114 protein-coding genes and 1 tRNA gene (1 of these 115 cut by a window edge) are annotated in these 113,329 nt (G+C 67.4%); 54 read left to right on the top strand and 61 right to left on the bottom strand.

The window, feature by feature from the left end:
* From GV790_RS15410 to GV790_RS15365, 10 genes are all read right to left on the bottom strand, one after another.
* Positions 1–775, bottom strand: partial view of a dipeptidase gene (locus GV790_RS15410; RefSeq protein WP_163814032.1) — the 5' portion only. It extends 584 nt beyond the left edge of the window; the window shows 775 of its 1,359 coding nt (coding positions 1–775); it begins with the start codon at positions 773–775; its stop codon lies beyond the left edge, outside the window.
* A gap of 7 nt (positions 776–782) precedes the next feature.
* Positions 783–1,229, bottom strand: a complete 447-nt coding sequence (locus tag GV790_RS15405; RefSeq protein WP_163814031.1) for a hypothetical protein — start codon at positions 1,227–1,229, stop codon at positions 783–785.
* Positions 1,226–2,644, bottom strand: a complete 1,419-nt coding sequence (locus tag GV790_RS15400) for an APC family permease (protein WP_280212820.1) — start codon at positions 2,642–2,644, stop codon at positions 1,226–1,228. The genes GV790_RS15405 and GV790_RS15400 overlap by 4 nt, the downstream gene beginning before the upstream one ends.
* A gap of 196 nt (positions 2,645–2,840) precedes the next feature.
* Complete coding sequence (locus GV790_RS15395; RefSeq protein WP_163814029.1) at positions 2,841–3,542, bottom strand: DUF2334 domain-containing protein; 702 nt, start codon at positions 3,540–3,542, stop codon at positions 2,841–2,843.
* Between the two features lie 150 nt (positions 3,543–3,692).
* Positions 3,693–5,879 (bottom strand): S9 family peptidase, encoded by a 2,187-nt coding sequence (locus GV790_RS15390; protein WP_163814028.1) that lies wholly within the window; start codon positions 5,877–5,879, stop codon positions 3,693–3,695.
* 162 nt (positions 5,880–6,041) lie between these two features.
* On the bottom strand, positions 6,042–7,001 hold the full coding sequence (locus GV790_RS15385; protein ID WP_163814027.1) for an alpha/beta hydrolase: 960 nt from the start codon (positions 6,999–7,001) through the stop codon (positions 6,042–6,044).
* 144 nt (positions 7,002–7,145) lie between these two features.
* Entirely contained in the window at positions 7,146–7,568 is a 423-nt protein-coding gene (locus GV790_RS15380; RefSeq protein ID WP_163814055.1) for an HIT family protein, read from the bottom strand.
* 93 nt (positions 7,569–7,661) lie between these two features.
* Positions 7,662–9,083, bottom strand: coding sequence for an adenylosuccinate lyase (purB, locus tag GV790_RS15375; RefSeq protein WP_163814026.1), 1,422 nt, complete (start codon positions 9,081–9,083; stop codon positions 7,662–7,664).
* Positions 9,084–9,089: 6 nt separating this feature from the next.
* Positions 9,090–9,728: a TetR/AcrR family transcriptional regulator gene (locus GV790_RS15370; RefSeq protein WP_163814025.1), complete on the bottom strand. Its 639-nt coding sequence runs from the start codon at positions 9,726–9,728 to the stop codon at positions 9,090–9,092.
* A 148-nt stretch (positions 9,729–9,876) separates the two neighbouring features.
* Complete coding sequence (locus GV790_RS15365; RefSeq protein ID WP_163814024.1) at positions 9,877–11,034, bottom strand: pyridoxal phosphate-dependent aminotransferase; 1,158 nt, start codon at positions 11,032–11,034, stop codon at positions 9,877–9,879.
* A 54-nt stretch (positions 11,035–11,088) separates the two neighbouring features.
* Here GV790_RS15365 and GV790_RS15360 point away from each other — a divergent pair, with 54 nt between their 5' ends.
* On the top strand, positions 11,089–12,567 hold the full coding sequence (locus GV790_RS15360; protein WP_375139396.1) for a M23 family metallopeptidase: 1,479 nt from the start codon (positions 11,089–11,091) through the stop codon (positions 12,565–12,567).
* 224 nt (positions 12,568–12,791) lie between these two features.
* Here the strand turns inward: GV790_RS15360 and purD are convergent, their stop codons facing one another.
* Positions 12,792–14,063 (bottom strand): phosphoribosylamine--glycine ligase, encoded by a 1,272-nt coding sequence (purD, locus tag GV790_RS15355; protein WP_163814023.1) that lies wholly within the window; start codon positions 14,061–14,063, stop codon positions 12,792–12,794.
* Positions 14,064–14,276: 213 nt separating this feature from the next.
* Here purD and GV790_RS15350 point away from each other — a divergent pair, with 213 nt between their 5' ends.
* The 3 genes from GV790_RS15350 to GV790_RS15340 all read left to right on the top strand — a co-directional run bounded on the left by GV790_RS15350 (position 14,277) and on the right by GV790_RS15340 (position 16,418).
* Positions 14,277–14,654, top strand: a complete 378-nt coding sequence (locus tag GV790_RS15350) for a PH domain-containing protein (protein WP_163814053.1) — start codon at positions 14,277–14,279, stop codon at positions 14,652–14,654.
* Positions 14,655–14,716: 62 nt separating this feature from the next.
* Positions 14,717–15,142, top strand: a complete 426-nt coding sequence (locus tag GV790_RS15345; RefSeq protein ID WP_163814022.1) for an HIT family protein — start codon at positions 14,717–14,719, stop codon at positions 15,140–15,142.
* Positions 15,143–15,335: 193 nt separating this feature from the next.
* Positions 15,336–16,418, top strand: coding sequence for a class I SAM-dependent methyltransferase (locus GV790_RS15340; protein WP_163814021.1), 1,083 nt, complete (start codon positions 15,336–15,338; stop codon positions 16,416–16,418).
* A 67-nt stretch (positions 16,419–16,485) separates the two neighbouring features.
* Here GV790_RS15340 and GV790_RS15335 read toward each other — a convergent pair.
* From GV790_RS15335 to GV790_RS15325, 3 genes are all read right to left on the bottom strand, one after another.
* Positions 16,486–16,557: transfer RNA gene (locus GV790_RS15335), tRNA-Thr, on the bottom strand.
* A 112-nt stretch (positions 16,558–16,669) separates the two neighbouring features.
* On the bottom strand, positions 16,670–16,912 hold the full coding sequence (locus GV790_RS15330) for an MbtH family protein (protein ID WP_011207082.1): 243 nt from the start codon (positions 16,910–16,912) through the stop codon (positions 16,670–16,672).
* 152 nt (positions 16,913–17,064) lie between these two features.
* Positions 17,065–17,898: an alpha/beta fold hydrolase gene (locus tag GV790_RS15325; protein WP_014348852.1), complete on the bottom strand. Its 834-nt coding sequence runs from the start codon at positions 17,896–17,898 to the stop codon at positions 17,065–17,067.
* A 161-nt stretch (positions 17,899–18,059) separates the two neighbouring features.
* On the opposite strand from GV790_RS15325, the gene GV790_RS30565 reads away from it, so the two are divergent.
* The 4 genes from GV790_RS30565 to GV790_RS15310 all read left to right on the top strand — a co-directional run bounded on the left by GV790_RS30565 (position 18,060) and on the right by GV790_RS15310 (position 22,344).
* Positions 18,060–18,230: a hypothetical protein gene (locus tag GV790_RS30565; protein WP_014348853.1), complete on the top strand. Its 171-nt coding sequence runs from the start codon at positions 18,060–18,062 to the stop codon at positions 18,228–18,230.
* A 162-nt stretch (positions 18,231–18,392) separates the two neighbouring features.
* Positions 18,393–20,042, top strand: a complete 1,650-nt coding sequence (locus tag GV790_RS15320; protein ID WP_178127958.1) for an alpha,alpha-trehalose-phosphate synthase (UDP-forming) — start codon at positions 18,393–18,395, stop codon at positions 20,040–20,042.
* A 68-nt stretch (positions 20,043–20,110) separates the two neighbouring features.
* Positions 20,111–20,839, top strand: a complete 729-nt coding sequence (locus GV790_RS15315) for a response regulator transcription factor (RefSeq protein WP_163814020.1) — start codon at positions 20,111–20,113, stop codon at positions 20,837–20,839.
* Positions 20,836–22,344 (top strand): sensor histidine kinase, encoded by a 1,509-nt coding sequence (locus GV790_RS15310; RefSeq protein ID WP_375139394.1) that lies wholly within the window; start codon positions 20,836–20,838, stop codon positions 22,342–22,344. Before GV790_RS15315 ends, GV790_RS15310 begins: the two co-directional genes overlap by 4 nt.
* A 143-nt stretch (positions 22,345–22,487) precedes the next feature.
* On the opposite strand, the gene sigJ is transcribed toward GV790_RS15310, so the two are convergent.
* The 14 genes from sigJ to GV790_RS15240 all read right to left on the bottom strand — a co-directional run bounded on the left by sigJ (position 22,488) and on the right by GV790_RS15240 (position 36,505).
* On the bottom strand, positions 22,488–23,408 hold the full coding sequence (gene sigJ, locus GV790_RS15305) for an RNA polymerase sigma factor SigJ (RefSeq protein WP_163814019.1): 921 nt from the start codon (positions 23,406–23,408) through the stop codon (positions 22,488–22,490).
* Positions 23,405–24,598 carry an NAD(P)/FAD-dependent oxidoreductase gene (locus GV790_RS15300; RefSeq protein WP_163814018.1) on the bottom strand — a complete coding sequence of 398 codons (1,194 nt, stop codon included), beginning with the start codon at positions 24,596–24,598 and terminating at the stop codon, positions 23,405–23,407. Before GV790_RS15300 ends, sigJ begins: the two co-directional genes overlap by 4 nt.
* Positions 24,599–24,671: 73 nt before the next feature.
* Positions 24,672–25,166, bottom strand: a complete 495-nt coding sequence (locus tag GV790_RS15295) for a h domain protein (RefSeq protein ID WP_163814017.1) — start codon at positions 25,164–25,166, stop codon at positions 24,672–24,674.
* On the bottom strand, positions 25,163–26,158 hold the full coding sequence (locus tag GV790_RS15290) for a hypothetical protein (RefSeq protein ID WP_163814016.1): 996 nt from the start codon (positions 26,156–26,158) through the stop codon (positions 25,163–25,165). The genes GV790_RS15295 and GV790_RS15290 overlap by 4 nt, the downstream gene beginning before the upstream one ends.
* Positions 26,155–27,591, bottom strand: a complete 1,437-nt coding sequence (locus GV790_RS15285) for an MCE family protein (protein WP_163814015.1) — start codon at positions 27,589–27,591, stop codon at positions 26,155–26,157. Before GV790_RS15285 ends, GV790_RS15290 begins: the two co-directional genes overlap by 4 nt.
* Positions 27,588–28,853 (bottom strand): MCE family protein, encoded by a 1,266-nt coding sequence (locus GV790_RS15280; RefSeq protein WP_256673317.1) that lies wholly within the window; start codon positions 28,851–28,853, stop codon positions 27,588–27,590. The genes GV790_RS15285 and GV790_RS15280 overlap by 4 nt, the downstream gene beginning before the upstream one ends.
* Positions 28,853–30,124, bottom strand: coding sequence for an MCE family protein (locus GV790_RS15275; protein WP_228806037.1), 1,272 nt, complete (start codon positions 30,122–30,124; stop codon positions 28,853–28,855). The genes GV790_RS15280 and GV790_RS15275 overlap by 1 nt, the downstream gene beginning before the upstream one ends.
* A 17-nt stretch (positions 30,125–30,141) precedes the next feature.
* Positions 30,142–31,203 carry an MCE family protein gene (locus GV790_RS15270; RefSeq protein ID WP_163814013.1) on the bottom strand — a complete coding sequence of 354 codons (1,062 nt, stop codon included), beginning with the start codon at positions 31,201–31,203 and terminating at the stop codon, positions 30,142–30,144.
* Positions 31,200–32,225: an MCE family protein gene (locus GV790_RS15265; protein ID WP_163814012.1), complete on the bottom strand. Its 1,026-nt coding sequence runs from the start codon at positions 32,223–32,225 to the stop codon at positions 31,200–31,202. The genes GV790_RS15270 and GV790_RS15265 overlap by 4 nt, the downstream gene beginning before the upstream one ends.
* Positions 32,222–33,442, bottom strand: coding sequence for an MCE family protein (locus tag GV790_RS15260; RefSeq protein ID WP_175585904.1), 1,221 nt, complete (start codon positions 33,440–33,442; stop codon positions 32,222–32,224). The genes GV790_RS15265 and GV790_RS15260 overlap by 4 nt, the downstream gene beginning before the upstream one ends.
* A gap of 4 nt (positions 33,443–33,446) precedes the next feature.
* On the bottom strand, positions 33,447–34,298 hold the full coding sequence (locus GV790_RS15255) for an MlaE family ABC transporter permease (protein WP_163814011.1): 852 nt from the start codon (positions 34,296–34,298) through the stop codon (positions 33,447–33,449).
* Between the two features lie 4 nt (positions 34,299–34,302).
* Positions 34,303–35,067 (bottom strand): MlaE family ABC transporter permease, encoded by a 765-nt coding sequence (locus GV790_RS15250; RefSeq protein ID WP_163814010.1) that lies wholly within the window; start codon positions 35,065–35,067, stop codon positions 34,303–34,305.
* Between the two features lie 300 nt (positions 35,068–35,367).
* On the bottom strand, positions 35,368–36,273 hold the full coding sequence (locus GV790_RS15245; protein ID WP_163814009.1) for a 3-oxoacyl-ACP reductase: 906 nt from the start codon (positions 36,271–36,273) through the stop codon (positions 35,368–35,370).
* Between the two features lie 43 nt (positions 36,274–36,316).
* Complete coding sequence (locus GV790_RS15240) at positions 36,317–36,505, bottom strand: ferredoxin (protein ID WP_081597139.1); 189 nt, start codon at positions 36,503–36,505, stop codon at positions 36,317–36,319.
* A gap of 179 nt (positions 36,506–36,684) precedes the next feature.
* On the opposite strand from GV790_RS15240, the gene GV790_RS15235 reads away from it, so the two are divergent.
* The 4 genes from GV790_RS15235 (at position 36,685) to GV790_RS15220 (ending at position 39,784) form a co-directional block, all read left to right on the top strand.
* Positions 36,685–37,878 carry an acyl-CoA dehydrogenase family protein gene (locus GV790_RS15235; protein ID WP_014348835.1) on the top strand — a complete coding sequence of 398 codons (1,194 nt, stop codon included), beginning with the start codon at positions 36,685–36,687 and terminating at the stop codon, positions 37,876–37,878.
* Between the two features lie 28 nt (positions 37,879–37,906).
* A complete protein-coding gene (locus GV790_RS15230; protein ID WP_163814008.1) occupies positions 37,907–39,013 on the top strand; it encodes an acyl-CoA dehydrogenase family protein in 1,107 nt (368 codons plus the stop codon).
* A gap of 104 nt (positions 39,014–39,117) precedes the next feature.
* Positions 39,118–39,357, top strand: coding sequence for an AbrB/MazE/SpoVT family DNA-binding domain-containing protein (locus GV790_RS15225; protein ID WP_163814007.1), 240 nt, complete (start codon positions 39,118–39,120; stop codon positions 39,355–39,357).
* Positions 39,347–39,784 (top strand): type II toxin-antitoxin system VapC family toxin, encoded by a 438-nt coding sequence (locus tag GV790_RS15220; RefSeq protein ID WP_280211199.1) that lies wholly within the window; start codon positions 39,347–39,349, stop codon positions 39,782–39,784. Before GV790_RS15225 ends, GV790_RS15220 begins: the two co-directional genes overlap by 11 nt.
* 200 nt (positions 39,785–39,984) lie before the next feature.
* Here GV790_RS15220 and GV790_RS15215 read toward each other — a convergent pair whose 3' ends face one another.
* Positions 39,985–41,634 (bottom strand): acyl-CoA synthetase, encoded by a 1,650-nt coding sequence (locus tag GV790_RS15215; protein WP_163814006.1) that lies wholly within the window; start codon positions 41,632–41,634, stop codon positions 39,985–39,987.
* A gap of 80 nt (positions 41,635–41,714) precedes the next feature.
* On the opposite strand from GV790_RS15215, the gene GV790_RS15210 reads away from it, so the two are divergent.
* A complete protein-coding gene (locus GV790_RS15210) occupies positions 41,715–42,497 on the top strand; it encodes a crotonase/enoyl-CoA hydratase family protein (protein WP_051016139.1) in 783 nt (260 codons plus the stop codon).
* Between the two features lie 82 nt (positions 42,498–42,579).
* Here the strand turns inward: GV790_RS15210 and GV790_RS15205 are convergent, their stop codons facing one another.
* Entirely contained in the window at positions 42,580–42,999 is a 420-nt protein-coding gene (locus tag GV790_RS15205) for a VOC family protein (protein ID WP_163814005.1), read from the bottom strand.
* A gap of 217 nt (positions 43,000–43,216) precedes the next feature.
* Between GV790_RS15205 and GV790_RS15200 the strand changes: the two genes are divergently transcribed.
* Entirely contained in the window at positions 43,217–44,206 is a 990-nt protein-coding gene (locus tag GV790_RS15200; RefSeq protein ID WP_163814004.1) for a sigma-70 family RNA polymerase sigma factor, read from the top strand.
* A 7-nt stretch (positions 44,207–44,213) separates the two neighbouring features.
* Here the strand turns inward: GV790_RS15200 and GV790_RS15195 are convergent, their stop codons facing one another.
* Complete coding sequence (locus GV790_RS15195; RefSeq protein ID WP_163814003.1) at positions 44,214–45,158, bottom strand: AMP-binding protein; 945 nt, start codon at positions 45,156–45,158, stop codon at positions 44,214–44,216.
* A gap of 155 nt (positions 45,159–45,313) precedes the next feature.
* Here GV790_RS15195 and GV790_RS15190 point away from each other — a divergent pair, with 155 nt between their 5' ends.
* On the top strand, positions 45,314–46,174 hold the full coding sequence (locus GV790_RS15190) for a hypothetical protein (protein ID WP_163814002.1): 861 nt from the start codon (positions 45,314–45,316) through the stop codon (positions 46,172–46,174).
* A 17-nt stretch (positions 46,175–46,191) separates the two neighbouring features.
* Here GV790_RS15190 and GV790_RS15185 read toward each other — a convergent pair whose 3' ends face one another.
* The 4 genes from GV790_RS15185 to GV790_RS31125 form a co-directional block, all read right to left on the bottom strand.
* Entirely contained in the window at positions 46,192–47,598 is a 1,407-nt protein-coding gene (locus GV790_RS15185; RefSeq protein WP_163814001.1) for a hypothetical protein, read from the bottom strand.
* Positions 47,599–48,804, bottom strand: coding sequence for a YcaO-like family protein (locus GV790_RS15180; RefSeq protein WP_163814000.1), 1,206 nt, complete (start codon positions 48,802–48,804; stop codon positions 47,599–47,601). It abuts the gene before it with no gap.
* Positions 48,779–49,978 carry a TfuA-like protein gene (locus tag GV790_RS15175; protein WP_163813999.1) on the bottom strand — a complete coding sequence of 400 codons (1,200 nt, stop codon included), beginning with the start codon at positions 49,976–49,978 and terminating at the stop codon, positions 48,779–48,781. Before GV790_RS15175 ends, GV790_RS15180 begins: the two co-directional genes overlap by 26 nt.
* Before the next feature lie 129 nt (positions 49,979–50,107).
* Positions 50,108–50,230, bottom strand: coding sequence for a hypothetical protein (locus GV790_RS31125; RefSeq protein ID WP_256673307.1), 123 nt, complete (start codon positions 50,228–50,230; stop codon positions 50,108–50,110).
* Positions 50,231–50,667: 437 nt separating this feature from the next.
* On the opposite strand from GV790_RS31125, the gene GV790_RS15170 reads away from it, so the two are divergent.
* Positions 50,668–52,119, top strand: coding sequence for a DUF4135 domain-containing protein (locus tag GV790_RS15170; RefSeq protein WP_163813998.1), 1,452 nt, complete (start codon positions 50,668–50,670; stop codon positions 52,117–52,119).
* Entirely contained in the window at positions 52,119–53,384 is a 1,266-nt protein-coding gene (locus GV790_RS15165) for an MFS transporter (protein WP_163813997.1), read from the top strand. The genes GV790_RS15170 and GV790_RS15165 overlap by 1 nt, the downstream gene beginning before the upstream one ends.
* Positions 53,385–53,450: 66 nt before the next feature.
* Here the strand turns inward: GV790_RS15165 and GV790_RS15160 are convergent, their stop codons facing one another.
* Positions 53,451–54,488, bottom strand: a complete 1,038-nt coding sequence (locus GV790_RS15160; protein WP_163813996.1) for an LLM class F420-dependent oxidoreductase — start codon at positions 54,486–54,488, stop codon at positions 53,451–53,453.
* A gap of 61 nt (positions 54,489–54,549) precedes the next feature.
* Between GV790_RS15160 and GV790_RS15155 the strand changes: the two genes are divergently transcribed.
* Genes GV790_RS15155 through GV790_RS15135 form a run of 5 tightly spaced genes read left to right on the top strand, consistent with a single transcriptional unit; the run spans position 54,550 to position 59,128 of the window.
* Positions 54,550–55,566 carry a Zn-ribbon domain-containing OB-fold protein gene (locus tag GV790_RS15155; protein WP_375139393.1) on the top strand — a complete coding sequence of 339 codons (1,017 nt, stop codon included), beginning with the start codon at positions 54,550–54,552 and terminating at the stop codon, positions 55,564–55,566.
* 12 nt (positions 55,567–55,578) lie between these two features.
* Entirely contained in the window at positions 55,579–56,646 is a 1,068-nt protein-coding gene (locus tag GV790_RS15150; RefSeq protein ID WP_175585903.1) for a thiolase domain-containing protein, read from the top strand.
* Complete coding sequence (locus tag GV790_RS15145; protein WP_163813995.1) at positions 56,643–57,812, top strand: thiolase domain-containing protein; 1,170 nt, start codon at positions 56,643–56,645, stop codon at positions 57,810–57,812. The genes GV790_RS15150 and GV790_RS15145 overlap by 4 nt, the downstream gene beginning before the upstream one ends.
* Entirely contained in the window at positions 57,809–58,684 is an 876-nt protein-coding gene (locus tag GV790_RS15140) for a TIGR03619 family F420-dependent LLM class oxidoreductase (RefSeq protein WP_163813994.1), read from the top strand. The genes GV790_RS15145 and GV790_RS15140 overlap by 4 nt, the downstream gene beginning before the upstream one ends.
* 15 nt (positions 58,685–58,699) lie before the next feature.
* On the top strand, positions 58,700–59,128 hold the full coding sequence (locus GV790_RS15135; protein WP_175585902.1) for a nuclear transport factor 2 family protein: 429 nt from the start codon (positions 58,700–58,702) through the stop codon (positions 59,126–59,128).
* 67 nt (positions 59,129–59,195) lie between these two features.
* On the opposite strand, the gene GV790_RS15130 is transcribed toward GV790_RS15135, so the two are convergent.
* A complete protein-coding gene (locus tag GV790_RS15130; RefSeq protein ID WP_163813993.1) occupies positions 59,196–60,467 on the bottom strand; it encodes a cytochrome P450 in 1,272 nt (423 codons plus the stop codon).
* 187 nt (positions 60,468–60,654) lie between these two features.
* On the opposite strand from GV790_RS15130, the gene GV790_RS15125 reads away from it, so the two are divergent.
* Positions 60,655–61,818, top strand: a complete 1,164-nt coding sequence (locus tag GV790_RS15125) for a steroid 3-ketoacyl-CoA thiolase (protein WP_163813992.1) — start codon at positions 60,655–60,657, stop codon at positions 61,816–61,818.
* Between the two features lie 362 nt (positions 61,819–62,180).
* Positions 62,181–62,597 (top strand): helix-turn-helix domain-containing protein, encoded by a 417-nt coding sequence (locus GV790_RS15120; RefSeq protein WP_014348820.1) that lies wholly within the window; start codon positions 62,181–62,183, stop codon positions 62,595–62,597.
* A gap of 166 nt (positions 62,598–62,763) precedes the next feature.
* On the opposite strand, the gene GV790_RS15115 is transcribed toward GV790_RS15120, so the two are convergent.
* The 5 genes from GV790_RS15115 to GV790_RS15095 form a co-directional block, all read right to left on the bottom strand.
* Positions 62,764–63,798, bottom strand: coding sequence for a hypothetical protein (locus GV790_RS15115; protein ID WP_163813991.1), 1,035 nt, complete (start codon positions 63,796–63,798; stop codon positions 62,764–62,766).
* Positions 63,795–64,310, bottom strand: coding sequence for an ImmA/IrrE family metallo-endopeptidase (locus tag GV790_RS15110; protein WP_036532694.1), 516 nt, complete (start codon positions 64,308–64,310; stop codon positions 63,795–63,797). Before GV790_RS15110 ends, GV790_RS15115 begins: the two co-directional genes overlap by 4 nt.
* A 6-nt stretch (positions 64,311–64,316) precedes the next feature.
* The gene (locus tag GV790_RS15105; protein ID WP_163813990.1) at positions 64,317–65,690 is read right to left on the bottom strand and encodes a hypothetical protein; all 1,374 of its coding nucleotides are present in this window, start codon (positions 65,688–65,690) and stop codon (positions 64,317–64,319) included.
* A gap of 603 nt (positions 65,691–66,293) precedes the next feature.
* Complete coding sequence (locus GV790_RS15100; RefSeq protein ID WP_163813989.1) at positions 66,294–67,205, bottom strand: SDR family oxidoreductase; 912 nt, start codon at positions 67,203–67,205, stop codon at positions 66,294–66,296.
* Positions 67,206–67,280: 75 nt separating this feature from the next.
* Positions 67,281–68,084: an SDR family oxidoreductase gene (locus GV790_RS15095; RefSeq protein WP_163813988.1), complete on the bottom strand. Its 804-nt coding sequence runs from the start codon at positions 68,082–68,084 to the stop codon at positions 67,281–67,283.
* 60 nt (positions 68,085–68,144) lie between these two features.
* On the opposite strand from GV790_RS15095, the gene GV790_RS15090 reads away from it, so the two are divergent.
* The 6 genes from GV790_RS15090 (at position 68,145) to GV790_RS15065 (ending at position 73,698) form a co-directional block, all read left to right on the top strand.
* A complete protein-coding gene (locus GV790_RS15090; RefSeq protein ID WP_163814044.1) occupies positions 68,145–68,909 on the top strand; it encodes an enoyl-CoA hydratase family protein in 765 nt (254 codons plus the stop codon).
* A gap of 6 nt (positions 68,910–68,915) precedes the next feature.
* Positions 68,916–69,791 (top strand): CoA transferase subunit A, encoded by an 876-nt coding sequence (locus GV790_RS15085; protein ID WP_163813987.1) that lies wholly within the window; start codon positions 68,916–68,918, stop codon positions 69,789–69,791.
* On the top strand, positions 69,788–70,597 hold the full coding sequence (locus tag GV790_RS15080) for a CoA-transferase subunit beta (RefSeq protein ID WP_178127946.1): 810 nt from the start codon (positions 69,788–69,790) through the stop codon (positions 70,595–70,597). Before GV790_RS15085 ends, GV790_RS15080 begins: the two co-directional genes overlap by 4 nt.
* Positions 70,594–71,688 (top strand): NAD(P)H-dependent flavin oxidoreductase, encoded by a 1,095-nt coding sequence (locus GV790_RS15075; RefSeq protein WP_163813986.1) that lies wholly within the window; start codon positions 70,594–70,596, stop codon positions 71,686–71,688. Before GV790_RS15080 ends, GV790_RS15075 begins: the two co-directional genes overlap by 4 nt.
* 197 nt (positions 71,689–71,885) lie before the next feature.
* Positions 71,886–72,494, top strand: a complete 609-nt coding sequence (locus GV790_RS15070) for a TetR/AcrR family transcriptional regulator (protein ID WP_163813985.1) — start codon at positions 71,886–71,888, stop codon at positions 72,492–72,494.
* Between the two features lie 49 nt (positions 72,495–72,543).
* The gene (locus tag GV790_RS15065; protein WP_163814042.1) at positions 72,544–73,698 is read left to right on the top strand and encodes an acetyl-CoA C-acetyltransferase; all 1,155 of its coding nucleotides are present in this window, start codon (positions 72,544–72,546) and stop codon (positions 73,696–73,698) included.
* 145 nt (positions 73,699–73,843) lie between these two features.
* Here GV790_RS15065 and GV790_RS15060 read toward each other — a convergent pair whose 3' ends face one another.
* The 7 genes from GV790_RS15060 to GV790_RS15030 form a co-directional block, all read right to left on the bottom strand.
* A complete protein-coding gene (locus GV790_RS15060) occupies positions 73,844–75,211 on the bottom strand; it encodes an NtaA/DmoA family FMN-dependent monooxygenase (RefSeq protein ID WP_163813984.1) in 1,368 nt (455 codons plus the stop codon).
* Positions 75,212–75,222: 11 nt separating this feature from the next.
* Positions 75,223–76,428 (bottom strand): LLM class flavin-dependent oxidoreductase, encoded by a 1,206-nt coding sequence (locus GV790_RS15055; RefSeq protein ID WP_163813983.1) that lies wholly within the window; start codon positions 76,426–76,428, stop codon positions 75,223–75,225.
* Positions 76,429–76,631: 203 nt separating this feature from the next.
* On the bottom strand, positions 76,632–77,141 hold the full coding sequence (locus tag GV790_RS15050) for a hypothetical protein (protein ID WP_218586419.1): 510 nt from the start codon (positions 77,139–77,141) through the stop codon (positions 76,632–76,634).
* A gap of 30 nt (positions 77,142–77,171) precedes the next feature.
* Entirely contained in the window at positions 77,172–78,224 is a 1,053-nt protein-coding gene (locus tag GV790_RS15045) for a Gfo/Idh/MocA family protein (protein ID WP_163813982.1), read from the bottom strand.
* A gap of 43 nt (positions 78,225–78,267) precedes the next feature.
* Complete coding sequence (locus GV790_RS15040) at positions 78,268–79,014, bottom strand: hypothetical protein (protein WP_256673304.1); 747 nt, start codon at positions 79,012–79,014, stop codon at positions 78,268–78,270.
* A gap of 79 nt (positions 79,015–79,093) precedes the next feature.
* The gene (locus GV790_RS15035; protein ID WP_163813981.1) at positions 79,094–79,900 is read right to left on the bottom strand and encodes an SDR family oxidoreductase; all 807 of its coding nucleotides are present in this window, start codon (positions 79,898–79,900) and stop codon (positions 79,094–79,096) included.
* Positions 79,897–81,084, bottom strand: a complete 1,188-nt coding sequence (locus GV790_RS15030; protein ID WP_163814040.1) for an acyl-CoA dehydrogenase family protein — start codon at positions 81,082–81,084, stop codon at positions 79,897–79,899. Before GV790_RS15030 ends, GV790_RS15035 begins: the two co-directional genes overlap by 4 nt.
* A 191-nt stretch (positions 81,085–81,275) precedes the next feature.
* Between GV790_RS15030 and GV790_RS15025 the strand changes: the two genes are divergently transcribed.
* The 9 genes from GV790_RS15025 (at position 81,276) to GV790_RS14985 (ending at position 90,868) form a co-directional block, all read left to right on the top strand.
* A complete protein-coding gene (locus GV790_RS15025; RefSeq protein WP_280213560.1) occupies positions 81,276–82,841 on the top strand; it encodes a FadD3 family acyl-CoA ligase in 1,566 nt (521 codons plus the stop codon).
* On the top strand, positions 82,842–83,750 hold the full coding sequence (locus GV790_RS15020) for an enoyl-CoA hydratase (RefSeq protein WP_163813980.1): 909 nt from the start codon (positions 82,842–82,844) through the stop codon (positions 83,748–83,750).
* The gene (locus GV790_RS15015) at positions 83,751–84,890 is read left to right on the top strand and encodes an acyl-CoA dehydrogenase family protein (protein ID WP_163813979.1); all 1,140 of its coding nucleotides are present in this window, start codon (positions 83,751–83,753) and stop codon (positions 84,888–84,890) included.
* Entirely contained in the window at positions 84,887–85,993 is a 1,107-nt protein-coding gene (locus GV790_RS15010) for an acyl-CoA dehydrogenase (RefSeq protein ID WP_163813978.1), read from the top strand. Before GV790_RS15015 ends, GV790_RS15010 begins: the two co-directional genes overlap by 4 nt.
* A 130-nt stretch (positions 85,994–86,123) precedes the next feature.
* Complete coding sequence (locus tag GV790_RS15005) at positions 86,124–87,182, top strand: acyl-CoA dehydrogenase family protein (RefSeq protein WP_163813977.1); 1,059 nt, start codon at positions 86,124–86,126, stop codon at positions 87,180–87,182.
* Positions 87,183–87,583: 401 nt separating this feature from the next.
* On the top strand, positions 87,584–88,039 hold the full coding sequence (locus GV790_RS15000; protein WP_163813976.1) for a hypothetical protein: 456 nt from the start codon (positions 87,584–87,586) through the stop codon (positions 88,037–88,039).
* A gap of 136 nt (positions 88,040–88,175) precedes the next feature.
* A complete protein-coding gene (locus tag GV790_RS14995; RefSeq protein ID WP_280498746.1) occupies positions 88,176–88,712 on the top strand; it encodes a MarR family winged helix-turn-helix transcriptional regulator in 537 nt (178 codons plus the stop codon).
* A gap of 14 nt (positions 88,713–88,726) precedes the next feature.
* Complete coding sequence (locus GV790_RS14990; RefSeq protein WP_163813975.1) at positions 88,727–89,974, top strand: MFS transporter; 1,248 nt, start codon at positions 88,727–88,729, stop codon at positions 89,972–89,974.
* A 147-nt stretch (positions 89,975–90,121) separates the two neighbouring features.
* Complete coding sequence (locus GV790_RS14985; protein ID WP_163813974.1) at positions 90,122–90,868, top strand: DUF427 domain-containing protein; 747 nt, start codon at positions 90,122–90,124, stop codon at positions 90,866–90,868.
* A gap of 175 nt (positions 90,869–91,043) precedes the next feature.
* Here the strand turns inward: GV790_RS14985 and GV790_RS14980 are convergent, their stop codons facing one another.
* Both GV790_RS14980 and GV790_RS14975 read right to left on the bottom strand, forming a co-directional pair.
* Positions 91,044–91,376, bottom strand: a complete 333-nt coding sequence (locus GV790_RS14980) for a hypothetical protein (RefSeq protein WP_163813973.1) — start codon at positions 91,374–91,376, stop codon at positions 91,044–91,046.
* Positions 91,376–92,593, bottom strand: coding sequence for a Rieske 2Fe-2S domain-containing protein (locus tag GV790_RS14975; RefSeq protein ID WP_163813972.1), 1,218 nt, complete (start codon positions 92,591–92,593; stop codon positions 91,376–91,378). The genes GV790_RS14980 and GV790_RS14975 overlap by 1 nt, the downstream gene beginning before the upstream one ends.
* Positions 92,594–92,787: 194 nt before the next feature.
* On the opposite strand from GV790_RS14975, the gene hsaA reads away from it, so the two are divergent.
* The 7 genes from hsaA (at position 92,788) to GV790_RS31120 (ending at position 98,386) form a co-directional block, all read left to right on the top strand.
* Positions 92,788–93,951, top strand: a complete 1,164-nt coding sequence (gene hsaA, locus GV790_RS14970; protein ID WP_163813971.1) for a 3-hydroxy-9,10-secoandrosta-1,3,5(10)-triene-9,17-dione monooxygenase oxygenase subunit — start codon at positions 92,788–92,790, stop codon at positions 93,949–93,951.
* 17 nt (positions 93,952–93,968) lie between these two features.
* Positions 93,969–94,841, top strand: a complete 873-nt coding sequence (gene hsaD, locus GV790_RS14965; protein WP_163814038.1) for a 4,5:9,10-diseco-3-hydroxy-5,9,17-trioxoandrosta-1(10),2-diene-4-oate hydrolase — start codon at positions 93,969–93,971, stop codon at positions 94,839–94,841.
* A 2-nt stretch (positions 94,842–94,843) separates the two neighbouring features.
* Complete coding sequence (hsaC, locus tag GV790_RS14960) at positions 94,844–95,743, top strand: iron-dependent extradiol dioxygenase HsaC (protein ID WP_163813970.1); 900 nt, start codon at positions 94,844–94,846, stop codon at positions 95,741–95,743.
* 2 nt (positions 95,744–95,745) lie between these two features.
* Entirely contained in the window at positions 95,746–96,339 is a 594-nt protein-coding gene (gene hsaB, locus GV790_RS14955) for a 3-hydroxy-9,10-secoandrosta-1,3,5(10)-triene-9,17-dione monooxygenase reductase subunit (RefSeq protein ID WP_163813969.1), read from the top strand.
* Positions 96,340–96,524: 185 nt separating this feature from the next.
* Positions 96,525–97,112 carry a YdeI/OmpD-associated family protein gene (locus GV790_RS14950; RefSeq protein ID WP_309139003.1) on the top strand — a complete coding sequence of 196 codons (588 nt, stop codon included), beginning with the start codon at positions 96,525–96,527 and terminating at the stop codon, positions 97,110–97,112.
* 95 nt (positions 97,113–97,207) lie between these two features.
* Positions 97,208–98,008 (top strand): DUF1460 domain-containing protein, encoded by an 801-nt coding sequence (locus tag GV790_RS14945; RefSeq protein ID WP_163813968.1) that lies wholly within the window; start codon positions 97,208–97,210, stop codon positions 98,006–98,008.
* Between the two features lie 36 nt (positions 98,009–98,044).
* Positions 98,045–98,386, top strand: a complete 342-nt coding sequence (locus tag GV790_RS31120) for a DUF433 domain-containing protein (RefSeq protein ID WP_163813967.1) — start codon at positions 98,045–98,047, stop codon at positions 98,384–98,386.
* A 33-nt stretch (positions 98,387–98,419) separates the two neighbouring features.
* Here GV790_RS31120 and GV790_RS14935 read toward each other — a convergent pair whose 3' ends face one another.
* The 6 genes from GV790_RS14935 to GV790_RS14910 form a co-directional block, all read right to left on the bottom strand.
* Positions 98,420–98,746: a helix-turn-helix domain-containing protein gene (locus GV790_RS14935; protein ID WP_163813966.1), complete on the bottom strand. Its 327-nt coding sequence runs from the start codon at positions 98,744–98,746 to the stop codon at positions 98,420–98,422.
* Entirely contained in the window at positions 98,746–99,075 is a 330-nt protein-coding gene (locus GV790_RS14930; protein ID WP_178127950.1) for a type II toxin-antitoxin system RelE/ParE family toxin, read from the bottom strand. The genes GV790_RS14935 and GV790_RS14930 overlap by 1 nt, the downstream gene beginning before the upstream one ends.
* A 185-nt stretch (positions 99,076–99,260) precedes the next feature.
* Positions 99,261–100,298 (bottom strand): 4-hydroxy-2-oxovalerate aldolase, encoded by a 1,038-nt coding sequence (gene dmpG / locus GV790_RS14925; RefSeq protein ID WP_014348786.1) that lies wholly within the window; start codon positions 100,296–100,298, stop codon positions 99,261–99,263.
* A 12-nt stretch (positions 100,299–100,310) separates the two neighbouring features.
* Positions 100,311–101,219, bottom strand: coding sequence for an acetaldehyde dehydrogenase (acetylating) (locus GV790_RS14920; protein ID WP_163813965.1), 909 nt, complete (start codon positions 101,217–101,219; stop codon positions 100,311–100,313).
* Positions 101,220–101,229: 10 nt separating this feature from the next.
* Entirely contained in the window at positions 101,230–102,015 is a 786-nt protein-coding gene (locus tag GV790_RS14915) for a 2-keto-4-pentenoate hydratase (RefSeq protein WP_163813964.1), read from the bottom strand.
* A gap of 141 nt (positions 102,016–102,156) precedes the next feature.
* Positions 102,157–103,788, bottom strand: a complete 1,632-nt coding sequence (locus tag GV790_RS14910) for an FAD-binding protein (RefSeq protein ID WP_163813963.1) — start codon at positions 103,786–103,788, stop codon at positions 102,157–102,159.
* Between the two features lie 142 nt (positions 103,789–103,930).
* Between GV790_RS14910 and kstD the strand changes: the two genes are divergently transcribed.
* From kstD to GV790_RS14890, 4 genes are all read left to right on the top strand, one after another.
* Positions 103,931–105,640: a 3-oxosteroid 1-dehydrogenase gene (gene kstD / locus GV790_RS14905; protein ID WP_163813962.1), complete on the top strand. Its 1,710-nt coding sequence runs from the start codon at positions 103,931–103,933 to the stop codon at positions 105,638–105,640.
* A 3-nt stretch (positions 105,641–105,643) separates the two neighbouring features.
* Positions 105,644–105,781: a hypothetical protein gene (locus GV790_RS14900; protein ID WP_163813961.1), complete on the top strand. Its 138-nt coding sequence runs from the start codon at positions 105,644–105,646 to the stop codon at positions 105,779–105,781.
* Positions 105,781–106,644 carry a MaoC/PaaZ C-terminal domain-containing protein gene (locus tag GV790_RS14895; RefSeq protein ID WP_163813960.1) on the top strand — a complete coding sequence of 288 codons (864 nt, stop codon included), beginning with the start codon at positions 105,781–105,783 and terminating at the stop codon, positions 106,642–106,644. Before GV790_RS14900 ends, GV790_RS14895 begins: the two co-directional genes overlap by 1 nt.
* A 234-nt stretch (positions 106,645–106,878) precedes the next feature.
* Positions 106,879–107,577 carry a YwaF family protein gene (locus GV790_RS14890; RefSeq protein WP_309139002.1) on the top strand — a complete coding sequence of 233 codons (699 nt, stop codon included), beginning with the start codon at positions 106,879–106,881 and terminating at the stop codon, positions 107,575–107,577.
* Positions 107,578–107,650: 73 nt separating this feature from the next.
* Here GV790_RS14890 and GV790_RS14885 read toward each other — a convergent pair whose 3' ends face one another.
* Positions 107,651–108,040, bottom strand: a complete 390-nt coding sequence (locus GV790_RS14885; RefSeq protein ID WP_163813959.1) for a DoxX family protein — start codon at positions 108,038–108,040, stop codon at positions 107,651–107,653.
* A gap of 175 nt (positions 108,041–108,215) precedes the next feature.
* Here GV790_RS14885 and GV790_RS14880 point away from each other — a divergent pair, with 175 nt between their 5' ends.
* Together GV790_RS14880 and GV790_RS14875 are read left to right on the top strand one after the other, a co-directional pair.
* On the top strand, positions 108,216–108,506 hold the full coding sequence (locus tag GV790_RS14880; RefSeq protein WP_309139001.1) for a hypothetical protein: 291 nt from the start codon (positions 108,216–108,218) through the stop codon (positions 108,504–108,506).
* Positions 108,507–108,725: 219 nt separating this feature from the next.
* Entirely contained in the window at positions 108,726–109,895 is a 1,170-nt protein-coding gene (locus GV790_RS14875) for a methyltransferase (protein WP_163813958.1), read from the top strand.
* Here the strand turns inward: GV790_RS14875 and GV790_RS14870 are convergent.
* Entirely contained in the window at positions 109,886–110,443 is a 558-nt protein-coding gene (locus GV790_RS14870; protein WP_163813957.1) for a DUF7691 family protein, read from the bottom strand. The two genes, GV790_RS14875 and GV790_RS14870, sit on opposite strands and share 10 nt — an antisense overlap.
* Positions 110,444–110,862: 419 nt before the next feature.
* Between GV790_RS14870 and GV790_RS14865 the strand changes: the two genes are divergently transcribed.
* A complete protein-coding gene (locus GV790_RS14865; RefSeq protein ID WP_163813956.1) occupies positions 110,863–111,744 on the top strand; it encodes a helix-turn-helix domain-containing protein in 882 nt (293 codons plus the stop codon).
* Positions 111,741–111,947 carry a DUF397 domain-containing protein gene (locus tag GV790_RS14860; RefSeq protein WP_163813955.1) on the top strand — a complete coding sequence of 69 codons (207 nt, stop codon included), beginning with the start codon at positions 111,741–111,743 and terminating at the stop codon, positions 111,945–111,947. Before GV790_RS14865 ends, GV790_RS14860 begins: the two co-directional genes overlap by 4 nt.
* A gap of 151 nt (positions 111,948–112,098) precedes the next feature.
* Here GV790_RS14860 and GV790_RS14855 read toward each other — a convergent pair whose 3' ends face one another.
* Positions 112,099–112,500: a hypothetical protein gene (locus GV790_RS14855; RefSeq protein WP_163813954.1), complete on the bottom strand. Its 402-nt coding sequence runs from the start codon at positions 112,498–112,500 to the stop codon at positions 112,099–112,101.
* A 10-nt stretch (positions 112,501–112,510) separates the two neighbouring features.
* Entirely contained in the window at positions 112,511–113,146 is a 636-nt protein-coding gene (locus tag GV790_RS14850) for a DUF3558 domain-containing protein (protein ID WP_163813953.1), read from the bottom strand.
* Between the last annotated feature and the right edge of the window lie 183 nt (positions 113,147–113,329).

The following is a 113,329-nucleotide window of genomic DNA, read 5'->3' as shown; positions in this document are numbered from 1 at the left end:
AGGTTTCGTCATTGGGCAGACCGTCGACGGTGGTGTTGCCGTGTTCGTCGCGCAGTGAATCCAGCAGGCGGATCAATGCCGCCAGCGCATCCGGTGCCGGTCCGCCGAACATGCCCGAATGCACCGGCCCGGCCAGGGTTTCCACGGTCACCACCACATTGACGTTGCCGCGCAGCGTTTCGGTGAACGTCGGCACTCCGACCGCGAAATTCCCGCTGTCGCACACCAGGATCGCATCCGCCCGCAGCAGCTCCGGATTCGCCTCCACGAACCGCTCCAGCCCGCCGGTCCCCTGTTCTTCCGAGCCCTCCGCGACCAGCGTGACCCCCACCGGCAGCTCGGTGCCCAGGGCCCGCAACGCCGTCAGGTGCATGACGATATTGCCCTTGCAGTCGGCGGCACCGCGCCCGTACCAGCGCCCGTCCTTCTCGGTGAGCTCCCACACCGGCGTGCGCCAGGCCGCATCGTCGAGCGGCGGCTGCACGTCGTAGTGGCAGTACAGCAGCACCGTCGGCGCACCGGGCGGGGCCGGCCGCGAGGCGATCACCGCCTTGCTGCCGTCGGGTGTTTCGTGCAGACCGACCCGGGTGAGCCCGACCGCGGCGAACGCGTCGGCCACCCAGTGCGCGGCGCGGTCGCATTCCTCGGCCGGGAACTGCCGCGGATCGGCCACCGATTTGAACGCCACCAGCTGCGCGAGATCGGTGCGCGCCTGCGGCATCTGCTCGGCGACACGTTTACGCAGTTCGGTGACGCGGGCTCGGTCGGAAGTCATCGCCTTCTCACTTCGTTGTTTCGTCGAACTTCATGTCCCCCACGTGCTTTCGATACTCGTCGAGATGCTCTGGACAATAGGTGGCGATGGCGAGTTCGACCGCACGCACCACCTCGCCGGAACCGATCACCGGCCGCTGCCCGGGTCCACCCGCGCCAGTGCTGATGGCCTGCTGGTACCTGGCCCGGATCAGCGGCGAGGACGGGTCCTGGCAGACGATGCCGCCGTCGCGCCCGAGCGAATTCGCGATGACCTGCGGGTCGGGCGCGGGCAGGCCGGCGGCGACCAGTTCGTCGTGCAGCTGCCCGGCCAGCACGTCGGCCTGGTGATCGTCGCGAATCCGGTCGAACTGGGCGAGCCCGAACAGGGCGAACGTGCACAACAGCACCACCGCGGTGATGTAGATGATGCGGCGCTTGCGGTCGGGCGCGTCCCCGGTCTCCGGCCCGTTCATGCCGTCACCTCCGGCGCCGCGATCTTCCAGCTCTCCCGCCGGAATCGGTAGAACAGGTACGGGATCAGCAGGCCGACGATCCCGAGCCCGCCGGCGACGATCAGCACATAGACGAAGGTGTTACCGCCGCCGAACTGCGAGGGCGGCACGAACCCGATGACGAACGCCGCCACCGACGACACCGCCCCCAGCACGCACAGCCCGACCAGGCCCGGGGCGCGATACCCGCGCGGATGATCCGGCTGCGTGCGCCGCAACCGGACGGCTGCCGCGAACATCAGCACATACATGATCAGATACACCTGCGTGGTGATGACCGACAGAATCCAGTAGGCGCTCGACACATTAGGGATGAACGCGTACAGCAGCGCGATCAAGGTGGTGAACACGCCCTGCGCGACGAGCATGTTCTGTTGCACCCCATGAGCATTCGTTCTGGTGAGGATCGGCGGCAGATAGCCCTCGGACCGCCCGATGAGCAACAGTCCCTTCGACGGGCCGGCCAGCCACGTCAGCATCCCGCCGAGCGCCGCGGCCACCAGCGCTATGCCGACGATCGGGGTCAGGAAGTCGATCCCGAAATGCCCGAAGAATCCGTCGAAGGCCTGCATCACGCCGGCGGTCAGGCTCAGGTTCGCCGCGGGCACCACCCAGCTGATCGCCAGGGCGGGCAGGATGAAGATCAGCAGCACCAGCCCCGACGCCAGGAACATCGCCCGCGGGAATTCCCGTCCGGGATTGCGCAGACTGGACACGTGCACCGCGTTCATTTCCATCCCGGCATAGCTGAGGAAGTTGTTCACGATCAGCACCAGGCTGGCCAGCCCCGCCCATGCGGGTAGCAGATGCCCGCCGTCCATCGGCGCGGCGGAAGCATTGCCCTGCGCGAGGAACACCAATCCCAGCAGCACGAGCACGGTCCCGGGTATCAGAGTCCCGATCACCAGGCCCATGCTCGACAGCCCCGCCACCGTTTTGGTGCCCTGCGAGGAGATGTAGACCCCGGCCCAGTACACGGTGATGATGACGATCGCGACGTACACACCGTTGGACGCCAGCGACGGATGGATGATGTAGGCGAAAGTGCTTGCCACATAGGCCAGCAGGCTCGGGTAGTAGAAGATCGTCATCGCGAACTGGCACCACACCGCGAGGAAGCCCAGCGGCTTGGACAGCCCGTCGCCGACCCAGCGGTACACCCCGCCCTGCCAGCCCGAGGCGAGTTCGGCCGCCACCAGCGAGGTCGGCAGCAGGAACAGCAGCGCGGGAACGAGATAGAGGAAAACGCAGGCCAGCCCGTAGACGGCCATGGTGGGCGCCGACCGCAGGCTGGCCACCGAGCTGGTGGTCATCAGCGCCAGGGTCACCCAGGTGATGTATTTGGTGGTGGTAGCGCCTGTGGTGGTAGCGGTCACCGCTCCCTCCTGCCTGCTCGGTACGTCCGATCCAGCAATCGAGAAGCGGCCGCCGGCTCGCCGCCGTGACCACTGTGGCATGAAACCGTGCGGCTATCGGTAGGTTTCGGGCTATCGACGCGCAACCATCACCCAAATCGTGACCAGGGGCGAAGACGTCGCCGCCCCTCGATCGCCGAACCGGGGCGGCGACGTCTCATGCCGCCCGCGCCGCGGTGAACGGTTGCCAGCGATATACCTCGCTGACCGCACCGTGGTACAGGGCGAGGTCGACGGCGTCGAGCATGGCCTGACGTGGACCCGGACGGCTCAGCTGCGCGCCCGAAACGGCCAAGCGCAGCACACCGCCGCGACGCGCGGTACGTGCGGCGCCCATCACCAGCGCCCGGCACCACCACGGTTCGGCCCGGAAACCCTCACCGATCCCGTACACCCTGGCCTTCTGCGCGATATCGCGTTCCAGGTCGAGCATGGTCGTCAGGCCGAGCGCGAGCCGGAAACCCACCTGCGGCAGCGCCGCGATGGCACCGGCCGAGGCATCCCAGCGCGGCGCGGCGAACAACCGGGTACGCAGGCCGACCTGCTCGAGCACCCGGTCGGCGGCGGTCAACCGCAGCAATGCCTCGTGTTTGGGCAGGGTCGCGAATTCCGCGCGCCTGCGTTTGGTGGCGGCCTGGTCGTACCCGTGCAGCACGATGGCATCACCCTCGGCGCGCCTGCCACGCAGCCAGGCCTGCGTGGCCGGGTCGTCCACCAGACGGTATTTGCCCTTCAACCGGGGCGCCACCAGCAGCGACAGCCGCACGTCACGCCGATCCATTTCCGCGGCGAACTCGATCGCCGCATCCCGGGTGGTGTCCCGGATACCGGAAACCGACACGATCAGCTCAGCGTTCATGAACCCACGGTGGCAGCCGCAGATGTATTCGGCGTGCTGTGCGGATGACCGCCCGACGAACTGTCGACCTGGTCATTCGGCTGTATCCGATCGCGACTGATCCGAGCCCTGCGTGGTGACGCTGCGCTACCGCCTCCGGGCCTGACCGGATCAGCCGCCCAAACCGACGGTGTCGAGCACCCAGGCGTACTCGAACGCCACTTCCTTCCACTTCTCGTACCGCCCGCTGACGCCGCCGTGGCCCGCGCTCATCTCCGTCTTGAGCAGGATCGGCGCGTCGCCGGTCGCCGTGGCGCGCAGCTTGGCGACCCATTTCGCGGGCTCCACGTACAGCACGCGGGTGTCGTTGATGCTGGTGATCGCCAGGATGGCCGGATAGTCCTTGGCCTCGACGTTCTCATACGGCGAGTAGGACTTCATGTAGTCGTAGACGTCCTTGTCGGCCAGCGGGTTGCCCCATTCGTCCCATTCGATGACGGTGAGCGGCAGCGACGGATCGAGGATCGAGGTCAGCGGGTCGACGAAGGGCACATTCGCGAGGATGCCCGCGAACAGCTCCGGCGCCAGATTCGCCACCGCGCCCACCAGCAGCCCGCCGGCGCTGCCGCCGTCGGCGATCATCCGATCGGCGGCGGTAACGCCCTTGTCGATGAGATGACGGGCGCAGGCCACGAAGTCGGTGAAGGTGTTCTTCTTGGTGAGGGTCTTGCCGTTCTCGTACCAGAGCCGGCCCATCTCGCCGCCGCCGCGCACATGCGCGACCGCGAACACCATGCCCCGGTCCAGCAGCGACAGCCGGGAGACCGAGAACGACGGATCCATGCTGGCCTCGTAGGAGCCGTAGCCGTACAGCAGCAGCGGCTTCGGCGCGGTGGCGTCCAGATCCTTGCGCTTGATCACCGAGATCGGGATGCGGGTGCCGTCCTCGGCCACCGCCCAATCCCGGTGCTGCTCATAATCGTCCGGGTCGTAGCCGCCGAGCACCGGCTGCTCCTTGCGCAGCAGCAGCTCGCCGGTGGCGGGCACGTAGTCGAACACCTGCATCGGTGTGATGAACGAGGTGACGCCGAGGCGCAGCGTCGGCTGCGTCCACTCCGGGCTGGCGCCGACACCGGCGGCGAACAGTTCCAGCCCGAAGTCGAGCTCGCGCAGTTCGCCGTAGCCGTCGGGGCCGAGCGGCCAGACCGCGACCCGGCTCAGCGCCTCGCGCCGGTAGCTGAGCACGAGGTGCCCGACGAAAGCATCGACGTCTTCCAGGCGCACATCGTCGCGGTGGTCGATGAGCACGGTCATCTCCGCCGGATCGTCCACCGGGGCCTCGGCGAGGACGAAGTTCTCGGCCTTGCGGCCCGCGCCCGGCTTGCCCTCAGGAATAACGTCGTTGTGCAGGATCAGGAACCGGTCGCGGCCCGCGATCACCGCATGTTCGGCGGAATACTCCACGCCCTCACGACGCGGCAGCAGCACCCGGAATTCGCCCTCCGGGTCGTCCGATTCCAGCACCCAGCCCTCGGTGGTGATCTTGGAGCCGACCCAGATCATCAGGTACTTCTCCGAGCGGGTGGCCCCGACGCTGACCCAGTAGCGCTCGTCGGGCTCGTGGAAGACCTTCACATCGGCGTCGGTGGCGGTGCCGAGGCGGTGCCGCCAGACGGTGTCGGGGCGCCAGGATTCGTCGACGGTCTGATAGAAGACGTGCGTGCCGTCCAGCGACCAGGTGGCGCCGGGCGCGGTGCGCGGAATCTCGTCCCCGAGCAGCTCACCGGTGCGCAGATCCTTGATCCGCAGGGTGTAACGCTCGTCGCCCTGGGTGTCCACCGAGAACGCCAGCAGGTTGCCGTCGTAGCTGAGCGAGAAGGCGCCGAGGGCGAAGAAGTCGTGCCCTTCGGCGAGGGCGTTGCTGTCCAGCAGCACCTGTTCGCCCTCGATCTCGGTGCCGGCCTCGAGCTTCGGCGGGGTCCAGGCGTCGATGCCCGTCGCGGCGGCGTCGATCGGACAGCGGCAGTGCACCCCGTACTGCTTGCCCTCGAAGCTGCGCGAGTAGTACCAGTAGTCGCCGACGCGGGTGGGCACCGACAGGTCGGTCTCCAGCGTTCTGGCCTTGATCTCGTCGAAGATCTTGTCCCGCAGCGGGCGCAGATGCGCCGTCTGGGCTTCGGTGTAGGCGTTCTCCGCCTCGAGATAGGCGATGACCTCGGGGTTGTCCTTGTCCCGCAGCCATTCGTAGTCGTCGACGAAGACGTCGCCGTGATGCACCCGCTCGGTGGGTACCGTCTTGGCGATCGGCGCCGCCACCGCCTGGTCGGTTGTCGATCCGCTACCACTGTCGAGAGCCATGCGCACCACCGTAGCCGGGACCGCCGGTGCACCGCCCGCCCGGATTCGGCGCGGACTCGGCGTCCGGCCCGGATCTCGGCTCCGAGCCCGGCGCGGATCGGCGCCCGCACATCAGACGACCGGCCCGCCACTCATGAGCAGCGGGCCGGTCGGGTGCGGGGCTCAGGCGCCGAGAGCGGGCCCGATCGTCGACCACGAGGCGTGCAGCGTGTCCTGCCAGTACGACCAGGAGTGTGTGCCGACGGGGCTGTAGTCGATGCGCGCCGGGATGCGCGCGGCACGCAACTTCTGTTCGAACGCGACCGTGCACAGGTTCACACCCAGCTCGACCGGGCCACCGAGGAAGATGTTCTCCGCCAGCTGCGGCTTGATCTCGGCTTCGTGCGGCCCGGGGATGCCGGTGCCGGTGGACAGGTAGAGCGTTTTGCCGCGCAGCCGCTCCAGCATCAGCGCGGGATCGTGCTCGGCCCAGGCCGGGCTGCCGGGCGGGCCCCACATGTTCAGCGGATTGCCGCCGCGATTGGCGATGGAGAACATCACCGCACCCTGCGCCATGGCGGTGTCGGGGCAGGCGCTGTACCCGGCAACGGCGCGATACAGCCCGGGATGACGCGCGGCGATGATGTAGGCGGCGTTACCGCCCATGGACAGGCCGCCGATACCGTTGACGCCGTTGCCGTTGAACTGGGCGTCGATGATCGGCGGCAGCTCCTGGGTCAGGAAGGTCTCCCACTTGTACCGGCCGAAACGCGGGTCGTCGGTGATCCAGTCGGTGTAGTAGCTGGCCTGCCCACCGACCGGAAGCACCACGTTGACGTTGCGGCCGGCGAAGAAGCGTTCGGCGTCGGTGGCATTGGTCCAGGTGCTCTGGCCGACGCCGGGGTCGAGCCCGTCGAGCAGGTAGTACGAGCCGCGCGAACCGCCACCGGCCGGGTGCAACACCTGCACCTGGATGGTGCGGCCCATCGCGGCGGAGTCGATGAAGATCGCCGATCGGGTGGGGCTCAGCTCGTCGACGCGGACCAGTCGGGCCGCCGACGCCGGCGCGGGCTGGACCACCGCCGGGCCGATCAGTGCCGCCGCGAACGCCAGCACCACGGCAGCAATTCTTGCTCTACGCACTTCCCCTCCTGCATCAGCGCATGACAATGGGCTTCTAAACTAACCCAGGGTCGAGTTGCGAGTGATCATTTGAAGATTCGGCGTTTCGACAGCAAACTGCCCGGTACGTAACTGCTGTCACGCACGTAACAGCGGATGCGCGGATCAGCGCCCGAGCACACCCCTGATCGACGCAGCGAGATAGTCCAGATCCTCCCGATGCGGGGAGGTGGGCCTGGCCTGCAAGCCGAAGCCGTCGCCGATGGTGCGCGGGATGACGTGCAGATGCACATGGAACACCTCTTGACCAGCGGCGACACCATCGGCCAGGAAGAAGTTCACCCCTTCGCAGGCCACCTCGCTTGCCCGCAGCGCGGCCGCCAGCTTCTGCCCCACCTGGAACAGCTTGCCGCCGATCTCCGGATCGAGTTCCTCCAGGCTGCGCGCCACCACCTTGGGCACCACCAGCAGATGTCCCGGCGTCAGCGGGCGGATATCCATGAAGGCGATGACGTCATCGTCCTCGTAGACACGGCTGGCGGGCTCCTTGCCCGCGATGATGTCGGCGAAGATCGTGTAGGGATTCACCCGCCCACTATCGCTGCCGCCCGCCATCGAAATCCACCGGAACGTCCGCAACAGCCGCGCGGTCGGTGCGATCACCGCACAGTCAGCGAGATCTCAGAGAATCGGCGACGGCGTGTACCGGGCGGCCTCGGGATAGGCGGCGACGAGCTTGTCCACCTGCGCCACCACATCGCCGACCTGTGCGCCGGCGGCCCCGATGAACGCCGACTTGTCCGCCAGTGCGGCATCGAGCGCCGCCCGGTCCAGCGGCAGCCGGGAGTCGGCGGCGAGACGGTCGAGCAGATCGGGTTCGCGGCCCTGTTCCCGCATGGCCAGCGCCACGGCCACCGCGTGTTCCTTGATCACCTCGTGCGCGGTCTCCCGGCCGACGCCGCTGCGCACGGCCGCCATCAGGATGCGGGTGGTGGCCAGGAACGGCAGGTAGCGGTCCAGTTCGCGGGAGATGACGGCCGGGTAGGCGCCGAATTCGGCGAGCACCGTCAGGAAGGTTTCCATCATGCCGTCGATGGCGAAGAAGGCGTCCGGCAGCGCGACCCGGCGCACCACCGAGCAGAACACGTCACCCTCGTTCCACTGCGCACCGGCGAGCTCGGCGGCCATCGACGCGTAACCGCGCAGCACCACCTGCAATCCGTTGACGCGCTCGCAGGAGCGGGTGTTCATCTTGTGCGGCATGGCCGAGGAGCCCACCTGGCCGGGCTGGAAGCCCTCGGTGACCAGCTCGTGGCCCGCCATCAGCCGGATGGTGTGCGCGAACGACGACGGTCCCGCACCCACCTGGACCAGCGCGGAGAGCACATCGTGGTCCAGCGAGCGCGGATACACCTGACCGACGCTGGTCAGCACGTTCGCGAAGCCGAGGTGGCGCGCCACCTGCTGTTCCAGCGTGGCCAGCTTGGCCGCGTCGCCGCCGAGTAGATCGAGCATGTCCTGGGCCGTCCCCATCGGGCCCTTGATGCCTCGCAGCGGGTAGCGGTCGATCAGTTCGCGCAGCCGGGTCAGCGCGATCAGCAGTTCGTCGGCGGCGGAGGCGAACCGCTTGCCCAGCGTGGTGGCCTGCGCGGCGACGTTGTGCGAGCGGCCCGCCATCACCAGCACCTGGTATTCGGCGGCACGTTCGGCCAGCCGGGCCGCGATGGCGACGCCGTGGGCGTGCACATGCTCGAGCGAGAGCCGGATCTGCAACTGCTCGACGTTCTCGGTGAGGTCGCGGCTGGTCATGCCCTTGTGCACGTGCTCGTGCCCGGCCAGCGCGTTGAACTCCTCGATCCTGGCCTTCACATCGTGGCGGGTGACGCGCTCACGCTCGGCGATGGAGGCCAGGTTCACCTGGTCGATGACGCGCTCGTAATCGGCGAGGACGCCGTCGGGAACGTCGATGCCGAGCTCGGACTGCGCCCGCAGCACCTCCAGCCACAGCCGCCGCTCGAGCACGATCTTGTTCTCGGGGGACCACAGGTGCACCAACTCGGGGCTGGCGTAGCGGGTGGCTAGGACGTTCGGGACGAGGCTCACGTCCGGTCAGTCTAGTGCTCGGAACCGGTCGACCTGCTGCGGCGTCGGCGGAGCGACGATGTCGATCACTTCGAGCAGCGCCCCGCGGGCCATCCGCCGCGGTTGCGGATCGCGTTCGGTGAGCGCCGCGACCACCGCGCCGTCGACCACCGCGACGACCCTGCGCAGCTGTTCGGTCCGCACCACCCGGTCGGAGCGGCGCAGCACGTCGGCGAGTAGTTCGTCGAGCTGGGCGCGTAGTCGCTGTTGCACTTCCCGCAGTTCGGGGTGGCGCGCGGAGGCGACGGTGCGCTCGTAGCGGGCGATCAACTGCCCGCGCGCACCCTCGTCCTGACCGTCGGGGCCGATCAACAGGTCCAGTACCAGTTCGACGGTGGCTTCGGCGCCGCGCCTGCGGTGGCTCACCTCGCCGATCCGCCTGCGCATCGCTTCCAACTCGGCATTACCGCTGAACTCGACCGCCCGCGCGATCAGATCCTCCAGCGATTCGAAGTAGTAGGTGGTGGACGCCAGCGGCAGCTCTGCCCGGGTCGCGACGGAGCGATGCCGCACTGCATCGAACCCACCTTCGAGTAGGAGCTCGGCAGCGGCCGCTACCAGAGCTTGGCGACGCCGTTCGCCTTTCGGGGTCGTCGCGGTTATCACCGTGCCATCGTGCCAGTCATCATCAGTTCATCCGTGCGGAATCGGAAGGAATTAGCAGCCACCGATGTTTTTACCGCATCCGCGCGGCGATGGGGTCGTACTGTGCAAAGTTGTTGCCGGACACTATGTTCGACCGCCTGGTTAGTGCTCAGCGTCGCAGAAACCGGTCGAGCCGTTCCAGCGCGGCTTCGATGTCGGCGGTGGCTCCGGCGAACGAGAAGCGCACGGTGTGATTGCCGGCGACGGTGTCGAAATCCAGTCCGGGCGCCAGTGCGACCCCGGTATGTTCGAGCACCTCGGCGCACCAGGCGCGGGAATCGCCGGTGAGGTGGGCGATGTCGGCGTAGGCGTAGAAGGCGCCGTCGGCGGGCGCCAGATCGGTGATGCCCAGCTCGGCCAGGCCGTCCAGCAGCAGTTTTCGATTGGTCGCGTAGCGGCGGACGTGGCCGTCGAGTTCGGCTTTGGCCTCGGCGCCGAACGCGTGCAGCGCCGCGTACTGCGAGATGGCGGGCGGGCAGACGGTCATATTCGAGGCAAGTCGCTGCAAGGCGGGCCGCATATCCGTCGGCGCCAGCATCCAGCCCAGCCGCCAGCCGGTCATCGAGAAGTACTTCGAGACCGAGCCGATCACCACCGCCTCGCGGGAGGTCTCCCACGCCGACGCGGTGCGTTCGCCGCCGTAGGTGATGCCGTGATAGATCTCGTCGGAGATGAGCACGGTGCCGTTGGCCTCGCACCAGCGGGCGAGCGCGGCCAGCTCATCGGGGTCGATCATGGTGCCGGTCGGGTTGGCCGGGCTCGCCACCACCAGGCCCTTCGGCGGCTGCGGCAGCGCCTCGAGCATGGCGACGGTGGGCTGGAAGCGGGTCTCGGCGCCGCAGTCGAGCTCCACCACCCGGCAGCCGAGCGCGGTCAAGGTGTTGCGGTAGGCCGGATAGCCGGGGCGGGCCACCACCACGGTGTCGCCGGGGTCGAAGGCGGCGAGGAAGACGAGGGTGAAGGCGCCGGAGGAACCGGTCGTCACCACTACGTCGTCGGGGTCGACCGGGTAGCCGTAGGTGCAGCGGTGGTGTTCGGCGATCGCGGCGCGCAGCGGGAGGATGCCGAAAGTTTCGGTGTAGCCGAGCAATTCGGCGTCGATGGCGATCTTGGTCGCGCGCAATACCGGCGCGGGCGCGGGCGTCGATGGCTGCCCGGCCGCGAGCACCAGCACATCACTGTGCGTCCTGGCTCGTTCCGCTGCGGCTTTCCAGACATCCATCACGTAAAAAGGTGGAATGGTCGACCGCCGAGATTCTGTGAACACCCGACAGACGGTAGAGCACACGCTCACCGCCGTCGGGCGATATGGTCGCACCTGATGCTCGAGAAGGCCCCCCGGTCGCCCCTCGACCAGGACTCCGCCGAAGAGCCCGCCACCGACGGCAACAAAGCCGGCGGCGCCGGGCTCGATGAACAGCGCCGAACGGACATCGCACCAGCAGCTCGGAAAGGCGCGCCCGCCGACCGCACCTTCCGGCTCCCCCGATGGCGACGCCGGACTGCCGCGGCCACACCCGTCGCCGTGGCCGCGGACTCCCGAGGCGACGTCGAGACGCCCGCCGACGCACCCGTTGACACCGGGGCCACGGACGCACCCGCCGACGATGCGCCACCACGCGGCCCAGGCAACGCTGCGCCCGCCGACACCGCTGCTGTCGACGGACCCACCGACAACCCGGCCGACAACGAACCCACCGACAACCCGGCCGACAACGAACCCACCGACAACCCGGCCGACAACGAACCCGCCGGCAGCTCGGCCGACGAGGAGCACCCCGACGCGTCGGACCGTCTGCAAGACGTGCGCATGGTCGGCGGAGTCGTGCTCGCATCGGATTGGCGGGCCCGCGAGAAAACGCAACGGCGCGGTCTGCGCGGCTTGTTCGCGTCGCGGATCGCACAGGCACGGCAGCTGGCCGAGCGGTGGCCCTCCCGTGCGGATGTCAGGGCGCTGCTGGCCGAGCGCCCCACCCGCGAGGACCTGCGCGCACTGGCGGCGAAGCGCCCGACCGGCGACGAAGTACGCGCGACCTTACGCAAACACCGGGTGCTGATCGGCGGCGTCACCGTCGTCGCATTGTTCGCCGCGGCCGATTCCAGCTTCACCGACCTGGTCTCCGACCGCAGGCCAGCACCGGGACAGGCGCAGCGGATCGCGGTGGCCTATCCCTGGCAGATGCAGACCACCACACCCTCGGTGCGGCGCTATCTCGATGCCGTCGATCACGGTGAACGCCTGCGCGAAGCGGCCGTGGTGGCCGCGGCGGCCCGCGCCACCCTGGAGCGCGCACGCAACGAAGCGGCGGCGGCCGCGGCGGGCGAACGTCAGCCGTGGATGGGCACGCCACCACCGCCTGCCATCACGATGACGCCCGGCGAGGTGCTGCCCGGCGGCATCGCACCCGGTGCGGGTGGCTTCGTGCTCCCTGCGATCGGCGTGTTCACCTCCGGATTCGGGCAGCGCTGGGGCACCTTCCACAACGGCATCGACGTGGCAGGGCCGATCGGTACCCCGATCTACGCCGTCGCCAACGGCACCGTCATCGACGCGGGCCCCGCGCAGGGTTTCGGCCTGTGGGTGCGCATCCGTCACGATGACGGCAGCATCTCCGTCTACGGCCACATGTACGACTTCTTCGTCTCCGTCGGCGAACGCGTCCCGGCCGGCATGCAGATCGCCCGCATGGGCAACCGCGGCGACTCCACCGGGCCGCACCTGCATTTCGAGGTGATCGTCGGCGGTCAGCACGTCGACCCGCAGCGCTGGCTGGCATTGCACGGGCTCACCTACAGCTGAGCACGGCCGACCGAGCCTCGGCTCGAGGTCACCTCCTGCACGATGGCCACGAGTCCCGGCCGGCACGCTCGACGGCCTCGTAAGCCGAGAATCCGGGGCACATCCCGCTTGGCGACGACGCGGCAAGTGATCCCGGCGTCCCGGCAAGCGACGGTCGCGATGCGATACGGCCCCGGGCGAACCGACACCGCTCGACAGCGCGCATCGCGGGAACGTCGACGTCCCTACACGCTGATGCGGTCCTCGACGGCGGCCAGCCCGATATCGGTGCGGTAGTGGCTACCCGGGAGCTTGATGCTCGCGATCCGCTCGTAGGCGGCGGTGCGCGCGGCGGCCAGATCGGCGCCGGTGCCGACGACGTTGAGCACCCGCCCACCGGCCGAAACCAGGGCGCCGTCCTCACGCTGCGCGGTGCCGGCGTGCAGCACGGTGGCCGCATCGTCGGCCGAGCCTTCGCCCGCACCGGTGATGACGTCGCCGAGCCTGGGCCGCCCCGGATAGTTCTCGGCCGCGAGCACCACCGTGATCGCCGACCCGTCCTTCCAGCGCGGCGGCTGCACCTGCGCGAGGGTGCCGGTGGCGGTGGCGTACAGCAGCTCGCCGAGCGGGCTGTCCAGCAGTGCGAGCACCGCCTGGGTTTCCGGGTCGCCGAAGCGGCAGTTGAACTCGACGACCGCAGGGCCGTCCGCGCCGATGGCCAGGCCGGCGTAGAGCAGGCCGGAGAAACCACAGCCGCGGCGCACCATCTCGGCGGCGACCGGCTCCACCACATCGGTGACGATCGCGCGCGCCGTCCCCTCCGGCAGCCAGGGCAGCGGGGTGTAGGCGCCCATGCCGCCGGTGTTCGGCCCGGTATCGCCGTCGCCGACGCGCTTGTGGTCCTGCGCGGGCAGCAGCGGCACCACGGTTTCGCCGTCCACCAGGCAGAACAGCGAAACTTCCGGCCCGTCGAGGAACGATTCGAACAGCACCGGATGGCCCTGCTCGAGCAGTTCGGCGCCGTGATCGCGGGCCGCGGAGCGGTCGGTGGTCACCACGACGCCCTTGCCCGCGGCCAGGCCGTCGTCCTTGACCACCCAGGTGGGGCCGAAGCGGTCCAGCGCGGCATCGAGCTCGGCCGGGGTGTCGACCACCTCGCTGTGCGCGGTGCGCACACCGGCCGCGGCCATCACATCCTTGGCGAACGCCTTGGAGCCTTCGATCCTGGCCGCGGCCGCGGACGGGCCGAAGCAGGCGATTCCCGCCGCGCGCACCGCATCGGCGACGCCGAGCACCAGCGGCACCTCGGGACCGATCACGACCAGGTCGGCGGCCAGCTCGGTGGCCAGCGCGACCACGGCCTCGGCGGAACTGGGATCGACCGGACGGATCTGCGCGTGCTGGGCAATGCCGGCATTGCCCGGTGCGGCCACCACGGCCTGCACCGCGGGGTCGCGACGCAGAGCGAGGACGAGGGCATGTTCACGGGCTCCGGAACCGATGACGAGTACGCGCACGGCAGACAGCTTATAGGTGCATCGGTCCCGCTCCGCGTGTCAGGTTCGCGGCTCGCGGCGCCCGCCGCCCACACCCGCGAACCCACGTTCATCACGAACGTCGCAGGTCCGGCCCACCGACCCGCCCGCACGCGGCCAACACGTGGATGATGGTTGCTGACAACCGAAGTGGGGGGCGCTCCCTCACCCGAGCACGCGGAGGATGTGCGGGCCATGGGTCTGATGGACGGAATCATGGGCAACGCCGGGCGAATCGATCCCGGCCAGGCCCAGCAGGAATACGCCAAACTCCTCGGCAACGGTGAGCAGATCTATGCCGCCTTTCTCCTCATCCGCGATGCCATCCTGTTCACCAACCGCCGGCTGATCCTGGTCGACAAGCAGGGCATGTCGGGCCGCAAGGTGAGCTACCACAGCGTGCCGTACCGCTCGATCACGCATTTCTCGGTGGAAACGGCGGGCACCTTCGATCTCGATGCCGAGCTCGCCATCTGGATCGCCGGTAGCCCCACGCCCTTGCACAAGAAGTTCAACCGTCAGGTCGATATCTACGAGGTGCAGGGCTTGCTGTCGCATTTCGTCGCGGTCTAGGCCGCAGCGCGCCCGGTGCCGGTGGTGGTCGCGATGCGGCGCCGGGCGCGTAATCTGCGGGCATGGCTTCTGTTTTCAGTGCGATCATCGCTGGTCAGCTCCCCGGTCGATTCGTGTGGGAGGACGACGAATTCGTCGGCTTCCTCACCATCGCACCGGTCACCCAGGGCCACACGCTGGTGGTCCCGCGCGCGGAGATCGACCAGTGGCAAGACGTCGACCCCGAGACCTTCGCCCGCCTGACCGGCGTCGCGCAGAAGGTCGGCCAGGCCGTGCGCACCGCCTTCGACGCGCCACGCGCCGGTCTGCTGATCGCGGGCCTGGAAGTCCCGCACCTGCACGTGCACGTCTTCCCGGCGTTCACCATGGGCAATTTCGACATCTCCGGCGCCGACCCGAACCCCTCCCCCGAATCCCTCGACGAGGCGCAGGCCAAGATCAAGCAGGCCCTGCGCGAGCTCGGTTACGGCGCCAACGTCCCGGACTGAACCGCTGTGCGGTGCGGAGGTAGCCGTCTCCGCACCGTGGCCGTTGCGGGCGTCCCGACGACCGTGCGCGGCCGCTCGTCGCCCCTCCATGAACCGTTCCGGCGGCCTGCCCCGTAGTTCCTCACGCTGCCGCACCCCGGTAGCGACGACATTCCGGCCGCGAATCCCGCGGCGAGTCGACGAGGAGCGCATCATGACCACTGTCCATCCGGCATCGACCGAAACCGCCACCGAAGAGTTCGCCGCAAGGATGGTCGGTGTTCTCAACGACGGGTGTACCGCGATGATGACCAGCATCGGCCATCAGACCGGACTGTTCGACACCATGTCCACCCTGCCCGGTCCGGTGACCTGCGCCGAGCTCGCCGCCACCGCGGGCCTCGACGAACGGTATGTGCGGGAATGGCTCGGCGCTATGACCGTCTCCGGGATCGTCGAATTCGACGCTGCCGCACAGACTTACCGGCTTCCCGCCGAACACGCCGCGGTGCTCACGCGTGCGGCCGGCCCGAACAATCTCGCCCGATTCATGCAGGTCGTCTCGATGCTCGGTGAGGTGGAACCCGCTATCGCCGAATGCTTCCGGGCCGGCGGCGGTCTGTCCTACGACAACTATCCGCGTTTCCACCAGTTCATGGCCGAGTTCAGCGCGGGCACGCTCGACGCGGCGCTGATCGACAGCATCCTGCCGATGGCGCCGGGTCTGACCGAGCGGCTGCGCGAGGGCATCGACCTCGCCGATATCGGCTGCGGTCGCGGCCACGCGATCAACCTGATGGCACAGGCGTTTCCGGCGAGCCGATTCATCGGATACGACTTCTCGGTCGAAGCGATCGAGGCCGCACGGGCCGAGGCCGCCCAACTCGGTGTGACCAATGCGAGATTCGAGGTGCTCGATGTGGCCGAGCTCGACGCCACCGACGCCTTCGACGCGATCACCGTTTTCGACGCCATCCACGACCAGGCCCACCCCGCCACCGTCCTCGCGAATATCGCCCGGGCCCTGCGCGATGACGGCGTCTTCCTCATGGTCGACATCCAGGCCTCCAGCCACCTGGAAGACAACGCCGACCTCCCCTTCGGCCCCTTCCTCTACACCGTGTCGACCATGCACTGCATGACCGTCTCCCTCGGCCTCGACGGCGATGGCCTCGGCACCGTGTGGGGCGAACAGAAAGCCCTCTCCATGCTCGCCGACGCCGGGTTCACCGACGTGCGGATCCACCATGAGGAGGCCGATCCGCTCAACAGTTACTACGTGGCCCAGAAGGGCTGAGGGAATCCGGCGGCCTACTCCGGACAGACGAAACGAGCGCGACGTAATGTCGCGCTCGTTCTGTTCGAGCCCCCTGTCAGGATTGAACTGACGACCTTCGCTTTACAAGAGCGGTGCTCTACCACTGAGCTAAGGAGGCGGAAAGCGGAGCAATCATAACCGGACGCGCGCACCGCGTGACACCGGGTTTTACGGTGCCATGCGGTACGCGGTCCGGTCGACGGTGTCCCGAGGCGCAGTATCGACCGCGGTCAGGACTGGGCGCCCTGGCGGGCCGCGTCGTCGGCAGCCATGGCGTCGCGCAGGCTCTTGGGACGCATGTCGGTCCAGTTCTTCTCGACGTACTCGACGCAGGCGGCGCGGCTGTCCTCGCCGAACACCACTCGCCATCCGGCCGGGACCTCCGCGAAGGCCGGCCACAGGGAGTGCTGTTCCTCGTCATTGACCAGAACGAAGAAGCGGCCGTCTTCGTCGTCGAAGGGATTGGTGCTCATTTCACCTCACTGGATACTGGCGCTGTGTACGGGATCGCTGCTGGGAAGACCGGCGCCGGGTTACGCGAACCGCGGGCGTCGGAAACCCCGAGCGTTGTGTCGACCCTAGCAAGGGATACGTTACCGCTGGGCGGTTACCTCGCCCCCCGTCATCAGGCGGCAAAGAAATCCAGCAGGATCTTGTTCACCGCTTCCGGTCGCTCCAGGTAGCCGTAGTGTCCGGCGTCCGGAATCTCCTGGTAGCGGGCCCCGGGGATGGCGTCGGCGACCTCGCGCGACAGGTAGGGCGGAATCATCCGGTCATCGGCGAACCCCACCGCGAGGCACGGCACCGTGATCGCGCGATAGGCCTGCACCCGGTCGAAATCGTGATCCATCCGCCGCTGAGCGCGGATGCCGGGCGTGACCGGCCCACCGGTGAACTCGAACAGGTCCAGCCAGTCACGGGCGGCATTGGGGTCGGCCATGGTGGCCGGTGACAGGTTCATCACCGCCGTCACCGCCGCTTCGTATTTCGGCGGCAGCGCGATGGCGCTCGCGTCCAGCTCGTGTTCGCCGAGCGAGAGCGTCTTCTGGAACTGGTCGAGGCGCCCGTGGCCGGCAAGGAAGACCGCCTTGCGCACCAGGTCGGGGCGGGCCAGCGCCAGTTCCTGGGCGACCCGCGCGCCCATGGAGGTGCCCACGACCAGGGCCGGGCCCTCGTCGAGCAGTTCGATCAGGCCCGCGGTATCGGCGACCAGCTGATCGATGGTCATCCCATCGGCGGCCTCGTAGGACGGCGCGATACCGCGGTTGTCGAAGGTGCACACCCGGTAGCCGGCCGCCACCAGAGCGGGCACCTGATGCAGCTCCCACACCCGGCCGGGGCTACCGGTGCCCATGATCATCACGACCAGCGGGCCGCCGCCCTTGGTGTCGGTGCCCTTGGCTCGGTCGCCCTTGACCTGGTAGTTGAGTGAAATTCCGTTCACCGTGGCCAGTGGCATCCGCATACCCTTTCGTAAGGTTGGTACTGCGCTGCCCACGGTATCGGTACCGCGAGCGCCGGTACACGGGGTGGGCCTCCGGCACCGGGTATGCCCGGGCCGCGCGCCAGATACCATTGACTACTCGCACGTACGAGCGCAATTTGCCGGGAGGACTGAAGATGGCCGCGAAGAGCAGCGCGAACGGAATCGCCGACGAGGATCTGGAGCCGCTGGCCGACGAAACCGCTCGCCAGGCCCAGCGCGTCGTGGCCGCCTACGCGGCCGATGCGGACGAATGCCGGATGCTGCTGTCGATGCTCGGCATCGGCCCCGGCGCGCGCGGCGAATAGTCGCCGCACCTCCGGATCGGCGGCGCGCCCGGCGATCCTTTCGACAACTGAAACCGGGAACAGCGAAGCGCAGCGCGGCGTGAGCGACGGCCCGAAGGCGACAGCCGACGAATGATGGGCAGTCGCACGCCGCCCTCAGACAAGGATGCGTGAGTGGACCAGATGACCGACCAGCCGTCCAACGACAACGACTCCTCCGACTACGCCCCATCGGACCCGTCCGGGCCCGCTTCGGCGGCCAACGGCTCCGTGCCCGACGGTTCGGTATCCAATGGCTCCGGGCCGATCGATACCGAGGTCGCCGAACCCGAACCGATCCAGGCCCAGCCCATCGGCGCGGGCGGCGGTAACTCCGGGTTCGTCGTGGTCGCCAACCGGCTCCCGGTCGATCTGGAAAAACTTCCCGATGGCAGCACCCGGTGGAAGCGCAGTCCCGGCGGGCTGGTCACCGCGCTGGAACCGGTGTTGCGCTCGAACAAGGGCGCCTGGGTGGGCTGGGCCGGTGTGCCCGACGTCGACGTCGACCCGATCATCGAAGACGGTCTCGAACTGCACCCGGTCCCGTTGACGGCGCAGGAGGTCGAGGACTACTACGAGGGCTTCTCCAACGGCACCCTGTGGCCGCTCTACCACGACGTCATCGTGCGCCCGGTCTACGACCGCAAATGGTGGGCTGCCTACGTTCAGGTGAATCGCCGCTTCGCCGAGGCCACCGCGAAGGTCGCCGCCGAGGGCGCGACGGTCTGGGTGCAGGACTATCAGCTCCAGTTGGTGCCGAAGATGCTTCGGATGCTGCGCCCGGACCTGACCATCGGGTTCTTCCTGCACATCCCGTTCCCGCCGGTGGAACTGTTCATGCAGATGCCCTGGCGGACCGAGATCATCGAGGGCCTGCTCGGCGCCGATCTGATCGGTTTCCACCTGCCCGGCGGCGCGCAGAACTTCCTCTACCTGGCTCGCAGGCTGGCCGGTCAGCCCACTTCGCGCGGCAACGTCGGGGTGCGGTCGAAGCTGGGCGTGGTGCAGGTCGGCTTCCGTAACGTGCGCGTGGGCGCCTTCCCGATCTCGATCGCCTCGGCCGAGCTCGACGAGCACTCGCGGCGCCGCTCGGTGCGCGAACGGGCGGCCAAGATCCGCGCCGAACTAGGCAATCCGAAGAACATCCTGCTCGGCGTCGACCGGCTCGACTACACCAAGGGCATCGACATCCGGCTCAATGCGCTGGAAGAGCTGCTGATGGAGGGCCGGGTCGACCCGTCGGACACGGTCATGGTGCAGCTGGCCACCCCGAGCCGTGAGCGGGTGCAGAGCTACATCAAGATGCGCGGCGATATCGAACGCCAGGTCGGCCGGATCAACGGCGAGTTCGCCCGGGTCGGCTACCCGGTGGTGCACTATCTGCACCGGCCGATCCCGCGCGAGGAACTGATCGCCTTCTTCGTCGCCGCCGACGCCATGCTGGTGACGCCGCTGCGGGACGGGATGAACCTGGTGGCCAAGGAGTACGTGGCCTGCCACAGCGGCCTCAACGGTGCCCTGGTGCTGAGTGAATTCACCGGTGCGGCAGCGGAATTGCGGCAGTCGTATCTGTGCAATCCGCATGACCTGGATTCGGTGAAGGATGCCATCGCCTCGGCGCTGACCGACGATCGCGACACCAAGCGGCGTCGGATGCGGTCGCTGCGCAGGCAGGTGCTCACCCACGACGTCGACCGCTGGGCCCGCGCGTTCCTGGACGCGCTGGCGCACGATCAGGTCGCAGGCAGCGCCCTGCTCTCCGATGAGGACATCTACTCCGAGCCGCAGCGCTGACCCAGGTTCACAGCAACCACACAGCGAGTCCGCAGCCCGATCCCAGCGGCGCGCGCCAGCATGGATCCATGACCGCAACGCCGCGACAGGCACCCGAGGCACGGGTGCTGGTGGTCGACGACGAGCCGATGATCGTCGAACTGCTCGACGTCAGCCTGCGCTTCCAGGGCTTCGAGGTGGCCACCGCCGCCGACGGCGCCCAAGCGCTCGACCTGGCCCGGACCTTCCGGCCGCAGGCACTCATCGTCGATGTGATGATGCCCGGCATGGACGGGTTCGGGCTGCTGCGCCGGCTGCGCGCCGACGGGATCGACGCACCGGTGCTGTTCCTCACCGCCCGCGACGACGTGCACGACAAGGTGACCGGGCTGACCCTCGGCGCCGACGATTACGTCACCAAACCGTTCAGCCTGGAAGAGGTGGTCGCGCGGCTGCGGGTGATCCTGCGCCGCGCTGGTCAGGTGAATCCGCAGCCGGAGCGTGCCCGGTTACGGTTCGCCGATATCGAGCTCGACGACGACACCCATGAGGTGTGGAAAGCCGGTGAGCCGGTGGCGTTGTCGCCCACCGAATTCACGCTGCTGCGGTACTTCCTGGTCAATGCGGGCACGGTGCTGAGCAAGCCACGAATCCTGGATCACGTGTGGCGCTACGACTTCGGCGGCGAGGTCGGAGTGGTTGAGACGTATGTGTCGTACCTTCGCAAGAAGGTCGACACCGGTGAACGGCGGCTGATCCACACCTTGCGTGGGGTGGGTTATGTGATGCGGGAGTCGGAGGACGGCCGGGCACGGTGAGCGTCGACAGGGGAGCAACCGAGGTCGCGGACGGGCGCGCGACGGGTCCGCTACGGCAGCTGGAGCGCACGCTCGGAAACAGACTCGCGGCCGTTCCGCTGCGCGTGACGCTGGTGCTGGCACTGGTCACGCTGGCGGGGGCCGGACTACTCGCCTCCGGCGTTGCGGTCACCTCCGCGCTGCGCACAGCCCTGGTCGATCGCCTCGACCAGCAGCTGGTCGAAGCCGCGCATACCTGGGCGAGCCCGGGCGGGCCTGCCTTGCACCGGCTGCCGGGGCGGCCGGGGTTCGAGCGCCCGCCGGTGCTGTTCTACGCGCGGGTGCAGGATTCGTCCGGCCGAGTGCTACAACTCGATGACCAGGCCGCCGGTGCGCCGGATGTGCCCGCCGACGCCGGGACCGGCCCGTTCACCACCGGCTCCACCGACGGCGATTCGTCGAACTGGCGTGTCCTGAATCTACGGACTCCGCAGGGCTCGAGTCTGGTCGCGCTGCGGATGGACGAAACCGAGGCCATCATCGACCGCCTCATCGCGCTGGAACTGGTGATCGGCGCGGTGGTGCTGGCGGCGCTGGCGGTGGCCGCGTACTTCGTCATCCGGCTCAGTCTGCGGCGGCTGGTCGAGGTCGAGGAGATCGCCGCGGAGATCGCCGCCGGTGATCTGCATCGGCGAGTGCCGGTGCGCGGCACCAACACCGAGGTCGACAGCCTCGCCACCTCACTCAATGCCATGCTCAGCCAGATCCAGACCGGTTTCGCCGCGGCCGAGGCCTCCGAGGAGGCGGCGCGGCGCTCCGAGACCAAGATGCGCCGCTTCATCGCCGACGCCAGCCACGAACTGCGCACCCCGCTCACCACGATTCGCGGTTTCGCCGAGCTCTACCGCCAGGGCGCGGCCACCGACGCGGGCCTGTTCATGGAGCGCATCGAGAGCGAAGCCAACCGGATGAGCGTGCTGGTCGGTGACCTGCTGATGCTGGCCCGGCTCGACGCCCAACGCCCACTCGAACGGGAACAGGTCGATCTGCTCGCCCTGGCCAGCGACGCCGTGCACAGTGCGCGCGCCGCGGCCGCCGCCCGTCACCCCGAGCTGGCGCCGCGCCGCATCGACCTCGACGCGCGGCCGGGAACCGGAACCTACGAGGTGGCCGGAGACGCCGCCCGCCTGCGTCAGGTGCTGGCCAACCTGCTGAACAACGCCCTCGTGCACACCCCGCCGGACGCGGCGATCACCGTCACACTGACCCCGGGCGCCGAGGAGGTCCTGCTCGAAGTAGCCGACACCGGTCCGGGCCTGCCCGCCGAGGAAGCCGCCCGGATCTTCGAGCGCTTCTACCGCACCGACACCTCACGCAGCCGCGACAGCGGAGGGACGGGGCTCGGCTTGTCGATCGTGCAGGCATTGGTCGCCGCACACAGCGGCAGCGTCGACGTGCGCAGCGTCGTCGGCGAAGGAACCACGTTCACCGTCCGGTTGCCACGCGAGCAGTCGACCTCGCCCTGAGGATCGGGCCGCGCCGGCCGACGGACCCGAGCGCCCACCGACGTTCTCGGTGAAGTCGGCGACCGCCGCGCACCGTCGTTCACCGAGCTGAACGACTGTGCGGCATGAGCAGTCGACCACTCCTACGGCACGCCGGGTGCGGATCACCGGATCGGTGTTCCGGTGCGGCTGACGGTGTGCGGGATTTCGAGGGCGGCAAGTTTGTCGGGGTTGCGGATGCCGTAGCCGTTGACGATCTTGTCGCCGGAGATGTCGAACACCAGAACCGCCTCCAGCTTGTCGCTGACATAGCAGGCCAATGCCGGCTGGCTGTTGCAGTTGACTGCCTCGATACGCACCTGCGGCCGTCGCTGCGCGTATCGGAAGACCGCCAGCAGGATCGCGGCCACCCGCTCCGCGCCGACGACCACCAGTTCCGGCAGCGCGGTCACCTTGCCCCCGCTGTCGGTGGTCCAGGTGATATCCGGCGCGAGTAGCGCCAACAAGCCCTCGAGGTCTCCGGTGGTCGCGGCGGTGATGAAACGTTCGGTGACCGCCGCGGTCCGGGCGGTGTCGACCGGGCCGTACCGCTTGCGCCGGGCCTGCACGTGGTTGCGGGCCCGGCGGGCCGTCTGATGGACGGCATCGACGGCTTTGCCCGTCGCGGCGGCGATCTCGTCGTAGTCGAAGCCGAAGACCTCGCGCAGCACGAAGACCGCCCGCTCGACGGGGGTGAGCGTTTCCAGTACCACCAGCATCCCCATCGAGACCGATTCGGTGAGGACCACGTCGCTCGAGGCGTCACCGTCGGTGAGCAGCAGCGGCTCGGGCAACCAGGGGCCAACGTATTCCTCGCGGCGGCTGGCGCTCGCCCGCAACACGTTCAACGCCTGCCGGGTGACCAGTTGGGCCAGATAGGATTTCGTGTCACGGACCGTGGTCAGGTCCACCCGCCGCCACCGCAGATAGCTGTCCTGCAGCACATCGTCGGCTTCGGTCGCCGAGCCGAGAATTTCGTAGGCGATGGTGAACAGCAGCGGCCGCAGGTGCACGAAACGCTCGGTGTGCTCGTCGGTCGTGGTCACGACTGCACGATCCTATCCGGTTCGGCGTCGCGCAATTCCTTCCGCCTGCCCAGGCCCATGAAGGTCGGGATCGAGCCGGGCTTGCGGGCCTCCTTACGGATGGTCGCGATCGGGCCCGCGAGGCCCACCCGCTCCTTGATCTGCCCGGCCACGCGCCCGCCGATGTACATCGGCACGGGTGTGTCGTTGCGACGGCTGAACTGCATGACACCCGCGCGGCTGCCCAAACCGACGGTGCACGCGACGAAGGCGACGTCCAGCACGCTGGGTTCGGAGCCCGCGATGCGGGCCAGCACGTTGTCGGCAGCCTGGGCGCCGAGGGGCTGCGCGGCATAGCAGCTCATCCGCAGCGGGCGGCCCGAGGGCGCGACCGCGTCTCCGGCGGCGACGATGCGATCGTCATCGATACTGGTCAGCGTCTCATCGGTCAGCAGCCGGCCCAAGTCGTCGGTGCGCAGGCCGCTGCGCGACGCCAGCTCGGGCACCCCGAATCCGGCGGTCCAGATCGTGAGCGCGCTGGGCAGCACCGCGCCGTCGGCCAGCACTACCCCGTCGCGCTGCACCGCACGCACGCGCGCCTGCTCGCGCACCTCCACTCCGTTTCCGGCCAGCCACTTCGCCACCGACCGCCGGGCCGGGCCGGAGAAGTTCGCCGCCAACCGGTCGGCGCTCACGATCGTGACCGGGCGGCCCTGCTCGACGAGTTCGGCGGCGGTCTCGATCCCGGTCAGCCCGCCACCGACCACGACGATCGGGGCCTCCGCCGGCACCTCCGCCAGGGCGGTACGCAGCCGCTGGGCGTGTTCGTATTCGGCGATCGGATGAGCGAATTCGGCCGCACCGGGCACCGAATCGGGCACCGCGGCGGTGCTACCGACCGCGTAGACCACGTAGTCGTAGTCGAGCACGCGCCCCGACCCCAGTTCCACGGTGCGAGCGGTGGTATCGATGCGAACGGCGCGATCCACGATCAACCGCACTCCCGCGCCGAGCATCGTGTCGTAATCGGTGGCGGCCTCGTGGGTACCGGCGACGAACTGGTGCAACCGCATCCGCTCGATGAACTGCGGGCGCGGGTTGACCAGCGTGATCTCGACATCGCGACGCAGGCGCAACCGATTGGCCGCTACCGTGCCCGCGTATCCGCCGCCGAGGACGACCACCTTGGTGAGAGCGTTGAAATCAGTCATACCCCCGAGACACGCGACCCCCCCGAGAACTGACACGAAGTGACACACGTCACATTCATGCCCTCCGCATCGATCAGATCGGGGTTACCGAGGCCACCAGCCACCGATCGTCGGACTTGTCCATCTCGACCCGCACCCGGCTGCCCGAGGTGGTGCCCTGGGGGCTGTCTTTGCTGGTGGTGACCTGGTTCAGGTACAGCATCACCACGGCGTGGGCGCGGTCGGCGGAGACGACGCCGGCGGCCTGGGTGGTGGCCGCGACGGTGAGCTGCTTTTCCTTGGCGCCGGGGACGATCGCCTTCTCGATCAGCGTCAGATAGTCCTTGCGGAACGGGTCGGCGAGGTTGTCGGCAGCCTTCGGCAGTTCGGTGTCGACGGTGGTGTGTTCGTAGCTGAACATGGCCGAGACGGTGCGGCTCGCGGCTTCCACGGCCGCGGCGCGTGAATCCTCGGACCGCTGATCGTCCCAGTAACGGTAGCCGTTGATACCGAGGATGATCGCCGACGCGGCAACGACGACCGCCGTCACGCCGAGCAGGATCTTGGTGCGCAAACGCAAAGCACTCATGCCACGAACTCCACATCAGAGGCGGTCATCCCGGCATCACTGTTGGTCACGGTGATCCGGAATCGGTAGTACCGCAGTTGCGGACCTTCCTGGCCCGCGTTGGTCACGGTCTGTTTGGCGGCCACCAGCACCCGCGCGGAGTCGTCGTCCGAGCTCTCCAGGGCGGCCTCGACGACCTCACCGGTGGACTGCACCTTGGCCTGCTTGACCACCTCGGTGAAGGGGTCGACCCGGCCGTTGAACTCGTCCTTGAACTCGCCCGACGCCATGGTGAGGATGCGGTCGATGTCCTCCTTGGCCGTATCCGCGCGGATGGTGGTCAGGTTCAGCACGGTCTGCCGGGCGGTCTGGATGTACTCGGCGCGCAGGGCATCGCGCTCGTCGGCCGAGCGGACCGCGAAGACCGAGATCACCGCACCGGCCACCAGAGCGAGGGCAACGATCGCCGACGCGGCGACGGCGAGGATGCGCAGGGCCGAGCGGCCGGGACGCTCGTCCTCGGCACTGTGATCACCCTTGTCCGGGGAGGCCTTGTCGAGTTTCACCGTGTCGGCATCCGGATTCGCCGTCGCGGTGCTCAGCTTCACCGTGTCCACATCGGCCGCGCCCGAACTCAGCTCGACAGTGTCGGCCTCGGCCGCGCCGGCGCTCAGCTTGACGGTGTCGGCCGCGCCCGCACTCAGCTTGACAGTGTCGGCCTCGGCCGCGCCCGTCTTCACCGTGTCCGCATCCGCGTCGACGCGGTCCGCCTCGGACGCCGCAGTATCGCCCCGGCCCTCGGCCGCCTCCGACGCCGCAACCATCCCCGTGTCCGGCTTGTCCGGTTCCTGCCCCCGAACATGGGCAGAGCCCGGTACGGCAGTACCGGGCTCGACCGCATCGCTGCGGTCCGGGTCCGAGGCAGGTAGGGCCTCGGTGCGTACCTCGTCGACCGGCGGGCCCGCGGAACGGCTCGCGCGCCGACGAGTCCGGCTGTTGTTCTTTTCGCTCATCGTTGCTGCTCCTCGAACATCGCTTGCCAACTCGACGGAACCGTTCCCGATCCGCCAGGATCGATATTTCCCTGCCGGTAGGTGCGGCCGTCGGTGCCGATATAGACGCCCGTGGCCGGATCGTAGGACCTGGCGGCGGCGGGCGTGGTCATTGCGCCAGATCCCGCCGACGGCGCACCGGCCGGGGCCGAGCCCGGGATCAACGGCGCGGACGCGGGGGCGACGGGCTGCGGCGGGCCGAAGGGCGGGTTGTTGCCCTCCGGAACGTACCCGGTGCGGCACAGCTCCGGGGAGGGCGCCCGCCGTCCGGGGAACTCCGCGCAGGGAGTGTTGCGGATGCCGCGCACCGCGACCGGCGAATCCTGCGGAACCTTGCAGTACAGGCCGGACGGGGTATCGATGGTGTCGAGTTCGCTGGGTGCGCGGCGCTGATCCGGCGGCAGGAATCCGGTGGTGCACGGCGGCGGATCGTTCAGGGTGGTCATGAAGTCGACCAGCGCGCCGTACTCGAGCGGCCCGCGGATCGAGGTCAGCAGGGCCGCGACCAGCGGCGGGTAGACGACAAGGATCTGTTCGACACCCGCGTTGTAGGTGACCGCGACCTGGCCCAGGCTCACCAGATTGGCCAGCAGCAGCGGCAGCGTCGGACGCAGCGAGTCGAACTGATTGGTGACGGTCTCCAGCGCGGCCGGTCCGTCGCGCAGGATATTGCGCAGGGCCGGATCGTGTTCGCGCAGTTGATCGGTCACCGTGGCCAGATCGGCGGTCCAAGAACGGATGGCGTCCTCGGAGCGGACCTGGGTGTCCAGCAGCGGCCCGATCTGTTCGATCAGCTGCTTGGTCGGCTCGGCGCTGTCCTTGGCTTCCTGCACCAGCAGGGCCGCCGAATCAATGAAGCGTTGCAGGTCGGGGCCTGCGCCGTTGAACGCGCGGAACGCCTCGTCGATCACCTGCCGCAGCCGGGTGTCGGCGACACTGGACAACAGCCGGTCGGTCTGGTCGAGCAGCGCACCCACGTCCTGCGGAAGCTTGGTCCGCTCCACCGGGATCACGCTGCCGTCGTAGAGGTTTCCGTCGCCGCCGTCCTCGACCGGCACCAGGTCGACGTACTGTTCGCCGATCGCGGACACGCTGCGCACCCAGGCCTCGGAGTCACCGGGGATCTTGTAGTCGCTGTCGATGGACAGATCCGCCTCCACCCCTTCGGGTGTCAGCCGGACCTCGGTCACCTTGCCGACGTTCGTGCCGCGGTAAGCCACGTTCGCCTGCTGGTACAGCCCGCCGGTCGCCTCCAGCTGCACCGTGACCTTGTAGCGGCCGATGCCGAGCATCGCGGGCACACCGATGTAGGTGCCACCCATGACCACCAGGCCGATCACGGTGAGTACGGAGAAGATCGCCAGCTGGATCTTGACGAATTTGGTGAGCGTCACCGCCCCTGTCCCCCTTCCGGCGCGGGTGCCGGGGCGGCCGCGCCGGGCAGCGGCACGGTCAGTCCGGGAATGGCGGGCAGGCCGGGAATCGGCGGCAGCCCGGGGATGGTGGGCGCGGGCGCGCCGGGTTGACCGGCCGGCGGCTGCATCGGCGTGGTCAGCGGATTACCTTGCTGCCCGGCGGTTTCCGGCGCGAAGGTGCCGAGGACGCCTTCCACGCCGCCGAACCGGCCGCCGAGCGGGGTTCCGGTGAGGAAGTTGGAATCCAGGCGTTTGCCCGTCATATCCACGGTCATGAACAGGTTGAGGTAATCGCCCTTGATGGCGTTGCCGAGGTTCTTCATCGGGAACGGGAAGCTCAACGCGATCTTCAGGGCCTCGGTGAGGTTGTTGCCGGTGTCGGCCAGAGTTTGCAGGACCGGCCCGAGTGCCGCGAGATTCGCCTTCAGGTTGTCGCCGGCGTTGTCGATGATCCGCTGGGTGACGTCACTGAGGTCGCCGAGCGCGGTGAGCGTATGGGTGATGTTCTCCCGGCGATCGGCCAGCACCGTGAGCGCGGGATGGATCTGCTCGATCGCGCGGCCCACCAGATCACGCTGCTGGTTCAGCTGCCCACCGAGCCGGTCCAGCCCCGCCATCGCGGCGATGATGTCGTTGGTCTGCGATTGCAGATTGGTGGTCAGGTCGTTGAGCCGCGGCAGCAGATCGCGGATCTCATCCTCGTTGCCGACGAAGGCCGCGTTCAGCTCGCGCGTGATGGTCTCCAGCTGCGAGATGCCGCCACCGTTGAGCACCACCGACAGCGACGACAGCACCTGCTCGGTGGTCGGGTAGGCCCCGGCGCGGTCGAGCGGGATCACATCGCCGTCGCTGAGCCTGCCCTGCGGCTGCATGTTCGTCGGCGGCGCCAGTTCCACATGATTGCTGCCGAGCAGACTGGTCTGCCCGATCTTGGCGACCGCGTTGGCGGGCAGCACCACATCGGGATTGAGCGAGACGGTGACCAGCGCGTGCCAGCCCTCCACCTCGATCCCGGTGACGGTGCCGACCGCGACGTCGTCGACGCGGACCGGCGAATTGCGGGTCAGCGTGGTGACATTCGGCATCTGGATGCGCACCTGGTACGCGCCCTCGCCGGTGCCCTCGTTACCGGGCATCGGTAGCGAGTTCAGCCCGTCCCACTGACACCCGGTGACGCCGAGCGCCAGGGTGAGTCCGACCGCGACGGCCGCGGTGCGGCGCATCGCCTTTGGTTTGCGCATCATCGCCCTCCTCCCGGCGCCGGCGGCGCGGGCAATCCCGGAATGGCAAGCCCGGCGATGCCGCTGGGCACCGTCACCGGCGCGGCACCGCGAGCCGGGGCAGGCCCCTGGGTCTGCTGGGTGCCCGCCAGCGACTCCGGGCTGAACACCAGCTGGTCCGGGAACGCGGTGACACCGGTCGCCGGATTGGCCAGCAGCGGCGGGTAGTTCATCGCGAGCGATTTCAGCACCGGCGCCAGGAACTCCGCGCAGAGGGCCGCACTCTGATCGGAGTTGTATCCCTCGCGCGCCTGCACCGATCCGCACAGGAAGCTGAGCGGATCCGCGGTGTTGTTCAACGCGATGGCACCGGTCAGCGTGCCCTGTGCGGGCTTGTAGATCTGATAGAAGTTCACCAGCGCGGTCGGGCCGGAGTGCAGCACCTGTTCCAGCTCGGGGCGCTTGTCGACCAAAATCTGAGTGGCGTCGGCGAGCTTCTGCACGCCCTCGGTGAGTTCGGCGCCGCTGCTGTCGAGGAAGCGTTTGACGTCGGCGACGGCGATATCCAGGTTGTCCAGACCCGCGCCGAGATCATTCGATACACCGGCCAGCACCGACGACACCGAGGCGAGCCTGCCGCCGAACTGCACGATCTGCTCATTGCTCGCCGAGAGCACCTCGACGAAATGCTGCAGGTTGCGGATGGTGCCGAACAGGTCGGTGCGGCCGTCGGAGAGGGTGGTCAGCGTCGCCGACAGCTCGCGCAGCGTCTCCCGGAACCGGTCGCCGTTGCCGTCGAGGTTCTCCGCGGCGGTATCGACGAACCGGCCGAACGAACCCTGCTGGTCTTCCCCGACCGGCCCGAGTGCCGTTGCCAGCTTGGACAATTCGGCCTTGATGTCATCCCACTCCACTGGAACGGCAGTGCGTTCGATGCCGATCGTGGCGCCGTCTTCCAGCTTCGGGCCCTCGGTGTAGGCGGGGGCGATCTGGATGAAACGGGCCGCGACCAGCGACGGCGCGATGATCACCGCGCGGGAGTCGGCGGGCAGGTCGATGCCGCGGTCGATGGTCATCTCGACCTTCACCTGATCGGCGCTCGGCTCGATCGAGTCGATGCTGCCGACCTTGACCCCGAGCACCCGCACATCGTCACCGGCGTAGAGGCCGCTGGTGGAGGTGAAGTAGGCGGTGATGTTCGTCTTGCCGATCCGGTTCAGCGCGGTGTAGCCGGCGAACACCACCAGCGCGGCGACCAGCACCGCGGCGGCGATGAACACCCATCGGGGCATACTGCGAATTCTCGATGTCATCGCGGCGGCTCCTGGGTCGCGGGTCCGATGGACGGCATCGGGTCGAAGTACCCGCGCAACGATTCGGGCAGGTTCTGCGGCCAGACCAGCGAATCCACCAGGATCTGCAAGCCGGGGCTGGTCGCGTTGACGACGTAGGCCTGGAAGTACGGACCACTGCCGACCTGCTCACCGAGCGCGGCCGCGAACGGGCCGAGACCGTCGAGCGCCTGGGAGATGTTGTCCCGGTTGCGCTGGAGCAGGTCGAGTACCGAGTTCAGCTTGTCCAGCGCCGGTTGCAGCTGCGCCTCGTTATCGGCCACCAGGCCCGAGAGCTGCTGGGCCAGCCCGTTGACGTAGACGATCAGCTGGCTGATCGCGGTGCGCCGCCGATCCAGCTCGCCGAGCAGCTCGTTGCCGTCCAGCAGCAGCGCGTTGAGCTGGGTCGCGCGGTCGGACAGGATCTTCGTGACGTTCTGCGCGCGCGTCAGCAGATCCGACAGCGCCTGGTCACGGGTATTGATCGTGCGGGAGAGCGCGGTGATGCCGTCGAGGGCGTTGCGCAGCGGTTCCGGCGTATCGGCGAAAGTGGCCGACAGGGCGTCGAGGGTCTGGTCCACCCGGTCCATGTCCAGGCCGCCCACGGTGTCGGCCAGATCGCCGAGCGCCTCGTTCAGCGAGTAGGGCGAGGTGGTCCGGTCCAGCGGGATGGTGTCGTCGACGCGCAGCGCGCCGGGGCCGTCCGGGGTGACCTCGAGCGATTTGCGGCCGAGCACGGTATTGGTCTTGATCGCGGCCGAGGTCTTGTCACCGAGCACGATGGATTCGTTCAGGGTGAAGGTGACCAGCACCTTCGCCCCGTCCAGCTCGACGTCCTCGACCTGCCCGGACCGCACACCGGCCACCTGCACGTCGTCGCCGGGTACCAGCCCGCCCGCGTCGGCGAAGAATGCGGTGAAGGTGGCGCCGGAGCGGATGAAGGGCAGCCGGTCGAACTGGAGCGCCGACAAGGCGACCGTCACCGCGAGCACCAGACCGACGACGCCGATCGTTGTTGCGGGCGTTGACTTCTCACTCATTCGCTCGCACACCTTCCGGTATCTTGCCCGCCCGGGAAGACCACGCTCATGGGCTTGCCGTCCGGACCGTCGACGAGGAAGTTGGTCTCGCAGACATACAGCTGCAGGAACGATCCGTAGGAACCGATGCGGATCAACTGCCGATAGGTCTCGGGCAGCCGCTCCAGTACCCACTGCACGGTGTCGGAACCGTTGTTGACGTTGGTGGCGACCCGGTCGATCTGCGCGACGGTGTTCTTCAGATCCGGACGCGCCTGCGCGAGCAGATCGGTGAGGTCACCGGTGGCGCCGGCGATCCGGGGCAGCGCGGCGCCGATCGGATCGCGGTCGGCGGCCAATCCGCTGACCAGCCGCTGCAATTCGTTGATCGTGGTGGTGAACTGCTCGTCGCGCTCGTCGATGGTGGCCAGCACGGCATTGAGGTTGTCGATCACGCTGCCGATCAGGGCGTCGCGGTCGGCCAGCGTCTTGGCGAAGGAGCCGCCGCTGTTGAGCAGCGACACCAGCGTGCCGCCCTGGCCTTGGAACACCTGGAGCAGGGCGTTGGTCAAGTCGTTGACCTGCGCGGGATCCAGGCCGCGCAGCAGCGGTTTGAATCCGCCGAGCAGCATGTCGAGATCCAGTGCCGGCGCGGTCTGCTCCAGGCCGATGGTGCTGCCCTCGGGCAGGATGTCGGCCGACCCCGGACCCTCGAGCAGTTCCAGGTAGCGGTCGCCGACCAGGTTCTCGTACCGGATGGTGGCGCGAGTGCTGCTGTACAGCTTGAACTTCCGGTCGACGTCGAACTCGACGTGGGCCAGATGGTCCTTGCCGACTTCCACCGACGTCACCGAACCCACCGGGACACCCGCGATGCGCACCTTGTCGCCGGGCAGCATGCCCGAGGCGCTGGTGAACACGGCGTTGTAGCCGTTTTCCCTGGCGAAGCGCACCTCGCTGAACACGATCACCAGGCCGGTGAAGATCAGCGTCATCACCAGCGTGAAGATGCCAAGCTTGACTTTCGTTGCGGTATTCCTCACGGCTGGCGCACCCCCGGAAGCCCGGCGAACAGAATCTGGAAAACCTTGGGCGCGTTGATCGTCAGCTGCGTCGACGGCGCGTACGGCGCGCCCTCAGAGGTATCGGTGACGACGTAGTCCGCGTGCGTGCCCGGCTCCCGGTCCACGGTGCCCGCGCAATGCGGCCCGCCGGTGGCATTCACCTTCGGCAGATCCTCCGGATAGGTGTAGGCGGGGTGGCCGTACATGAAGCTCGCGTTCAGCGCGACGCCGGGCTGGAGCCCACCGAAGACCGCCTCACCCAGCGGTAGCGCCTTGCCGAGCCCGAGGATCAGGCACGACAACGCGGGCCGGTACTCGTAGAGCAGTTCGCTCGTGGGCCGCAGCAGGTCCAGCGCGGTGACCAGCGGCTGTTCGTTGTCGCGCAACACCGAGCCTGCGGTATCGGCCAGGCCGGTCAGGTTCGCCAGCAGCGCGTCCACCCCCGCGGTCTCGTCGACGATGGTGCCGCTGGTGACGATCGCGTTGTCGACCGTGCGCAGCAGATCGCCGACGGTATCGGCGTAGATATCGGTGACCTGCGCGGTGGTGGCCAGATCTCGTTGCAGCGTGGGCAGACTCGGGTTGATGTCGCGCAGGAAGGCCTCGCTGTTGACGAGCAGATCGCCGAGCTTCTCGCCGCGGCCCTGCAGCGCGGTGCCGAGGGCGGCCAGGGTGGCATTGAGCTTTTCCGGCTCGACCTGGGCCAGCACATCGGACAGATGCTGGAACAGCGTGTTGAACTCGACGGTCACCTTGCTCGCCGCCACCGTCGCACCGGGTTTCAGCGACTCGGCCGACGGCTCCTCGGGAACGGTGAAGTTCACGTACTTGGCACCGAACACGGTGGTCGAGCGGATGTCGACGCCGGCGTTGGCGGGCACCAGCTTCAGCTGATCCGGGTTCAACGCCAGATTGATCGTCGCGCCGTCGTCGCCGAGCTCGATATCGGAGACCCGGCCGATCTCGACCCCGCGCACCTTGACCTTGGCGTCCGGGTCGAGCACCAGGCCGCTGCGCGGCGCCTTGACGGCTACCGCGACGGTCTGGGTGAACCCGCCGACGAACATGATCATCGACACGGTCACCACCGCGACCATGAACAGCACGAGCCCGAGCCCGGCCAGTTTCAGTCCGAGCGGGCCGCGCAGCCGTGCCGCCAGACCCGAGGACCGCCCCGAAGTTTTCGTGTTCACCATGCCGCTATCCGGAGAGGTTGAAGTTGCCGGAAGTGCCGTAGATGGCCAGCGAGACCAGCAGCGTCACCGTGACCACCGCGACCAGGGAGGCGCGCACCGCGTTGCCCACCGCGACGCCGACGCCCACCGGACCGCCCGCGGCGTGGAAGCCGTAGTAGGTGTGGATCATCATCACCGCGACCGCCATCAAGATCGCCTGCACGAACGACCACAGGATGTCGCTCGGGATCAAGAAGGTGGAGAAGTAGTGGTCGTAGACGCCGGCGGACTGCCCATAGATCACCACCGTCGCGAACCGGCTGGCGACGAACGAGGCGATCACCGCGAGCGAGTACAGCGGGATGATCGCGATCATCCCGGCCAGCACCCGCGTACCCACCAGGTACGGCACCGGCCGGATGCCCATGGATTCGAGCGCGTCGATTTCCTCGGCCACCCGCATCGCACCCAGCTGCGCGGTCGAACCGGCGCCGATGGTGGCGGCCAGGCCGATACCGGAGATCACCGGCGCCGCGATACGCACATTGATGAAGGCGGCGAAGAAGCCGGTGAGTGCCTCGACGCCGATATTGCCGAGCGAGCTGTAGCCCTGTACCGCGATGGTGCCGCCGGTGAACAGCGTCAGGAACCCGACGATCACCACGGTGCCGCCGATGACGGCGAGCGCGCCGGTGCCCATGCTGATCTCGGCGATGAGCCGGATGGTCTCGGTGCGGTAGTGCACCAGCGCCTTCGGCATCGAACCGATCGCGCGGCCGTAGAACACGGCCTGTTTGCCGAGTTCGTCTATCGAATTCGACATCCGGCGCACCCGCCGCACCATGCGGGGGAACCGGGACTGGATCACGAAGGCCATCGGATCACCGCACCGCGAACTTGATGCCGACGGCGGTGACGACGACGTTCACCACGAACAGCGCCATGAACGCGAACACCACGGTCTGGTTCACCGCATCACCGACACTCTTGGGGCCGCCTTTGACGTTGAGCCCGAGATAGCAGGCCACCAGGCCGGCGATCAGGCCGAACAGGCCCGCCTTGACCTCGGAGATGACCAGCTCGGGCAGGTTGGTGAGCAGGGTGATCCCGTTGACGAAGGCGCCCGGATTCACATCCTGGAGCAGCACCGAGAACAGGAATCCGCCCAGGATGCCGATGGTGCACACCAGGCCGTTGAGCAACAGCGCGACGAACATCGATGCGAGCACCCGCGGGACCACGAGTCGTTGGATCGGGTCGATGCCGAGCACCTTCATCGCGTCGATTTCCTCGCGAATGGTGCGTGCGCCGAGGTCGGCGCAGATGGCGGTGGCGCCGGCGCCGGCCACGATGAGCACCGTGACGATCGGGCCGACCTGGGTCACCGCGCCGAAGGCCGCGCCCGCGCCGCTGAGGTCGGCCGCGCCGATCTCGCGCAGCAGGATGTTCAGCGTGAAGCTCACCAGCACGGTGAAAGGTATGGCTACCAGCAGGGTCGGCACGATCGAGACTCGCGCGATGAACCAGGACTGGTCGACGAACTCGCGTGCCTGGAAGGGCCGGCGCATGCTGGCACGCGCCACCTCCGCCGTGAGGTCGAAGAACCCGCCGACCGCCCGCAATGGCACGGCAAGGACCTCGTTCATCGGCGATCCTCCTTGCCTGACTACTGGTCCTGCTGACGGACGCGGCGGCCGCAACCGCCCCGCGCCCCGGACAAGTAGAACACGTTCACTAAGACTCTGTGGGGCTTTTGGCCCTATTTGAACTGCTATTTCGATCCAATCTCAGACAGCAAGATTGGAACCTGGTTCATACGTGTTGAGCATCACTGTTGTGAGCCCTGGCACATACGATCCCCATGTCTACCAACTACTGGACGGCCGATCAACTCTTGGACGGCCGTTCAGGAAGCGGTCGAGCGGACGGACGGGCAACGGGGCTGGTCAGCCCAGTGCGTGTAGCGACGTTGCAGAAAAGGTACGACCTTCCGGGCGCTGGGCGAAGTACGCGCTCAGCGTGGCGGCCAGATCACCGGTCGACCACTGTTCACCCGTCGCGTCGAAGCGCTGCTCGACCTCCGGCGCGGCCATCAGCGCGACCATCGGGCCGTACACCACGAAGACCTGACCGCTCACCGCGTCGGCCGCGGGCGAGGACAGATAGGCCACCAGCCGCGCGACATGGTCCGGCGAGAGCGGGTCGACCGCACCCTCTGGGGCGTCCGCGAAGACCGCCTCGGTCATCGCGGTCCTGGCCCGGGGGCAGATCGCGTTGGCCCGCACGCCGAAACGCGCGAGGGCGCGCGCCGCCGACAAGGTCAGCGCGGTGATACCGGCCTTGGCCGCGCCGTAGTTCGCCTGCCCTTCCGGACCGAGCAGCCCGGCCTCGGACGAGGTGTTGACGATGCGGCCGTAGACCGGACCGCCCGCCGCTTTGGACTTGCCGCGCCAGTAGGCGCCCGCATTGCGGCTGAGTAGGAAATGGCCGCGCAGGTGCACCGCGATCACGGCGTCCCAGTCCTCGTCGGACATATTGAACAGCATCCGGTCCCGCGTGATGCCCGCGTTGTTGACCACGATGTCGAGCCCACCGAAGGCCTCGGTGGCGGTGCGGATCAGTTCGTCGGCGGTGGACCGCTCGGCGACGCTGCCCGCGACGAACTCCGCTTTCGCGCCGAGCGCGCGAATATCGGCCATGGTCTGCGCCACGGCTTCGGAATCGGCCAGATCATTGACGACGACCGAGGCGCCGGCACCGGCGAGGGCCAGCGCCTCGGCGCGACCGAGGCCGGCACCCGCCCCGGTCACGATCGCAACACGTCCGGCAAGGCTCACATCGTTATCGTTCACCGGGCCGACTTTAGAACGTGTTCCAGTTCACGGCAAGAGCCGATTACAACAATTTCAGCGCTGCTTTCGGGCATTGCGCGACCGCGTCCTCCACCTCGGCGACGCGATCGGCGGGCACTTCACCCTCGGCAATGTGCAGCACGTCTTCATCGTCGAGTTCGAACACGTCGGGGGCGATTCCGACACAGATTCCGTTCGCTTCGCACTGGTCGAGATCAACAACGACCTTCATCAGAACTCCTTCACCGCGGCTGTCGCCGAAGAGTAACAAGCCGATGCCGCCGCGCGGGCGGACATCGAGTGGATCCACTATCAATACTGGAACATGTTTCAGTCGATATGCAATGATCGGAACGCCGGTTTCCTATCCGGGTGTCCCTATTCGATGAATGAAGGCCCGAGGTAACGCCCATGCGCATCGCCTACACGCCGCAGCAGCAACAGCTACGAGCGGAGCTGCGCGACTACTTCGCCACGCTGATCACCCCCGAACGCCGCGCTGCGCTCAGCGCGCAGACCGGTGAATACGGGCAGGGCAACGTCTACCGCGAGGTCGTGCGGGAGATGGGCCGCGACGGCTGGCTGGCGCTGGGCTGGCCGAAAGAGTTCGGCGGCCAGGACCGGCCGATGCTCGATCAGCTGATCTTCACCGACGAGGCCGCCATCGCGGGCGCGCCGGTGCCTTTCCTGACCATCAACTCCGTCGCGCCGACGATCATGCATTACGGCAGCGAGGAGCAGAAGAAATTCTTCCTGCCCAAGATCGCAGCCGGTGAGCTGCACTTCTCCATCGGTTACTCCGAGCCGGGCGCAGGCACCGACCTGGCCTCGCTGCGCACCACCGCGGTGCGCGACGGCGATGAATACGTCATCAACGGGCAGAAGATGTGGACCAGCCTCATCGCCTACGCCGATTACGTCTGGCTGGCCTGCCGCACCGATCCGACGGCCAAGAAGCACAAGGGCATCAGCATGCTGATCGTGCCCACCGACGCCGAGGGCTTCTCCTGGACGCCGGTGCACACCATGGCCGGGCCCGACACCAGCGCCACCTACTACCAGGACGTGCGCGTGCCGGTCACCGCGCTGGTGGGCAAGGAGAACGGCGGCTGGCCGCTGGTCACCAACCAGCTCAACCACGAGCGGGTCGCGCTCACCTCCTCCGCGCCGCTGGCGCTGGCGCTGCGCCAGACCGTCGAGTGGGCGCGCGAGACCAAATCCTCGGACGGCTCACGGGTGATCGACCGCGAATGGGTGCGGTTGAACCTGGCCAAGGTGCACGCCAAGGTCGAATACCTGAAGCTGCTGAACTGGGAGATCGCCAGCCGCGCCGACGCGGGCGGTGACGCGGCGCCGCGGCCGTGGGACGCCTCGGCGTGCAAGGTGTACGGCACCGAACTGGCCACCGAGGCCTACCGGCTGCTGATGGAGGTGCTCGGACCGCAGGCCTACCTGCGCCAGGACTCCCCCGGCTCGGTGCTGCGCGGACGGCTCGAGCGGATGCACCGGGCCGCGCTGATCCTGACCTTCGGTGGCGGCACCAACGAGGTCCAGCGCGACATCATCGCCATGACCGCGCTGAAGCAGCCCGCCGCCGCCCGCTGAGACCGGATTTCGAAAGCAGGAACTCACCATGGATTTCACCCCAACCGAGGCCCAGGGCGATCTGGCCCGGCTGACCGGCGAGGTATGCGCCAAGCTGGTCACCGATGACCGGCTGCGCGAACTCGACACCGCCGAGGTGCGGTTCGACGAACCGCTGTGGCAATCGCTGGCCGAGACCGGCGTGCTCGCCGCCGCCGTGCCGGAGGCCGTCGGCGGCAATGACTTCGGCGTACTCGAACAGACCTCGATCCTGCGCGAACTCGGCCGGTACGTGGCGGCTGTCCCGTATCTATCGTCGATCGTGCTCGGCGCGGGTGCACTCGCCCGGTACGGCGATGACGAACAGCGTGAGCTCGCCCGGCGGGCCGGTGCTGGCGAGTTGATCCTCACCGCCGCGCTGACCGAGGAACACAACTGGGACACCGCGACCCCGGATACCACCGCCACCGACACCGCCGACGGCTGGCGGATCACCGGCACCAAGACCACCGTCCCGGTCGCCGACCGGGCGCACCGGATCCTGGTGCCCGCCACCGTGTCCGGGCAGACCGCCGTGTTCCTGGTCGATCCGTCGCACTCCTCGGTGCGGGTGACCGCCCAGCAAGTGGTCGACCGCAGCGCGGAGTTCCTGGCGGAGTTCACCGACTCCCCGGCCCAGCTGCTCGGCACCGTGGACGCCGGCGCCGAGATCCTGGACTGGCTGCTGCTGCGCGCCTGGCTCGGGCTCAGCGCCCAGCAACTCGGCACCCTCGAACGCGCCCTGGAACTCGTGGCCGAGTACGCCCGCGAGCGCGAACAGTTCGGCAAGGCCATCGGCAGCTTCCAGGCCGTCGCCCAGCGCCTGGCCGACGCCTACATCGACCTCGGTGGCCTGCGCCTGACCGTCACCCAGGCCGCCTGGCAGCTGTCGGAAGACCTACCCGCAGCCCCGGCCGTGCACACCGCCAAGTTCTGGGCCGCCGAAGCCGGCCACCGCATCGCCCACACCGTCGTCCACGTGCACGGCGGCGTCGGCATCGACCGCGACCACATCGTGCAGAACTACTTCACCGCCGCCAAACACAACGAATTCGCCCTCGGCCCCGCCCCGGACCACCTGCTCCCCATCGCCGAGCACCTGGCCGACTCGGCCTGAGCCGCCCGCTGTCGACCCGCCGGAAACATTCGGCGGGTCGAACCCGCAGCGCGTAGTATTACGTAATATACGTATTACGTTGCACTACACCTCGGAGGGGCGAAATGCTGCTGAACAGCAAGGGGCAAGTCACGATCCCTGCGCATCTGCGGGCCAAGCACAACCTGCACGAGGGCGATGACATCGAGATTGTCGAGGTCGCGGGCACGCTCCAGATCGTACGAGCCGACAAGGCTCCGACCCGTGGGCAGCGGATAGCGCGCAGACTTCGCGGGACGACCAGCAACAAGGACATCGAATCCTTGAGCACGGACGAGATCATGGGCTTGCTCCGTGGCGAGTAGCCTCACCCCGATCGGGGGACCTGCCACGCTGATCGACTCGTGCGTGCTGCTCGACGTCATGAACAACGACCCCGATTGGGCACAATGGTCCGAGGAACGAATTACCGACGCCTTCGATACCGGTCGGGTCGTCATCAATCCGATCATCTACGCTGAAGTGTCGGTTGGCTACGCGACCGTCGAAGAGGTCGACGATCTGCTGTCCGCCGATGAATTCCTTCGTGAAGGCCTGCCGTTCCGCGCCGGATTCTTGGCAGGTAAAGCCCATCTGCGCTATCGGCGTAACGGCGGCGAGAAGCGTTCGCCGCTACCAGACTTCTACATCGGCGCGCACGCAGCCATAGCCGGATACCGCCTGCTGACCCGCGATGCGCGTCGATATCGTGGCTATTTTCCGACCGTAGAACTGATCATTCCCGTCACCTGAGGGGTACGTCACGCAAGGCGATCGTTCAGTTCTCGGCTGACGCTGAGGACATACGTTGCAGCTTCGTCGAACATCTTTGCCCGCTCATCGATAGCTGCTCGCCGCCCGACTTCGTTTTCCTCCATGACCGTCGACGATACCCGGCGGTGGGGTGCGCTACCGATTGTGCGGCGCACCCCACCGTCAGCTGTGACCGACGCCTACTTACTGCTCACCTCGGCGTGCTCATCGGCCGGGCGGGCTTCGGTTTGCGCCTTGGCCCAGCGGTAATCCGGCTTACCGGCGGGAGAACGCTTGATCTCGTCGACGAACCAGAGGCTGCGCGGCAGCTTGTAGGACGAGACTTCCTTGGTGAGGATCGGGCGCAGTTCATCGAGGCTGGGGCGCTTGTCGCCGCGACACTGGACGACGGCGGCGACCCGCTGCCCCCAGCGCTCGTCCGGCACACCGACGACGAGAGCGTCGAAGATCTCCGGATGGGTCTTGAGGGCGCCCTCGACCTCCTCCGGGTAGATCTTCTCGCCGCCGCTGTTGATGCTCACCGAACCGCGGCCGAGCATGGTGACGGTGCCGTCCTCCTCGACGCGGGCGTAATCACCCGGGATCGAGTAGCGAACACCGTTGAACTCCTTGAACGTCGCGGCCGTCTTGACCGGGTCGTTGTAGTAGCCGAGCGGGATGTGACCCTTGCGGGCGAGCATGCCGACCTTGCCCGAACCGGGCTCGACCGGATTGCCGTCCTCGTCGAGCACCTCGGTGGAGGCGTCGATCTTCACCCGGGGGCCGCCGGTGTGGGTGGCGCCCTTGGCCGCGATGGCCAAGCCGCCGAACCCGGTCTCCGAGGAGCCGATCGAATCGGTGATGACGGTGGTCGGCAGCAGCTCCAGGTACTGATCCTTGAGCGTCGGGGAGAACAGCGCGGCACTGCTGGCCATCGCCCACAGATTCGAATGCTTGTACGGCTCACCGGTTTCCGGGTTACCCTCGCGCAGCGCGTCCAGCATCGGGCGGGCCATCGCGTCGCCGGTGATGAAGATCATGTTCACGCCGTGCCGATCAATCGCCTGCCACACGCTGTGGCCACTGAACTCCGGCAGCATGACGGTCTTACCGCCGTCGAACAGCCCGTGGAAGGTGGCGGCCTGCGAGCCGCCGTGGATCATCGGCGGGATCGGATAGCGCACCATCGCCGCACCGGCGGCGCCGGCCTTGGCCTGCGTCCATTCGTCTTCGATCTTCTCGCCGGTACCGAAGTTGGTGCCGCCACCGAGCACCCGCCACCAGTCTTCCTGGCGCCACATCACGCCCTTCGGCATGCCGGTGGTGCCGCCGGTGTAGAGCATGAAGATGTCGTCGGGGGAACGTTCGCCGAAATCGCGCTCGCCCGAGGAGGCGGCGAGTGCGGCCTCGTATTCGACCGAATCCGCCGCGAGGGGCACCTGGTCGACGGTATCGTCGTCGACCACGATCACGGTCTTCAACTTCGGCACGTTCGGCCGCACGGCGGTCACCTTGTCGGTGTAGCGGCGCTCGTGGATCAACGCGACCATGTCCGAATCATCGAAGATATATTGCAACTCGTTCTCGACGTAACGGAAGTTCACGTTGACCATCACCGCGCGCGCCTTGAACACCGCGACCATCGACTCGACGGCCTCGATCGTGTTGCGCGAGTAGATGCCCACCTTGTCACCCGGCTGGACACCCTGTTCTCGCAGGTAATGGGCTAGCTTGTTGGTCCGCTCCTCCAACTGCGCATAGGTGACCTCGCGAACGTCGTCGACCAGTGCGACGCGATCGGGCATGAGGTCGATGGTGTGCTCGATGAGGTCCGCTATGTTGTAGCTCACAGACCTAAAAATAGAACGTGTTACTGTTCCTGACAAGGGTGCCTTTTCACACCACGTCCTCGAGCCAGGAGATTTCCGCGATGCCGCACTGCCTCGTCGAGAAGCGCGACCACGTTCTCATCGTCACCATGAACCGGCCGGAAGCGAAGAACGCCCTGTCGGGCGAGATGATGGCGATCATGCGCGACGCCTGGGACCAGGTCGACAACGATCCCGATATCCGGGTCGCGATCCTCACCGGCGCGGGCGGCGCCTTCTGCGCCGGCGCGGATCTGAAAGCGATGACCTCGCAGCATCCCGGCGACTCCTTCTCCGGCGGCGGCTGGGACCTGTCGAAGATCGAAGCGCTGCTCAAGGGCCGCAGGCTCACCAAGCCGCTGATCGCCGCGGTCGAGGGCCCTGCCATCGCAGGCGGTACCGAGATCCTGCAGGGCACCGATATCCGGGTGGCCGGCGAGAGCGCGAAATTCGGTGTGTCCGAGGCACGTTGGGGCCTGTTCCCACTGGGCGGCTCGGCCGTGCGGCTGGTGCGCCAGATTCCCTACACCGTCGCCGCCGACATCCTGCTCACCGGACGCCACGTCACCGCGGCCGAGGCCAAGGAGATCGGCCTCATCGGGCACGTGGTGCCGGACGGGACAGCGCTCGACAAGGCACTGGAGCTGGCCGGACTGATCGCGGCCAACGGCCCGCTCGCGGTGCAGGCCATCCTGAAGACCATCCGCGACACCGAGGCCATGCCGGAGAACGACGCGTTCAAGATCGACGCCGAACTCGGCATGGCGGTCTTCAAGTCGGCCGACGCCAAGGAGGGGCCGAAGGCCTTCGCCGAGAAGCGCAAGCCCACTTTCACCGGCAAGTAGCAAGCGGCGCGAACGTCACAACGTCCCCGGCGGGCTCGACGCGCCGGGGACGTTGTGCTGTCTGCGCTGTGGGCGTCCGCGCTCAGTTGGCGCCGGGGTAGTCCATCCAGAACGGCTCCCACTGGTGGCCGTCGGGGTCGAGGAAGGTGCGCCCGTGCATGCCGACCTCGGCTTCTTGGGCGCGCTTGTCCTCGTTGACTTCTTCCCGCCCGCCGGCGGCCACGGCCGCGTCGGTCAGCTGGTCCACTTCCTGCGCGCTGCCGAGCGAGAGCGCGTAGCCCGCGGCTGCGGTCGCGTTGGTGTCCGCGATCGGCCGCTTGGTGAAGGTGGCGAAGTATTCCCTGGTCAGCAGCATCAGGCAGATGTTGTCGTCGATCACGATGCAGGCGGCGTTCTGATCGGTGAAGTCCTGGTTGACCTTCCAGCCGAGCGCCTCGTAGAAGCCCTTGGACCGCTCGAGGTCGGTCACGGGGAGGTTGATGAAGATCATCTTGCTGCTCATTGTCTTTTCGGCCTCTCGGTCGGTGTGTGCTTCTCGCTTCACCCATAGAGACGTGGCCGGTTCCGGAAACTCATCGCAGCCGCCGAAAACAACCCGGGCGCCGTTACCCGTTACTGGGGGTACTGGTGCGATTTCTGTGGCTGACGTGGTCTTTCCATCGGCAAACGATCATCGCGATGCCTGTTTGTTGTCGGTGGCTTGTGCCACAGTGGCATCCATGAGCGAGATGACGGGCACCGCCACGGCGGAAGTCATGGATTCCTTCGAGGTACACCGCCGCGAGTTGTGCGCCTACGCCTACCGCATGCTCGGTTCCTCGTTCGAGGCCGAAGACGCGGTCCAAGAAACCTTCACCCGCGCCTGGAAGGCCTACGACAGCTTCGAGGGCCGGGCCAGCTTGCGGTCGTGGCTGTACCGGATCGCCACCAACGTCTGCCTGGACATGCTCGACGGTCCGCAGCGCCGGGCCCGGCCGATGGATCTGTCCGGGCCGTCGAGCCCGGAGTCGCCGCTGTCGGCGCCGCAGCCGGATTACGTCTGGGTCGAGCCGATCCCCAACGCGCTCGCCTTCGGCGCCGATCCGGCCGAACACGCCACCGCAAAGGACACGCTGCGGCTGGCCTTCGTCGCCGCCTGTCAGCACCTGCCCGCCACCCAGCGCGCCATCCTGATCATGCGCGAGGTGCTGCGCTTTTCCGCCAGCGAGACGGCCGAGGCGCTCACCATGTCGCCGGCCTCGGTCAACAGCGCGCTGCAACGCGCCCGCGCCACCATGTCCAAGGTCCAGCCCGCGGTCACCGACACCTACGACGAGACCGATGAGGAGCAGCGCAGGCTCGTCGACGATTTCGTCAAGGCCTTCGAGTCCTACGATATGGACACCCTCACCACCCTGCTGAAAACCGATGTGGCGCTGTCCATGCCGCCGCTCGAGTTCTGGGTGTCCGGCCCGGCGAATGTCGCGGAGTTCATGCTCGGCCACGGAGCGGCCTGCCGCGATTCGCGCCTGGTGCGGCTCGAGGGCGCCAACGGCCTGCCCGCCTTCGGCCACTACAAGCCGAGTGGCGAGCCGGGCGTGTGGGTGCCGTGGTCGATCACCGTCCTCGAACTCACCGACGGGGAGATCTCCGGGCTCAACTTCTTCCTCGACACCGAGAAGTTGTTCCCGCTGTTCGGCCTGGAGCCGGAGCTGCGCGAAGCCGTCTGAGTCCCGCTCAGCCGGGAATCAGATCCGAGTGGCGGTCACGGCCGGCCGCGTCGTCGACGCTGACGGCGCCGTCGATCGGGCCGCCCTCGGTCGGGCTCCGGTAATCGGTGAACACCGGGCCCCACCAGTCGGTCATCCGCTGTTCGAGGTCTGGTGAGCACGGCTCCGGTCCGTGCACGATCCGCCGTAGCGACGACAGGTCGTAGCGGGATCGGATCGCCTCCGGCAGTGCGAGGAGCCGGTCGAACAGGGCCGGTGACAAACGGCTGTGGGTCACGCGATGTCGTTCGATCAACCGCAGCGCCTCGGCCGCGTCCCAACCGTCCATCAGGACTACCCGGTGCCCCGATTGCACCGCAGCGGTAAGGGAATCGAGCGCCTCGAACCGGTACAGCGGCAGCCCGGCCAGATGCACATGGATGCCGTGCGGCGCCGGCCCGAACGAGCCGGTGGTGTGCGGTGCGACCACATCGGGATCGGTGCGCTCCCCCGGCCGCCGGATCCCCGCCGCACCGAGCCAGGCCACCGATTTGAAGCCCTCGATCGCGCCCACCGAAAACCGCGCGGCGGCAGGCAGATCCGCGGCGTCGGCAGCCAGCCGAGCCGACTCGGCGAACCGCCTGCCGGCAACGAACGCCTTGGCCTCGCTGTCGATGAGCACGTGGGCGATGTCCGGCACCGCCAGATGCCAGTCCACCGTCACCAGGTACAGCCCGCTCCGATGGGCCGCAAACGAGAACGCGACCGCCTCCACGCCATTCGGCAGCAGGCTCACCACGGCGTCGCCGGCGCGCAGCCCGAGCGCCCGCAGCCCACCGGCATACCGGTCGGCGAGAGCGGCCAGTTCCCGGTAGCTCACCTCGCGGCCGGTCGGTGCGATCAGCGCAATGCGCTCCGGCTGGGCCGCGGCGATATTCCACAGCCCGAGAACTTCGGCCGACTCCTGCGTCACCCCATCGAATTTAGAACGCGTTCTAGATATCGACAAGGGCGTCGCCCCCCCCGGGCACGAATCAGCGGCTCTGGCCGAGCCGTCCGCGCCAGTCGACAGATATGCTGAGGATGCCCGGATTGCTCACCGGAGCGGTTGGTTTCATGGGGGGAATCATGACCGAACACGACGGCTACATCCTGCCATCGGGCCCGGGCGCCCGAGCCCGATATGCGCGGGTCGAGCGCGGAACCCTCACTGACGGGCCGCAGGGCAGCGAACTACATCGCGTCCTCGACTTCGCCGTCGCCTACCCTGCGCTGCGCCGCAAGCCCTATCTTCTGGTCAACTTTCACGGGATGGTGACGCGGCCCAAGTACCAGCCGCCGATCTTTGGCCGCTTCACATCGTCGGCACAGCTGGGCGCGATCACCATCTTCGTCTCCGACCCGGTGTTACGAATGCACCCGGAATCCCGCATTGGCTGGTTCCTCCAGGCCGAGCCTGTTGCTCACGAGCTGATCGCTCTGACGATCGACATCGCTCGGCGGAACGATCTCGAGGGCATTGTCTGGAACGGTTGGTCGGCCGGCGGCTACGCCGCCATTCGTTTCGCGTGGCGAGCAGCATCGCCGTCGATGCCGTCAATGGCCTTCGCCTATGCGCCCCAGAATTACCCGCCAGACCTCTCCTGGTGGGAGAACTATCGCTCATCGCTCCCTCTCGGGCTGGCCGTCGACCCGTATTGCGAACCAACCGCAGCCGGTCCGCGGCGGCTGCCCCACCGGGTCTGCGCGCTGTTCGAAGAAGAGTTCCGCAACGACAATTTCTGTGCCGCGGTCCGCGCCAACGACCGTGATACCTCCCATATCGTCGAGCATCTTCGTCCGATCGTCACCTCGGCGGGTCGATCGGGCCGGCTGGATTGGGCGGTGTTACGCAACGGCCTCGGGCACGGCGAAGAATCCAACGAAATCTTCTGGGAGGAATTCGAGATCGCGACGGCGCGATGGTGGCGCAGGATTCGATCGAACTGACCTACCGACACATCGGATCAGCCGACGACAGGGTCGGAAAGATCAGCCGGGATCAACGGAGGAAACAGCAGGCAACGCTGTCGATCGGCGGACAGATCGCTCCAGGCTGCGGGATCGTCCGGCGCCGCGGGCACCATCCTGCCGCGGTTCACATCCGCGAGCGCTCGGCAGGCGACCAGAGTTGCTCCATGGTCGCGGAACACGCGGGCCAGCCGGATAGCAGTCGCCTGGTGCACGGCCATCTCGCCGGAAGTCGCCGCCTTGAGAAATGTGGGTGGCACTTCGCCCAGTACTGACACCGGGATCCGCTGGGGAAGCTTCAGAAAGTAATACGAAGGTTTGCCCTGCGGGCGCGGCAAGAAATAGATCCACTCGGTCCCGTACGGGCGCAAATTGGACAGCATCGCGAAGGAAAATTCCAGACGGGCGCCGATTCCCACCGCGCCTATCGTCGCGCCGAGCATCAGCAGCAAGGGAACGACCCCCACAGTCACCGTCACGGCAGCGTCAACCGTAACCAGCGCGATCCAGGCCAGCGTGCCGAAGCACGACGCCGCGAACAGTTCGTTCACCAGGCCGGCGCGCCGGTCGAGGTACTGCCAGGTGCACTGCCAAGCACTGGTCGCTACCAGCAGCGTCACCAGGTATGCGGCGAATCCAGGGCCTGATGACACGATGCGTTCGACTATCTGTCCCATCGACACCGGCTGCGACAGCACCACCAACGCCAACCACACTGCGGCCGCCACCATGGAGAATTCGAAGTTGCCGCTGATCCCGAAGGCGAAGTGCAGCAACAGGCCGACGAGCAGACACCACAGCAACGGCGCGCCACCGATCATCGCCAGGGCGAGAAGTATTTCTGCGCCGGGCACGACCACCATGGCGCCGAAGCTCAGCAACCGCCGCAGGTTATCCGGCGTACGGGCGAGCAAGGCTGAATTGTTGTTCAGGTTCAGCTCGACAACGCGTCGGCCGAGGCTGCGATCACCCCGGAGGTAGCCGCGGTTGAGCTTGGCGATCCCGGCCGCCGCGTACATCGCCGCAAGTATCGCCGCCGTCGCGGTCGCGGCTCCTCCCCGATCACCGCCGCTCAGCGACAGCACGACAATCGTGACGACCGCCAGGAACGAGTGGTTCGACACCCGGAGGTTCTTGCAGAGCAACCAGAACCCGAACAACCCGATGACGACGACGTTGCGGAGGAGGTCACGCTCCTGCAGCGCCAGCAGAGCCATGCTGAGGCACGGCGGAGCAGCGACGTTTCCGATCAGCACCAGTCGATGCGGCAGCGCTACCCCGAAGACTGGCGAGAAGTTCCAGCTCAAGGCCCGACGGCCGAGCATCAGGCACTTTGTGATCGCGAAGGTATTGACCGGCAAAGACACGATGAAAGCGGCCTGCACCGCGCTGATCATCGCCATTCAACCGGCTCGCTGTGCCTGCATCTCGGATGGACCCGGTATGCCGCCACGGCGGTCGGCCACCGCACCGGGCAACAGAACCTTGACCACCGCCAGGTCCGACCGCATCCCCGCAGCGGTCAGATCCAGAACGACCGGCTCGAACCCGGTAACCAACAGTGCGCGCCGTGCCGCTTCCTGGAGATCGTCGGTGATGGTGGCGCCATCGATGGAACGGAACCCGCATTCCGCCTCGGCTTCCTGCACCGACCGCGTCTCGACGACGTTCATCTGACGCGGGCCGACGGCCAAAAGCTCCCATACCGGCACCACCGGCAGATCGTCGCGGGTACCCGATATTCCGGTAAGCCGCGTCTGCGCGGCCTCGGTGAGGGCGCGGCTCATCGCGATTGCGCTGTCTCCGTGCGTCCCTGCCCCGGCGCATTCGAGCGGATACTCGTGCGAGAAGACGCTCGCGATGAATGTCGGTACACCGAAGCGAGAAGGTACCGCATCGAGAGTGAGGTCCCACCCGGCTTCCATCATGCGCTCGATCAGGAAGGCGCAGTGGGTGTCCCGCACCGATCGCGGGTCGATCGGGATCCGATCCCCGGGAGCGCCGAGCCGGGCTGTGCTGTCACGTTCGAAGATCTCGTAGAGCCCGTGCAGTGCGGCTTCATCCGGCTCGTTACCCGATGCGAGTCCCGAACTCGTCTCTCGAAAGGGATTCATCCGGAAGTCGCACCGCGCGAAGCTGATGTCCACCAGACCACGCGGAACAGCGATCGGCTCGCCGGAGATCATGGTCGTTGCCGCGTAGTACTCGAGCACCTCGTCCATCAGCAGCGGACGGCAGAGATGGCTCCCGAAATGCGCTGTCAGGTCGTAGCCCAGATCGTCGCTGGAATGCTCCGCGCGCACCGTGGGAAGGCCGATATTCTCCGCATGCCAGGTTTCGAGGGATTCCATCGCGGCCGATATCTTCGCCAGCTGTCTGCTGGCGCCTTTGCCCTGCGAAACCGACAGCGATTCCGACAGCGGCCGGACCGCCATCGCCACAGGAATCCGTACGTAGTCGAGATCGGTGACGTCGGCGACCCTGGTGATGCCCGCAGTCTCGAGGTGCGGTTCTATCCGGAGCCAGGTGTGGTCCGCGGTGCGTGCTCGCGCGGTGCCGTCAAGCCGAATCTTCGGCGCTAGTTCACGGTCGTCGATCAGAGTGCCCATCAGAGATCCCCCGGACTATGTCGTGATGACTGAAGATGAAGCGGCGCAATGCGCGCCGTGCGGGCCCGACACCAGCGAACCCGCGGCGACGACACTCCTCTTCGAGCGGGTACCGGGATGGCCACAGCTCACGCAGCAGGCCGTCGGCGACGTCGGCCTTGAGCTGTCTGGATCCTGGAATTCTACGTTCCGATTCCGCAACATGCGCCTGGCAGACACGGGATACATCCGCTGCCGTTTCCGCCGATAGCAGGATCGATACCGTCCGCTCATCGGCAAGTCTGTATCGAGGCAGGAAGACCTGAGGTATCCGGTCCAGCGATGCGGTCGAGGTCATTGATCCGAACCGCTCGCCGATACTACGTCCCGGTGAGGAATCGTAGGGGTTTTCGGATACGTAATCCAGGTACTTCAGCCATATCGCAGGGAATTCTGTGCGGTAAAGCTGCTGATATTCGACCCTGGCTATCAGCCGGCCCGACTCGATCGCATTGTTCTGCCACTGATAGAAGTACGGGGTCCGCCAATCCGCCGCCGCCATCAGCTGCGCCCCATCGTCCTCCGATGCCGCTCCAGCGAAATGTGCCCGTCGTAGCGCGGCGAGCGCATCGAGCTTCTTGACATCATGTTCCGTCCGAAGCTTCCGCTCCGGCAGGACAGCTGCTGCTACATCCGCACCGAGCTCGCCTTCGATCGCGTTGGCCAGTGCTGCCTCGGAACGTTCGGCGTAGAAGATCTCGCGGGCGATCGCAACAGTTCTCTCGGCAATGGGAATATCCAGGCCGCTGCGTTGCGCGGCATACCGAACATTCACCAACGGAACGCTCAAGGGCCGCCACCCGTGTTCCTCGTCGAGGTGCGCGACTGCGACGTCTGCGTCCGAATCGATATCGCCCTGCTGGTACCACCGGCCGACCACTCCGACGACCTCCATGCCGAAGCGGGACAGCTCAGCGCCCCTGATCGCACCGATGCTGCTCGCACCGATCAGCCGGGCACCGATAGCCAACGCATGCAGGTATTCCTTGTGTCGCAGGGCCGGATTCTGGTGATAGAGGCCGTCGATGACGACAATGGTCTCCTCGGCCCCCAGTGTCGACCCGAAAAGATCCCCATGCTTGATCGGCGGCCGGAACACCGTCGTCGTACCGTTCTTCAAGTCGAATTCGGCCACATCATCCGGAGTCAGCGTCGGACCCGCGTAAACCGTGACGTTTCCCCCCACTATTTTTCCCTCTCTTGACCCCGACCCCCGATGCATTGCGGGCAGGCAACCGAAACGCCTGCCCGCAATGAATGTCGCCTAGTCGGCCTCGGCCGTGGCGGCGTCGTTGGTCCGAACTACCGCAGTCGGATCCTCGAAGATCTTGTCGAATTCCTCGACAGTTATGTACTTCCCGATGGTGGTAGTAAGCGAAGTGCTCATGATTTCCCTCCCTTCAGTTCTCGACTGAGTGATCAGCGATCACCCTTCGGACATTAGCAAGACTTGCAGACCACGACCAGTGGCACTTTCCGTGGGGACGAGCGACGGTCGGTGACCTTTCTACTCAGCAACCGGACGGATGCGGATCGCTGCGATCAGAGTTCCGGAAACCATTCCGAGACGATCTTCCCCCTAGCTGGGCACTCGCTGCTCGATGACTCTAAATAGAAGATTCACAATGCGGTTCACACGCCGAGACCAACCGAATGAGCTTGCGAGGAAGCATCATCCATCGGCCGGTTTGTGATCCATATCACTGATAGTCGCGGCAGGCGCGCGAACGTCCGCAATGAGCACCTCCACGGCTACCATCGGAATCCGGGAGCACGGTCGATCTCCGCTTCGCGGGTCGGCCGGCGAGAAACGGGGAGGTTCTCATGCGATATTCCGACTATGACCTGGTGGTTCTCGATGCACTCGACAACTACCTCCATGAGGCGCACCGCGTCCCCGAATACCTCGACCTCACCCGGATGCGGCACGGATGGCTGCGGTACCTGATTCTGCGGATCGCGGTCGTGTCCGAGGAGACCCATACCCCGGTCCACATCGGCAATGCCGATCGGCTGCTGCCCGAACTCGCTTATCGCGTATTCGACGATGACCCCACCATCTGGGGCGGCGTGGTGGAGCCGCAGATATCGCACTGTCTCGACGAAGCCGCGCGTCTGCACGAAGCGCTGACTACGAGCGGCGCCGAACCAGTCCGCATCCAACCCGGCCTCGGCGACCCCCACCGTGGCGGTCGAACGACCACGAAAGTCTCCAGCGCAGAGGTGGTTCAGTACTACAAACCCGGCCGGTACTCGCGCCGCGACATGCTCACCGCGTTCTTCGATGCGGCCGAGCTCTCCGCGTCCGTTCACATCCCACCTGATATCTCGGTACTCGACGGGTACCTCCAGAGCGCGGTCCCGGTTCCATCCCCTGCCACCATGCCAGGCGAGGAATTCTGGTACCGGGCAGGGCTTTTCGCGGCCGGGACCGACTGCCTGGGGACCGTCGATCTGCACTATGGCAATATCGCGCCCGCCGGCAACGCCATCGCCATCATCGATGATGAGACCGTACTCGCCCCCAGTCCCTTCGACCGCGAGCGGAACGTGCTGACCACCTTGCTACTTCAAGATCCCGCGAGCGCTCGGACGGAAGTATCTGCGGGCTTCATGGCGACCAACACACCCGGCGTCTCGAGAAACTTCCCGTCTCTGCAGGCGTCGGAGCCGGACAGCGGCCTCACCGTTCGCATGACTACCAGGCTCGCCAGCAAGCCGACCCGCATCGGCAGCCACGTCCAGAACCTGTCTGGTTACCTCGAGGAGTTCCGCGCGGGCCTGTCACACGGTTACGCGACTATTCGCCGGAACCGGCATGCGTTGGTGGACGTGCTCCGATCCTGTCCCCGAGAATCGCTGTCCCGGGCGATCGTTTACTCGACGCCCGGATACGCGCGGCTGTCGGCGATGGTCGCGCTTTCGCCATCCACCGCTTCCCAACGCGAGATCTTCGAACGATTGGTCGAGCAGCTGGGTCGGTTTTCACGGACGACCGTAGGCCCCGAGATCATCGCATCAGAAGCCCGGCAACTGCTCGGCGGCGATATCCCGTTGTTCTGGATCGACCCGCACACCGACCATATCGTCGACGGCACAGGCCGAGTAGGTCGGGTTCGACATCCGCCGATCGACGAATGCTGTCACCGACTATCGACTCTCGACCACAACTACTCGATCGCGCAGGCCCGGATAGTGACGCAGTGCGGCTCGGGCCTGCATCTCGCCGCGCCGGGCAGCACGGGATCGGCAGTTGCGAAGGAGGTGTCGGCGTGATGACGGTGGCCGAAGAAGACCGGACGGAGGTATTGAAGGTCGCCGATTTCCGTAACCTATGGCTGGCGAACGGGTTTCGCGACGCATCGGGTGAAATCGCGCGTTTCGCGCTACCGATCAGCGCGGTGATCCTACTGGGCGCGTCACCCGTGCAGATGGCCTTCATCGCGATGTGTGCCAACATCGGCTATCTACTGTTCGGGCTCCCGGCGGGGGTATGGGTCGATCGGCTGCCCAAACGCACCGTACTGTCGGCGGCCGAACTGGCATATGTCATCGCGCTCGCGAGTATCCCCCTCGCCTATTTCGCCGGTGCGCTGACTGTGGTTCAGCTCATGCTGGTGGCGGTGATCCTGAGCGTCGCGGGGGTGTTCTTCGGGATCGCGCACCTGAGCGTGCTACCGCTGATCCTGCCCAAGAAGCGGGTATCCGACGCCAAGGCGCGACTTACGACGTCGTCTACCTCCATCAGCGTCATCGCCCCTGCGGCGGCGGGCGCCGCGGCCCAATCCATCGCCGCGCCCGTCCTCTATGGTGTCGCGGCAATGTGCCAGCTCGCTTCCGCGATCCTGGTCCGCCGCATTCATCCAGTCGAACCGCCTGTGCCGGAGCAAGCGCAGCGCAACTTCCGTGCCGAGATCGCCGACGGCGTCCGGATCGTCTTCCGCCAGCCCCTGCTCAGGCTGCTGCTCGGGCAGACAGCGGTGAACAACCTCGGTGCGGGCATCCTCATGGCGGTGATGGCCTATTTCCTGCTCGACACCCTCGCCATCGCACCATGGTTGTTCGGTGCGTTGTCCACGGTCGGCGCGATCGCCGGGCTCGGCGCCTCGCTGGTATGCCCGTGGCTGCGACGACGGTTCGGCGAGATCCGGATGACGATGGTCTTCTCGGGCCTGGCACCGGTCGCGATGGTATTTCTGCCGTTGGCCGGACTGCTGACTGATCAGGCGATCATCCTGATCACAGTCAGCCAGGTGCTTCTCGGAACGGCCCTGGTCGGCCGTTCGGTGGCGGTCGCGGGACTACGAGCACGCGTCACACCGAATCGATACCTGAGCCGCGTCACCGCTGCGGCCGCGGTCGTGACACAGGGCGCGACGCCTCTCGGCACCATGCTCGGCGGGTTCGTCGCCGGCGTGTGGTCAGCGCAGACAGCCTTATGGGCCGGCGTCGCAGTCATGGCCATCCCTATCGTGCTGCTGCTCCGGTCGCCATTACGTACGCACCGAACCCTGCCTGCGGAGTGGGAGGTCGACGACTGAGCTCCGATATCGTCGGCCGAAGTGCGGGCGGCAGCACATTAACCGCCCGCACTTCTGCAACATGTTCTACGAGCGGACGAGTGGTGCCAGTCGACGCAGCTGAACGAGATCGGCCACCGACACCAGCAGCATGGTGACCCCGGCCGCCTCCCAGACGCCGATCTGCTTGCGCACCTCGTCCTCGTTGCCGATGATCGTGGTGTCGAGCACCATCTCGTCGGGCACGGCGGCCGCCGCCTCGGCCTTGCGGCCGGCCTGGAACAGCGTGCCGATCTCCTCGACCTCGCGCTCGTATCCCATTCGGCGGTAGACCTGGGCGTGGAAGTTGAGTTCGGGCGCACCCATGCCGCCGATGTAGAGCGACATCACCCAGCGCAGTCGTTCGATCTCACTCGCCGGGTCGTCGGTGATGATCACCTGGGCGCTGGCGGCGATCTCGAAGGTCTCTCTGGTGCGGCGCGCACCCGCGCGGGCGAAGCCTTCGTCGAGCCATTCGTTGTACATCCCGGCCAGCCGCGGGGCGTAGTAGATGGCCAGCCAGCCGTCGGCGATCTCGGCGGTGAGCGCGACATTCTTCGGACCCTCGGCGCCCAGCCAGATCGGCAAATCCGCACGTAGCGGATGCACGATCGGCTTGAGCGGCTTACCGAGACCGGTGGCGCCCGGACCGGCGTAGGGCAGCGTGTAGTGCGGCCCCTCGCTGACCACCGGCGCCTCGCGCGCGAGCACCTTGCGGACGATGTCGACGTACTCCCTCGTCCGCTGTAGCGGCTTGGCGAACGGCTGCCCGTACCAGCCCTCCACCACCTGCGGGCCGGAGACGCCGAGGCCGAGGATGGCCCGGCCGCCGCTGAGGTGATCCAGGGTCAGCGCGTGCATCGCGGTCGCCGCTGGCGTGCGCGCCGAGAGCTGCGCGACCGAGGTGCCCAGCCGCACCCGGCTGGTGGACGAACCCCACCAGGCCAGCGGACCGAAGGCGTCCGAGCCCCACGACTCGGCCGCGAACACCGCGTCGAAGCCCGCCGCCTCCGCGGCCGCGACCAGTTCACCGACATGCGGCGGCGGTGCCGCACCCCAATAGCCGAGCTGCAATCCGAACCGCATGCCGGTCCCCTTTCTCATTGACTGCTTGCCAGCAGAATAAGAACCTGTTCTACTCGATATCGTGACTCATGGGAATACTGCACCCACGGCAATCACGCAGGATCGCCCGCCGGGATTGAAACCGAGCGACGTACTCAGCGCGCCGCTGCGAATGACATTCGACTACACCCGATCGGTGGGACCGACCATCGGAAAGTTCCTGACCGGTCTGCGCGAACGCCGCGTCGTCGGCGTGCGCGGTTCCGACGGCCGGGTCCTGGTGCCGCCGGCCGAATACGATCCGGTGACCGCCGATCCGCTCAGCGAGTTCGTCGACGTCGCCGACGTGGGCACGGTCGTCTCCTGGAGCTGGGTGCGTGATCCACTGCCGGGTCAGCCCTTCGACCGGCCGTTCGCCTACGCGCTGATCAAGCTCGACGGCGCCGACACCGCCCTGCTGCACGCGGTGGACGTGGCGAGCCCGGACCAGATGAGCACCGGTATGCGGGTTCGCGCGCGCTGGGCCGCCGAGACCACCGGCACCATCCATGACATCGCCTGCTTCGAACCCGGCGAAACCTCCACCGCCGGTGCACGAACCGGCGATTCGGCGGCCGAGCCGGTCACCATGCTGGTGACGCCGGTGGACATGAGCTACAAGCACACCGCCTCCCCGCAGGAGACGGTGTATCTGCGCGGGCTGAAGGAAGGCAAGCTGATCGGCGGCCGCACCGACGCCGGCGGCAAGGTCTACTTCCCGCCGCGTGGCGCCAACCCCACCGACGGCAGGCCCACCGACGACATGGTCGAGCTGGCCGATACCGGTACCGTCACCACCTTCTGCATCGTCAACGTGCCGTTCCTCGGGCAGCGGATCAAGCCGCCCTATGTGGCCGCCTACGTTCTGCTCGACGGCGCCGACATCCCGGTGCTGCACCTGGTGCTCGGCTGCGCGGCCGAGGAGGTCCGGATGGGCATGCGGGTGCGGGCGGTGTGGAAGCCGCGCGAGGAGTGGGGCTACGGGCTGGAGAACGTCGACCACTTCGAGCCCTCCGGCGAGCCGGATGCCGATTACGACACCTACAAGCATCACCTGTGAGAGGGCTCCCGAGTGACCATCACCGAGCGTTCGACCGATAACGCCACCGACATCGCCGTCGTCGGCTTCGCGCACGCACCCCATGTGCGGGAGACCTTCGGCACCACCAATGGCGTGGAGATGCTGCAACCGTGTTTCCAGCAGATCTACGACCAGCTCGGCATCACCAAGTCCGATATCGACTTCTGGTGCTCGGGCTCCTCCGATTACCTTGCCGGACGGGCCTTCTCGTTCATCTCGGCGGTCGACTCGATCGGCGCGGTGCCACCGATCAATGAATCGCATGTCGAGATGGACGCGGCCTGGGCCCTGTACGAGGCGTGGGTGAAGCTGCGTTCCGGGCAGGCCCGCACCGCGCTGGTGTACGGCTTCGGCAAGTCCTCCGCAGGCACCTTGCGCCAGATCCTGTCGATGCAGCTGGATCCGTATCTGGTGACGCCGCTGTGGCCGGATTCGCTGTCCATCGCGGGCTTGCAGGCCAGGGCCGGATTGGACGCCGGTCGCTGGAGCGAGCGGGATATGGCCGCGGTCTCGCAGGCGCGCCGGGCCGACGGCGCCTCCATTGACGACCTGCTGGCCGCGCCGTACGTGGCCGATCCGCTGCGGGAACACGATTGCGCCCCGATCACCGACGGGGCCGCGGCCATCGTGCTCGCGGTGGGTGACCGGGCCCGCGAACTGTGCGAGCGCCCGGCCTGGATCACCGGCATGGCGCATCGGATCGACTCGTCGATGCTCGGCGGGCGTGATCTGACCGTCTCGCCATCGACGCAGGCCGCCGCCGAGGCGGTGACCGGCGGCGACACCAGCGGTTTCGATATCGCTGAGCTGCACGCTCCGTTCAGCCATCAGGAATTGATCCTGGCCGAGGCGATCGGCCTGGACAAGCGCACCAGGATCAATCCCTCCGGTGGCGCACTCGCCGGTAATCCGATGTTCGCCGCCGGACTCGAGCGCATCGGCTTCGCGGCGCGCGAAATCATGGCAGGCACCGCCGAGCGCGCGCTGGCCCACGCCACCAGCGGGCCCGCGCTGCAACAAAACCTTGTGACCGTTCTGGATTCGGAGGCTGGCCGATGAGTTTCCCGGCTGCGGTGCTCGGCACCGGACAAACGCATCATGTGACGAAACGCAGCGATGTGTCGATGGCCGGCATGGTCCGCGAGGCCATCGACCGCGCACTGGCGGACGCCGACCTCACCATGGCCGATATCGACGCCATCGTCATCGGCAAGGCGCCGGACCTGTTCGAGGGCGTCATGATGCCCGAGCTCTACATGGCCGACGCCCTCGGCGCCCCGGGCAAACCGCTGCTGCGGGTGCACACCGCGGGTTCGGTGGGCGGCTCGACCGGCGTGGTGGCGGCCAACCTGGTGCAGGCCGGCGTGCACGAGCGGGTGCTCGCGGTGGCGTGGGAGAAGCAGTCGGAGTCGAATGCCATGTGGGCGTTGTCGATTCCGGTGCCGTTCACCATGCCCGTCGGCGCGGGCGCGGGCGGCTACTTCGCGCCGCACGTACGTTCCTACATCCGCCGCTCCAACGCCCCCGGCCATATCGGCGCGATGGTGGCGGCCAAGGATCGGCGCAATGGCGCCAAGAACCCGTACGCGCACCTGAAGCAGCCCGATATCACCATGGAGTCGGTGCTGGCCTCGCAGATGCTGTGGGATCCGATCCGCTTCGACGAGACCTGCCCCTCCTCCGACGGCGCCTGCGCGGTGGTCATCGGTGGCGAGAGTTCGGCCGCCGCGGTGGAAGCGGCGGGCAAGAAGGTGGCGTGGGTGCACGCGACCGCCATGCGCACCGAGCCCACCACCTATGCCGGTCGCGACCAGGTGAATCCGCAGGCCGGGCGCGATGCGGCCGCCGCGTTGTGGAAGCAGGCCGGCATCACCGATCCGCTCCGCGAGATCGACGCCGCCGAGATCTACGTTCCCTTCTCCTGGTTCGAGCCGATGTGGCTGGAAAACCTGGGCTTCGCCGCCCCCGGTGACGGCTGGAAACTCACCGACAAGGGCGAAACCGAGATCGGCGGCACCCTGCCGGTGAACCCGTCCGGCGGCGTGCTCTCGTCCAACCCGATCGGCGCCTCCGGCATGATCCGTTTCGCCGAGGCCGCCAAACAGGTGATGGGCCGGGCCGGCGCCTACCAGGTCGAGGACGCGCGCAGGGCGCTGGGCCACGCCTATGGTGGTGGCTCGCAGTACTTCTCGATGTGGGTGGTCGGTTCGGAGCGTCCGGCATGAAGTTCACCCTCGGCATCGCACTGAGCCCGCTCGAGCAGCTGCCCGAGCTGGCCAAGACCGCGGAAGAATGCGGGTTCTCCTCCATCGCCCTGCCCGATTCGCTGTTCTACATGAAGACTGCGGAGGCGAAATACCCCTACACCCCCGACGGCAGCCGCTTCTGGGGGCCCGAGACCCCGTGGGTGGATCCGTTGATCGGCGCCACCGCCATGGCCGCGGTGACCAGCCGCATCCGCTTCTACACCAATGTGCTCAAGCTCGGTTCCCGCAATCCGCTGCTACTGGCCCGCCAGGTCGGCTCGGTGGCGAATATGTCGGGCAACCGCTTCGGATTCGGCGTGGGCATCGGCTGGGCGCCGGAGGAATTCGAATGGTGCGGGGTGCCGTTCAAGCGGCGCGGTGCCAGGGTGGACGAGATGATCGAGGTCATCAAGCTGGTGCTCGGCGGCGGGATGGTCGAGTACCACGGCGAGTTCTTCGACTTCGATCCGTTGCAGATGAGTCCGGCGCCGACCGAACCGGTGCCGTTCTATATCGGCGGCCACACCGACGCCGCGCTGCGCCGCGCGGCGCGGGTCGGCGACGGCTGGACCTCGGCCATGATGAAGTTCGACCAGCTGTGCGAGACCATCGAGACTCTGCGGCAGTTGCGCGCCGAATACGGCCGGGCCGAGGAGCCGTTCGAGATCCAGGCGGTGTGCATCGACAAGTTCGGCCGCTCGGGCTATCAGGATCTGGCCGGAGCCGGCGTCACCGACGCGATCGTGGTGCCGTGGCTGATGGACGGCATCGGGTTCGACGGTGAGCTGTCGGCCAAGCAGGAATCGCTGCGCAAGTTCGCGGCCGCCAATATCGACGATCCGATCGTCTGAGCCGGAAGGGCAACCATGACCGTCGAGTCCTCCCCCATCACCGATCATCCGGCGCGCGCCGCGGGCCTGGCCTCACAGGCGGCGGTGCGGGCTCGCGATAAAAATGCCTGGTTGGAGCTGTTCGCCGAGGACGGCATCGTCGAGGATCCGATCGGGCCGTCCGGTTTCGATCCCGAGGGACGCGGCCACCACGGCCGCGACGCCATCGCGGCCTTCTGGGACAAAGCGATCGCGGCCACCGAATCGATCGAGTTCCTGTTCGGCGATTCGTTCGCCTGCGGTTCGGAGGTCGCCTTCACCGGCCTCATCCGCAGCACCCTCGGTGGGCATGTGATCGATGCCGAGGGCGTGTTCACCTACCGCGTCGACGAGGCGGGCAAGATCGCCGCATTGCGCGCGTATTGGGAGGTCGACCGGGCCATGAAGACGGCGCGACCGGCCTGAAGCACAGAAACGACGATGCCCCCTCGATCCATTCGATCGAGGGGGCATCGTCGTACGTGGACGGAATTCAGCTGCCGGTCTGCCCGGTGACCGGGCAGGTCTTGTAATCGACCGGGAATTCCTTGATGCCGTTGAGCCAACCCGAACGCAGGCGCTTGGCGTCGCCGAGCTTGCTGATATCGGGCAGATGATCGGCGATCGCGTTGAAGATCAGATCGACCTCGAGACGAGCCAGGTTCGCACCGATACAGAAATGCGCACCGGTGCCGCCGAAGGACAGATGCTGATTGTCCTCGCGCATGATGTCGAACTTCTCCGGATTCTCGAAGACGTCCTCATCGAAGTTGGCCGAGCGGTACAGCATGACCACCCGCTGCCCCTTTTTGATCTGCACGCCGCCGAGCTCCACATCTTCCAGAGCGGTGCGCTGGAACGACGTCACCGGGGTGGCCCAGCGGATGATCTCGTCGGCGGCGGTGGCCGGACGTTCCTTTTTGAACAGTTCCCACTGATCGGGGTGTTCGAGGAAGGCCATCATGCCGTGGGTGATGGCATTGCGGGTGGTCTCGTTACCCGCCACCGCCAGCATGATGACGAAGAAGCCGAATTCCTCTTCCGAGAGCTTGTCGCCATCGATATCGGCCTCGATCAACGTGGTCACGATGTCATCGGCCGGACATTTCTTGCGATCGGCCGCCATCTGGTAGGCGTAGCCGAGAATTTCCGCGGACGCCACCACCGGATCGGCGTCGTTGTCCGGGTCGTCGTAGCCGGTCATCTCATTGGACCAGCGGAAGACCTTCATCCGATCTTCCTGCGGAACACCGATCAGTTCGGCGATCGCCTGCAGCGGCAGCTCGCACGCGATCTGGGTGACGAAATCGCCGGATCCGGCCTCGGCGGCCGCCTTCACGATGCCTTCCGCGCGGGCCGAGAGCTCGGCACGCAGGCTGTTGATCGCGCGCGGGGTGAAGCCGCGGGAAATGATCTTGCGCAGTTTGGTGTGCTCGGGCGCGTCCTTGTTGATCAGGACGAACCGTTGCAGCTCGATCTGTTCCCGGGTGATGTCGTCGTTGAACCGCGGGATCGCGGTGTTCTCATAGGTGGAGAACACGTCGCTGCGCCGCGAGACCTCCTTGACGTCGGCGTGCTTGCTGACGACCCAGAATCCGTCGTCATGGAAGCCGCCCACTTCCGGTGGCTGTGGATTCCACCAGATCGGCGCGGCCCGGCGCAGCTCGGCGAATTCCTCGACCGGGACGCGGTGGGCATAGATTTCGGGATCGGTGACGTCGAATCCGTCCGGCAGATCGGGCCGGACCGTTCGAGGGGCTACCACCAGTGGCCTCCTTCAGAGAGTGCGCAACCAAGCCGAGCCGAGCACCAGGTGCATCCATCGACAACACTGGAACACGTTCTACAATTATTGAAGCACAGGCGGGAAAACTAGGAAAGAAACCGGACAGATCCGCCGGTGACAAGTGTCAAGAACACGTTTCAATTCTGTCCTCGAGGAAAGGTTGGAGATGGGTACACCCGTCATCGTCGAAGCCGCCCGCACCCCCATCGGCAAGCGTCGCGGCTGGCTGTCCGGCCTGCACGCGGCCGAGCTCATCGGCCTCGCCCAGCGCGGCCTGCTCGAGCGCGCCCATCTGGACCCCGCCCTCGTGGAGCAGGTCATCGGCGGATGCGTCACCCAGGCCGGCGAGCAGTCCAACAACGTCACCCGGGTCGGCTGGCTGCATGCCGGACTGCCCTGGCAGGTCGGCTGCACCACCATCGACGCCCAGTGCGGTTCGGCCCAGCAGGCCAATCACCTGATCGCCGGGCTCATCGCCACCGACGCCATCGAGATCGGCATGGCCTGCGGCGTGGAGGCGATGAGCCGGGTTCCGCTCGGCGCCAACGTCGGTGAGCACGCGGGCCCGCGCCGGCCCGCGTCGTGGAATATCGATATGCCCAACCAGTTCGAGGCCGCCGAGCGAATCGCCAAGCGGCGCGGCATCACCCGCGAAGACGTCGACGCGCTCGGCGTGCGCTCGCAGCGCCTGGCCGCCCAGGCCTGGGCCGAGGGCCGCTTCGATCGCGAGGTGCTCACCGTGACCGCTCCGGTCGCCGACAAGGAAGGCAACCTCACCGGGGAGAAGATGGAGGTCAGCCGGGATCAGGGTCTGCGCGAGACCACCGCCGAGAGCCTGGCCGGACTGAAGCCGGTACTCGAGGGCGGCATCCACACCGCAGGCACCTCCTCGCAGATCTCCGACGGCGCCGCAGCGGTGCTGCTGATGGACGAAAATGCCGCGCGCCGTGAAGGTTTGACCCCGCGCGCGCGGATCGTCACCCAGTGCCTGGTCGGCTCGGAGCCGGAGTTCCACCTCGACGGCCCGGTGCAGGCCACCACCCGCCTGCTGGAGCGTTCGGGTATGAGCATGAGCGATATCGATCTGTTCGAGATCAACGAAGCGTTCGCGTCCGTGCCACTGTCGTGGGCGTCGGTACACAAGCCGGATATGGACAAGGTGAACGTCAACGGTGGGGCCATCGCCCTCGGCCATCCGGTCGGTTCCACCGGATCCCGCCTCATCACAACGGCTTTGCACGAGTTGGAGCGTTCCGACAAGAGCATCGCAATGGTGCTCATGTGTGCCGGTGGCGCACTAGCGACAGGCACCATCATCGAGCGGTTGTAGGGCTTTCAACCAATTCCCTGGTGCAACTTGAACGTTCATCTCGGAGGCGGCAAAACGTGTCGTACGCCACACAAAGTCCGGTACAGAGGACTAGATGAGATGTCAGCTAACTTGCGGCTACCGCACGTCCGACCGGCAAGACCCCCGCGACGGGCTAGAACTTGCTGGCCGGACGGCTCCACAAGAGCCGTTGGTGGAACCCGCAAACGCCACGCTCGGAACCTCTGCACTGGATACCGACCTGGAAGCTTCAAGGAAATTCGGAATCAGGCGTAGGTTTTCAGTTACTGAGCCGCTAATATCAATGATACGTATCCGAGATAACGACTGTTAGTACAGCGAAGGGAATTGGGCGGCTCACAATGGCTGATTTCGCGGCGCGGCTGAACAAGCTGTTCGAAACCGTGCATCCCCCGGGGCGTAAGCCGCACACCAACGCGGAGGTCGCAGCCGCGCTGACGGCTTCAGGGCATCCGATCTCCAAACCGTACCTGTCGCAGTTGCGGTCCGGGCAGCGGACCAATCCGTCGGACGAGACGGTGGCCGCGTTGGCGAAGTTCTTCAAGGTCAAGCCCGACTACTTCTTCAACGACATCTACGCCGCCAAGATCGACCACGATCTGGAACTGCTGTCTCAGTTGCAGGGGTACGGGCTGCGTCGACTGTCCAGCCGGGCTTTCGACCTTTCCGAAGAATCACAGAATCTACTCACGTCCATGGCGGAGAAACTCCGGGCAAGTGAAGGTCTGCCCGAAGTTCCTCCGGACGGGACCGAATAGGCTCTCGCACACCACAACACAGTGCGGCCCTTCGGGTCGCACTGTGTTGTGTTATGTGATCGGCGCCCCGTCGCAGCGAATACTCGCCGGCGAGGACGGCTGAAAACCGCTGCCCCGGAGCGTGAGCCGCGCCGGGGCGACGGTCGAGCCGAAGGGTATCGCCGACTCAGGGCCGCGGCTGGGCGGCGGCCGGCTTCTTCTGCTGCTCGCGCGCAGTGGTGTCGAAGGCCTGCGCGATCGCACTGACCCAGCCACGCGGGCTCACTCCCTCGGGCGGCGCGATCCAGCGAGCGTCGACCACCACATCGCCCAGCGGGTTGCGCGCCCACCGCGCGACACGATCGGCGCGCTGGGTCACCGAGGCCGGCGGATCACCGGCCGAGACGAGCTGCACACCACCACCGGACTGGAGATAGAGCGCGTCCATGATCTGCGCCACCCGATCGGAGGCCTTCAACTGAGTGGAGGTGCCGCCCTGTTCGTGCGCCACCACCTCCGGGAAGCGCTTCACCATGACCCGGTGCAGCAGCTCGATGCGCCGCAACAGCAGCCGCGCGCGCACCCACAACTCGATGACGATCCACACCGCACCGAACGCGATCAGCAGGCTCGCGACCTGCCAGGCAGGCCAACCCCAGTCCGCCGCACCGGGTTTCGCGCGTGGTGCGTCGATGGCGACGCGCCGGATCTCCAGCACCGCGAGCACGGCCACCAGCGCGGTGCCCGCGGTATAGATCGCGATACCGCGCCCGAGCGCGGTCCAGTCCAGATTGCGCAGTCCGGTGACGACGATGAAAACCCCGCCGAGCGCGACGATCACCCAGCCGAACACGTGCGTCCAGGCCATGGTCGCGGCGGCCGCTGCCGCACCGACGGCATAGATGCCCAAGGCGATCTGACGCAGATTGCGCCGCGACACCACCGGCCAGGCCGCCGACGCCACCACCGAGGTGGCCGTGGTGAACAGCAGCCAGGCCGCGACGACGACGCCGTCGGACAGCAGGCCGGAAGGCACGCCTTCCGGTAGCAGGTTGTCGACCGCGAGCCCCACATCGGGAATCGCCACGGTGGCGGCGAGCGCGACCGCGGCGACCGCGATCACGATGGCCACCCGGGCCGTGGTCGCGGGCTTGACCAGCACCCGGCCCACCCGCGCACCGGCTGCCATCCAGACCAGCATGGCCGTCAACCAGAAGGTCATCCGAGAGCCTCATCGAATCGAAGGACCGAGACGCCCGCGCCCCGGTTGTTGAATACGCGCAGTCGTGTCATCAGCATCGCGGCGAAGGTCTCGGCCTCCCATTCGGCCTGCTCGTCTTCGCCGTCGTCGACGATCTGCTGGTGGGCGCGCTGGCTCAGCATGTAGGCGATCAGATCGTCGCTGGCTTCCAGCGTCACCTCCGGCGCGGGCGCACCCTCGTGGTCGAACACGATGTGCCCGAGCTCGTGGGCGAGGGTGTGCTCGCGGCTCGGCAGTGCGGTGGCCAGCACGATCACGTCTTTGTCCGGATAGAAGCGACGCTGACCGCAGACACCGGGGCCGAGGTCGGCGTCGGCGATCTCGATCATCCGTTTGCGTTCGGCGGCGATGGCGAGCACCACCTCGTCGAGGGTGGTCGCGTCGAAATCGGCGGCGACCGCGCAGACCGCGTCCACGGCCGCGGCCACCCGGCGGTAGGACCGCGAACCGCTCTGCGCCTTACTCTGTGTCATCGCCGATCACCGACCCGTTCCGAAGAATTCGGCGCGCGCGGCATCGATGCGTGCCTGTGCCGCCGAGGCACTCTGGAAGCTCACCGCGCCCGATCCCGCACCGGCCAGGGTCAGGGCGATCAGACCGCCGATCACCGTCAGCACCTTCGGCTCGGGCAGACCGTCCTCGGCGCTGGTGTTGCGCACATCGGGATCCGCCGGCGCGGCCGAGACGGGCGGAGCCGCGGGAGCGGGCGCCGCCGCGGCGGGCGGTGCGGGGGCGGCCGCCGGAGCAGGCGGGGCAACCACCGGCAGGGCCGGGACACCGGGAACGACCGGCGCGAGGGCGGGCGGTGCGATCGCGGGCGGCGCGGGCACCGGCGGAATGGCAAGCGGCGGCAGCGCGGGCGCCGGCGGCACCGGCGGAATGGGAAGCAGCAATAAGAGCAGAGGCGAGGCGGAACCGACCGCGGCCGAGCCGACGGCCGCCGATCCGACCGCGGCCGAACCCGTTGCCGCCGAACCGAGTCCGGCCGCGCCCAGCGCCGCCGATCCGACGGCCGCCGAGCCGGTACCGAGCACCCCGGCACCGGCCGAACCCACCGCGGCCGAACCGGTACCGAGCGCGGCCGAGCCGGTGCCGAGAGCGGCCGAGCCGGTGCCGAGAGCGCCGATACCCGCCGAACCCACTGCGGCAGAGCCGGTTCCGAGTGCACCGACCCCGGCCGAGCCGACGGCCGCCGAACCGGTGCCGAGGGCAGCGCCGAGGCCCGCCGAGCCGGTGCTGAGAATCACGCCGAGAGCGGAGGATCCGCCGCCGAGCACCACGCCGAGTCCGGCCGAGCCCGCCGCGGCTGAGCCCGCTGCGGCCGAACCGGCTCCGGCCGAACCGGTTCCGGGGCCTGCGACGTCGGTGGGTTCGATACCGGCATCGATCGGTGTCTGCCGTCCGGGGATGGACAGCGGCTGCCATTCGTCTGCGTCGCTTTGCGCGGGCGCCGCGCCAATGCCCTCCGCGCCGGGGTTGTTATCCGTCGCGGTCGGCCCAACTCCGTTGCCGGCGTTCGCGTCCGCGCCATGATCGGCGTTCGCGCCCGCACCGCTGCCGGTGTTCGGCAGCACGCCATTGCCCGCGTTCGCACCCGGACCTCGGCCCGCGTTCGCGCCGGGACCGTTGCCGGCATGCGCGCCATTGCCCCCGTTCGCACCCCCAGCGCTTCCGGAGTTGGGCACGCCGCCGATGATCGGCGGGTTCGGATTCCCGTTGCCCGGATTCGGGGCACTGTTACCGCCCTGACCGGAACCACCCGGCTGGGCCTCGGCCGCTACCGGCCCGAGTAGTCCGAGGCAGCCGACGGCCCCCGCTACCGCGAGCACACGGGTGAAGCGACCACTGGCCATGCGACGGCCTTCCCCTCATAGAGACTGCGCAAATCCTCGCCCGGCCATACGCACAACCCGGACTCCAACAACGGTTGCCCATAGTAAACCGTCGGCTTCCCGGCGCGCAGCGGTACCGCCCGCTCAGCGGCGGCGATCGACCGGGCATTCCCCTCGCCTGGACGACGTAAACCACGTCCGCCGAGGTCTGCGCCCTGCCGTGGGTGCGTCCACGTGGGCGACCTTACGGTCGGTTTGCTGGCGGTAGCCTCGCGGAAGAGCCCGGCATCCACCGACGTGAGAGCCGCCACACCGGACCGCGGCCTACTACCGGGCGGCGCCGCAGGAGCTCGATCGTTTGCGAGCAGAGGCGCTCGCCGGGTCGCCCTCGTGGTGAGCGCCGCCGAAGCCGACGGATCTTCCGCGGCGAACACACCCCGTGCCGAGAGCAGCCGAGGTTCGCGAGGGTCTGCCGCAGGTGCGATCGGCCCAGCTCGCCGCCACCCGGTGCCACGGGCGCGAGCTGTCAGCGGGCACGCCGAAGCCCGCGGCCCGGTTCCGACGCGAAACGGCGGCGCGAGTTCTCGACTCGCGCCGCCGTTCGGAAGGCTGAAGTCAGCCGGATTACGCGCCGTAGACCGGTTCGGGCGTATTGGCCTTGGCGAGCAGGTCCGCCACCACCGGGCCGAGTTCGGCCGGGTCCCAGCGGGCGCCGCGGTCGACGGGAATGCCGTGCCGCCAGCCCTCGGCGACGGCGACCTTACCGCCTTCGACCTCGAACATGCGGCCGGTCACGCCGGCGGATTCGGCACTGCCGAGCCAGACGACCAGCGGCGAGACGTTCTCCGGCGCCATCGCGTCGAAGCCCTCCTCGGGCGCGGCCATATCTTCGGCGAAGACGGTCTCGGTCATCCGGGTGCGCGCAGCGGGGGCGATCGCGTTCACGGTGACGCCGTAGCGGGCGAATTCCGCCGAAGCGGTGAGGGTCAGGCCCGCGATGCCCGCCTTGGCCGCGCCGTAGTTGCCCTGGCCGACGCTGCCCTGCAAGCCGGCGCCGGAGCTGGTGTTGATCACGCGAGCGTCGACCGGACGTCCGGCCTTGGACTCACCACGCCAGTACTCGATGGCGTGGCGCATGGTGGCGAAGTGACCCTTGAGGTGGACCCGGATCACGGCGTCCCATTCCTCTTCGGACAGGTTGACCAGCATCCGGTCGCGCACGAAGCCGGCATTGTTGACCAGCACGTCGAGCCCGCCGAAGGTGTCGACGGCCTGGCGGATGAGCCGGCGCGCGCCTTCCCAGTCGGCCACGTCGTCGCCATTGGCCACGGCCTCGCCGCCCTGCGCGCGGATCTCGGCGACGACCTGCTCGGCCGGTGTCTCGCCGGTATCGGCGCCGTTGAGCGCGGAGCCCAGATCGTTGACGACCACCTTGGCGCCCGCCGCGGCGAACGCCAGCGCGTGCGCGCGGCCGATGCCGCGGCCGGCGCCGGTGATGATCACGGTACGTCCGGCACAGATCCCATCGGTTTCCATCGTGTTCCTATCGTCTTGCTCAGCGGTCGGGGTGGGCGATCAGGCCGGGGCGCGGCGCTGATCAGGTCTGGTCGGTCAGGGCTTGGGCGCGCCGTTGGGGGCGGCGGTGTTGACGGTGGCGGCGTCCAGGAAGGCCGGGCGTTCGCCGCCGCCGTGCACCTCGAGGGTCGCCCCGCTGACGTAGCCGGCCAGCGGTGAGGCGAGGAAGGCCACGCAGCGGCCGACGTCTTCGGGCCGGGCCAGCCGCCCCAGCGGGATGGTGGCGCCGACCGCGGCCACCCCGTCGGCGTCGCCGTAATGCAGCAGGCTGAGTTCGGTCTCCACCGGGCCGACGACCACCGAGTTCACCCGGACCTTCGGCGCCCACTCCACCGCGAGCGAGGCGGTGAGACTGTCGACGCCGGCCTTGGCCGCTCCGTAGGCCGCGGTGCCCGGTGACGGGCGATGCGCGCTGACGCTGGAGATATTGACGATCGTGCCGCCGTCGGGCTGGGCCTGCATCACCGCGTTGGCCAGCTGCGAAACCAGCAGCGGTGCGAGCAGATTCAGCTCGACGATCTTGGCGTGGAATTTCGCGCTGGCGTCGGCGGCAAGGGCGAAGGGGGCGCCGCCCGCGTTGTTGACCAGATGGTCGAGGCGGCCGTGCCGGGCGATGACGGTGTCGATCAGCTCGCGTACCGCGTCACCGTCGCGCACATCGCATGGCAGGAATTCGGCCTGCCGTCCCTCGTATTCCACCGGGGCGTCACCGGGGCGGCGTGCGCAGGCCAGCACGGTCGCGCCCGCGGCGAGCAGGGCCCGGCTGACGCCCGCGCCCACCCCGCGGACACCGCCGGTTACCAGAACGACGCGTCCGGACAGATCGATTTCGAGTGCCACCGTGCTAACCTACCAAGCAATTGCTTGCTTAGCCAAGGTTCGCTCACGATGGGAACTGCAATGGGGATCAACCGTCACACCGAATCAACCGGCATCACCGTCATCACGGTCGACTATCCGCCGGTCAACGCCATACCCTCGGACGGCTGGTTCGCTCTCGCCGACGCACTGCGCGAGGCAGGCCGCGATCCGGAGACCAAGGTGGTGGTGCTGCGCGCCGAGGGCCGCGGGTTCAACGCCGGCGTGGACATCAAGGAGATGAACGCCGACACCGGGCACACCGCGCTGATCCGCGCCAATCACGGCTGCTTCGAGGCCTTCGCCGCCGTCTACGACTGCCAGGTGCCGGTGATCTCCGCGGTCAACGGCTTCTGCCTGGGCGGTGGCATCGGCCTGGTCGGCAATTCCGATATCGTCGTCGCCTCCGACGACGCCACCTTCGGCCTGCCCGAAGTCGACCGCGGCGCCCTCGGCGCGGCCACCCACCTCGCCCGGCTGATCCCCCAACACCTGATGCGGGCCATGTTCTACACCGCGGGCACCCTCACCGCGCAGCAGCTGCACCACTACGGCTCGGTGCTGCACGTGGTGCCGCGCGCCGAACTCGACGCCACCGCGATGGACGTCGCCAAGAACATCGCGAACAAGGACGGCCGGGTGATCCGCGCCGCCAAACGCGCCCTCAACGGCATCGACGTGCAGGACGTGCACCGCTCCTACCGCTACGAGCAGGGCTTCACCATGGAGCTCAACCTCGCCGGTGTGGCCGATGAGATCCGCGCGCGTTTCGACGACGATCTGGCCGCACAGAAGAAAGGGAAGTAGAAACCCATGCGCGACAAGCACATGACGCTCGACGAGGTCGTCGGCGAACTGCGCAGCGGAATGACCATCGGCCTCGGTGGCTGGGGGTCACGGCGTAAGCCGATGGCCCTGGTCCGGGCGCTGCTGCGGTCCGATATCACCGATCTGACCGTGGTCACCTACGGCGGCCCCGATCTGGGCCTGCTGTGCTCGGCGGGCAAGGTGCGCAAGGCCTACTACGGGTTCGTCTCGCTGGATTCGGCACCGTTCTACGACCCCTGGTTCGCCAAGGCGCGCACCGAGGGCGCGATCACCGTGCGGGAGATGGACGAGGGCATGGTCAAGTGCGGTCTACAGGCCGCCGCCGCCCGCCTGCCCTTCCTGCCGATCCGCGCCGGTCTGGGTTCGGCCGTGCTCGACTTCTGGGAGGGCGAGCTCAAGACGGTGCAGTCGCCCTACCCCACCGACGGCAAGACCGAGACGCTGATCGCGATGCCCGCGCTGAACCTGGACGCCGCGTTCGTGCACCTTGATCTGGGCGATAAGCACGGCAATGCCGCCTACACCGGCGTCGACCCGTACTTCGACGATCTGTACTGTCTGTCGGCCGAGCGCCGCTACCTGACGGTGGACCGACTGGTCGACACCGAGGAGCTGGTGAAAGCCGTTCCGCAGCAGTCGATCATCCTCAACCGGATGATGGTCGACGGCGTGGTGGAGGCCCCCGGTGGCGCGCACTTCACCTTCTCCGGCAGCTACGGCCGCGACGAGAAGTTCCAGCGCCACTATGTGGAGGCCGCCAAGACGCCCGAATCGTGGGCCGAGTTCAAGGCGCGCTACCTGGATGTGTCCGAGGACGAATACCAGGCCGCTGTCCGTGCTTTCGCCGAGGAGCAGAAATGACCGAGAACATCACTGCATCGCAGAGCGATACCGTGGGGGGCGGTGGTCGGGCGACGGGCGAGCCGATTACGCGGGCCGAGGTCTGCGTCGTCGCCGCGGCCGAGATCTTCCGTGGCGCGGGCGAGAGCATGGCCAGCCCGATGTCCACCATCACCACTATCGGTGCCCGGCTGGCGCGGCTGACCTTCGAGCCGGATCTGCTGCTGTCCGACGGTGAGGCGCTGCTGTTCGCCGAGGTGCCTGCGATCGGCGGCAAGGCGCCCATCGAGGGCTGGATTCCGTTCTCCCGGGTCTTCGATGTGGTCGCCTCAGGGCGCAGGCACGTGGTGATGGGGGCCAATCAGCTGGACCGGTACGGCAATCAGAACCTGTCCGCGTTCGGCCCGCTGCAACAGCCGACTCGGCAGATGTTCGGTGTGCGCGGCGCGCCCGGCAACACCATCAATCACGCCACCAGCTACTTCGTGCCGCGGCACAACAGGCGGGTGTTCTGCGAGACCGTCGACATCGTCTCCGGTATCGGCTACGACAAGATCGATCCGGATAATCCCGCCTTCCGGTTCCACCATCTGCATCGGGTGGTGAGCAATCTCGGCGTCTTCGATTTCGGCGGGCCCGGCCGCACCATGCGGGCGCTGTCGCTGCATCCGGGTGTCACCGCCGATGAGGTCGCCGAGAATACCTCGTTCGAGATCGCCGAGCTGGGCGAGGCGGGCGAAACGCGGCTGCCCACCGAGGAAGAGCTGCGGATCATTCGCACCGTGCTCGACCCGAAGGGCATTCGCGAGAAGGAGGTCTCGTCATGAGTCCACGGCTGCGGACTCCGCTGACCGAACTCGTCGGCATCGAGCATCCGATCGTGCAGACCGGCATGGGCTGGGTGGCCGGGCCGCGGCTGGTCGCGGCCACCGCCGAGGCCGGCGGGCTCGGCATCCTGGCCTCGGCCACCATGACCTACGACGAGCTCGAGGCCGCGATCGCGAAGACCAAATCGCACACCGCGAAACCGTTCGGCGTGAACATCCGCGCCGACGCCTCCGACGCCGGTGAGCGCATCGACCTGCTGATCCGGGAGAAGGTGGCGGTGGCGTCGTTCGCGCTGGCGCCCAAGCAGGATCTGATCGCGAAACTGAAAGATGCCGGGGTCGTCGTGATTCCGTCCATCGGCGCGGCCAAGCACGCCGTGAAGGTGGCCTCGTGGGGCGCCGACGCGGTGATCGTGCAGGGCGGCGAGGGCGGTGGGCACACCGGTCCGGTCGCCACCACGCTGCTGCTGCCCTCGGTGCTCGATGCCGTCGATATCCCGGTGGTCGCCGCAGGCGGCTTCTTCGACGGCCGTGGCCTGGCCGCCGCCCTCGCCTACGGTGCCGCGGGCATCGCGATGGGCACCCGCTTCCTGCTGACCCAGGAAAGCCAGGTCCCCGACGCGGTGAAGCAGGAATACCTGAACCGGCACCTGCAGGACACCGTCGTCTCGCTCAAGGTCGACGGCATGCCGCACCGCGTGCTCAACACCGAACTGGTGCAGCGCCTGGAGCATTCGGGCAACTGGCGCGGTCTGACCGCCGCGGTCGCCAATGCCGCGAAGTTCAAGTCGATGACCGGCATGAAGTGGTCGACGATGATCCGCGACGGCCTGGCCATGCGCAAGGCCAAGGACCTCACCTGGTCCCAGGTGATCATGGCGGCTAACACCCCGATGCTGCTCAAAGCCGGTCTGGTAGAAGGTAATACCGAGGCGGGCGTGCTCGCCGCGGGCCAGGTCACCGGCATCATCGACGACCTGCCCACCTGCCAGGAACTCATCGACCGCATCGTGCGCGATGCGGTCGCGCGGATAGACACGATCGCCGCGCTCACCCAGGACGCCCGGGCGACCCCCGGCGCGTCGACGTAACCGAGTCAGCTCGGTCGACGGTCGGGCGGTCTCCCCTCGCGGGAGGCCGCCCGACTTCATTTCTTGGTCCATGCCGCTCCGTGCGGCGGCGCCGCGGGGGGCTGTGCGCATGGATCGCGGCGGCGCTACGAGCCCGCTGATCGTTCAGGCGGCCGGCCACCCTTCCCCAAGCAAATGCTTGGTTGTATTATGGCCGGGTGACCGCACCCGACCCGTCCAAATCAGCCCGGCGCAACGAACTGCTCGGATTGGCGGCCGACCTGTTCGCCGAGCGGGGTCTGCGCGCCACCACCGTCCGCGATATCGCCGATGCGGCCGGAATCCTATCGGGCAGCCTGTATCACCACTTCGATTCCAAGGAATCGATGGTCGACGAAATCCTGCGAGGCTTCCTCGACGACCTCTTCGGCCGCTACCGCGACATCGCCGCCGCCGGTTTGAGCTCGCGCGACACTCTCGAGGCGCTGGTGCTGGCCTCCTACGAGTCGTTCGACCGCTACCACGCCGCCGTCGCCATCTACCAGGCCGAGGCCAAACGCCTGCGCGGCGTCGAACGCTTCACCTACATCGACGAATACAACAAGGAATTCCGCGCGCTGTGGCAGCAGGTGCTCACCCAGGGCGTGCGCGACGGCAGCTTCCGGGCCGAACTCGATATCGAACTGGCCTACCGGTTCCTGCGCGACACCGTCTGGGTGGCGGTGCGCTGGTACACCCCTGGCGGGCCGATCACCGTAGACAACCTCGCCAAGCAATATCTGACCATCGTGCTCGACGGGCTGACCGTGCCCGGGCACACCACGTAGGAGTCTGAACATGTCCGAACCCTCCGGCTCGCGCCGCCCCTACACCCCGCTGCGCGAGGCGTACGTGATCGACGCGGTGCGCACCCCGGTCGGCAAGCGCGGCGGCGCCCTGGCCGGCGTGCATCCGGCTGATCTCGGTGCCGCGGCCCTGCGTGGTCTGCTCGACCGCAACCCCATCGATCCCGGTGTGGTGGATGACGTCATCGTCGGCTGTGTCGACAACATCGGCCCGCAGGCAGGCAATATCGGCCGCACCGCGTGGCTCGTGGCCGGCTACCCGGAGGAAGTTCCCGGCGTCACCGTCGACCGGCAGTGCGGATCCAGCCAGCAGGCCATCAACTTCGGCGCGCAGGCCATCATGAGCGGCACCGCCGAGGTGATCGTCGCCGGCGGTGTGCAGAACATGAGCGCCATTCCGATTTCGGCGGCCATGCTCGCGGGCAAGGAGTACGGCTACGACTCGCCGTTCGTCGGTGCCCAGGGCTGGGATCACCGTTACGGCACCGGTGAGGTCTCGCAGTTCCACGGCGCTCAGCTGATCGCCGAGAAGTGGGGCATCAGCCGCGAGGACATGGAGCGCTGGGCGCTGCGCAGCCATGAACGCGCCCGCCACGCCATCAAGGAGGGCCGTTTCGATCGCGAGATCGTTCCGGTCGGCGATTTCTGGATCGATCAGGGCCCGCGCGAGACCAGCCTGGAGAAGATGGCCTCGCTGCCCGCGCTCGCCGAGGGCAGCCCGCTCACCGCCGCGGTGGCCTCACAGATCTCCGACGGCGCCAGCGCCACCCTGCTGGCCTCGGATTGGGCCGTCCAGGAGTACGGCCTGACCCCCCGCGCCCGCGTCCACCACGTCAGCGCCCGCGGCGCCGACCCGATCTTCATGCTCAGTGCGCCGATCCCGGCCACCAAGTGGGCACTGGAGAAGACCGGCCTGACCATCGACGATATCGACGTCATCGAGATCAACGAGGCCTTCGCCCCCGTCGTGCTCGCCTGGCTGAAGGAGACCGGCGCCGACCCGGAGAAGGTCAACGTCAACGGCGGCGCCATCGCCCTCGGCCACCCCCTCGGCGCCACCGGCGCCAAACTCTTCGCCACCCTGCTCAACGAGCTGGAGCGAATCAACGGCCGCTACGGCCTGCTCACCATCTGCGAGGGCGGCGGCACGGCCAACGTCACGATCATCGAGCGCCTGGATCGCTGAACCCACTTGTGCCGACGGCCGTTTGTCTGATCCAACGGCCGTCGGCGCAATCCGCGATCGTTCCGCTGCCGCGGTGCCCCAGCCACCGAATATCTTGGTGCGCAACCAGTTCTGTGCAGCCTCGGCCAGCCGTTGCCCGGCGGGTTCAGCCGCGCGCGGCGACCTTGCCGGACTCGTAGAGATTCGGCAGGCCGAGATTGTCGCGCAGGGTGGTTCCGGTGTATTCGGCGCGCAGCGCACCACGCTCCTGCAACAGCGGCACCACCCGGTCCACGAATTCGTCGAGACCGGTGGGCACCAGGTGGGAGCCGAGGATGAAACCGTCGGAGCCATCGTTCTGCACGAAATCGTCGATCTGCTGGGCGATCTGGTCCGGGGTGCCGACCAGTGGTCCGCGTTCGAATTGATCGATCACGACCTCACGCAAACTCAGCTTCTTCTCCTCGGCGACCGCCCGCAGCTTGGCTGCCGTGGCGAACCGATCCTGATACACGAACGCCTTGCCCTGGATGATCGGCGGCGCTTGTGGATCCGGTTCGATATCGGGCACCGGGCCGTCCGGATCGTAGGCCGACAGATCGCGGTTCCAGATCTGCTCCAGCAGAATCAGCGCGGTCTGGCCGGTGACCTGCTCGTCACGGATGGTGTGGTACTTCTCGATGGCCTCGGCCTCGGTGTCACCAAGTACGAAACTCGCCGAGGGCAGGATCTTGATGTCGTCGGCCGAGCGTCCGGCCGCGACCGCGCGGGCCTTGATGTCGCGGTAGAAATCGGCGGCCTCGGGGAGTTGGCCGTAGGGGGAGAAGATGGCGTCGGCATTGGCGGCGGCGAAGTCACGGCCCTGCGGTGAGACACCGGCCTGCAACGTCACCGGACGGCCCTGCGGGCTGCGCGGCACGGTGAACCGGCCGGCGATGTCGAACTGACTGCTGTGCACGGCGAACGCGCCCGCATCCGATCGGGCCAGGTAGCGCCCGGATTCCCGGTCGGCGACGATATCCCCGGCCGCCCACGAATCCCACAGCGCGCGCACCGCTGCGACCGTCTCCTCCGCCCGCGCGTACCGCTGCGAACGGTCCAGATACCCACCGCGGCGGAAGTTCTGGCCGGTGAACGCGTCGAACGAGGTGACCACATTCCACGCGGCGCGCCCGCCGGACAGATGATCGAGGCTCGCGAACTGCCGTGCCAGCTCGTAGGGCTCGTTGAAGGTGGTGTTGATGGTGCCCGCCAGACCGAGATGTTCGGTGACGGCGGCGAGCGAGGCGAGGACGGTGAAGGTGTCGGGCCTGCCGATGATGTCCTGGTCGAAGATCTTGCCCGCCCGTTCACGCAGCGCGAGCCCTTCGGCGAGGAAGAAGAAATCGAACCTGCCGCGTTCGGCGGTGCGGGCGGTGTGCTCGAACGAGCTGAATTCGATCTGGCTGCCGGCCTGCGGATCCCACCAGGAGGTGTGATGGTTGACGCCACCGAGGTAGGCGCCGAGGATGACCTGCTTGCGTTGGGTGCTCATGGTGACCTCGTTCAGGCGACGGCGTAGCGGTTGGGGACGGTTGTGGACAATCCGAGCAGGGCACGCAGTGAGCCGCCCGGATACTCGGTGCGGGCCAGGCCGTGGTCGCGCAGAGCCGGGACCACCTGGTCGGCGATGGCGTTCAGGTCGTCGACGGCCACACCCGGGCGTAGCCGGAATCCGTCGACGCCCTGCTCGCTCCAGCGCGTCAACAGCTGCGCCAGCTGCTCGGCGCTGCCGGTGAAGACGGCTGCGTCGGAGCTGAATTCGCTACCATCCCACTCGTCCAGCCGAGCCAAACGCGCCGCGCCGGTCTCGGTCTCCGAATCGAGGAAGACGACCAGATCCGCGAACACCCTCAACCGTTCACCGGTTCGTCCGGCAGCGGCATCCGCGATTTGGGTGAGGACAGATGAAGGGCCCGCCTCGAGATCAGGGGTGACGAACACCAGATCAGCGGCTCGCGCGGCGAACTCGTAGACCACCGGATGATGCGCCAGCGCCGTCACCACCGGCTGGCCCTGCGGCGGGCGCGGCGTGATGGACGGTCCACGCACCGAGAAGAACCGGCCCTCGAAGTCGATGTAGTGCAGCTTGGCCCGGTCGATGAACCGCCGGTTGGGGACGTCACGGATCTCGGCGTCGTCCTCCCAGCTGTCCCACAGCCTGCGCACGACCTCCACCGCATCGCTCGCCTCGTCGAACAACTCCACGACCGAATCCGGCAGGGCGGCCCCGGTCCTCGCGCGCGCCAACTCCTCGGAGGTGAGTGCTCGAATCTCGCGCCTGCCGAAATGGCCCGCCTCGGTGGCCGAGCCGGACACCTTCACCTGCCATCCCGCCCGGCCCTGCGAGGTGTAATCCAAGGTAGCGAGCGCTTTCGACACATGGAACGGCTCGGTGTGCGTGGTGGTGACGGTCGGGATCAATCCGATATTGCTGGTCGCGGGAGCCAGCCGCGCCGCGATCAGATGTGCGTCCAGCCGGCCGCGCACCCGATCCACTCGATCACCGAACTCGTGCCGTTCACCCGGCACCGTGAAACTGTCCTCGATGGTGAGGAAATCGAGCCGCGCCCGCTCCGCCACACCGGCCAGATCCACCCAGTACCCGGCATCGAACAATTCCGCCGGCCGCGAGTTCGGCTCCCGCCACGCCGCCGGATGCCACCCGGCCCCGTCCAGCGCGACCCCGAGATGCAGAGGTTTCGATGCCATCGTTGTCCCGTCCTACGAATACGCGAATGATCTACTTCGCCAACGTAAGAAAGTGAACGTTCATCGACCAGGGTTCCGCTGAGCATGATCCGAAACCTGCCAGCCCCTCGGAGTGTTGGTAGCTGAATCGCTGTGATGGATAGAGCCGACGTCGTGGTGGTCTTGCCGCGACCGAGTTGAACGCGGGAGCCGAGTTGCGCTACCTACAACTGGTACGGGTCGAGCAGCGTGACCGGTGTGTGCGCGACTTCCAGTGCCGCATCGGGAAATTCAGGGCCGGCGCGGTAGAAGCGAGCTCGGGTACGGCCTACCGGCTCCAGGATGTGGGCGCGAACCAGATCTCGCAAGTCGCGTTGGGCTTGTTGCAGGCTCAGGGCTTCACTGTGCTCGTAGCGAGTACGGCGGACGCGGCCGGACATGGCAACGTCATGGAGGGCGGTGACGAGGCGCTGGTCGAGGCGCCGCTCATCGGCGAAGTCGGCCAAAATGTCCCACACTCGGCCGGATCGCTCCAACCTCGCGTGCACGGTTTGAGCTTGCTGGTGATAGGCGGTCAGATTGAACCGCACCCATTCGGATACATCTTGATCCAGCCGATACGTGCTACCGCGACGGCCGAGGACCTGGTAGTACTCCCAGGTATTGCCGGGCCGCCCCAGCCACGCCTCGATCGAGAAGAACTCCGGCGCGAGCACACCTTCACGAGCGATCATCAAGGTCTGCAACGACCGCGCCGACGGCCGTTACACGGATACGTCCGGGACCAGAACTGGCTGCGACCCGCGCGCCAGCGACTCCGCGCCCGCCACTCCGACCAGCGACGCCGCGACCGCCGGTCGTACCGGAATCAGCGGTGCCGCGCCGTGTTCGACGGCGGCGTGGAAACCCTCGAGCAGGGCGACGGTGCCTTCGGCCATCGGGTCGACTGGCTCGTTGTCGACCTGGTAGGGGCGCGGGCGGCGGATTTCCTCATGAGCGCGGCCGTCGGGCCGAGCCCAGCCTTCTGAGCGCACTCGCACCGACCAGGCGCTGTCGCCCGAGGTGCGCAGCGATTCTGCGAGGCCGTGGGCGCCCCGTACCGAGATCCAGCTCCAGTGGCTGTCGGGTTCGCCGGCGAGGAAACCGTGGCGGGCCAGAGCGAGGGTGCCATCGGAGAGGCGGATGGTCAGGACGACGGCGGCCGGACGATCACCCGGCCCGACGGGGAAGGCGCTGACCTCTACCGGCCAGGCGCCGGTGAGGTTCAGCAGTGGGGAGACGGTGTGCGTGCAATACGCGGTGGGCGCGATACGTCCGCGCCAATGGGCCGGGTCGCCGATGAGTGCGGCGGTCTCACGCGGCGAGAGGCTGTGCAGGTAGTCCGCCTCTACCACAGTGATAGCGCCGAGCTCGCCGGATTTTACCGCCTCGCGGAGCAGCCGGGTGTGCGGATGGAATGCGTAGTTCTCGGCGAACGAGTACGTCGCCGTCGAACGCTCGGCCGCCGCGATGAGTCGGCGCCCCTCGTCCTCGGATGTACAGGCCGCCGTCTCCGACAGCACGTGGATTCCGCGGTCGAGGAACGCGATGGCCAGCTCCGCGTGGGCATCGAAATCATTGGCCAGGATGACACCGTCGATGCCGGCGTCGAGTAATTCGATCCAGTCTCCACTCGCCTCGGCCGCCGGGAACGTCGCGTGCGCGGCGGCCAGACGTTCCGGATCGCGATCACAGACGGCGGCCACCTCGAACCCCGTCCGTGCGGCCCACTCCGCCATATACAGTCCCCGCAGCAAACCCACGACCCCGATGCGCATTCATGTGGAATTACACGCGAGAGCGGATCCGGGCAAACAGTTTTCACCGCTCCGAATACCGCAGCGGCGACGATCTCGACAGGTCGGCGAGCAGGCGCTCGCAGATCACCACGGGCGAGATGCCGGCCCGCATCATCCGCATCACCAGAGCCAAACGGCGTTCGCAGCTGTCCCATTCGACGGTGAGGGGTTTGCGACCCGGGCCTGCGTCGACGGTGGCGAGTACCCGTGGCGGGCCGTAGCGGGTGGGTTCCTCGATCAGCTTCAGCACCATCCCGCGCTGCCAGGCGTGATAGGTGTCCATATCGGCGCTGCCGATGAGCTTGTCGGTCACCGCGCACAGGCCCTGCGCGATCTGGTCGGAGAAGGTGTCGCGGTCGAAACGGTATTTGCGGGAACTGCGCACCACATCGAGCAGATCGGCGCGCACCTCGTAGAGCAGTTCGATTTGATGGGTCCGGCGCCGCTGCTCTTCGCTGCCGTTCTGGCCGGTGCCGAGCCCGATCCGGCGGGCCCTGGCCCGTTCGCGCGCCATATCGGCGCGCAGCGCGGCGCGGGGATCGCGGGCGATGTCGTTCTCGTCCACGGCATAGGACTCGAGAATGCGCCCGGCGCGGGAAGCTGCCGAGCGGCGCCCGACGTCGAGGAGTTCGGCGCCGAAGGTCAACGCGGCCAGGACCAGACTTTCCTGTCTGCGCCGTGCGAGCACGACATCGCGCACCAACTCGAGTTCGAGTTGTTCGCGCGTGGGCTGTTCTCGGGCAGATCGGTGGTCCTGGCCCATAGCCATCGCCCCTCCGGGTGTGCGATCCCGACCTCATCCAGGATCGCACACCAGGGCTGAGACGGCTCCGGCTTTTTCGTCCCGCTCAGGCCCGCTGGCTGCTGATGGAGACGATCTCGCCGGTCAGGTAGGTGGTGTAGTCACTGGCCAGCATCGCGATGGTGGCCGCGACCTCCCATGGTTCGGCGGCCCGGCCGAAGGCCTCGCGCTCGGAGAGCCGGTCGAGCAGTTCGGTGGAACTCACCTTGTCCAGGAAGGCGTGCCTGGCGATGCTGGGCGCGACGGCATTGATGCGCACTCCCAGCTCGGCGGCCTCCACCGCACTGCACCTGGTCAACGCCATCACGCCGGCTTTGGCCGCCGCGTAGTGGGCCTGGCCGTACTGGGCGCGCCAGCCGAGCACGCTGGCATTGTTGACCACCACACCGCCGTGGCCGGCTGCGCGGAAATAGGCCAGTTCGGCGCGGGTGCAGCGGAAGGTGCCGTTGAGCGTCACATCGAGCACGCGGTTCCACTGCTCGTCGGTCATATCGACCACCGGGGTCTCGCCGCCGAGGCCGGCGTTGTTGACGAAGATGTCGATCCGGCCCATCGCCGCGGCCGCGCCGCGCACCAGTTCGTCGACCTGTTCGGTGCTGCACACATCGCAGACGATGGCCTCGACCTTGCGGTCGGGGAATTCGGCACTCAGTTCGGCGCGGGTCTCCCCCAGCCTGCGTTCGTGCCAGTCCGAGACCACGACGTCGGCGCCCTCCGACAGCAGCCTGCGCGCGGTGGCCGAGCCGATGCCGGTGCCGGCGGCGGCGGTCACCACGGCTTTGCGGTCGGTCAGCAGGCCGTGGCCCGCGACGAGCGCGGGTGCGACCGACAACGACACGGTGTTCTCACTCATGACGGGCGAGCCTCCCGGGGCAGACCGAGCACACGCTCGGAGATGATGTTGCGCTGCACTTCGTTCGAACCTCCGTAGATGGTGTCGGCGCGGGTGAACAGATACAGCCGCTGCCATTCGTCGAGATCGTCGTCGGCGGCCACCAGGCCTGCCGGTCCGCGCACGGCCATGGCGAGTTCGCCGAGGCCGCGATGCCAGTTGGCCCACAGCAGCTTCGCCACCGAGGCCTGCCCGCCGCCGTCATCGGCGCCCGCGCCCTCCATGGTGCGCATGGCATGCGCGCGCAGTACGCGCAGACCGACCCAGGCGCGGTCGATCTGGTCGGCGATCAGCGGATCGTCGATGGCGCCGTTGCGGCGCGCCAGCTCCTCGACGCCGGCGAGTTCGCGTTCGAAGCGGATCTGCTGGCCGAGGGTGGAGATACCGCGTTCGAAGGTGAGCGTGCCCATGGCGATGCGCCAGCCCTCACCCGGCTCGCCGACGACGAGATCGGCGGCGGTGCGGGCATCGTCGAAGAACACCTCGTTGAACTCCGAGGTGCCGGTGAGCTGGTTGATCGGGCGCACCGTGATGCCCGGCTGGTTCATCGGGACCAGCAGGTAGGACAGGCCCTTGTGGCGTTTGGACCCGGGTTCGGTGCGGGCGACCACGAAGCACCAGTCGGCCACGTGCGCCAGCGAGGTCCAGATCTTCTGGCCGTTGATCGACCATTCGTCGCCGTCGAGGCGGGCCGAGGTGGCGACCGCGGCCAGGTCGGAGCCCGCGCCTGGTTCGGAATAGCCCTGGCACCACAGTTCGGTGACGGTGCGGATGCCGGGCAGGAACCGCTGCTTCTGTGCTTCGGTGCCGAAGGCCAGCACGGTCGGCCCGAGCAGCTCTTCACCCACGTGCGAGACCCGAGCGGGCGCATCGGCCTTGGCGTATTCCTCGTGGAAGATGATCTGCTGCCGGACGCTCGCCTCGCGGCCGCCGTACTCCTTCGGCCAGCCGAGGCAGGTCCAGCCCGAGGCCGCCAGATGACGATCCCAGGCCAGCCGTTCGTCGAAGGCCTCGTGTTCGCGGCCGGGCCCACCGAGGCCGCGCAGATCCTTGTACTCGCCGTTCAGGTTCTCCGCGAGCCAGGCGCGGATCTCGGCGCGGAAGGCCGCGTCGGCGTCGTGGCCGTTCACATCGTTTGCCGTCATGGCCGCCTCGTTTGCCGTGGTGGACGCCGGATTCGCCGGGTCGCCCGGCGAAATCGCCGAACTGCGCCCACCGGCCGGACCGGTGTCGGATTCTGAGGTCTGGATCGCACCCACGCCGATACGATAACCTACCAAGCACTTGCTTTGTAAGACTCCGGTCTTACCGACCGCACCGACGGTGAGGACAACCCGTGACAACCCCTGCACAGACCACCCCGATGGCGCTGCACGACGCGGCGCGCACCTTCGGCACCGCACCCGCCGTGGCCGACGGCGAGACCCGCCTGGATTGGACGCAGCTGCTGGAAGCGGTGCAGGACGTCGCGCGGGCGCTCATCGCCCGTGGCGTGCAGCGTGGCGACCGGGTGGCGATGTGGTCGCCCAATACCCATCACTGGGTCACCGCCGCCCTGGCCGCGCACTACTGCGGCGCCGCCCTGGTGCCGCTCAACACCCGGTACGTGGCCGAGGAAGCGGCCGACGTACTTCGCCGGGTGAACCCGAAGGCATTGTTCATCTCCGGGCCGTTCCTGCGGCGCGAACGCCTGACCGAACTGCTGGCTGCCGCGCCCGACCTCGATATTCCGACGATCGTGGTCATCCCGGTGGAGGGGCCGATGACAGTCGAGTCGTCATCGGCGGATCCCCGGGTCCTGCACTGGTCGCAGCTGCCCGAGGCCGCCGAATCGGTGACCCGCGAGCAGGCGCGCGAGCGCGCCGAATCGGTGAGCCCCGAGGACATCTCCGACATCCTGTTCACCTCGGGCACCACCGGCCGCAGCAAGGGCACCCTGGTGGCGCATCGCCAGGCGCTGTCGGTGGTGCGGGCCTGGATCGGCTGCTCGACGCTCACGAGCACCGACCGCTATCTGCTGGTCAACCCGTTCTTCCACAACTTCGGCTACAAGGCGGGTTTCCTGGCCTGCCTGGTGGCGGGCGCGACGATCGTGCCGCAGATCGTGTTCGACGTTCCGCAGACGATGCGGATGGTCGGCGAGGAGAAGATCACCGTCCTCACCGGTCCGCCGACCATCTACCAGACCATTCTCGACTTCCCCAACCGCGACGACTACGACCTGAGCACACTGCGGGTGGCCGTCACGGGCGCGGCGACCGTACCGGTGGTGCTGATCGAGCGGATGCGCTCGGAACTGTCGTTCGATGTGGTCGTCACCGCGTACGGGCTGTCCGAGTCGGCCGGCTTCGGCACCATGTGCCGACCCGACGACGACGCCGAAACCGTCGCCAACACCTGCGGCAGGCCCATCGCCGATTTCGAATTGCGCCTCGACACCACCGGTGAGGTGCTGCTGCGCGGACCGAATGTGATGCTCGGCTACCTCGACGATCCCAAGGCCACCGCCGAGGCCATCGACGCCGACGGCTGGTTGCACACCGGCGATATCGGCACCATCGACGAGCGCGGCTACCTCAAGATCACCGACCGGCTCAAGGACATGTACATCAGCGGCGGCTTCAACGTCTATCCCGCCGAGATCGAGCAGGCGCTGGCCCGCTTGGACGGCGTCGCGGAATCGGCCGTCATCGGGGTGCCCGACACCCGGATGGGCGAGGTGGGCAAGGCGTATGTGGTGCGCAAGCCCGGCTCGACGCTCACCGAAGAGGACGTGATCGCCTACGCCACCACCGTGCTGGCCAATTTCAAGGTGCCGCGCATCGTCGAGTTCCGCGACCAGCTGCCCTACAGCGCCGCCGGGAAGGTGCTCAAACGTCAACTACGTGAGGAGAAGTCGTAAATGCCTGCCGAAGAACCAGCGGTGCCGTTCGAACCGGATGTGGTGACCTACGAGCGCCGCGGTGCGGTGGCCGTGATCACCATGAACCGGCCGGACTACCGCAATGCCCAGAACTCGGTGATGACCTACGCCCTCGATGCCGCCTTCGAGCGGGCCGTGGAGGACGCCGAGGTCGGTGTCATCGTGCTGGCCGGCAACGGCAAGCATTTCAGCGCGGGGCACGATATCGGCACGCCTGGCCGCGACCATCATGTGCGCTACCCGAACAAGGCCGCCCTGTGGTGGGACCATGTGGACCGCGTCGGCGGCGATCAGCGCTTCGCCCGCGAGACCGAGGTCTATCTGGGCATGTGCAGGCGCTGGCGGGAGATCCCCAAGCCGACCATCGCGATGGTGCAGGGCGCCTGCATCGCCGGCGGGCTCATGCTGGCATGGGTGTGCGATCTGATCGTCGCCTCCGAGGATGCCTTCTTCTCCGATCCCGTTGTCCGGATGGGCATTCCGGGCGTCGAGTACTTCGCGCACCCGTGGGTGCTCGGTCCGCGCGCGGCCAAGGAGTTCCTGTTCACCGGCGACCGGTTCAGCGCCGCGCAGGCCAAGGAATGGGGCATGGTGAACCGGGTCGTGCCGCGTGAACAACTCGAGACCGAGACCTTCGCGCTGGCCGACAAGATCGCCACCATGCCGCAGTTCGGTCTCGCGCTCACCAAGAAGGCAGTCAACCAGGCCGAGGACCTGATGGGCATGCGGTCTGGCATGGACTCGGTGTTCGGCCTGCACCATTTCGCGCACGCCCACAACGCCGAGGTCGGCGCGGATTCCCTCGGCGGCATGAACGCCAAAACGATGAAAGCCACGGCGAGTACGGCGTCCGCCGACGCCGAAGCCACGCAGAACGGGGCGAAATAAGTGGATCTGGATCTGGATCAGGCCACCCGCGACTTCCAGTGGGAAGTGCGCGACTGGCTGGCCGCGAACAAGCCGGCGCAGCCGCTGCCGTCGATGGACACCAAGGCCGGTTTCGAGGCCCATCGGGAGTGGGAACACACCCTCGCCGAGGCGCGCTACTCGGTGGTGTCGTGGCCGCAGGAGTACGGCGGGCGCGATGCGTCGCTGCTGGAATGGGTGCTGTTCGAGCAGGAGTACTACGCGGCGGGCGCGCCCGGCCGGGTGAGCCAGAACGGCATCTTCCTGCTGGCACCCACGCTGTTCGAGCACGGCACCCCTGAGCAGCTGGCCCGGATCATGCCGCGCATGGCCCGCGCCGACGATATCTGGGCGCAGGCCTGGTCGGAGCCGGAAGCCGGTAGCGACCTGGCCGGTATCCGTTCGACCGCGCGCCGCACCGAGGGCGGCTGGCTGCTGAGCGGGCAGAAGACCTGGAGTTCGCGCGCGGCCTACGCCGATCGCGCGTTCGGGCTGTTCCGCAGCGATCCCGAGGCCGAACGCCATCGCGGGCTCACCTACGTGATGTTCCCGCTGGACGCCGAGGGCGTCACGGTGCGCCCGATCCCGCAGTTGGACGGGGAACCCGGTTTCGCGGAGATCTTCCTCGACGAGGTGTTCGTGCCCGACGCCGACGTCATCGGTGCGCCGAACGAGGGCTGGCGGGTCGCGATGAGCACCTCCAGCAACGAACGCGGCCTCTCGTTGCGCAGCCCGGGGCGATTCAGCGCCACCGCACAGCGGCTCATCGACCTGTGGGCGGGCACCGAGGCATCGGATACCGCCGCCCGCGACAAGGTGGTGGACGCCTGGATCGGCAGCGAGGCCTACCGGCTGCACACCTTCGGCACCGTGACCCGCTTGAACGAGGGCGGCAAGCTCGGCGCGGAATCCTCGATCACCAAGGTGTTCTGGTCCGAACTCGATATCGCCATGCACGAAACGGCGCTCGACCTGCTCGGCGACACCGCCGAACTGGCCGGGCCGTGGACCGACGGCTATCTGTTCTCGCTGTCGGGCCCGATCTACGCCGGTACCAACGAGATCCAACGCAACATCATCGCCGAGCGGCTCCTCGGCCTACCGAGAGGAGGCAGCCGATGAGGTTCGCGCTCAGTCCGGAACACGTCGATTTCGCCGCCAGTATTCGCAAGCTGCTCGACGCCGGTAAGACACCCGCCGCGGTGCGTTCGTGGTCAGCCGGTGAGCACGCCGCGGGGCGTACGCTGCTCGAACAGTTGGCCGGGGCCGGGGTCTTCGGGCTCGCGGTGGCCGAGGAGTTCGACGGTATCGGTGCCGAACCGATCGACCTGGTGGTGGCGTTCGGTGAGCTCGGGCGCTCGGCTGCGCCCGGGCCGCTGGTGGAATCGGCCGCCGCGATTCCCGCCGTGCTGCAAGCGCTCGCGGATTCGACCGGCGTCGCGGCGGATGGGTCTGCGGATGCCGGCCGGGCGGACGGAACTGCTTCCGGCAGCTCCACCGGGGCCGGAACCGGTGCTGACGCGGCGGCAAGGTGGTTGCCGGGTATCGCGGCCGGCACCACGCTCGGCACGATCGCCTTCGCTACCCCGGGCCGCGGAGCCATCGCCCTCGACGCCGATGTGGCCGATCTGATCCTGATCGCGGACGGCGACCGGCTGTCCACCGGCACGGTCGGCGAACAGGTGCGCTCGGTGGATCCGGCGCGCCGGCTGTTCACCGTGGTACCCGATGAACTGATCGCCGAAGGTGCGCACGTCGTGGACGCCATCGCCGCCGGCTTCGACGCCGCGGCCCTGGCGTGTGCGGCGCAGCTGCTCGGCGCCGGGAGCGGCCTGCTGGACGCGGCGACCGAATACGCCAAGCAGCGCAAGCAGTTCGGGCGTCCGATCGGCGAGTTCCAGGCGGTGAAGCAGAAGCTGGCCGATGTGCTCATCGCGCTCGACCTGGCCGAACCGCTGCTGCACCGCGCCGCCTTGACCGCGGGCGGTCCCGACCGCGCCCGTGACGTGTCCGCCGCCCTGGTAGCCTGCGGCAACGCCGCCCACCTCGCGGCACGCACCGGCCTGCAGGTACACGGCGCCATCGGCTACACCGCCGAATACGACCTGTCGCTGCTGCTCACCAAGGTCACCGCGCTGCGCTCGGCGTGGGGCACGGCGGATTTCCATCGCGCGCGGATCGCCGAAGCGCTGCGCTCGACTGTCGCTGGCGGAGCCTCCGCATGAGTACCGCCCGCATCGCACCCGTGTGCGCCCGAGGTGAGCAGGGCCCAGGTGCCGTCTCGGTCGGACCGCTCCCCTCGGAATTCGCGCACTCATGGGCGCACCGACCGACCAGCCGGAACGGAGAAAACGCGTGATCACCCCGGAGCAGCAAGAACTCGTCGCCGCCGTGCGTGGAGCGGTGGCCAAGAAGGGTGGCCCCGCTGTCGACCGGCAGGCACTCGACAGCAAACTGGGCTACGACGCCGCACTGTGGCGGACACTGTGTGAGCAGGTCGGAGTCGCGGCGCTGGCCATTCCCGAGGAGTACGGCGGGTTCGGGGCGAGCCTGGTCGAATCGCTGCTGGTGGTCGGGGAATTGGGGCGGTCGCTCGCCGGTGTGCCGATGCTCGGATCGGCCGTACTCGGTGCGCAGGCGGTGCTGCTGTCGGGTGATTCGGACGCATGCGAACGGCTGCTGCCGGAGGTCGCCGAGGGGACGAGGACACTGGCCGTGTGCTGGGCCGCAGCCGACGGCTGGGACGGCTTCGGCGTGCGCGCCGATGGTGAAAGCCTCAGCGGCACCGCACATTACGTCCTCGATGCGGGTCGGGCCGACACGCTGATCGTGGTCACCGAAACCGGCTTGTTCGAGGTCGATCCGGCGGCCTCGGGCGTCGAACGGCGCGCATCCGCCACCATGGACCCCACCCGCAAGCTCGGCGAGATCACCTTCACGAATGTGAACGCGCGCCGGCTCGGCACCGGCGATCCGGCACCGATCATCACCCGGTTGCGGGAAATCGCCTGGGCCGCCCTGGCCGCCGAGCAGGTCGGCGCCGCCGAACAATGCCTGAACACAACGGTCGAATACGCGAAATCGCGGGTCCAGTTCGGCCGCCCGATCGGCAGCTTCCAGGCCCTCAAGCACCGCATGGCCGATATGTACGTGCTGGTCGAATCCGCCAAGTCCAGCTCCTACGCCGCGACCCTCGCCGTCGGTACCGACAGCCCGTCGGCCGCCGAGGACGTCTGGGTAGCCCGCCGCCACTGCTCCGAGGCCTACTCGACCGTGGCCGCCGAAATGATCCAGCTGCACGGCGGCATCGCCATCACCTGGGAGCACGACGCACACCTGCACTTCAAGCGCGCCCACGGTGACGGGCTGCTGTTCGGCAAGCCCCGACACCGGCCGCTACCGCAGTCCGCGTAGCCGGGCGGGGTGCCACCGAATGCTCGGCCGCACCGATTGATGGTGCGGCCGAGCCGGTTCCGCAGGTCGTAGCGGGTGCCGCCGATGGGAAACTATCGCCGCGCCTCGGATGCGATACTGCGGGCACGAGCTCGTAATCGCCGACGAGAGGTGCTCTCATGACAGTCGGGCCAGTGGCCGGGGGTCCCACGCCGTCGCCATCACCCGGTCCGCCACCGACTCCACCCGATGCGAAGCCATGGCACCTCGATCCCCCGCCTGGAGCGTCGCGGGCCCTCGCCGAATTCATCTCCGGAGCATCGGACTGTTTCCGTTCCCTCGCAAGGACCTTGGGCACTCCGCAGTATGCGGTCGAACCTCCGGCCCCACCACCCGCGCGACCCGCTCCCGAGCCCGTCGGCATGGCCGGGTCGGCTATCGCGTCGCTGACGAAACTCCAGCACGCCTTGGAGCGAGACGCGGGAAGTTGGCGTGCCTCGGAAAATGATGCGGCCACCGCCGCGCGGCGAGCCGCCACCATCGGCTCGATCGCCCTGCAACGGTTGAAGGACGTGGTGTCTCGGCTGCGGGACCTGCTGTCCACCTTCGATCTCACCCGGCCACCCGTCCGGTACGCCGCGCACGGTTCGTTCGGCGATGAACTGGCGTCGGCGACCGAGTACCAACTGTTCCTCGCGGTGGAGCGCGCATTGGCCGAGGGCAACTGGATTGTCCAGACGGCAAGTCTCGTGATCGGCGACGAAACATACAAGCCGGCCTACCCGCGGATGCCGGTAATCCCGCGGGAGCTGATTCCACCCTCGCCCGTCCCGATGCCCCGTATCTTGCGCAACCCTCGGGGCATTGCCGAGGTGTGAGACCGATCCAGCTACGGCGAACGCCGTGGACCGACCGGCGCGGTTGAGGCGCGGCCCGGGCGGGAACCCTTCCCCTCCCCCTGCCGGTGACTCATCTCACCAGCAATAGATAGTTAGCCTATGTAATAATATTCAGGTGCAGCCGAGTGACGTGGTTTCCGCGGAAGACATCGTCGTCGATCTCGTGGTGAACGCCGCTCGGCTGACTCGGCTGGCCGGGGTGATCAGTGGGGACGCCCTTCCACCGCGCGCGGAACTGCGGGCACTGTCGGTGCTCGACGAGCACGGTGAGCTACGGGTCAGCGAATTCGCCCGCATCGATCGATGCTCACAACCGGCGGCAACGGCGCTGATCGGCAAGCTGGTCGCGGACGGATACGCCACCCGGCACAAGGACCCGGACGATGCGCGGGCCGTGGTCGTCGCCCTCACCCCGGCCGGACGAAACCGGCTGATCGAATCCCGCCGAGCCTTCGGCACCGCGCTCGCCGCGCGGCTGCCCGGCTACGACACCGACCGACTGATCCGGCTGGAGGCCGAACTCACCGCATTGCTGGACGCACTGAAGGCCACCGAAGCGCCCGGCACGAACCGACACCGAGGAATGCACAGTCATGAGCGGTCAGGCCCGGAGGCCGCAGCGAAGCGTCACCACGCAGGGCCCCGGTCATGACAAAAGGAGCACCGATGACAACCGTGACCAGGACGCACAGCGCCGCGTCCGCGACCGTAGAGAAGACCAAGCAACCCAAGGCGGTATGGGCCGTCGCCTTCGCCAGCGTCATCGCGTTCATGGGCATCGGCCTGGTCGACCCGATCCTCAAGCCGATCGGTGAGCAGCTGCACGCCTCGCCGTCGCAGGTGTCGCTGCTGTTCACCAGCTACATGCTGGTCACCGGCGTGGCGATGCTGATCACGGGTGTGGTGTCGAGCCGCTTCGGCGCGAAGAAGACCCTGTTGACCGGTCTGGCCATCATCGTGGTGTTCGCGGCGCTGGCCGGCATGTCGAACACCGTGGAGCAGATCGTCGGCTTCCGTGCGGGCTGGGGCCTCGGTAACGCGCTGTTCATCGCGACCGCACTGGCCACCATCGTCGGCGCTGCCAGCGGCGGCGTCGCGCGCGCCATCATCCTGTACGAGGCCGCGCTCGGTATCGGCATCGCAACCGGGCCGCTGGTCGGCGGCCTGCTGGGCGGGATCAGCTGGCGCGGACCGTTCTTCGGCGTCTCGGTGCTGATGGCCGTCGCCTTCATCTCGCTGGTGGTGCTGCTACCGGAAACCCCGAAGCCGGCCAAGCCCACCTCGATCACCGCGCCGTTCAAGGCGCTGCGCCACCGCGGCCTGCTGACGGTGAGCCTGACCGCGCTGTTCTACAACTTCGGCTTCTTCACCCTGCTCGCTTACACCCCGTTCCCGCTGGATATGGGCACCTACGCGATCGGGTTCATCTTCTTCGGCTGGGGCCTGATGCTGGCGGTGGCGTCGGTGTACTTCGCGCCGGTGTTGCAGCGCCGCTTCGGCACCCTGCCGATGATGGGCTTGGCACTGGCCCTGTTCGCCGCCGATCTCGCGATGATGGCCGTGTTCGCCGAGCACAAGCCGGTGCTGATCGTCGGCGTGGTGCTCGCGGGCCTGTTCCTCGGCGTGAACAACACGCTGATCACCGAGGCCGTGATGATCTCCGCGCCGGTGGAACGCTCCACCGCCTCGGCCGCCTACAGCTTCGTCCGCTTCGCCGGCGGCGCCGCGGCTCCGTGGCTGGCGGGCAAGCTCGGCGAGCACAACACCGCGCTGCCGTTCTGGGTGGGCGCGGCCTGCACCGCCGTCGCCGTGCTGGTGTTGCTCGGTGGACGTTCGGCCCTCGCCCACATCGACGATCACGATCCCGCACCGCACAGCGTCGACGAGGCGCAGGCGATCACCGTCGGCGACTGACGATCTCGGCTCGCCCGACCCACAGGCCCCGCCCACTCGGCGGGGCCTGTTCGCCGTCGGCTCCCGCACCTCCCCGGTCATCGATCGGCACCCGGCCTTCGCGTCGAGCCCTACCTGCGTTGATGCGGCCGGGGTAGCGTCGCAGGTATGACCGAAGCGCAGCGGGAACAGGTCAGGATCGAGCCGTGTCATAAGCGAGTGCGGGTCTATGTCGGCGGCAAGCTGGTCGCCGACACCACGCGGCCGTCCCTGGTCTGGGAGATCCCCTACTACCCCACCTACTACATTCCGGTCGCCGATCTGCGCGCGAAACTCGAGCCCAACGGCAGTGTCCGCGAATCCATTCACCGCGGCGAGGGCACCGGCTACGACGTGGTCGTCGACGGTGCCATCGTGCCCGGCGCGGCAACACGCTATCTCGGCTCGCCCGAGCTGAGTGAGCTGGTGCGGCTGGACTGGAACGCGATGGACGAATGGTTCGAAGAAGACGAGCCGGTCTACGTCCACCCGCGCGACCCGTACTCCCGGGTCGACATCCTCACCAGCTCGCGCAATATCCGGGTGGAGGTCGACGGCGTCACCGTCGCCGATTCCAACGCCCCGCGCATCCTGTTCGAAACCGGCCTGCCCGCACGGTATTACCTGCCGCTCACCGACGTCCGGATGGATCTGCTGCACCCCTCCGACACTCACAGCCGCTGCCCGTACAAAGGCACCGCCGATTACTGGAACATCCGCATCGGAGATACCGAGCGCCGCGATTTGGCGTGGATCTACCGCACCCCGGTCGCGGAGAGTCAGAAAATCGCCGGGCTGGCCTGCTTCTACAACGAGAAGGTCGACATCTACATCGACGGCGAACTCCAAGAGCGTCCGCAGTCTCCGTTCAGCTGACGGCACCCGCAGGCGACAGCCCTACGCACCGGCCGATTGCCGAGCCTGGGCCCATCGAGCCGGATGGCTACAACCGACGACTGCACGGGCGATTGCGACATAGGGCGTGGCCGGGCACCCGATAACGACGACGGGGCGAGGAGATCACTCCTCGCCCCGTCCTCATCACCGACCACTACTCGGCGATGTCGATCACCCCTTCGTCGACCGCCCATTTGATTGTGCGTTCGAGATCGGCGCAGGATTCCGGTCGTCCCGGTCCGGCGCCCTGCTCGGCGAGCTTGGCGTAGACCGGGCAGTGGGCGGCGGGGTCGCCGGTCCACTGGATCGAGGTCTGATGCGAACTGCTCTTGCGCACCAGCACCTCGGTCCGGCAGGTCTGGCACCGCAGTGGAGTCAGCCCCTCCTCCAGGTACCTGGCCTTGTCGACGACCGTCTGGGCGGCCACCGCGGCACGCCGCGCCGGTTGGTCGGCGAAGTCGGGTGCTTTCGCCCAGGTCGCGGTCATTACACACCCGCCTCCGCTGCGCTCGATTCCGCTTCGGCGGCCTCGGCCTCACGCTTGCGCCGCAGGTTCTCGGCGACCTCGGCTTCCCAGGCCTCGTTGGCCTTGGTGGTGTCGACCTCGAACTCGAAGCGCTGGGTCATCTTCTCGGTGACGTCGGCGACGTCGACGTAGAACTGCTCATACCAGCGGCGCAGCTGGTAGACCGGCCCGTCTTCCTCACACAGCAGCGGGTTCTCGACCTTGGACTTGTGCTTCCAGATCTCCACGTCCTGCAGGAAGCCGTCGCCGAAGAAGGTGGTCATGCTCTTGGCGAGCTTGGCCGCGGTGGCGTCGTCGAGGCCCTTGGGCTTCTCGACGCTGAGCCCCCACTGCAGCACGAACGAATCGTGGTCCACCGGGTAGTGGCAGTTGATCAGGTTGACCGTGATCTCGTAGCCGCCGTAGATATTCACCAGCGGGTTGATCATGTAGGACGGCCCGAAGTACGACGCTTCCGATTTGAGCAGGTTGTCGCCGCCGTACTTGGCCGCGATGCCCACATCCGGGCGGCCCTTGGTCTCCAGGAACTGGGTCGCGACGTGGCCTTCGAAGACGTTCTTGAAGTAGGTCGGGAAGGCGAAGTGGATGTAGAAGAAGTGCGCCATGTCGACGACGTTGTCGATGATCTCGCGGCAGTTGGCGCCCTCGATCAGCAGCGAGTTCCAGGTCCACTCGGTCCAGTCGCTGTTGAGTTCCTCTAGCGGGTTGCCGTCGGCGTCGGTGTAGGGGCCCTTGATGTAAGGGATGGTGACTTCCGGCGGCGGCGGGTTGCCCTCGTGGTCGTGCCAGACGAACAGCTGGCCGTTGCGTTCGAGGGTGGTCCACTTCCTGGTCCTGGCCAGGGGCGGCACGCGGCGGGCGTACGGAATCGAGGTGCATTTGCCGTTCGCGCCCCAGCGCCAGTCATGGAACGGGCAGGCGATGTCGTCGCCCTTGACTTCGCCCATGCTCAGGTCGCCGCCCATATGCCTGCAGTAGGCGTCGAGCACCCGCAATTCGCCGGCGGTATCGGCCCAGACGACGAGCTTGGTGCCGAAGGCGTTGACCGAATGCGGCTTGCCGTCACGGAACGTCTTGGCCAGACCCAGGCAATGCCATCCCCGCGCATACCGGGTGGGCGCGGAGCCGACATCGAGCTCCCGAACCTTCGCACCGCTCCCCTGTGGGGTATCTGCCATCGCGAATCCTCCTCCTTCTGTACTAGAACACGTTACAAAAATGTCGCGTTCCACGCCAGCGATAGCGGCTACTTCCTGCACAAGCCGTGTCGAACCCGGTAATGAACACCGGTTCTCGACAGAAATAAGAACGTGTTCTAGTCTCAGAGACAAATGAGTACCGGTTACCAACCAAGGCAGGAGCAGGTCCGGAAATGACGCAAGAAGTGACCGAACGGGTCGAAGCGCTGTTGCCGATGCTGCGCGAACGCGCGCAAGAGGCCGAGGACCTGCGGCGCATCCCCGACGAAACCATGAAGGCGCTGCAAGAGACCGGCTTCTTCAAGCTGCTGCAGCCCAAGCAGTGGGGCGGGTACGCCGCCGACCCGGTGATCTTCTACGACACCGTCCGCAAGATCGCCAGCGCCTGCGGCTCCACCGGGTGGGTGGCCGGCATCATCGGCGTGCACAACTGGCACCTCGCGCTGTTCTCCCAGGAAGCCCAGCAGGACGTGTGGGGCGAGAACACCGACATCCGCATCTCCTCCTCCTATGCGCCGATGGGCGCGGGCACCGTGGTCGAGGGTGGCTACCGGGTCAGCGGTTCATGGGCCTGGTCCTCGGGCTCCGATCACGCCGAGTGGACCTTCGTCGGCGGACCGGTCATCAAGGACGGCCGACCGGTCGATTTCGGCAGCTTCCTGATCCCGCGCTCGGACTACCGCATCGATGACGTCTGGAACGTCGTCGGCCTGCGCGGCACCGGCTCCAACACCCTGGTGGTGGAAGACGTGTTCGTGCCGCGGCACCGGTTCCTCAGCTACAAGACGATGAACGATCTGGCCTCGCCCGGCCTCGAGCAGAACACCGATCCGGTGTACAAGATGCCGTGGGGCACCATCCATCCCACCACCATCTCCACCCCCATCGTCGGTATGGCCTACGGCGCCTACGAGGCGCATGTCGAGCACCAGGGCAAGCGGGTGCGCGCGGCCTACGCGGGCGAGAAGGCCAAGGACGATCCGTTCGCCAAGGTGCGCATCGCCGAGGCCTCCAGCGATATCGACGCCGCCTGGCGTCAGCTGTCGGGCAATGTCGCCGAGGAGTACGCGCATCTGCTGGCCGGCGAGGAGATCCCGTTCGATCTGCGCCTGCGCGCCCGCCGCGACCAAGTGCGCGCCACCGGCCGCGCCATCGCCTCGATCGATAAGCTCTTCGAGAGCTCCGGCGCCACCGCACTGGCCAACGGCACGCCGCTGCAGCGGTTCTGGCGGGACGCGCACGCGGGCCGGGTGCATGCCGCCAACGATCCGGAGCGGGCCTACATGGTGTACGGCGCGGGCGAGTTCGGACTGCCCGTCACCGACACCATGGTGTGATGACCACAGGAGACACAGTGACCTCGACCGTGGAACTCACCTACGAATCCACTTCCCGGTTCGCCCAGGTGCGGCCGGATCTGAAACTGCATTACCACGAGGCGGGCGTCGGCAACGGCCCGACGATCGTGCTGCTGCACGGCGGCGGGCCCGGCGCCTCGTCCTGGTCGAACTTCTCCCGCAATATCCCGGTGCTGGCGCGGGACTTCCACGTCATCGCCGTGGATCAGCCCGGCTACGGCAAGTCCGACAAGCCGACCGAGCATCCGCAGTACTTCGTGCACAGCGCCTCGGCCTTGAAGGACCTGCTCGACACCCTCGGCATCACCGATCGGGTGCATCTGCTGGGCAATTCGCTCGGCGGCGGCACCTCGGTGCGCTTCGCGCTCGATTACCCCGATCGCGCGGGCAAGCTCATCCTGATGGGCCCGGGCGGACTGAGCACCAACCTGTTCGCGCCCGACCCCACCGAGGGTGTGCGGCTGCTGTCGAAGTTCACCTATGAACCCACGCGCGAGAACATCGAGGCGTTCATCCGGATCATGGTGTTCGACCAGTCCCTGGTCACCGATGAGCTGATCGATGAGCGGTTCGCCGCGGCAGGCACCCCCGAATCGATTGCCGCGATGAAGGCGATGGGCAAATCGTTCGCCAGTGCCGATTTCGAGAAGGGCATGCTCTGGCGCGACGCCTACAAGCTGCGTCAGCCGGTGCTGCTGATCTGGGGCCGGGAGGACCGGGTGAATCCGCTCGACGGCGCGCTGGTGGCGTTGAAATCGATCCCACGCGCCCAGCTGCACGTGTTCGGTGGCTGCGGGCACTGGGCCCAGCTGGAGAAGTTCGCCGAATTCAACCGGCTCGCCACCGATTTCCTGAACGGGGTGAAATAGCCATGGGCATTCGCGCACTCGGATATATGCGCATCGAGGCCACCGATATGGCGGCCTGGCGCGAGTACGGGCTCAAGGTCCTCGGCATGATGGAAGCGCCCGGCCCCGCCCCGGACAACCTCTACCTGCGCATGGACGATTTCCCGGCGCGGCTGGTGATCGTTCCCGGCGAGAAGGACCGCTTGCAGGTCTCCGGCTGGGAAGTCACCGACGCGCCCGCGCTGCAGGAACTGCGGGACGCTCTCTCCGCCGCCGGTGTGCCGTTCAAGGAGGCCACCAAGGAGGAGCTCGCCGAGCGCCGGGTCGAGAACATGATCCGGTTCGAGGATCCGTCCGGCAATGCGCTGGAAGCCTTCCACGGGGCGCAATATCTGGCCCGCCGGTTCGTCAGCCCGTACGGGCACAAGTTCGTCACCGAAGAGCAGGGCCTCGGCCATGTGGTGCTGACCTGCACCGACGACGCCGCCGCGCAGGCGTTCTACCAGGACGTGCTCGGGTTCCGGTTGCGTGATTCGATGCGGTTGCCCCCGCAGATGGTCGGCAGGCCAGCCGACGGCGATCCGGCGTGGCTGCGGTTCTACGGCTGCAACCCGCGCCACCATTCGCTGGCGTTCCTGCCGCTGCCGAACTCGACCGGTATCGTGCACCTCATGCTCGAGGTGGAGAACTCCGACGACGTCGGCCTCTGCCTGGACCGCGCGATGCGCAAGAAGGTGAAGATGTCGGCCACCCTCGGCCGCCACATCAACGACAAGATGCTGTCGTTCTATATGAAGACCCCCGGCGGTTTCGATATCGAATTCGGTTGTGAGGGTCTGGAAGTCGACGATCACTCGTGGATCGCGCGGGAATCGACCGCGGTCTCGCTGTGGGGCCACGACTTCACCGTAGGGATGAAATAGCGATGAGTGACGGGGCGGAAGTGACCACGCAGGATTACCCGGAGATCGACGGCCGTCAGTTCCGGAATGTGCTGGGGCAGTTCTGCACCGGCATCACCGTCATCACCACTATGGACGGCGAGGGCGCCCCGATCGGGTTCGCCTGCCAGTCGTTCGCCGCCCTCTCGCTCGACCCGCCGCTGGTGCTGTTCTGTCCCACCAAGGGCTCGCGGTCCTGGGCCGCGATCGAACGCAACGGACGTTTCTGCGCCAACGTCCTGGCCGAGGAACAGCAGCAACTGTGCGCCCGCTTCGGTTCCCGCGAACCCGACAAGTTCGCCGAAACCTCCTGGCACACCTCAGAGCTGGAGCTACCGCTCCTTGACGACGCGCTGGCCACCATCCAGTGCTCGGTGGACCGTGTCGTCGACGGCGGCGATCACCACATCGTGATCGGCCGAGTGCTGGCCCTGTCGGAGTCGACCACCTCCGGCAGGCCGCTGTTGTTCTATCGCGGCCAGTACACCGCCATCGAACCGGAGAAGACGGTGCCGGCGCCGTGGCGGGCGGATCTCGAGCATTTCCTGACCACGACCACGTTGGATACCTGGTTGTAGGTCCGCGACCGCGCGGAATCCTCCGCGTCTCGCCCGGCCGGGCTCGCAGCAACCGGCCGGGCTTCGTCGTTTCCGGCCCCGACACCCGATGCTTCCCGGGTCGCGCCGCCCGAGCCGCCGAGTTCCGGCCGAAACCGCGCCGATAAGTGCTCAGTTGTTGAGCACTTATCGGCGGAGGATGGGTGGTGATCGAACCGACGGACCCGGGAGACGACATGGACGGCACCGTGATCACCTGCACCGATGCGGCGGAGTGGGAGGCCTGGCTGGCGGCGAACCACGATCGTGCGCCGGAGGTGTGGGTGAAGATCGCCAAGAAGAGCGCACCCGACACCACGATCACGCTGAGCGAGGCGCTGGACGGTGCGCTCTGCTACGGGTGGATCGATAGCATTCGGCGCGGGTACGACGCCCATCATTACCTGCAACGCTATTCGCCCCGCCGGCCGCGCAGCCCCTGGTCGCAGGTCAATGTGGCGAAGGTGGAGGCGTTGCTGGCGGCGGGGCGGATGCGCGCGCCGGGGCTGGCGGCGGTCGAGGCGGCGCGAGCCGATGGGCGCTGGGCCGCCGCCTACGCCTCGCAGCGGGAGGCGACAGTGCCCGAGGATCTCGCGACGGCACTGCGCCGGCAGCCGGCCGCGCGCGAGCGGTTCGAGGCATTGGATCGCACCGGGCAGTACGCGCTGTTGCTGCGCCTGATGAAGAGCGGGACGCAGGTACAGCGGGAGAATCAGTTGCGGCGGATCCTCGTGGAGCTCGGCGGCGAACCGTAGACCTGATGAACCGCTGCCATCATCTCCCGGTCGTGAGCGCGCGCGGCGGGCTACCGTGATTACCGACCGCGTGCTGAACCGACCCGGGAGGTTTCTTGCGCATCATCGTCCGCGCGCTGTTGCTCGTGCTGGCACTCGTCTGCGGGCCTGCGGTGCTGATTCCCGGCGCGGCCGCCGCACCTGCCGTCGACGACGTCACCGCGCGCCGCATCGACGAGCTGCTGGCGGTGCGGGCCGGGGCGGCGACGCAGAGCAAGGGCGAGTTGATCGAGGTGCTCTCGCGCCAGTTCCTCGGCACCCCGTACGGCGCGAACATGCTCATCGGGTCCGCGACCGAGCCCGAACAGCTGGTGGTCGATCTGCGCCGCGTCGACTGCTTCACCTACCTCGACTACGTCGAAGCACTCAGCCGCTCCACCACTCGCGAGGAGTTCATCGCGAACCTCATCGACACCCGCTACACCGGCGGCCGCGTCGAATTCACCCAGCGCAAGCACTTCTTCACCGACTGGGCGCACACCGAACGCATCGCCGCCACCGACATCACCGCATCACTCTCCCCCGCCGCGGTGACGGTAACCGCCCACCTCAACGCGAAGCCCGACGGCACCACCTACCTCCCCGGGCTCCCCGTCGTCGACCGCGCCATCACCCACATCCCCAGCTCAGCCGTAGACGACACGGTCATCGCACACCTGCGCACCGGCGACTACATCGGCGCCTACGCCGACCAACCCGGCCTCGACGTCACCCACGTCGGCATCTTCGTCACCACCCCGAACGGCCCGGTCTTCCGCAACGCCTCCTCGCTGCCCGCCGACAACAAGGTGGTCGACACCCCGTTCCGCGATTACGTCGCCTCGACACCCGGGATCCTCGTTCTGCGGCCGAACTAGTACCCGGCCACCCGCCCTTCCCCTACAGTCGTGCGCATGTCGCACCTCGGTCGAATCACCTCCGATCCGGAGATCTGCCACGGCAAGCCCGTGGTGCGCGGCTTGCGCTATCCGGTCGAGATGCTGCTCGGACTCCTCGCATCTGGGATGGGTACCGAAGACATCCTCGGCGACTATCCCGATCTTCAACCCGAGGACATCCTGGCGGTACTCGAATATGCCGCTGCGGTGACCGCCCAGCAGACGACCGCGATATTCGACGAGGGCGCGTCCGAAGCAGCACGCTCCAAGCGGGTCGACGCCCTGAATGAGCTCACTGAGATGGCCGGCCGCGGCGACTTCGAGATGCTGCTCGACAAGGACGAGTATCGGCGCTGATCAGCTCCTGTCAGCCGCCCTCAGCGGATCCTTTCATGCTGCGGTGCCATGCGGAACGAAGCGGACCTGCGGGTCATCGTCATCGATCGCAATGTTGAGCGATGCATCCAGCGCGCGCGCAAGCTTGGTCAGCAACGGCAGCGTCGGAACCGCATCGGAGCCCTCGATCCTGGAGATCTTCGCCTGTGTCAGGCCGGCTCGGTCTGCGAGTTCGGCTTGCGTGAGCCCGAGTTCGGTACGCCGAAGGTAGATAGCTTCGGCGAGCGCCATCGCGAGCCGAATCTCGGTGCGCGCGTCGACCACTGCCTGGGGTTCGTCCAGAGCCTGAACACGCAGATCCTTCCATCGACTGTGCGGCATCACAGCTCTCCTTGTTCGATCACCCGGATGAACTCGTCGTGAGCCGGTCCGTGTTCGGCTGCACAGATCATCCGCGCCTTGATTGCTCGCTTCACCTCGGCATCCTCGCGATCCTTCGTCTTACGGAAGACCGTGAGCAATACGATCGTCCGGTCGGAACGAAACCAGTAGGTGATGCGTGTGGCCGCCCCGTCGAGAGTCGGCCGCAACTCTCGCACTCCCTCGCCAAGGTGGCGCGAAAACGGCTCACCCAGAGTCAGCGCATGCTCGGCTAGTAGCCCGACGTACTCCTCGACCTTCAGGAAGTGTTTGGCCGGCAGAGACTCCAGCCAGGCCCGAACCTCTGGCTCGATCTCGATCGATACAGCGGATCCACCGCACCAGCGTACATGTTGTTAACGACATATCGCTGTCGAACTGCGGCGATCGAGGACATCTCGGCGGCGATACCCGGAAACGCAAACGGGCCGCGAACGCGAGGGGGTTACGTTCGCGGCCCGGTTCAGAGCAAGGATCAGGCGGTGACTGGCGCCTGTTCCCGCTGGAGTTCCAGCGCAATGTCGATGAGCTGGTCTTCCTGTCCGCCGACGAGCTTGCGCTTGCCTGCGCGGACGAGCATTTCGGCGGCCGAGACTCCGTAGCGTTCGGCCTGGCGTTCGGCGTGGCGCAGGAAGCTGGAGTAGACGCCCGCGTAGCCCATCATCAGCGACTGGCGGTCGAGCAGGCATTCGTGCGGCATGGCCGGGCGGACGACGTCTTCGGCGGCGTCGGCGATGGCGAAGAAATCGATGCCGGTCTTGATGTCGAGCTTGTCGCAGACGCCGACCAGCGCCTCCACCGGGGTGTTGCCCGCGCCCGCGCCGAAGCGGCGGGCGCTGCCGTCGATCTGGGTGGCGCCGGCGCGGATGGCGTAGATCGAGTTCGCGACGGCGAGGTCCAGATTCTCGTGGCCGTGGAAGCCGACCTGGGCGTCGTTGCCCAGTTCGGCGACCAGCGCGGAGACCCGGTCGGCGACCTGCTCGAGCACGAGCGCACCGGCCGAATCCACCACGTACACGCACTGGCAGCCCGCGTCGGCCATGATCCTGGCCTGCTTGGCGAGCGCCTCCGGCGGCTGGGTGTGCGACATCATCAGGAAGCCGACGGTTTCCAGGCCCAGGTCGCGGGCGAGCCCGAAGTGCTGGATGGAGACGTCGGCCTCGGTGCAGTGGGTGGCGATGCGGCAGATGCTCGCGCCGTTGTCCTGGGAGATCTTGATGTCTTCCTTGACGCCGACGCCGGGCAGCATGAGCACCGCGATCTTGGCCTGCTTCGCGGTCTCGGCCGCGATGGTGATCAGTTCCTGCTCAGGGGTTTTGGAGAACCCGTAGTTGAACGAGGAGCCGCCGAGGCCGTCACCGTGGGTGACCTCGATGACCGGCACACCGGCGCCGTCGAGCGCGGTGACGATATCGCGCACTTCGGTGGCGGTGAACTGGTGGCGCTTGTGGTGGGACCCGTCACGCAGCGAGGTGTCGGTGACCCGGATATCGAGTTCAGCTGAGAAAGCCATGGGAAACGCTCCTTACACCCGTGCCGAGGCGATCTGCTTGGCCATGACTTCGCCGACCCTGGTGGCGGCGGCGGTCATGATGTCGAGGTTGCCCGCGTAGGGCGGCAGGAAATCGCCCGCGCCTTCGACCTCGACGAAGACCGAGACCTTCGCCATGCCGCCGGACACCACCGACGGCTCGTCGAACTGGGGCTCGTTGAGCAGCCGGTAGCCGGGCACGTACTGCTGGATGTCGGCGACCATCCGGTGGATGGAGTCGGCGATGGCGGCGGTGTCGGCGTCGTCGGGGATGGCGCAAAAGATGGTGTCGCGCATGATCATCGGCGGTTCGGCCGGGTTCAGGATGATGATGGCCTTACCGCGCTGCGCGCCGCCGATGGTCTCGACGCCCCGGCTGGTGGTCTTGGTGAATTCGTCGATATTGGCGCGGGTACCGGGACCGGCGGACACCGATGAGACCGACGCGACGATTTCGGCGTAGGGCACCGGGACCACGCGCGACACGGCCGCGACGATCGGAATGGTGGCCTGACCACCACAGGTGATCATGTTGACGTTCGGCGCGTCGATATTGGCCCCGAGGTTCACCGGCGGCACCACAGCGGGCCCGACGGCGGCGGGGGTCAGGTCGACGGCGCGAATCCCCTTCTCCGCGTACTTCGGCGCGGCCTCCCGGTGCACGTAGGCCGAGGTGGCCTCGAACACCATGTCGGGCAGTTCGGACTGGCCGAGCAGCCAGTCGACGCCCTCGTGCGAGGTCTCCAGGCCCAGCCCGCGAGCGCGCTTCAAGCCTTCGGACTCGGGATCGATGCCGATCATCCAGCGCGGCTCGATGTGCTCGGAGCGGAGCAGTTTGTACAGCAGATCGGTGCTGATGTTGCCGGACCCGACGATCGCGGCGGTGACGGTCCCTTCGGACACGACGTACCTCCTACGTGAATTGCAAACGGACAGAACCGAGTCCGGCGAACTCGGCATGGAAAGCATCTCCGGGACGCGCGTCGATGGCGCGCGTGCAGGAACCGGGCAGGACCACATCGCCCGCCTTCAACCGGACCCCGAAGCTCGCGACCTTGCGGGCCAGCCACGCCACCGCGATGACCGGATCGCCGAGTACCGCGTCACTGCGGCCCTCGGCGACGACCTCGCCGTTGCGGGTGAGCACCGCATTGATCGACTTGATGTCGATGTCCTTCGGCGCGACCCGCTCCTTGCCGAGCACGAAGCCGGCCGAGGAGGCATTGTCGGAGATGGTGTCGGCCAGGCCGATGTTCCAGTCCTTGATCCGCGAGTCGATGAGCTCGATGGAGGGCGCGAACGCGACGGTGGCGGCGAGCACGTCCTCCTCGGTGCAGTCCGCGCCGGGCAGATCGGCGCCGAGGACGAACCCGACCTCGACCTCCACCCGCGGGAACAGGTAGCGATCGGCTTCGACCGGAACGTCTTCGTAGACTTCCATTTCCGCGAGCAGATGCCCGTAGTCGGGTTCGTCGACGCCCATCATCTGCTGCATCGCCTTCGACGACAGGCCCACCTTGTGCCCGACCACGCGCGCGCCGGATTCGAGCCTGCGCCGGATATTGATCAGCTGGATCTCGTAGGCGTCGACGACGTCGATATCGGGGTGCCGCGCGACCAGCGGATCGATGGCGACCCGGTCGCGTTCGGCGCGCTCGAGTTCGTCGGCCAGTTCGGTTCGTACCGCATCGGACAGCACGTCAGTAATCCTTTCTCTCATGAGCAGGCGTCTGCGTGGTCACGCTTCGCCGCCGGGCCTCCCCCTGCGTCGCCGGGCTGCGCACCCGCTGCCGGGGCGGCCCGCACATGAGGGATTCGTATGTCTCAGAAGCGGTTCCGCTCATGAGAGGTTCCTTTCCGCTGCCGCCGCATCGCGCCGGTCGCTGCGCACTCCGGCCGCCGACCGTCCCGCGCGTCGTCCGGAGAACACGCAGTCGGCCAGCGACAGGCCGCTGACGTAGGAGTCCGAGCAGATGCCGACGGCGGTGCGTCCGGCCGCGTACAGGCCGGGGATATCGGTTCCGTCGGTGGAGCGCACGGCGCCGGTCTCCTCGTCGACGACAACGCCACCGAGGGTGAGCATCGGGCAGGGGTTGATCACGCTCGGCCGGATGGAGACGTTGAGCAGCCAGAACGGGCCGGTGCGCAGCGGGGTGGTGTATTCGGCCGGTTTGCCGACCGGGTCGGGGGCGCCGGTGTCGATGGCCTGGTTGTAGGCGTCGACGGTGGCGCGCAGCCCGGCGGGATCGATGCCGGCCTTGGCCGCGACCTGCTCGATGGTGGCGCCGCGCTTGGCGCTGCGGCGCAGCGGCTCGAACTGGGCGCGCTGGAACCAGGTGCCCTGCGCACCGATCTGGCCGATGGCGGTGCGCATCATCGGCTCGTCGGCCAGCAGCCAGCCGATGCCGCCGTGCTCGTTGACCAGCTTGTTGCCGACGGCGGCGCCGTAGCGGGTTTCGTCGATGACGCGGCGGCCCTGCCCGTCGACCAGGATGGCGCCGGTGAACACGCTCGGCGGCAGCAGGAACCGCCAGGCGGAGACGTTGCCCATCCGGTCGGTGGCCGCGCCGACGCGTTGCGCCAGCGTGATGCCGCTGCCGTCGTCGCCGGTGGTGCCCAGCGCCATCCCGCCCTTGTAGGCGGGGGCGTGCTCGGCCACCATCTCGCGGTTGGCGATGAATCCGCCCGCGCTCACGATCACCCCGCGCCGGGCCAGCACCCGGATGGTGGTGCGGTAGCGCTCGTCGATCCGCGCCATCCGCTTCTCCATCGCCTTGCGCAGCGGCGGGTAGTAGATGCCGGGTTTGGCGGCCAGTTTCGCCATGCGGGTGTAGCGCTCGCGGATGCGCCCCGGCGCCCCACGCAGGGTGCGGCATTCGACGCCGATGACGGCGCCGGTGGCGTCGGTGATCAGCTCGGTGGCCTGCGTCAGCGTTTCCACCCGGACCCCGGCCTTCGCCGCGGCGGCGGTCAGCGGACCGGACAACTTCTTGCCGGACACACCGCGCCCGTGCACCCGATGGCCGCGCTGAGCTGCGGGGATGTCGGAGAAGGCGCCGGAGATCTCGCTGCCGGAGTAGTAGAGGTAGTAGTCGTCGTTCGGGTAGGAGGTCTTGTACGGGCACAGCGAGGCCTCGAACGGCACGCCGTGGCCCTTCAGCCAGTCGATCATGGCGGGGCTCTCGTCGACGAACCGCCGCAGCGTCTCCGGACGCACCGCATCGCCGACCTCACGCTCGAGGTAGGCAAGCATCGCTTCGGGGGTGTCGCGCACCCCGGCTTCACGCTGCACGGAGGTACCGCCTCCGGCGTAGATGATCCCGCCCGACAGCGCCGTCGCGCCGCCGCCGGTGAACCGTTCCAGGACCAGCACCTGCGCCCCGTCGGCCGCGGCTTCCAGCGCCGCGCAGGCCCCCGCCGCCCCGAAACCGATGACGATCACGTCGGCGGTCAGGTCCCAATCGAGGCTCATGTACTCCACTCCGGTTCCGCTCCACTTCGGAACTCGCCACTAAACTGGAACGAGTTTCCTTGACGATAAGACTGCTGCGTTCACCCCTGATTAGCAAGGTATACGCACCAACCAATGGATTAACAACCGAAGATTCTATAACGTGTTCTACATGACTGATCGGGAATACGATGTGGTGGTGGTCGGTAGTGGCGCCGCCGGAATGACCGCCGCCCTGACGGCCGCCCATCACGGGCTCAGCGTGGTGGTCCTGGAGAAGGCCGCACACTACGGTGGATCCACCGCTCGCTCCGGTGGTGGAGTGTGGGTTCCCGGAAACAAGGCACTGCTGGCCTCGGGCCGGCCGGACGACCGCGAACAGGCGCGCAAATACCTGCACAGCATCATCGGCGACGTGGTGCCGAAGGAACGGATCGACACCTACATCGATCGCGGCGCGGAAGCACTGGACTTCGTGCTCGATCACACGCCGCTGAAGCTGAAGTGGGTGCCCGGCTACTCCGACTACTACCCGGAGGCTCCCGGAGGCAAGGGCGAGGGACGCTCCTGCGAGCCCAAGCCGTTCGATGCGATGGTGCTCGGCGAGGAGCGGTTCAACCTCGAACCGCCGTACGCCAGGGCCCCGCTCAACGTCGCCGTCATGCAGGAAGACTTCGTGCGGCTCAACCTGATCAAGCGCCACCCCAAGGGCATGATGCGCGCGATGCGCGTCGGCGCGCGCACCTACTGGGCCAAGTTCACCCGCAAGCACCTGCTGGTCATGGGCCAGGCGATCATGGCGGCCATGCGCAAGGGGCTCATGGACGCGAACGTCCCGTTGCTGTTGAACACCCCGATGACCAAGCTCGTGGTGACCGACGGCGCCGTCACCGGCGTCGAAGCCCTCCAGGACGGTAAGCCGGTCACCTTCACCGCGCGTCTGGGCGTCGTCCTCGGCAGCGGCGGTTTCGAGCACAACGCCGAGATGCGCACCAAGTACCAGCGCCAGCCCATCACCACCGAGTGGACCACGGGCGCGGCGGCCAACACCGGCGACGGCATCGTCGCGGGCATGGACGCGGGCGCGGCGATCGGCTTCATGGAAGACGCCTGGTGGGGTCCCACCGTGTTCAAGGGCGGCAAGCCGTGGTTCGCGCTGGCCGAACGGAATCTGCCCGGCAGCATCATGGTGAACGCCGACGGTAAGCGTTTCGGTAATGAGTCCGCTCCTTACGTCGAGGCTGTGCACACCATGTACGGCGGCGAATACGGTCAGGGTGAGGGTCCGGGCGAGAACATCCCCGCCTGGCTGGTGTTCGACCAGCGTTATCGGAACCGCTACATCTTCGCCGGGCTGCAGCCAGGCCAGCGGTTCCCGTCCCGCTGGATGGAAAACGATTTCATCGTCAAGGCCGACACCATCGAGGAACTGGCCGAAAAACTCGGCGTGCCCGCCGACAACCTGACCGCCACCGTCGCGCGGTTCAACAGCTTCGCCGACACCGGCAAGGACGAGGACTTCGGCCGCGGCGACAGCCACTACGACCGCTACTACGGCGACCCGACCGTCAAGCCCAATCCGTGCCTCGCGGCGCTGGTCCAGGGCCCGTTCTACGCGGCCAAGATCGTGCCGGGCGATCTCGGCACCAAGGGTGGACTGGTGGCCGACACGGCCGGGCGGGTGCTGCGCGAGGACGGCACACCGATCGAAGGGCTCTACGCCTCCGGTAACTGCTCGACGCCGGTCATGGGCCACACCTACGCCGGGCCGGGCGCGACCATCGGGCCCGCGATCACCTTCGGTTACCTGGCCGTGCTGGATATCGCGGAGCGCAAGAAGTCGGAGTCCGCGCGGGCGTCGGCCGAGGTTTAGGAGATGGCCCGGGTCGAGCGGTGGGCGGTGGGCCTCGCGTCCCACGAGGCGGGCGATCCGCTGCCGCGCACCGTCCCCGCTCGGCAGGATGACGGAGACGGCGGCACCGTTTTGTCCACAATCATGCACAAGGAGAACTGATGCCCATCGACCCGAAGATCGCGCTCGGCGCCGAACTGCCGAGCCGGGAGTTCGCGTGGACGGCGTCCGACGTCCAGCTGTATCAGCTCGGCCTCGGCGCGGGCGCGCGCTGGACCGATCCCGCCGAACTGCGCTACCTCGACGACCGCACCCCGCAGGTGCTGCCGACGTTCGCGACCGTCGCGCAGACCCTGAACGAGACCGAGCCGCCCAAGGTCAGCTTCCCCGGCATCGACATCGATCTGGCGAAGGTGGTGCACGGCCACCAGGAAATCGAGGTGCATCGCCCCATTCCGGCGTCGGGTAAGGCGACCGGCACCGGGCGGATCAGCGAGATCTGGGACAAGGGTTCGGCAGCGGTCGTGGTGCAGGAGCACACCATCACCGGTTCCGACGGCTCGCCCCTGTGGACGGCCCGCTCGTCCATCTTCGCGAAGGGCGAGGGCGGTTTCGGCGGCGAACGCGGCCCCAGCACCAAGTCCGAACTGCCCAACCGTGCACCGGATTTCGACGTCACCACGCCGACGCTGCCGCAGCAGGCACTGCTCTACCGGATGCTCGGTGACCGCAATCCCCTGCACTCGGATCCCGAATTCGCCCGCGCCGCAGGGTTTCCCAACCCGATCCTGCACGGCCTGTGCACCTACGGCATCGTCTGCAAAACCGCGACGGACACCGTGCTCGATTCCGACGCTTCCCGCGTCACCGGTTTCCGGGCGCGGTTCGCCGGTGTGCTCTATCCCGGTGAGACGATCCGCACCCGGATCTGGCGTGGTGCGGGCGAGCTGATCATCGGCGCGAGCGTGGTCGAGCGCGATGATGCGCCGGTGCTGGCGGATGTGCGGTTGAGCTACCGCGACTGACCTCTGCCTGCGGCTACCGGCCGGTACGAAGGTCCCGAGCGGAATTCCGTTCGGGACCTTCGCTTATCCCCGGCCGCTCCGGTCGGCACGATGATCGGATCCGGCTTCGACCCGGCGGGTGGACCGATGCGGGCCACGCCGATGATCACCTATCGGCGACCGACATCGATGCGGCCCCGCACCGGGCCGACCAATCGCCGGTTTCGCGGCCCGCGGCCAATTACCCTGAGGGCTGTGCACCCGGTGGCCAGGGAGTTCTCCGCGTACGGCCCATCGCACTGGATTGTGCTCGCGGTGTTCGCGGCCGGGGCGGCCGCGGTGGTGGTGATCGGGCGGCGGGAGCAGAAAACCAGCGCCGCGAGTGCGTTCAGCCGGGCGTTCGGGCTGGTGACCCTGGGGATCTATCTGGTGGTCTTGGGGTCGACCATGTTTCCGCCGACCGTGGGGCAATCCGTTCCATTGCGGCTGACCGACTTGGCGACGGTGGTGTCGGGGGTCGCGTTGCTGACACGTTGGCCGTGGGCTTATGCGCTGACCTATTACTGGTGCCTGACCTTGAGTACGCAGGCATTGGTGTCACCGGCGTTGGAAAGCCCGGACTTCCCGCATTACGAGTTCCTGGGGTTCTGGGCCATTCATCTGCTCGTGGTGTGGGCTGCGATCTATTTGACCTGGGGTGTCGGGATGCGACCCGACTGGCGTAGTTACCGGCTGGCGGTGGGGGCGACGATCGCGTGGGTGGCGATCACCTTCGTGTTCAATTCGCTGGCCGGCACCAACTATGGGTTCGTCAACCGGAAACCCTCGACACCCTCGCTGCTCGATGTGCTGGGGCCGTGGCCGTGGTATCTGGGCACCGTCGCGATCATCTTGCTCGTGGTGTGGGCGTTGATGACCTGGCCGTGGGTTCGGCACCGGGACCGACAGGCGTAAATAATCATCGCCTGATCCCAGTCTGCGGCGCCGCGCCCGGGCCGGTGGTCAGCGAGTAGTGGCCGAGGGCGGCTCAGCTGAAGGACTCGGGGCCGAAGCGGCCCCAGGCAACGAAGGCCGCGAGTGCGAGGTAGACGAAGTTGAGCGCCACGAACTTGTACTGCTGGTAGCGGGCGTGCGTGATCATCGCGCCGATCATCAGCAGGATCCAGCACACGGCCGTCACCGCGACCATGACGGGGGCGATGTCGAGCACGGCGGGCAGGATCAGGCCGGCCGCAGCCAGGATTTCCACCACGCCGAGGGTTTTGACGAAGCCGGAACTCGCGTGCTCGGTCCAGCCGCCGCCGGACTTCGCGCCCAGCTCGTCGAGTTTGTCCTTGGGCATGAACGCTTTCGAGGCGCCGCCGAACAAGGCGATGGCGGCCAGCAGTCCGGCGGAGATCCAGAGGGCGAGGTTCATGAGCTTTCTCCTGACATGCGCGCGACCGGGCCGGGCCGGTCACCGACGGCGGTTCCCGTCGTGGAACTGAACGCGCATTAGATGCCGCGCACGCCGTGGTTGTGACGGCCCTCGGACGTGATGTGGGTCATGCTTTCGTCGTGACGGCTGCTATGCGTATACGTATACTGCAAAGGTGTTGGATCCTTTGAGCCTCGCCGTCGGCGGTGGCCTGGTGCTGGTCGGCTGGGCTGTCGGCCGGTTCGCGCAGCGCCGGCCTCGGCAGGCGAAGCAGATTCGCCCGCGCTGCGGATGCGGGCACGACCTGGCCTTGCACGATCGCTCGACGAGCAAGTGCCACGCCGAGATCTCACGGCGCGGCATGCACGGCATGCGGGAATGGGTGAGCTGCAACTGTCAGCGCTACACCGGGCCGACCCCGCTGGAAGATGTTTTCGCGCCGCCGATCCTTCCGCCGGAATCCTGATCGGGCGCCCGGGGGTGCGTGCCGCTGTGCGAGGATGGACCTACGTGACGGGAAGGATCCAGCCGTGACTATGGGCATGGTGCTAGGTGACCGAGCTGCCGCGCTTCGAGCGTGCGAGCGACCGTCCGTGCCCTCCTGGTGACAGCCAGATAGCCTCGTCGTACTCCGGCTCGAAGCGTTGCTGATACAAGGCACCTTCGAACAGTTCTGGAGTACCTCATGTCGATGGTCCAGTGGACCGAGGACGGAATCGCCCGCTCCGCACGCTGGCATTCCGAAAGCGATGCACCGGCACCGGTTCGCGTAGTCGTCGTCGACGACCGCACCACCGCGAAGTCGGCGTACCGCATGGCGCGCAACGGGATCGGACTGCTGTGGCGCGGCGACTTCCACAACGCACGCCAACTGTTGCGCGCGGTGGACCGGCTACAGAGCTCGCGTTCCGGGCCGACCGGAGACGGGGCGGCGGAGCTGTTCCATCGCCATCGCGCCAAGCGCACCGAGCGCGCGCGGGTACTCGGCCGCATGATGGTGCTGCTCGAGCCCGACCATTCGCTGCACCTGCGCCGGGCACCCGACGTGCGCGCGGCCTGCGATCACGCCTACGGCGCGACCACCGAGAGCACCTGTGTGTCGCTGACCGAACTGCTCGGAGTGCTCGGCGCCTACCAGTGGCATCAGCGCGGCGTCGAGATCGAGGCCTTGGACGCGCGTATTCATCCCGCGTACGGCGTGTTCTCGCCGGTGCGCGGGGAGTACATCGACCTCGTCGCCGAGGCGCCGTTCGACGGAGGCGCCGCACCCGCGACGGTGTTCGATCTCGGCACCGGGACCGGAGTGCTCGCCGCCGTCCTCGCCCGCCGTGGGGCGCGGCGGGTGGTGGGCACCGATATCAACCGGCGCGCGGTGGACTGCGCCGCGGCGAATATGCGGCGGCTCGGGTTCGCCGACCGGGTGCAGATCATCGAGGCCGATCTGTGGCCGAGTGGCCGCGCGGACCTGGTGGTGTGTAATCCACCCTGGCTGCCCGCGCAGCCGAGCTCGGAGCTCGAACTCGGCGTCTATGACCCGGATTCCGTTGTGCTGCATCGTTTCCTGGACGGACTGGCCGCGCACCTCACCCCCGCCGGTGAGGGCTGGCTGGTGCTGTCCGACCTCGCCGAGCACCTCGGGCTGCGCACCCGCGGCGCGTTGCCCGCCCGCATCGCCGCCGCCGGTCTGCGCGTGGTGAGCAGGCACGATACGCAACCACGGCACGCTCGCGCGACCGACGCCGCCGACCCGCTGCACGAAGCGAGGCGGCGGGAGGTCACCTCGCTGTGGCGGCTGGTGCCGTCGTCGACGGTGGGCCGAGCCGGTGGCGCGGCGCGATCGGGCGCTCAGTGGTAGAAGCAGACCAGGTCGCAGCCACGTTCCACGCAGGTATTGGTCCAACCGCGCAGTTCGGATATGGAATCGACCAGGGAGGCGTCCTCGATGGTGGTCAGGTCGGCGGCGGTCAGGGATTCGGCGAGGGGTTTCAGTTCGGCCAGGGCGAGGTGGCCGATCGAAGGGAAGTCATCGATCGGCGGTAGGTCGACCGGGGCTCCGGAGTAGATGAGGTCGGTGGGGTCGAAGTCGATATCGAGGGCACGCAGCGCCGCGCCGACCGCATCGAAGCCATGGCTGCGGAACGGATACCAGTGCCCATTGGGTAACCAGCCGCCGAATTGTTCGCACAGCACCTTCAGCGCGTAGCCGTAGGCCCAGCCTTCGGAACCGGTGGGCTCCTGGGCGAAGAAGAGCTCGCGTAGGGCCGTGCGGATGGCGGCCTCGTCGAGGGCATGCGCATGCACCTGCAACATCCAGTCGAAGAAATCCTCCGGATCGGAGGTGAATGTTGCCGGTGCGTTCAGGTACTTGGTTTCGACCGCATAGGGCATCACGCCGTATCCCACCCCACGGCTCCTTATCTCTCGAGGAACGATCCGAGCGCGCTCCGTGTCGATCGCTCGTGGTGCCACCCTAGCGCGGGGGTATGACAGATTTCGCCGGGCGACGGACAGCCGGAAGATGGCCGGCGGCAACGAGCTACAGCATCGGGAGTGGAATATTCAGTCGTTGAATATTGCAGGTTCGAACTCCAATTCTTCTGCGGCATAACGCATTACATGTCGGCACAGCGTGTTATCTTGGATTCGGGGTTCTTCAGGGCGGTGTCTGGTGTGCAACAGCGAACCATCTGCTGTGGGAGCGGTGTGGTGGGCGAAGGGCCGGGCGGCCCGGGTGAGGTAAAAGCCCAGCATGGCTTCCGCGGCAGTGCCATTGCTCTACCCGTTTGCGGGTCGAACGGCCCGCCCTCGATGGGGAGGAAACCATGCAGGACACCGGATCCACCGTGCCGCGCCGCCAGCTCGGCCGCTATCTGATGGATTGGCGCACCCGCGCCGGACTCAGCCAGCCGCAGGCAGCGGGCCTACTCGGCATCGGTTCCACCAGCCTGTACCGGCTCGAACACGGACAGAACGACAGAGTCAACATCAGCCACGTCGAAGCCGCCTGCGAGCTGTACGGGGTGCCCGACCACCTCGTCGCCGCCTACGTCGGGCTGGCGCGGCAGGCGAGCGAGAAGAGCTGGTGGCATGAGTTCGGGGATCTGATCCCCGAGACGTTCGACGTGTACATGGGGTTGGAAGCGGCGGCGCAGAAGTTCATTTCGTATCACGTGGAGTTGGTGCCGGGGATTGTGCAGACGGCGGATTACACACGGGCGTTGGTCCGGGAAGCGCTTCCTGGCGAGACTCCCGCCGAACACGAACGTCGCGTCCAGCTGCGGCAGTACCGGCAGATGATCGTCACGCGGAAGCGTCAGCCGGCGGATGTCGACATCGTCCTACATGAACCGGTCCTGCGGCGCACGATCGGTGACAGAAAGACAATGGCCGCCCAGCTCAAACGACTCGCAGACCTGAGCACGCGGCCGAACGTCTCCATTCGAGTCATGCCTAACGAGGCGGGCATCCCGGGTGGACGTGCGGTTGGTCAGTTCACGATCCTAGAGTTCGGTACCAACCGCGCGGGCCTTCCCATCGAGCCGCCTGTGGTCTACGTGCCGGGGCTGGTTGGCGACATGTATTTCGAGAAACCAAAGGATGTGCACCGGTACCATCAGGCGTACAAGGCATTCCAGGATTCTGCGCTGGATGACGTGGATAGCAGGGGCTTGCTCCGCCAGGCAGCTAAGGAGTTTCTACAGTGAACAAAGACCTATCTGACGCCCGGTGGTTCAAAAGCAGCCGCAGCGACGCCGTCAAGGACTGCGTGGAAGTCGCGTTCCTGGATGCAGGTCTGGTGGGCGTCCGCGACTCCAAGAACCCGAGCGGAGGCGCGCTCGTCTTCGGCCCCACCGAGTGGGCAGCATTCACCGCCGGAGTCGCGAGCGGTAAGTTCAGCCGACAGTAGTACGCGGCAAGTTTCGACCTGCGCTGATACGCAGCGAGCCCTGGGCAGGCAGACTGTCCAGGGCTCGTGCTTGTTTCGGCGCGGCTCGACTCTCGCGGTAGCACTTCGCAAGTCCGAGAGTGGTCAGACCAACTGCCGCATGCAACGCGGTCTATCCCTGCGGAAGGTCCTGCCCGGTCTTCGTAACCTGCTGGCCGGTAGCCTGATCGGTCGCCTTCAGGTTTTCGATCGACTTCGCTACGACCTGCCGGATCAAATTTACTGTCTCAACATGTTCCAGGAGCACCGCATCAATCGACTGGGTGGTCCCGCTGCCTTTGAAAGAGAACTTCTCTCGCAGAGCCTCGCCGGAGGGAAACGACCCGAATCCTTCAACGTTCGCGACGTTACGGGCTTTCAGCAGGACATCGTCCAGCTTGTCGAGGTAGGTCTGGCACACCGCATCCAAGTTTGCTCCGACATCGGGGTCGAGCGTGAGCTCACCCGATTCCGCCTGGCTCAGTAGGTTTCGCCATTGTTGCGGGTCAACTCCGCCGAGGTCCACCACACCCACTACCCGCCTCCTATTTTTCCGGCAGGTATTCAGCAAGGTCAGCAGCGTGACGGTCCACCACGACGCAAGGGTTCTCTTGAGCGCCCTTGGACGCCCGCGCTTGCACCTTGATCATGACAACGCCCTGCTCGAGTCCGACGGCAGTCGCGCACTCCAGATCTTTGGTAGCACCGACCGGGACGTACTGAGTCGCCTCGTGCGCACCGACGGTCTTGGGGGTGTAGTTCGTAAAGGTCGGCCGGGCTTTGACGTCTTCCAGAGTTGGCGTACCGGAGAAGATTGTAAGGTCGTACCAACCTGCTGTCGATCTCCAGCTGCAGATCTTCCACCCTGCGTCGGAGAAATCAACCTCCGCGATACCAGTTTCCTTTGAGGCTGCGTCAAGCCCGGTTCCGGACACTGCCGATTCCGGCAGCGCACACGGATCCCACAGCGCCGCCTCATCCGACTTCGCGGTAGTACTCCCCGTCGCACTCCCCGTTCCCGAGGTCTGACCGCTTTCTGGGCTCGCCGCCGTGCTCTCCACCGCCGTCGGGGAACCCTCGGTCGACCCGGAGCACCCGGCAACCCCGACCACCACTGCCGCGAGCAGAACCGCCGCGCGCACGCGCCCAGCGCGATGGAACCTTCTGTTGTCCACGGACACGTAGCCCCCTTCTGTACCCTCGCGAGCCGCCGGACCCGCCCATCGCCGGACGATCGAGACAATGCACTCCCCCGCACGCTACCAATCGAGGCCGCTCCGGCACCATTGGCCAGAGCCTCAGTAATCGCCGCCCGGCCCTGGCGCGCGGCGTCCGCCACCGTATGGCGAGGTCGCACAGGCTAC

This window comes from Nocardia cyriacigeorgica (assembly GCF_010858045.1).
Classification (GTDB): domain Bacteria; phylum Actinomycetota; class Actinomycetes; order Mycobacteriales; family Mycobacteriaceae; genus Nocardia; species Nocardia cyriacigeorgica_E.
This window is presented reverse-complemented; position numbering and strand designations above follow the sequence as displayed.

What these genes read in the sequence shown, in the direction of transcription:
- GV790_RS15405 (WP_163814031.1), bottom strand. Translation starts at nt 1,229, where the DNA reads ATGAACGGGCCGGAGACCGGGGACGCGCCCGACCGCAAGCGCCGCATC.
- GV790_RS15395 (WP_163814029.1), bottom strand. Translation starts at nt 3,542, where the DNA reads ATGAACGCTGAGCTGATCGTGTCGGTTTCCGGTATCCGGGACACCACC.
- GV790_RS15390 (WP_163814028.1), bottom strand. Translation starts at nt 5,879, where the DNA reads ATGGCTCTCGACAGTGGTAGCGGATCGACAACCGACCAGGCGGTGGCG.
- GV790_RS15360 (WP_375139396.1), top strand. Translation starts at nt 11,089, where the DNA reads ATGCTCGAGAAGGCCCCCCGGTCGCCCCTCGACCAGGACTCCGCCGAA.
- GV790_RS15350 (WP_163814053.1), top strand. Translation starts at nt 14,277, where the DNA reads ATGGGTCTGATGGACGGAATCATGGGCAACGCCGGGCGAATCGATCCC.
- GV790_RS15345 (WP_163814022.1), top strand. Translation starts at nt 14,717, where the DNA reads ATGGCTTCTGTTTTCAGTGCGATCATCGCTGGTCAGCTCCCCGGTCGA.
- GV790_RS15340 (WP_163814021.1), top strand. Translation starts at nt 15,336, where the DNA reads ATGACCACTGTCCATCCGGCATCGACCGAAACCGCCACCGAAGAGTTC.
- GV790_RS15330 (WP_011207082.1), bottom strand. Translation starts at nt 16,912, where the DNA reads ATGAGCACCAATCCCTTCGACGACGAAGACGGCCGCTTCTTCGTTCTG.
- GV790_RS15325 (WP_014348852.1), bottom strand. Translation starts at nt 17,898, where the DNA reads ATGCCACTGGCCACGGTGAACGGAATTTCACTCAACTACCAGGTCAAG.
- GV790_RS30565 (WP_014348853.1), top strand. Translation starts at nt 18,060, where the DNA reads ATGGCCGCGAAGAGCAGCGCGAACGGAATCGCCGACGAGGATCTGGAG.
- GV790_RS15320 (WP_178127958.1), top strand. Translation starts at nt 18,393, where the DNA reads ATGACCGACCAGCCGTCCAACGACAACGACTCCTCCGACTACGCCCCA.
- GV790_RS15315 (WP_163814020.1), top strand. Translation starts at nt 20,111, where the DNA reads ATGACCGCAACGCCGCGACAGGCACCCGAGGCACGGGTGCTGGTGGTC.
- GV790_RS15300 (WP_163814018.1), bottom strand. Translation starts at nt 24,598, where the DNA reads ATGACTGATTTCAACGCTCTCACCAAGGTGGTCGTCCTCGGCGGCGGA.
- GV790_RS15295 (WP_163814017.1), bottom strand. Translation starts at nt 25,166, where the DNA reads ATGAGTGCTTTGCGTTTGCGCACCAAGATCCTGCTCGGCGTGACGGCG.
- GV790_RS15290 (WP_163814016.1), bottom strand. Translation starts at nt 26,158, where the DNA reads ATGAGCGAAAAGAACAACAGCCGGACTCGTCGGCGCGCGAGCCGTTCC.
- GV790_RS15280 (WP_256673317.1), bottom strand. Translation starts at nt 28,853, where the DNA reads ATGCGCAAACCAAAGGCGATGCGCCGCACCGCGGCCGTCGCGGTCGGA.
- GV790_RS15275 (WP_228806037.1), bottom strand. Translation starts at nt 30,124, where the DNA reads ATGCCCCGATGGGTGTTCATCGCCGCCGCGGTGCTGGTCGCCGCGCTG.
- GV790_RS15270 (WP_163814013.1), bottom strand. Translation starts at nt 31,203, where the DNA reads ATGAGTGAGAAGTCAACGCCCGCAACAACGATCGGCGTCGTCGGTCTG.
- GV790_RS15260 (WP_175585904.1), bottom strand. Translation starts at nt 33,442, where the DNA reads ATGGTGAACACGAAAACTTCGGGGCGGTCCTCGGGTCTGGCGGCACGG.
- GV790_RS15255 (WP_163814011.1), bottom strand. Translation starts at nt 34,298, where the DNA reads ATGGCCTTCGTGATCCAGTCCCGGTTCCCCCGCATGGTGCGGCGGGTG.
- GV790_RS15250 (WP_163814010.1), bottom strand. Translation starts at nt 35,067, where the DNA reads ATGAACGAGGTCCTTGCCGTGCCATTGCGGGCGGTCGGCGGGTTCTTC.
- GV790_RS15240 (WP_081597139.1), bottom strand. Translation starts at nt 36,505, where the DNA reads ATGAAGGTCGTTGTTGATCTCGACCAGTGCGAAGCGAACGGAATCTGT.
- GV790_RS15235 (WP_014348835.1), top strand. Translation starts at nt 36,685, where the DNA reads ATGCGCATCGCCTACACGCCGCAGCAGCAACAGCTACGAGCGGAGCTG.
- GV790_RS15230 (WP_163814008.1), top strand. Translation starts at nt 37,907, where the DNA reads ATGGATTTCACCCCAACCGAGGCCCAGGGCGATCTGGCCCGGCTGACC.
- GV790_RS15225 (WP_163814007.1), top strand. Translation starts at nt 39,118, where the DNA reads ATGCTGCTGAACAGCAAGGGGCAAGTCACGATCCCTGCGCATCTGCGG.
- GV790_RS15210 (WP_051016139.1), top strand. Translation starts at nt 41,715, where the DNA reads ATGCCGCACTGCCTCGTCGAGAAGCGCGACCACGTTCTCATCGTCACC.
- GV790_RS15205 (WP_163814005.1), bottom strand. Translation starts at nt 42,999, where the DNA reads ATGAGCAGCAAGATGATCTTCATCAACCTCCCCGTGACCGACCTCGAG.
- GV790_RS15200 (WP_163814004.1), top strand. Translation starts at nt 43,217, where the DNA reads ATGAGCGAGATGACGGGCACCGCCACGGCGGAAGTCATGGATTCCTTC.
- GV790_RS15190 (WP_163814002.1), top strand. Translation starts at nt 45,314, where the DNA reads ATGACCGAACACGACGGCTACATCCTGCCATCGGGCCCGGGCGCCCGA.
- GV790_RS15185 (WP_163814001.1), bottom strand. Translation starts at nt 47,598, where the DNA reads ATGGCGATGATCAGCGCGGTGCAGGCCGCTTTCATCGTGTCTTTGCCG.
- GV790_RS15180 (WP_163814000.1), bottom strand. Translation starts at nt 48,804, where the DNA reads ATGGGCACTCTGATCGACGACCGTGAACTAGCGCCGAAGATTCGGCTT.
- GV790_RS31125 (WP_256673307.1), bottom strand. Translation starts at nt 50,230, where the DNA reads ATGAGCACTTCGCTTACTACCACCATCGGGAAGTACATAACTGTCGAG.
- GV790_RS15170 (WP_163813998.1), top strand. Translation starts at nt 50,668, where the DNA reads ATGCGATATTCCGACTATGACCTGGTGGTTCTCGATGCACTCGACAAC.
- GV790_RS15165 (WP_163813997.1), top strand. Translation starts at nt 52,119, where the DNA reads ATGACGGTGGCCGAAGAAGACCGGACGGAGGTATTGAAGGTCGCCGAT.
- GV790_RS15160 (WP_163813996.1), bottom strand. Translation starts at nt 54,488, where the DNA reads ATGCGGTTCGGATTGCAGCTCGGCTATTGGGGTGCGGCACCGCCGCCG.
- GV790_RS15145 (WP_163813995.1), top strand. Translation starts at nt 56,643, where the DNA reads ATGAGTTTCCCGGCTGCGGTGCTCGGCACCGGACAAACGCATCATGTG.
- GV790_RS15140 (WP_163813994.1), top strand. Translation starts at nt 57,809, where the DNA reads ATGAAGTTCACCCTCGGCATCGCACTGAGCCCGCTCGAGCAGCTGCCC.
- GV790_RS15135 (WP_175585902.1), top strand. Translation starts at nt 58,700, where the DNA reads ATGACCGTCGAGTCCTCCCCCATCACCGATCATCCGGCGCGCGCCGCG.
- GV790_RS15125 (WP_163813992.1), top strand. Translation starts at nt 60,655, where the DNA reads ATGGGTACACCCGTCATCGTCGAAGCCGCCCGCACCCCCATCGGCAAG.
- GV790_RS15120 (WP_014348820.1), top strand. Translation starts at nt 62,181, where the DNA reads ATGGCTGATTTCGCGGCGCGGCTGAACAAGCTGTTCGAAACCGTGCAT.
- GV790_RS15115 (WP_163813991.1), bottom strand. Translation starts at nt 63,798, where the DNA reads ATGACCTTCTGGTTGACGGCCATGCTGGTCTGGATGGCAGCCGGTGCG.
- GV790_RS15110 (WP_036532694.1), bottom strand. Translation starts at nt 64,310, where the DNA reads ATGACACAGAGTAAGGCGCAGAGCGGTTCGCGGTCCTACCGCCGGGTG.
- GV790_RS15105 (WP_163813990.1), bottom strand. Translation starts at nt 65,690, where the DNA reads ATGGCCAGTGGTCGCTTCACCCGTGTGCTCGCGGTAGCGGGGGCCGTC.
- GV790_RS15100 (WP_163813989.1), bottom strand. Translation starts at nt 67,205, where the DNA reads ATGGAAACCGATGGGATCTGTGCCGGACGTACCGTGATCATCACCGGC.
- GV790_RS15090 (WP_163814044.1), top strand. Translation starts at nt 68,145, where the DNA reads ATGGGGATCAACCGTCACACCGAATCAACCGGCATCACCGTCATCACG.
- GV790_RS15085 (WP_163813987.1), top strand. Translation starts at nt 68,916, where the DNA reads ATGCGCGACAAGCACATGACGCTCGACGAGGTCGTCGGCGAACTGCGC.
- GV790_RS15080 (WP_178127946.1), top strand. Translation starts at nt 69,788, where the DNA reads ATGACCGAGAACATCACTGCATCGCAGAGCGATACCGTGGGGGGCGGT.
- GV790_RS15075 (WP_163813986.1), top strand. Translation starts at nt 70,594, where the DNA reads ATGAGTCCACGGCTGCGGACTCCGCTGACCGAACTCGTCGGCATCGAG.
- GV790_RS15060 (WP_163813984.1), bottom strand. Translation starts at nt 75,211, where the DNA reads ATGAGCACCCAACGCAAGCAGGTCATCCTCGGCGCCTACCTCGGTGGC.
- GV790_RS15055 (WP_163813983.1), bottom strand. Translation starts at nt 76,428, where the DNA reads ATGGCATCGAAACCTCTGCATCTCGGGGTCGCGCTGGACGGGGCCGGG.
- GV790_RS15050 (WP_218586419.1), bottom strand. Translation starts at nt 77,141, where the DNA reads ATGATCGCTCGTGAAGGTGTGCTCGCGCCGGAGTTCTTCTCGATCGAG.
- GV790_RS15045 (WP_163813982.1), bottom strand. Translation starts at nt 78,224, where the DNA reads ATGCGCATCGGGGTCGTGGGTTTGCTGCGGGGACTGTATATGGCGGAG.
- GV790_RS15040 (WP_256673304.1), bottom strand. Translation starts at nt 79,014, where the DNA reads ATGGCTATGGGCCAGGACCACCGATCTGCCCGAGAACAGCCCACGCGC.
- GV790_RS15035 (WP_163813981.1), bottom strand. Translation starts at nt 79,900, where the DNA reads ATGAGTGAGAACACCGTGTCGTTGTCGGTCGCACCCGCGCTCGTCGCG.
- GV790_RS15030 (WP_163814040.1), bottom strand. Translation starts at nt 81,084, where the DNA reads ATGACGGCAAACGATGTGAACGGCCACGACGCCGACGCGGCCTTCCGC.
- GV790_RS15020 (WP_163813980.1), top strand. Translation starts at nt 82,842, where the DNA reads ATGCCTGCCGAAGAACCAGCGGTGCCGTTCGAACCGGATGTGGTGACC.
- GV790_RS15010 (WP_163813978.1), top strand. Translation starts at nt 84,887, where the DNA reads ATGAGGTTCGCGCTCAGTCCGGAACACGTCGATTTCGCCGCCAGTATT.
- GV790_RS15000 (WP_163813976.1), top strand. Translation starts at nt 87,584, where the DNA reads ATGGCCGGGTCGGCTATCGCGTCGCTGACGAAACTCCAGCACGCCTTG.
- GV790_RS14990 (WP_163813975.1), top strand. Translation starts at nt 88,727, where the DNA reads ATGACAACCGTGACCAGGACGCACAGCGCCGCGTCCGCGACCGTAGAG.
- GV790_RS14985 (WP_163813974.1), top strand. Translation starts at nt 90,122, where the DNA reads ATGACCGAAGCGCAGCGGGAACAGGTCAGGATCGAGCCGTGTCATAAG.
- GV790_RS14980 (WP_163813973.1), bottom strand. Translation starts at nt 91,376, where the DNA reads ATGACCGCGACCTGGGCGAAAGCACCCGACTTCGCCGACCAACCGGCG.
- GV790_RS14975 (WP_163813972.1), bottom strand. Translation starts at nt 92,593, where the DNA reads ATGGCAGATACCCCACAGGGGAGCGGTGCGAAGGTTCGGGAGCTCGAT.
- hsaA (WP_163813971.1), top strand. Translation starts at nt 92,788, where the DNA reads ATGACGCAAGAAGTGACCGAACGGGTCGAAGCGCTGTTGCCGATGCTG.
- hsaC (WP_163813970.1), top strand. Translation starts at nt 94,844, where the DNA reads ATGGGCATTCGCGCACTCGGATATATGCGCATCGAGGCCACCGATATG.
- hsaB (WP_163813969.1), top strand. Translation starts at nt 95,746, where the DNA reads ATGAGTGACGGGGCGGAAGTGACCACGCAGGATTACCCGGAGATCGAC.
- GV790_RS31120 (WP_163813967.1), top strand. Translation starts at nt 98,045, where the DNA reads ATGTCGCACCTCGGTCGAATCACCTCCGATCCGGAGATCTGCCACGGC.
- GV790_RS14935 (WP_163813966.1), bottom strand. Translation starts at nt 98,746, where the DNA reads ATGCCGCACAGTCGATGGAAGGATCTGCGTGTTCAGGCTCTGGACGAA.
- dmpG (WP_014348786.1), bottom strand. Translation starts at nt 100,298, where the DNA reads ATGGCTTTCTCAGCTGAACTCGATATCCGGGTCACCGACACCTCGCTG.
- GV790_RS14910 (WP_163813963.1), bottom strand. Translation starts at nt 103,788, where the DNA reads ATGAGCCTCGATTGGGACCTGACCGCCGACGTGATCGTCATCGGTTTC.
- GV790_RS14900 (WP_163813961.1), top strand. Translation starts at nt 105,644, where the DNA reads ATGGCCCGGGTCGAGCGGTGGGCGGTGGGCCTCGCGTCCCACGAGGCG.
- GV790_RS14895 (WP_163813960.1), top strand. Translation starts at nt 105,781, where the DNA reads ATGCCCATCGACCCGAAGATCGCGCTCGGCGCCGAACTGCCGAGCCGG.
- GV790_RS14885 (WP_163813959.1), bottom strand. Translation starts at nt 108,040, where the DNA reads ATGAACCTCGCCCTCTGGATCTCCGCCGGACTGCTGGCCGCCATCGCC.
- GV790_RS14875 (WP_163813958.1), top strand. Translation starts at nt 108,726, where the DNA reads ATGTCGATGGTCCAGTGGACCGAGGACGGAATCGCCCGCTCCGCACGC.
- GV790_RS14865 (WP_163813956.1), top strand. Translation starts at nt 110,863, where the DNA reads ATGCAGGACACCGGATCCACCGTGCCGCGCCGCCAGCTCGGCCGCTAT.